At 50.3% G+C, this 115,343-nt stretch carries 96 protein-coding genes and 1 pseudogene (1 of these 97 running past the window's edge); 61 read left to right on the top strand and 36 right to left on the bottom strand.

The features are described from left to right. The first annotated feature begins 103 nt into the window (after positions 1-103). From ACO0LD_RS14525 to ACO0LD_RS14505, 5 genes are all read left to right on the top strand, one after another. Positions 104-301 carry a hypothetical protein gene (locus ACO0LD_RS14525; protein ID WP_423007957.1) on the top strand — a complete coding sequence of 66 codons (198 nt, stop codon included), beginning with the start codon at positions 104-106 and terminating at the stop codon, positions 299-301. Positions 302-422: 121 nt separating this feature from the next. Next, positions 423-848 carry a hypothetical protein gene (locus ACO0LD_RS14520; protein WP_423007972.1) on the top strand — a complete coding sequence of 142 codons (426 nt, stop codon included), beginning with the start codon at positions 423-425 and terminating at the stop codon, positions 846-848. Further along, positions 740-1,027, top strand: coding sequence for a tyrosine-type recombinase/integrase (locus tag ACO0LD_RS14515; protein WP_423007955.1), 288 nt, complete (start codon positions 740-742; stop codon positions 1,025-1,027). Before ACO0LD_RS14520 ends, ACO0LD_RS14515 begins: the two co-directional genes overlap by 109 nt. Before the next feature lie 299 nt (positions 1,028-1,326). Beyond that, on the top strand, positions 1,327-2,679 hold the full coding sequence (locus ACO0LD_RS14510) for an alpha/beta fold hydrolase (RefSeq protein ID WP_423007953.1): 1,353 nt from the start codon (positions 1,327-1,329) through the stop codon (positions 2,677-2,679). 22 nt (positions 2,680-2,701) lie between these two features. After that, entirely contained in the window at positions 2,702-8,152 is a 5,451-nt protein-coding gene (locus ACO0LD_RS14505) for a CHAT domain-containing protein (protein ID WP_423007951.1), read from the top strand. Positions 8,153-9,133: 981 nt separating this feature from the next. Here ACO0LD_RS14505 and ACO0LD_RS14500 read toward each other — a convergent pair. From ACO0LD_RS14500 to ACO0LD_RS14470, 7 genes and pseudogenes are all read right to left on the bottom strand, one after another. Beyond that, complete coding sequence (locus tag ACO0LD_RS14500; RefSeq protein WP_423007949.1) at positions 9,134-9,430, bottom strand: Txe/YoeB family addiction module toxin; 297 nt, start codon at positions 9,428-9,430, stop codon at positions 9,134-9,136. Beyond that, positions 9,393-9,680, bottom strand: a complete 288-nt coding sequence (locus ACO0LD_RS14495; RefSeq protein ID WP_423007947.1) for a type II toxin-antitoxin system Phd/YefM family antitoxin — start codon at positions 9,678-9,680, stop codon at positions 9,393-9,395. Before ACO0LD_RS14495 ends, ACO0LD_RS14500 begins: the two co-directional genes overlap by 38 nt. A 552-nt stretch (positions 9,681-10,232) precedes the next feature. Next, a complete protein-coding gene (locus ACO0LD_RS14490; protein WP_423007945.1) occupies positions 10,233-10,763 on the bottom strand; it encodes a hypothetical protein in 531 nt (176 codons plus the stop codon). Between the two features lie 70 nt (positions 10,764-10,833). Further along, on the bottom strand, positions 10,834-11,082 hold the full coding sequence (locus ACO0LD_RS14485; RefSeq protein ID WP_423007944.1) for a DUF4214 domain-containing protein: 249 nt from the start codon (positions 11,080-11,082) through the stop codon (positions 10,834-10,836). A gap of 611 nt (positions 11,083-11,693) precedes the next feature. Next, complete coding sequence (locus tag ACO0LD_RS14480; protein WP_423007942.1) at positions 11,694-13,049, bottom strand: TniQ family protein; 1,356 nt, start codon at positions 13,047-13,049, stop codon at positions 11,694-11,696. Between the two features lie 99 nt (positions 13,050-13,148). Next, positions 13,149-14,270, bottom strand: a pseudogene (locus ACO0LD_RS14475) (YifB family Mg chelatase-like AAA ATPase); the annotation flags it as partial. Between the two features lie 23 nt (positions 14,271-14,293). Next, entirely contained in the window at positions 14,294-14,536 is a 243-nt protein-coding gene (locus ACO0LD_RS14470) for an accessory factor UbiK family protein (protein WP_423007940.1), read from the bottom strand. 424 nt (positions 14,537-14,960) lie between these two features. Between ACO0LD_RS14470 and ACO0LD_RS14465 the strand changes: the two genes are divergently transcribed. The 3 genes from ACO0LD_RS14465 to ACO0LD_RS14455 are packed head-to-tail and all read left to right on the top strand — an operon-like array spanning position 14,961 to position 17,692. Continuing rightward, positions 14,961-15,719, top strand: coding sequence for a TorF family putative porin (locus ACO0LD_RS14465; RefSeq protein WP_423007938.1), 759 nt, complete (start codon positions 14,961-14,963; stop codon positions 15,717-15,719). A gap of 15 nt (positions 15,720-15,734) precedes the next feature. Further along, the gene (locus tag ACO0LD_RS14460; RefSeq protein WP_110254759.1) at positions 15,735-16,073 is read left to right on the top strand and encodes a P-II family nitrogen regulator; all 339 of its coding nucleotides are present in this window, start codon (positions 15,735-15,737) and stop codon (positions 16,071-16,073) included. A 20-nt stretch (positions 16,074-16,093) separates the two neighbouring features. Beyond that, on the top strand, positions 16,094-17,692 hold the full coding sequence (locus ACO0LD_RS14455) for an ammonium transporter (protein WP_423007936.1): 1,599 nt from the start codon (positions 16,094-16,096) through the stop codon (positions 17,690-17,692). Positions 17,693-17,954: 262 nt separating this feature from the next. On the opposite strand, the gene ACO0LD_RS14450 is transcribed toward ACO0LD_RS14455, so the two are convergent. The 3 genes from ACO0LD_RS14450 to ACO0LD_RS14440 form a co-directional block, all read right to left on the bottom strand. Further along, positions 17,955-19,232: a tetratricopeptide repeat protein gene (locus ACO0LD_RS14450; RefSeq protein WP_423007934.1), complete on the bottom strand. Its 1,278-nt coding sequence runs from the start codon at positions 19,230-19,232 to the stop codon at positions 17,955-17,957. Between the two features lie 220 nt (positions 19,233-19,452). Then, the gene (locus ACO0LD_RS14445) at positions 19,453-20,097 is read right to left on the bottom strand and encodes a hypothetical protein (RefSeq protein ID WP_423007932.1); all 645 of its coding nucleotides are present in this window, start codon (positions 20,095-20,097) and stop codon (positions 19,453-19,455) included. A gap of 93 nt (positions 20,098-20,190) precedes the next feature. Then, a complete protein-coding gene (locus ACO0LD_RS14440) occupies positions 20,191-20,490 on the bottom strand; it encodes a DUF2288 domain-containing protein (RefSeq protein WP_423007930.1) in 300 nt (99 codons plus the stop codon). 197 nt (positions 20,491-20,687) lie between these two features. On the opposite strand from ACO0LD_RS14440, the gene ACO0LD_RS14435 reads away from it, so the two are divergent. Further along, entirely contained in the window at positions 20,688-22,646 is a 1,959-nt protein-coding gene (locus ACO0LD_RS14435) for a bifunctional diguanylate cyclase/phosphodiesterase (protein WP_423007928.1), read from the top strand. Between the two features lie 292 nt (positions 22,647-22,938). On the opposite strand, the gene ACO0LD_RS14430 is transcribed toward ACO0LD_RS14435, so the two are convergent. Beyond that, entirely contained in the window at positions 22,939-23,640 is a 702-nt protein-coding gene (locus ACO0LD_RS14430; RefSeq protein WP_423007926.1) for a transglutaminase-like cysteine peptidase, read from the bottom strand. 138 nt (positions 23,641-23,778) lie between these two features. Between ACO0LD_RS14430 and ltaE the strand changes: the two genes are divergently transcribed. After that, entirely contained in the window at positions 23,779-24,810 is a 1,032-nt protein-coding gene (gene ltaE / locus ACO0LD_RS14425) for a low-specificity L-threonine aldolase (protein ID WP_423007924.1), read from the top strand. A gap of 51 nt (positions 24,811-24,861) precedes the next feature. Here the strand turns inward: ltaE and ACO0LD_RS14420 are convergent, their stop codons facing one another. From ACO0LD_RS14420 to ACO0LD_RS14410, 3 genes are all read right to left on the bottom strand, one after another. Further along, a complete protein-coding gene (locus tag ACO0LD_RS14420) occupies positions 24,862-25,908 on the bottom strand; it encodes a hypothetical protein (RefSeq protein ID WP_423007922.1) in 1,047 nt (348 codons plus the stop codon). A 67-nt stretch (positions 25,909-25,975) separates the two neighbouring features. Continuing rightward, positions 25,976-26,272, bottom strand: a complete 297-nt coding sequence (locus tag ACO0LD_RS14415; RefSeq protein ID WP_423007920.1) for a hypothetical protein — start codon at positions 26,270-26,272, stop codon at positions 25,976-25,978. A 44-nt stretch (positions 26,273-26,316) separates the two neighbouring features. Next, the gene (locus ACO0LD_RS14410) at positions 26,317-26,850 is read right to left on the bottom strand and encodes a hypothetical protein (RefSeq protein WP_423007919.1); all 534 of its coding nucleotides are present in this window, start codon (positions 26,848-26,850) and stop codon (positions 26,317-26,319) included. 199 nt (positions 26,851-27,049) lie between these two features. Here ACO0LD_RS14410 and ACO0LD_RS14405 point away from each other — a divergent pair, with 199 nt between their 5' ends. After that, entirely contained in the window at positions 27,050-28,564 is a 1,515-nt protein-coding gene (locus tag ACO0LD_RS14405) for a sigma-54-dependent transcriptional regulator (protein WP_423007917.1), read from the top strand. Between the two features lie 26 nt (positions 28,565-28,590). Here the strand turns inward: ACO0LD_RS14405 and ACO0LD_RS14400 are convergent, their stop codons facing one another. From ACO0LD_RS14400 to ettA, 5 genes are all read right to left on the bottom strand, one after another. Continuing rightward, complete coding sequence (locus ACO0LD_RS14400) at positions 28,591-29,097, bottom strand: hypothetical protein (RefSeq protein WP_423007915.1); 507 nt, start codon at positions 29,095-29,097, stop codon at positions 28,591-28,593. A gap of 90 nt (positions 29,098-29,187) precedes the next feature. Continuing rightward, positions 29,188-31,386, bottom strand: a complete 2,199-nt coding sequence (locus ACO0LD_RS14395; protein ID WP_423007913.1) for a protein kinase domain-containing protein — start codon at positions 31,384-31,386, stop codon at positions 29,188-29,190. Positions 31,387-31,633: 247 nt separating this feature from the next. Then, positions 31,634-32,230: an IMPACT family protein gene (locus ACO0LD_RS14390; RefSeq protein ID WP_423007911.1), complete on the bottom strand. Its 597-nt coding sequence runs from the start codon at positions 32,228-32,230 to the stop codon at positions 31,634-31,636. Between the two features lie 148 nt (positions 32,231-32,378). After that, on the bottom strand, positions 32,379-32,792 hold the full coding sequence (locus ACO0LD_RS14385; RefSeq protein WP_423007909.1) for a flagellar basal body-associated FliL family protein: 414 nt from the start codon (positions 32,790-32,792) through the stop codon (positions 32,379-32,381). A gap of 215 nt (positions 32,793-33,007) precedes the next feature. Continuing rightward, positions 33,008-34,675 (bottom strand): energy-dependent translational throttle protein EttA, encoded by a 1,668-nt coding sequence (ettA, locus tag ACO0LD_RS14380; protein WP_423007907.1) that lies wholly within the window; start codon positions 34,673-34,675, stop codon positions 33,008-33,010. Between the two features lie 184 nt (positions 34,676-34,859). Here ettA and ACO0LD_RS14375 point away from each other — a divergent pair, with 184 nt between their 5' ends. The 8 genes from ACO0LD_RS14375 (at position 34,860) to ACO0LD_RS14340 (ending at position 43,606) form a co-directional block, all read left to right on the top strand. After that, positions 34,860-35,474 carry an OmpW/AlkL family protein gene (locus tag ACO0LD_RS14375; protein WP_423007905.1) on the top strand — a complete coding sequence of 205 codons (615 nt, stop codon included), beginning with the start codon at positions 34,860-34,862 and terminating at the stop codon, positions 35,472-35,474. Positions 35,475-35,736: 262 nt separating this feature from the next. Continuing rightward, a complete protein-coding gene (locus ACO0LD_RS14370) occupies positions 35,737-36,984 on the top strand; it encodes an efflux RND transporter periplasmic adaptor subunit (protein ID WP_423007903.1) in 1,248 nt (415 codons plus the stop codon). A gap of 37 nt (positions 36,985-37,021) precedes the next feature. Continuing rightward, positions 37,022-37,684 carry an ABC transporter ATP-binding protein gene (locus ACO0LD_RS14365; RefSeq protein ID WP_423007901.1) on the top strand — a complete coding sequence of 221 codons (663 nt, stop codon included), beginning with the start codon at positions 37,022-37,024 and terminating at the stop codon, positions 37,682-37,684. 9 nt (positions 37,685-37,693) lie between these two features. Beyond that, the gene (locus tag ACO0LD_RS14360) at positions 37,694-38,929 is read left to right on the top strand and encodes an ABC transporter permease (protein ID WP_423007899.1); all 1,236 of its coding nucleotides are present in this window, start codon (positions 37,694-37,696) and stop codon (positions 38,927-38,929) included. Next, positions 38,929-40,131 carry an ABC transporter permease gene (locus tag ACO0LD_RS14355; protein WP_423007897.1) on the top strand — a complete coding sequence of 401 codons (1,203 nt, stop codon included), beginning with the start codon at positions 38,929-38,931 and terminating at the stop codon, positions 40,129-40,131. Before ACO0LD_RS14360 ends, ACO0LD_RS14355 begins: the two co-directional genes overlap by 1 nt. A gap of 107 nt (positions 40,132-40,238) precedes the next feature. Beyond that, entirely contained in the window at positions 40,239-41,648 is a 1,410-nt protein-coding gene (locus tag ACO0LD_RS14350) for a sigma-54-dependent transcriptional regulator (RefSeq protein WP_423007895.1), read from the top strand. Continuing rightward, the gene (locus tag ACO0LD_RS14345) at positions 41,645-43,003 is read left to right on the top strand and encodes a sensor histidine kinase (protein WP_423007893.1); all 1,359 of its coding nucleotides are present in this window, start codon (positions 41,645-41,647) and stop codon (positions 43,001-43,003) included. Before ACO0LD_RS14350 ends, ACO0LD_RS14345 begins: the two co-directional genes overlap by 4 nt. A 93-nt stretch (positions 43,004-43,096) precedes the next feature. Further along, on the top strand, positions 43,097-43,606 hold the full coding sequence (locus ACO0LD_RS14340; protein ID WP_423007891.1) for a DUF1993 domain-containing protein: 510 nt from the start codon (positions 43,097-43,099) through the stop codon (positions 43,604-43,606). Positions 43,607-43,755: 149 nt separating this feature from the next. Here the strand turns inward: ACO0LD_RS14340 and ACO0LD_RS14335 are convergent, their stop codons facing one another. Genes ACO0LD_RS14335 through ACO0LD_RS14325 form a run of 3 tightly spaced genes read right to left on the bottom strand, consistent with a single transcriptional unit; the run spans position 43,756 to position 47,631 of the window. Further along, a complete protein-coding gene (locus ACO0LD_RS14335; protein WP_423007889.1) occupies positions 43,756-45,483 on the bottom strand; it encodes an MFS transporter in 1,728 nt (575 codons plus the stop codon). Between the two features lie 7 nt (positions 45,484-45,490). Continuing rightward, positions 45,491-46,582: a M24 family metallopeptidase gene (locus ACO0LD_RS14330; protein ID WP_423007887.1), complete on the bottom strand. Its 1,092-nt coding sequence runs from the start codon at positions 46,580-46,582 to the stop codon at positions 45,491-45,493. Continuing rightward, the gene (locus ACO0LD_RS14325; protein ID WP_423007885.1) at positions 46,579-47,631 is read right to left on the bottom strand and encodes a proline racemase family protein; all 1,053 of its coding nucleotides are present in this window, start codon (positions 47,629-47,631) and stop codon (positions 46,579-46,581) included. The genes ACO0LD_RS14330 and ACO0LD_RS14325 overlap by 4 nt, the downstream gene beginning before the upstream one ends. Positions 47,632-48,125: 494 nt before the next feature. Between ACO0LD_RS14325 and ACO0LD_RS14320 the strand changes: the two genes are divergently transcribed. Beyond that, positions 48,126-50,942 carry a TonB-dependent receptor gene (locus ACO0LD_RS14320; RefSeq protein WP_423007883.1) on the top strand — a complete coding sequence of 939 codons (2,817 nt, stop codon included), beginning with the start codon at positions 48,126-48,128 and terminating at the stop codon, positions 50,940-50,942. Positions 50,943-50,996: 54 nt separating this feature from the next. Here the strand turns inward: ACO0LD_RS14320 and ACO0LD_RS14315 are convergent, their stop codons facing one another. Continuing rightward, positions 50,997-51,503 (bottom strand): helix-turn-helix domain-containing protein, encoded by a 507-nt coding sequence (locus ACO0LD_RS14315; RefSeq protein WP_423007881.1) that lies wholly within the window; start codon positions 51,501-51,503, stop codon positions 50,997-50,999. Positions 51,504-51,958: 455 nt separating this feature from the next. Between ACO0LD_RS14315 and tagH the strand changes: the two genes are divergently transcribed. The 4 genes from tagH (at position 51,959) to ACO0LD_RS14295 (ending at position 56,408) form a co-directional block, all read left to right on the top strand. Next, positions 51,959-53,275: a type VI secretion system-associated FHA domain protein TagH gene (gene tagH / locus ACO0LD_RS14310; RefSeq protein WP_423007879.1), complete on the top strand. Its 1,317-nt coding sequence runs from the start codon at positions 51,959-51,961 to the stop codon at positions 53,273-53,275. A gap of 33 nt (positions 53,276-53,308) precedes the next feature. After that, positions 53,309-54,073, top strand: a complete 765-nt coding sequence (locus tag ACO0LD_RS14305) for a PP2C family protein-serine/threonine phosphatase (protein WP_423007877.1) — start codon at positions 53,309-53,311, stop codon at positions 54,071-54,073. Between the two features lie 79 nt (positions 54,074-54,152). After that, a complete protein-coding gene (locus tag ACO0LD_RS14300) occupies positions 54,153-55,880 on the top strand; it encodes a serine/threonine protein kinase (protein WP_423007875.1) in 1,728 nt (575 codons plus the stop codon). A 12-nt stretch (positions 55,881-55,892) separates the two neighbouring features. After that, entirely contained in the window at positions 55,893-56,408 is a 516-nt protein-coding gene (locus tag ACO0LD_RS14295) for a TssQ family T6SS-associated lipoprotein (protein ID WP_423007873.1), read from the top strand. 72 nt (positions 56,409-56,480) lie between these two features. Here ACO0LD_RS14295 and ACO0LD_RS14290 read toward each other — a convergent pair whose 3' ends face one another. Both ACO0LD_RS14290 and ACO0LD_RS14285 read right to left on the bottom strand, forming a co-directional pair. Then, positions 56,481-57,692, bottom strand: coding sequence for a M24 family metallopeptidase (locus ACO0LD_RS14290; protein WP_423007871.1), 1,212 nt, complete (start codon positions 57,690-57,692; stop codon positions 56,481-56,483). A 611-nt stretch (positions 57,693-58,303) separates the two neighbouring features. Beyond that, entirely contained in the window at positions 58,304-61,075 is a 2,772-nt protein-coding gene (locus tag ACO0LD_RS14285) for a TonB-dependent receptor plug domain-containing protein (RefSeq protein WP_423007869.1), read from the bottom strand. Here ACO0LD_RS14285 and ACO0LD_RS14280 point away from each other — a divergent pair. Both ACO0LD_RS14280 and ACO0LD_RS14275 read left to right on the top strand, forming a co-directional pair. Then, positions 61,053-61,409 carry a hypothetical protein gene (locus tag ACO0LD_RS14280; protein ID WP_423007867.1) on the top strand — a complete coding sequence of 119 codons (357 nt, stop codon included), beginning with the start codon at positions 61,053-61,055 and terminating at the stop codon, positions 61,407-61,409. The genes ACO0LD_RS14285 and ACO0LD_RS14280 overlap by 23 nt on opposite strands. A gap of 94 nt (positions 61,410-61,503) precedes the next feature. Next, positions 61,504-62,418: a collagenase gene (locus tag ACO0LD_RS14275; RefSeq protein ID WP_423007865.1), complete on the top strand. Its 915-nt coding sequence runs from the start codon at positions 61,504-61,506 to the stop codon at positions 62,416-62,418. Positions 62,419-62,475: 57 nt separating this feature from the next. Here the strand turns inward: ACO0LD_RS14275 and ACO0LD_RS14270 are convergent, their stop codons facing one another. The 6 genes from ACO0LD_RS14270 to ACO0LD_RS14245 all read right to left on the bottom strand — a co-directional run bounded on the left by ACO0LD_RS14270 (position 62,476) and on the right by ACO0LD_RS14245 (position 67,280). Then, complete coding sequence (locus ACO0LD_RS14270; RefSeq protein WP_423007863.1) at positions 62,476-63,135, bottom strand: methylamine utilization protein; 660 nt, start codon at positions 63,133-63,135, stop codon at positions 62,476-62,478. Positions 63,136-63,160: 25 nt separating this feature from the next. Then, complete coding sequence (locus tag ACO0LD_RS14265) at positions 63,161-63,601, bottom strand: group I truncated hemoglobin (protein ID WP_423007861.1); 441 nt, start codon at positions 63,599-63,601, stop codon at positions 63,161-63,163. A 44-nt stretch (positions 63,602-63,645) separates the two neighbouring features. Then, entirely contained in the window at positions 63,646-64,470 is an 825-nt protein-coding gene (locus tag ACO0LD_RS14260) for a DUF3034 family protein (protein WP_423007970.1), read from the bottom strand. Between the two features lie 193 nt (positions 64,471-64,663). Then, positions 64,664-65,119: a group I truncated hemoglobin gene (locus ACO0LD_RS14255; protein WP_423007859.1), complete on the bottom strand. Its 456-nt coding sequence runs from the start codon at positions 65,117-65,119 to the stop codon at positions 64,664-64,666. Between the two features lie 10 nt (positions 65,120-65,129). Continuing rightward, positions 65,130-66,035 (bottom strand): DUF3034 family protein, encoded by a 906-nt coding sequence (locus tag ACO0LD_RS14250; protein ID WP_423007857.1) that lies wholly within the window; start codon positions 66,033-66,035, stop codon positions 65,130-65,132. 93 nt (positions 66,036-66,128) lie between these two features. Beyond that, entirely contained in the window at positions 66,129-67,280 is a 1,152-nt protein-coding gene (locus ACO0LD_RS14245) for a tetratricopeptide repeat protein (RefSeq protein WP_423007855.1), read from the bottom strand. 348 nt (positions 67,281-67,628) lie between these two features. On the opposite strand from ACO0LD_RS14245, the gene ACO0LD_RS14240 reads away from it, so the two are divergent. Further along, positions 67,629-69,341, top strand: a complete 1,713-nt coding sequence (locus tag ACO0LD_RS14240) for a diguanylate cyclase domain-containing protein (RefSeq protein ID WP_423007853.1) — start codon at positions 67,629-67,631, stop codon at positions 69,339-69,341. Here ACO0LD_RS14240 and ACO0LD_RS14235 read toward each other — a convergent pair. Next, positions 69,338-71,755 (bottom strand): EAL domain-containing protein, encoded by a 2,418-nt coding sequence (locus ACO0LD_RS14235; RefSeq protein WP_423007851.1) that lies wholly within the window; start codon positions 71,753-71,755, stop codon positions 69,338-69,340. The two genes, ACO0LD_RS14240 and ACO0LD_RS14235, sit on opposite strands and share 4 nt — an antisense overlap. Before the next feature lie 71 nt (positions 71,756-71,826). Further along, complete coding sequence (locus tag ACO0LD_RS14230) at positions 71,827-72,456, bottom strand: methylamine utilization protein (RefSeq protein WP_423007849.1); 630 nt, start codon at positions 72,454-72,456, stop codon at positions 71,827-71,829. A gap of 308 nt (positions 72,457-72,764) precedes the next feature. Between ACO0LD_RS14230 and ACO0LD_RS14225 the strand changes: the two genes are divergently transcribed. Beyond that, positions 72,765-73,814 carry a GGDEF domain-containing protein gene (locus tag ACO0LD_RS14225; RefSeq protein ID WP_423007847.1) on the top strand — a complete coding sequence of 350 codons (1,050 nt, stop codon included), beginning with the start codon at positions 72,765-72,767 and terminating at the stop codon, positions 73,812-73,814. Between the two features lie 67 nt (positions 73,815-73,881). Here ACO0LD_RS14225 and yedA read toward each other — a convergent pair whose 3' ends face one another. Further along, on the bottom strand, positions 73,882-74,796 hold the full coding sequence (gene yedA / locus ACO0LD_RS14220) for a drug/metabolite exporter YedA (protein ID WP_423007845.1): 915 nt from the start codon (positions 74,794-74,796) through the stop codon (positions 73,882-73,884). A gap of 98 nt (positions 74,797-74,894) precedes the next feature. Between yedA and ACO0LD_RS14215 the strand changes: the two genes are divergently transcribed. The 5 genes from ACO0LD_RS14215 to ACO0LD_RS14195 all read left to right on the top strand — a co-directional run bounded on the left by ACO0LD_RS14215 (position 74,895) and on the right by ACO0LD_RS14195 (position 79,381). Further along, positions 74,895-75,341, top strand: a complete 447-nt coding sequence (locus ACO0LD_RS14215; RefSeq protein WP_423007843.1) for an Lrp/AsnC family transcriptional regulator — start codon at positions 74,895-74,897, stop codon at positions 75,339-75,341. 4 nt (positions 75,342-75,345) lie between these two features. Beyond that, a complete protein-coding gene (locus ACO0LD_RS14210) occupies positions 75,346-76,284 on the top strand; it encodes a LysR substrate-binding domain-containing protein (RefSeq protein WP_423007841.1) in 939 nt (312 codons plus the stop codon). Next, positions 76,251-77,366 carry a sensor histidine kinase gene (locus tag ACO0LD_RS14205; RefSeq protein WP_423007839.1) on the top strand — a complete coding sequence of 372 codons (1,116 nt, stop codon included), beginning with the start codon at positions 76,251-76,253 and terminating at the stop codon, positions 77,364-77,366. The genes ACO0LD_RS14210 and ACO0LD_RS14205 overlap by 34 nt, the downstream gene beginning before the upstream one ends. Beyond that, the gene (locus ACO0LD_RS14200) at positions 77,363-78,058 is read left to right on the top strand and encodes a LytR/AlgR family response regulator transcription factor (RefSeq protein WP_423007837.1); all 696 of its coding nucleotides are present in this window, start codon (positions 77,363-77,365) and stop codon (positions 78,056-78,058) included. The genes ACO0LD_RS14205 and ACO0LD_RS14200 overlap by 4 nt, the downstream gene beginning before the upstream one ends. A gap of 126 nt (positions 78,059-78,184) precedes the next feature. Further along, positions 78,185-79,381 (top strand): acyltransferase family protein, encoded by a 1,197-nt coding sequence (locus ACO0LD_RS14195; protein ID WP_423007835.1) that lies wholly within the window; start codon positions 78,185-78,187, stop codon positions 79,379-79,381. Here the strand turns inward: ACO0LD_RS14195 and ACO0LD_RS14190 are convergent. Beyond that, positions 79,351-79,833, bottom strand: coding sequence for a DUF1348 family protein (locus ACO0LD_RS14190; protein ID WP_423007833.1), 483 nt, complete (start codon positions 79,831-79,833; stop codon positions 79,351-79,353). The genes ACO0LD_RS14195 and ACO0LD_RS14190 overlap by 31 nt on opposite strands. A gap of 131 nt (positions 79,834-79,964) precedes the next feature. On the opposite strand from ACO0LD_RS14190, the gene ACO0LD_RS14185 reads away from it, so the two are divergent. From ACO0LD_RS14185 to ACO0LD_RS14050, 28 genes are all read left to right on the top strand, one after another. Next, complete coding sequence (locus ACO0LD_RS14185) at positions 79,965-80,864, top strand: LysR substrate-binding domain-containing protein (RefSeq protein ID WP_423007831.1); 900 nt, start codon at positions 79,965-79,967, stop codon at positions 80,862-80,864. 267 nt (positions 80,865-81,131) lie between these two features. Then, positions 81,132-82,373, top strand: coding sequence for an ABC transporter substrate-binding protein (locus ACO0LD_RS14180; protein WP_423007829.1), 1,242 nt, complete (start codon positions 81,132-81,134; stop codon positions 82,371-82,373). Positions 82,374-82,488: 115 nt separating this feature from the next. Then, a complete protein-coding gene (locus ACO0LD_RS14175; protein WP_423007968.1) occupies positions 82,489-83,313 on the top strand; it encodes a carbohydrate ABC transporter permease in 825 nt (274 codons plus the stop codon). Continuing rightward, positions 83,310-84,179: a carbohydrate ABC transporter permease gene (locus ACO0LD_RS14170; RefSeq protein ID WP_423007827.1), complete on the top strand. Its 870-nt coding sequence runs from the start codon at positions 83,310-83,312 to the stop codon at positions 84,177-84,179. Before ACO0LD_RS14175 ends, ACO0LD_RS14170 begins: the two co-directional genes overlap by 4 nt. A gap of 24 nt (positions 84,180-84,203) precedes the next feature. Further along, positions 84,204-85,265: an ABC transporter ATP-binding protein gene (locus tag ACO0LD_RS14165; RefSeq protein ID WP_423007825.1), complete on the top strand. Its 1,062-nt coding sequence runs from the start codon at positions 84,204-84,206 to the stop codon at positions 85,263-85,265. 76 nt (positions 85,266-85,341) lie between these two features. Next, positions 85,342-86,370 (top strand): LacI family DNA-binding transcriptional regulator, encoded by a 1,029-nt coding sequence (locus tag ACO0LD_RS14160; protein ID WP_423007966.1) that lies wholly within the window; start codon positions 85,342-85,344, stop codon positions 86,368-86,370. 595 nt (positions 86,371-86,965) lie between these two features. Continuing rightward, a complete protein-coding gene (locus tag ACO0LD_RS14155; RefSeq protein ID WP_423007823.1) occupies positions 86,966-88,390 on the top strand; it encodes a GH1 family beta-glucosidase in 1,425 nt (474 codons plus the stop codon). 303 nt (positions 88,391-88,693) lie between these two features. Further along, on the top strand, positions 88,694-91,393 hold the full coding sequence (locus ACO0LD_RS14150; protein WP_423007821.1) for a TonB-dependent receptor: 2,700 nt from the start codon (positions 88,694-88,696) through the stop codon (positions 91,391-91,393). Between the two features lie 65 nt (positions 91,394-91,458). Beyond that, positions 91,459-92,289, top strand: coding sequence for a glycoside hydrolase family 16 protein (locus ACO0LD_RS14145; RefSeq protein WP_423007819.1), 831 nt, complete (start codon positions 91,459-91,461; stop codon positions 92,287-92,289). Between the two features lie 112 nt (positions 92,290-92,401). Continuing rightward, positions 92,402-94,990: a glycoside hydrolase family 3 N-terminal domain-containing protein gene (locus ACO0LD_RS14140; protein WP_423007817.1), complete on the top strand. Its 2,589-nt coding sequence runs from the start codon at positions 92,402-92,404 to the stop codon at positions 94,988-94,990. Beyond that, a complete protein-coding gene (locus ACO0LD_RS14135; protein WP_423007815.1) occupies positions 94,987-95,988 on the top strand; it encodes a glucokinase in 1,002 nt (333 codons plus the stop codon). The genes ACO0LD_RS14140 and ACO0LD_RS14135 overlap by 4 nt, the downstream gene beginning before the upstream one ends. Positions 95,989-96,005: 17 nt before the next feature. Further along, entirely contained in the window at positions 96,006-97,298 is a 1,293-nt protein-coding gene (locus ACO0LD_RS14130; protein ID WP_423007813.1) for a sugar MFS transporter, read from the top strand. 81 nt (positions 97,299-97,379) lie between these two features. Continuing rightward, entirely contained in the window at positions 97,380-97,841 is a 462-nt protein-coding gene (locus tag ACO0LD_RS14125; RefSeq protein WP_423007811.1) for a hypothetical protein, read from the top strand. Positions 97,842-98,249: 408 nt separating this feature from the next. Beyond that, entirely contained in the window at positions 98,250-101,867 is a 3,618-nt protein-coding gene (locus tag ACO0LD_RS14120; protein ID WP_423007809.1) for an indolepyruvate ferredoxin oxidoreductase family protein, read from the top strand. 86 nt (positions 101,868-101,953) lie between these two features. After that, on the top strand, positions 101,954-102,376 hold the full coding sequence (locus ACO0LD_RS14115; protein WP_423007807.1) for a hypothetical protein: 423 nt from the start codon (positions 101,954-101,956) through the stop codon (positions 102,374-102,376). A 222-nt stretch (positions 102,377-102,598) separates the two neighbouring features. Beyond that, positions 102,599-105,877 (top strand): fused isobutyryl-CoA mutase/GTPase IcmF, encoded by a 3,279-nt coding sequence (gene icmF / locus ACO0LD_RS14110; protein ID WP_423007805.1) that lies wholly within the window; start codon positions 102,599-102,601, stop codon positions 105,875-105,877. Positions 105,878-106,204: 327 nt separating this feature from the next. After that, positions 106,205-106,444, top strand: coding sequence for a hypothetical protein (locus ACO0LD_RS14105; protein WP_423007803.1), 240 nt, complete (start codon positions 106,205-106,207; stop codon positions 106,442-106,444). A gap of 55 nt (positions 106,445-106,499) precedes the next feature. Continuing rightward, positions 106,500-106,994 carry a nuclear transport factor 2 family protein gene (locus tag ACO0LD_RS14100; RefSeq protein WP_423007801.1) on the top strand — a complete coding sequence of 165 codons (495 nt, stop codon included), beginning with the start codon at positions 106,500-106,502 and terminating at the stop codon, positions 106,992-106,994. A 15-nt stretch (positions 106,995-107,009) separates the two neighbouring features. Beyond that, entirely contained in the window at positions 107,010-107,306 is a 297-nt protein-coding gene (locus ACO0LD_RS14095) for a cupin domain-containing protein (RefSeq protein WP_423007799.1), read from the top strand. A gap of 84 nt (positions 107,307-107,390) precedes the next feature. Further along, complete coding sequence (locus ACO0LD_RS14090) at positions 107,391-107,864, top strand: VOC family protein (RefSeq protein ID WP_423007797.1); 474 nt, start codon at positions 107,391-107,393, stop codon at positions 107,862-107,864. Positions 107,865-108,019: 155 nt separating this feature from the next. Then, complete coding sequence (locus ACO0LD_RS14085; protein WP_423007795.1) at positions 108,020-108,457, top strand: hypothetical protein; 438 nt, start codon at positions 108,020-108,022, stop codon at positions 108,455-108,457. Positions 108,458-108,647: 190 nt separating this feature from the next. After that, complete coding sequence (locus ACO0LD_RS14080) at positions 108,648-109,148, top strand: DinB family protein (protein WP_423007793.1); 501 nt, start codon at positions 108,648-108,650, stop codon at positions 109,146-109,148. Continuing rightward, positions 109,145-109,576 carry a GNAT family N-acetyltransferase gene (locus ACO0LD_RS14075; protein ID WP_423007791.1) on the top strand — a complete coding sequence of 144 codons (432 nt, stop codon included), beginning with the start codon at positions 109,145-109,147 and terminating at the stop codon, positions 109,574-109,576. Before ACO0LD_RS14080 ends, ACO0LD_RS14075 begins: the two co-directional genes overlap by 4 nt. Positions 109,577-109,654: 78 nt before the next feature. Next, positions 109,655-111,235, top strand: coding sequence for a hypothetical protein (locus tag ACO0LD_RS14070; protein ID WP_423007789.1), 1,581 nt, complete (start codon positions 109,655-109,657; stop codon positions 111,233-111,235). Positions 111,236-111,355: 120 nt separating this feature from the next. Further along, positions 111,356-113,407 carry a PAS-domain containing protein gene (locus ACO0LD_RS14065; protein ID WP_423007787.1) on the top strand — a complete coding sequence of 684 codons (2,052 nt, stop codon included), beginning with the start codon at positions 111,356-111,358 and terminating at the stop codon, positions 113,405-113,407. A 74-nt stretch (positions 113,408-113,481) separates the two neighbouring features. Continuing rightward, positions 113,482-113,823, top strand: a complete 342-nt coding sequence (locus ACO0LD_RS14060) for a zinc ribbon domain-containing protein YjdM (protein WP_423007785.1) — start codon at positions 113,482-113,484, stop codon at positions 113,821-113,823. A 13-nt stretch (positions 113,824-113,836) separates the two neighbouring features. Further along, the gene (locus ACO0LD_RS14055) at positions 113,837-114,475 is read left to right on the top strand and encodes an SGNH/GDSL hydrolase family protein (protein WP_423007783.1); all 639 of its coding nucleotides are present in this window, start codon (positions 113,837-113,839) and stop codon (positions 114,473-114,475) included. A gap of 4 nt (positions 114,476-114,479) precedes the next feature. Next, entirely contained in the window at positions 114,480-114,911 is a 432-nt protein-coding gene (locus ACO0LD_RS14050) for a nuclear transport factor 2 family protein (protein WP_423007781.1), read from the top strand. A gap of 58 nt (positions 114,912-114,969) precedes the next feature. Here the strand turns inward: ACO0LD_RS14050 and ACO0LD_RS14045 are convergent, their stop codons facing one another. Further along, positions 114,970-115,343, bottom strand: the final stretch of a protein-coding gene (locus ACO0LD_RS14045; RefSeq protein WP_423007779.1) for a M64 family metallopeptidase. 1,549 nt of this gene lie beyond the right edge of the window; the window shows 374 of its 1,923 coding nt (coding positions 1,550-1,923); the start codon falls outside the window, past its right edge; the stop codon is at positions 114,970-114,972.

Here is a 115,343-nt window from a genome sequence, read left to right as displayed (position 1 = left end):
TCCCCGTTCCCACTCGAGTTGCATTGAAGTAAATCAATAGGCATTCATTGACCTGAAATAAAAAATAATCTTGATACAAGAAACTATTCACAAAGGAAAACACATGAAACGACTTTTAATACTGGTGTTGGTTGCAACCTCACTTTGTTTTAGCCAGGTCTTTGCCAAAGGACCAAGTTACGGTGGTGGCAAGCACACCGCGAGTCATGGTGGCAAATACACAGGTGGAAAAGGATCATCCCATAAGGGCGGAGCCTACAAAAATACTAAAACTGATAATAAATACGGAACGCATAAGTAAATTGCTGAATAGTGTCTATCTGGATAAAGAAGAAAATCGCCCACTGAAACTTAAGTCCGATGAGTTTTTGATTAGAATTTTTAAGTGAGTAGAATGCCGCTCATTTTTTTCAAGAGACATTATGAAAATAAGGTTCAAAGATAAAAATTTTCTCTTATCAAAAATATCCATTTCTTTAATGACATTCTACCTTTGCGGGTGTGCCGCCACATCTGAGTACAAGGTTTCACTTCCGTCAATGGATGATTTTTCGTCGCAAGAAGTGGCATTCAATATTGGTGGCGACAGATTAGCAATTGAAAAGAAAATCCAGTCATTTTTCGCTCAGCGAACGCAGCCAACAATTGTTTATCAAAGTAAATCGAAATCATACATACTCACCGGGTATTTTGGTTCAAACGGCCTTCACACTGAAAGCTGGTGCCGGTGCTTCGGGGCATGTTTAAGGAATCTGGAGTTGCAGATTATGATGAATATTCCGCGCACTCGCTGCAGCGAGGATTCACAGCTTGGGCATCAGACAACGGTTGGGATCTTAGAACACTAGTGAAGTATGTTGGATGGAAAAATGTACAAACCGCTATGCGGTATGTTGATGCCAAGGATCAGCACAAGAGCGAATTGAGGCAAGTTCTAACCGGGCGCCATATAGGGAGACCATTGGAATTGGAGGCAGCTTACAAGTCCATATTGTTGATCGCATTTTCTTATGGTGAATCTCGGTAATTGACGCTCTGAAAGAAGTGATAAAAAAGATAGAAAAATAATAATAAAATTATTGAGAATAACAACGCGATACTGTACCCTTGGTTCAAGCTCTTCATGGTAATAGAACGCATTATGTAGCTTGGGAATAGCCGTGTTTCCAAAGGCGAAGTTATCCAAACGCTTGCTCTTTAGCGCGATGTGTTGATTGCGCCAGGTATCGAGCCAAACTCCAATCTACCGTGTGATTAAAAGGCAAGTTGCAACTGATCTGATTAAGCCAATAGGCATTTCCTTGAACTATATAACGGGAGTCAATTATGCGGCATCTTTTGCTCAAGTTGGTCATAACACTCATCTTCGCATGTGCACTTTCTTCCTGCGGAAAGAAAGAAGTTCCCGTTGCTAATATTGAGCTTGATATACCTGCCCTGCAGACGCCAGAGCGCGTCACAGTTGTGTTTGTGCATGGCGTGCTTGGAAACGCAACGTTGTCCTGGCAAGCAGCTTCGTCGCCTACGTGGCCTCAGATGTTAGCTTCCGATGCCCGGCTTAGTAAAGCTGCGCACGTCATAAGCCTGGCTTACCTGAGCGACCCATTGGGAAGTGCCAGTAACATTCACGAGTTAGCAACGAATCTCGGTACACGCCTGCATGACCGTGTGTTCCCAGGAGCTTCTAAGGTTGTGTTTATAGCGCACAGTATGGGAGGGATCATTGCGCGGCACATGTTGTTGCAAATGTCGCGGGATTGGCCTGAAGACTATGCCAAAGTACGCGGGATATTTTTCCTCGCTACGCCGAGTGGTGGGTCAGATGCCGCAAAGCTTGCCAGTTGGATGAGCTCCAATCCCCAATTTAATGACATGTCCCCCATCCAGTTCAACACCTTTCTGCAAAGCGAGGAAGACAGTTGGGCAACTCTGTTGCGTAAGCGACTAGAAAGCGCTCCATTTCCCAAAGCATACTGCGCATACGAGACGCTTCCGCTTGGCCCTATCACTGTCGTTCCTCGAAACAAAGCATTAATAGGTTGTGACGAGACTGCGAATCCATTTACCCGTGACCATGTCAGCCTGGTGAAGCCCCAGAATAACCAAGATGAAGTCTACGAATACGTTATGGCACGCCTTCTTCGACTGAGCAGCGACGACGCGGCCCCTCTGCGGGTGGAAGCTTCGCTCGAAGATAGCCTCGGCAGACCGGTCAACCCTGACGACAGCCTAGCCTCGGGGGAGTACTACGCCATTCGACTAGCCGCATCAAGGCCAGTCTGGTTTTATGTATTCAACGAAGATGGCCGAATGAAAGTTGAACGTTACTTCCCATCAACCGAAGGAGGTAATCAAACCAGCCCGCAAATCAAATTGAGAATCCCTCAGGACCCCGACCATTCATTCAGGCTTGATGAGCAGACTGGACTAGAACGGCTTACCATCCTTGCTTCCCCAATTGCCAGAACCGACCTGATGGCGTTTCATGACGAAGTAAAAAGCGCTAGCCAACGTGCAATAAAAAACTGGGCGAGTGTGCGTGGCGCCGTTATCGTAAAAGATGAGAAGTTTCAGAGAGAAATAAAATCCCAGAAACTCGATATTACTACTCGTCCTGGGGAAAAACTGGAGCAATTGGTTTTTCGTCATGTTGCGGCAAAGTCTAAAGCGGCCGAATAGGCATGCCACGATGTGCCGACTGATGAACAGTATGCTTCACCCTCATCTTTGTTCTCTCATTGGAGTGATTTGGTTGCTGGCATTTTGCGCGAATCCCGCAGCTGCCGCTGTGTCCGATGCAAAGGCAATTTCCGATGTAGAACAATGTAGAGTAGATGCCGGTTTCGGTACTGACGGTCGCCTTCTGAACGACCCGACACCGACTTCGGTCGAGGTCTGCAATCGCGCGTTCAATAGCCATCCGGAAGACAGCAATGTTGCAGCGTACTTGGGGCGCGCTTTATATCGTAATGACCTCGAAGCGGCAAGTTTTAGTTTTATCAAGCGTTCAGCAAATGCTGGTAATCGCATCGGCCAGTTTCTGCTTGGCGTCGCATATCAATACGGCTACGGAGTCCAGGACGATTTGGGTGAAGCAATCGATGCCTATCGCATTGCTGCGCTGGCAGAACATGCCGATGCGCAGATGAATCTGGTCTGGATTCTCTTTGACAGGCGCCGGGAAAAACTCGATATATCAGAAGCTGTTCCCTGGCTGACGAAGGCAGTCGGGCAAGGTCATTGCGAGGCCCTCAATTTTCAGGGCTGGATGATCTCTCACGGAATTGGGCAACTGCGGAACGCCGCCCTCGCGACGCAGTATTATCTGAGAGCCGCGGAATGTGGATCCCGATTGGGTGCATTCAATGCTGCATTACACTTGCTGGAGACGGATAGTCCCCGCGGGGTGTCTTTGCTACGGCAGGCGGCCGAAGCTGGCTTAACCAATGCAAAATCGCTACTGGGTGAAGTCTTCATGCGCGGTCGAATTGTTCCGCGTGATGACGTTGAGGCTGCGAGATGGCTCCAGGCAGCCATCAACGACAGGGATGACCGAGCTGTGCGTATTCTCGCCGAGATGATCTCCCTTGGGCGTGCGGAAAATCTGCCAGCATATGAGATAAAACGCATTGCAGTGTGGGCTCGGGAAAAGCAGGAGTCTCGCATTGACGAGCAGCTCGACGACAAACAACCGTGGCCGATAGTTTGGAAGCCAGGAGTTGAATTGCCTGCATGGAAACTGGCGGAACGTTATATAGTTAGGACGTCCAGCTCTAAACTACGTTTTGTGGAAAACGTGAGTGCAGCGTGGAAAATGCACAATCTACTGGAAGAAATTGGACCGGCAGCGGCTAAGGAAATATTGGCGGACTCTTTGGCCTCCACCCAGCCTACGGCTGTCCAGCGCGGCGGCAACCATTTCGCTCGTTATTCGTCGTTGGTTCCAAAGGCATTGGTGCCACCGATTGCCAAACTTCCGAACAAAGCGATTGTTCGCGAAACTATTCTGGAAGAGAAAGTCATTACGGCGCAGGAGTTTCGAAAGCAATGGAAATCTGAAATATGCGATAAAATGACCGTGTTCGACAAACTATTCTACACCACAGATGACGTGATTCATGCTGTTCTGCCGTTGCTGCTTAGTTCCAGATATGAACCTTGTATCGTATCGACCTTGAGGCTGATAGGCGCTCGTTTTCAATATCCTGACAAAGGTCTGAGCACCTACGTGGTTCAGCAGCTGTCATCAAAAAATGATGGAATACGAAGCTATGCTGTAGATGCTGCTTCGGCCATTGGATTGAGGTTGACCAGCGATCAAATAACTGCACTTCTCCATGATTCGTCCCAAAAAGTCAAAATCAGGGTACTTGAAAAAATACCCAATATTGCCGCACTCGTTCCACCTGCGTTGCTTGCGGCGCTGATTAACGATTCCGACGAGCAAATTTGCAATGAGGCCATGGTGATCGCCCGAAACGCCGATTCCCCGGAAGTAAGAAATGCGCTTTTTTTGAACCTGAAACAGCCAAAGTTGGCGAATAGCGCAGGTGAAACGCTGGCTGTCTTCGATACGCTTAGCATACCGCCAACCACCTTTAAGGGCTTACTTGATCGGAGGGTAGCCGGTAAGCCGGATATTGTAGCGGAGAAGATACTGGAGGCCGCGGATCCGATCAAGTTGATCGACGAGCTACGAAGTGGTCTACATTCGCCAACGTCCGGGGTTAGGCTTGCGACACTACACTTTGCGGCAGAACTCGAAGCTTTTGATCTGCGTAGCGAGTTAGAAGCTATTCTTACAAGCGATTCAGATGTCGAGGTACGGGCCAAGGCAGCAAATATTCTCGGGAATTTTGCTTCGCGCGAATCATTGCGGGCTCTGGAGGATGGATTGAAGGATAGTTCACCTTCTGTGCGATTGCACTCACTCACTGCGCTTAGGATGGATCGGGGACATGCGTATAAAGGCGCGCTCACATTGCGAAATGATCCTGACCAAGCGATCCAAACTGAGGTGGCGAAGTACCTCGATGTATCAAATAACCGGGGCAGTGTCCATCCATCGCATGACATTAACACCATTGGCGCACCGGAAACTACGGGATTAGAGCAGAAAATTGCAGCTCAAAAATCGCAACAGTCGTTTCTCTCAGCGCTCAGCGTCACCGACAAGTTCGAACACCTTTGCGGAGCGGGCGCACGAAAAAAAGGTTTTCCTCAAACTGTTGCTGAAGCCGATACCTTAATTGGCATGGCCAGTGATATCCGGATTCATATGCAGACACGGGAGAAAATTGCCGTTTGCCTCACCTCATATTATGCAAGCAGTGTATCTGTAGAAAGCCTGCCCTGGTTGGTCCAGATTGCAAACGATCCGGTTTCCAGTGAATTTTTGAGGTTTGCGGCTGTTGATACGCTGCTGAAGCATGACACAAAAGAGGCAGCCGAGCTGTTGATGCAAGTCTGGTTTGAAGGTTTTATATTGGCAAAAACTTGTGCCACTTGGCTCGGCGAGACCAAGATGGATAAATTCGCGCCGCCTATTGTTTACCGAGTCTTGCGGCCGTACTTGCAACACACCGATCCGATAATAAAAGTGTATTCCAGTGGATGTCTACCGAGTGTGCCGCGGAGGAACGTGGCGCGAATTTTGCAGCAGTTTGCCGAGGATGCTAATGCCTCGATTCGAGCGGCAGCGCTTGAACTCGTCGCCAGCTCTGATGAATCTAGTATAGCGGCGAGCATGCAGATGCTTCGGAAAGCCTTGCGAGAGAATGAATCTGTTAATTTGAGATCGGCGCTGTGGTCGACGGGTACTACTGCCGCAATTCAAGATGCACGGCGCTATAACGGTCCGCTGACGTGGCCCACAATTAATTTCTGGAGCGAAGCGATTAGCCAAGATCCCGTTGCGTTGTCGTTGCAGCAGTTGTTACACGCCATTCCCCGATCGAACGGTAATCATGATTCTGTTGCCAAGGCGGCAGTGCAAATGTCCGAACGGCTGCCCGACGCGCAACTGAACGACGCGCTTATTGCGCGAATCGCTCCGGTGCTGACACAAGCGTTTGTAGAGATGGATTTCGATGAGCCGCACACTTTTTCACCGCTGGTGTTGCGCGCCTTCTGCGAAGGAGACAATTTGCGCACGTGGCGTCACCATTTCTATTACAACAAAATATTCGATGATGCAATCAAGGTTCTTTCCACCCAGCATACCTCGTTAAATTCTGCCGCACTGGAATGCTTGGCAAGGTTACGCACTCGGGTGATAGCGGTTCCTGCAGACCTTGCCGCAGCGATGGTTAAGCTTTTCATGAACGGGGGCCAGCTGCAACAGGCTGCAGCGCTGATCGCAAGAGTCAATAACTCTGTTCAGTATCGTGGGCAGCTGGAGAAATCGCGTTGGTTGTTGGCCCAATCTGAGGTTCTGGTACGTCAAGGCGAATATGCGAAATCCTTGGAGAAGGTCGATGAAATAGATGAAACGCTGCGCCATGTCGGTGGTTTTAAGACACTGATCCGCGCGCGCGCATCCCTGATCCGAGGATGGGCACTGCTCAAAAGTGGTCATACGGATGCGCGATTTGAGCTTGCCTCTGCGATGCGCGGTGACTGGAACACGAACATTTTGGCCACTAGCCTCGCTCTCCCACTCGGTATTTTTGAGCCGATGGCGGCCGCACGTGACGCCGTCGACTACTTCAACCTGCATGCCAACAGCAGCAGCGAACTGCGTTCGGCGGCGTCCATTTTACTGACGCAACTAATTGACGACGGGCTGGAAAATGGTCGGGTCGAACAGGCGCTAGTTGACGCCGATCAACTGGCGAGTCTGCAAAATACGGAGGATCCGGGTCTTGCTACGTCATCGATGTTTGGCAATGACAGGGATCTGATGCTGAGACACATGGGGCAGTTGGAGGGGCGGATCCGCAGGCTCGCTTCCCGCAAAGACGCCGGACGCAATGTTAACAGTTACGACAAGGAGTTTGTACTGGCGAAGCAGGACTTGAAATCTTGGCAATCGTTGATGCTAGCCCGCTATCCAATGATGGTCGCACTGTTGCGTCCTGTTGCGCTCGATATCCAGAAATTGAAGCATTCGTTGGGGAAGGACAGGGTACTGATCCAATATCTAGTTTTGCCTCGACGTACGATTGCACTGGTGGTCAGCAATGAATCTATCTCGATAGTTCCGATCGGCATTGATGCCATGAAGCTCAAGAACTTGGTGGCATCGGTGCGTGATATGCTGGGCGAAGATCTCCGGGCAGAGGTAGTGGCTGAGCCTAATCGCGGAGCAAAAATTGTGGATTCTGGTCGCCCAAAAAATATTTCGAATGCCTTGACAACCCTCTCGCAAGTACTTGTCGATCCAATTGGAAAAATTGCTGGTAGCAAAAAGGAATGGGTGATCGTGCCGCACGGTGTGCTCCACAGCTTGCCATTCTCAGCTTTGTCGTTTGGGCGCGAACCCGTGCTGACAAAACACACTATCAGTGTCATAGGGCGAGCCGGGCAACTCGAATTCGGCGAAGGCACGGAAGAGATCAAGAAGCCAGGAAGTAGCATCAAGGTCATAGCGTTGGGTAACCCGACTATGCCGAATGCCCAATGGGCCCCGCTAGCTGGCGCTGAACTGGAAATCAAGAGCATAGCTAATATTTTGGGGAACGAAAATTCCGAGATATTCTTGGGCCCGAAGGCGCGGAAAGACGTCTTGCTCAATAGGCCGCTCGGAAATTCTATCCTTCACTTTGCGGTGCATGGACAAGCAATGCGCGGTATTGAATCTAGACTTCTTTTGGCTGATGGTTTCTTAACGGCAAAAGATGCTTGGTTGCTCCCCCTAAATGAGACACCGCTGGTTGTTTTGTCTGCATGTGAAACTGGGCTTGGTGATGTTCTGTTGGGAAACGAAATACTAAGCCTGGCGAATGCCTTCATGTTTGCTGGTGCCCGCTACGTGGTAGCGAGTCTTTGGCGGATACCGGACGCAGAAACGCGGGCGTTTATGGCCATGTTTTATACGCGATTGCGTTCTGGGGAGTTACCCAAGGTTGCGCTTGCCAACACTCAGCGCGCGGCAATGGCAAGGGGTGACAGCCCGGCTACTTGGGCTGCGTTTGTTATTTATGGACCGTAAAAAATGCTGGTTCGTGTGGCGACTGGCCCAAACACCGATAGAACAAGCCAAAGCCCCAAGTACGCTGATTGTGCGTCAGGCATATCGACCAGTCTGCTATTTGGTAGTTTTTCTCTAAGTCTGTCGTAATCACAGAACTTTGCCGAATTAAGATCATAACTTCCCACTAAACGACTTCGGGAGACGTTGAAAACTCTCGTAAGCTGAATCAATGTCATCAGCGACAGTTCCCATCAAGTGTTGTATTTGCCCGATTTTATCAAGCACGTCCTGGGAATGCTCACGCAGATGCGTCAGACCTTGGTCAACCACGGAGACTGTGGCCAGATCGTCGCCCTGCTTTCTTTCCAACGCCACAACCTGGGCTTCTGTGAGTATCTGACCTGTTCCGCGATATAGCGCTCGAGCGCAGCCAGGCGCCTCCTGAATGACTCCAGATCACATCGACCAAACGCTGGAAGGGGAACAAAGATGCCACGCTTCCGTAGTTCATTAGATACACTACCTGACCAAAGACAGACTGTTCTACGGAAGAGGCAGCGACCGCTGATTCTGCCCCTTCATCGACACGATTGCGGAGATTCTGAACGTCCTTGTTCTACGAGTAGAGCGAGTCGTCGCTGCACGGTGCGCCGTGGCATTTTGTTCTTAATAGCTTGCTGAAAACTCCATTACGCGCCAAATAAATGGCGCGATATTAGCGAAAGTTTCAGTCGACACAAAGTTACCAAGTTTATCTGTGCGAAGCATAAACTTGGTAAAATTGGTTAAACTCTCTATAAATCGACCAATCGAAGAATCATTCCGTGCCTCGATAACGATAACGACTGAAACAGCATTGAATGATTTTTGGGGCCAGCCAGTTGAATTACGTGATTTGGCAAACGCGCACTCCAGCACTCTAGGAGATTAGCGACTTGGATCAGAGCTGCAGGAAGCTGCTTAAGAGATGAGGGCGCCCCGTAGTGACCAGTTTGTCTATTAGTAATGGTATCGACAAGCAACTATAAATATGCCGTTGTCTTCAGGAAGGTAAACAAGTCGATGCACTCGATCTATTCTTCGAGACCAATAGCCTGTTAAGTCTTGACTCAGAGCTTCTGGCTTGCCTGTGCCAGTGAAGGGATTACGTAGGCATTCTTCAATGAGGTTGTTTATTTCATTAAGAATTTTAGGATTTTCTTTTTGCCAGTAAAGATAGTCTTCCCAGGCATTGTCAGTCCATCCAACTGCGATGGACTTAGCTAATTTCTTGTTTTCTGCTTTCTTGTTTTTCATTGCGTATCAGCTCCCGATTCTGGGCCTTACCTGCTTTAAGCTGTGCAATGGATTCCATTAAACGGCTGGCATTTTTCGCAGAACGGAAGAGATACGATGTCTCTTCCATGCTATTAAAATCTGCCAGCGACAACATCACTACGTGTTCCCCGTTTACACGGGTAATAACCGTTGGAGCGTGGTCTTTGCAAACATCATCCATCACCGTCTTTAAGCCAGCTCGCGCCTCACTAAAAGTTAGTATGTTCATAATATATCTACCGCTTATAATGGCTAAAAAGCCGTGTGAATTTAGTCACGAAATGGGTTCATTGAAAAGCAACTGTATGTCTGATCAATTCCCAAAAATAATTGTACAGCATCTTGTACAAATTGTCTAATGCGTAGGCGGTGAAAAAATAGAGAGGCAATTGCTCTTGGGCCTGATGATCCTTTTGCGCTTTGAGGCAGGGAGCCCAACAATAGAGATTTTTTTGTGCATGATTGCTGGCAAACTGTCGCAGTGTAGATCCGAATTTGCATTTACTAAGGTATTTGCAACGTAAATAGAACGGATGTACAATATCCTTATTGTTAGGCCTCCTGCAATTCGCGCATTTGTTGAGGACATGACCGATAAGTGGTCTTCAAGCAGTTGGGCAGGCAGAGTAATCGGTAACTCTGATCAGTGGGGCAACGGTAACAGCGTTGGTGCTCTGAACCAACCCTTTAAGTGGGGAAAGCTAAAGAGAGGCATCGGACACCTTGGGCCTAACAGATTTTTATTCAAAACGGCTGCTAGCAATAGCAGCCGTTTTTCTATTTAAAGCAATGTTCCAATTTTTGTTCCTCTAGCATTATTATTCGGAATTGCCGTGACAATTGAATAAAATGTGTTGCCAACACCATCTTTGCGCTCCTCGACAACGACAGTACCAGCAGAACTTTTAAAAACAGTAGCTTTGTCTGTAGACGTCGCTAGATTGCCTTCATAGTAAATTTCCGCACCAGGCTCTAATATCTTGAAAAGAAAGTCTGCTATCGCGTCAGTGGCCAGTGTCGGAGTATTGAACTTGTTGTGAAAGAAATTTCTTGCTTCCCAAATGTGAGCTAAACCATATCCTTTTTGTGGTCCAACATGCTCTCCATACCGCAAACGCAAGGGGCCAGCTGGAAAAGTTTTCTGAGCGGTAATTATCTCAGGAAATTGTCCCCAGTCTAACGTATTAGTCCTTGGATTAATTATTTCAGATTTTGGGGAAATTTTGGGGGCATACAGTGGATTACCAGCAACCTGAATAACTTCTTTTCTTTTTTTTCTTTTTACAATTTTGGGGCTACTATCTTCTGCCATACGGTTTTCCAAGTTAATCGAGATAGCTAACCACACTACTATTTTCACTACCCTATGGATATTTTAACCTTTAAATGCTACATCTAATTAATATTCTAAATACACGAGATGGCACACCAATGTTGTATCGCTCGGATTCGTCCCATACATAGCTTTGCATTCGGCAGGCCCATGAACTTACCACCACTCTTTGAATGGTCGAACCCTTGTACATGGCATGGATCCAATAACCTAGTCCAGTTGCATCTGGTGTTCTGTTGAACGCCGCTTGGTATAGGCGATAAACTTTGCCTGCATTGCTTTCCAGACCGAATACCACTGACACATCAGAGAACTTTAGGCGCCGGAGATTGGTAGCAAGTACCGAGGCGCCGATGCTATCTGCGACTTCAGAATGCTGATTGCGTCGGACAGTGTTGTGGAAGATGCCTAGCCTTGTCTTCGATAGGGAGGATCATTGTTTTCCACAGAATTAGCAAAGCGAGTTCGTGAAGAAAATGCCACATCAATCTCGAAAAAACACGCGGAAATACCTATTTCGGAGTACGGCGATGACTGCATTACAATCTTGAGATGCCGATAATCAGCTACATCTAGATTGGTAAGGTGGTACTTACCTACCTTACCCGACACCCCCCATCGGTTTAATTGGGGTTTGAAAGGCTAATATGATATCAAAACAGTATTTGAACTACTTGGCTTGGTTACACAACCAACCACTTTGGAATCAGAGTTACAACAATTTTGTTAGTCAAGCTCTCGAAAATCCAGTTATTAAGACTGCAATAAATAAGTCAGATCGCCCATCTTAATACGAAAAATGCTACATATCTGTCGCATGAGTATTTACCAGCAAGTTTGAGCTACAGCCCAATCTTGCTTTATTTTAGCTAAGTACGAAATAGCGTAAATTAAAGCGACTCCAGACATTCATATTATTTTCTTTCGCTTCCTTTCCATTTCTCTTTCTAAGGCATCTTGATGTTGATACCTCGCTCTGGCTTCAAGCAGGTATTGTTTTTTTTCTTTGTCATTAAGAAGAGGAAATTTACCTGTATGGTGGAAGTTGTTTATATGGTACTGAGTCGGATTTGAGTATCCTTTTGAAATAAGATATTTTTTGATCATATCCCGTTCTTTGAAAGGCAGCAGTTTGGTAAGTTGGATGCTCGGAACTAAGGCCTCATATATCCAATGCGGTGTATTTGAATTGAGTAAACCAGCCCAATATCTTTGAGATTTGGTGCTCTTTCGTAGTGCTTTTTGGATTGAATGGGGCCAATTGTCTAAGATGATACTAAGTACTGCCAAAGTCAAAGCTCTTCCACGAACAGTTTTATGTTCGAAATTCATTCCTACCGTAATAATTTTGTCTGTGGGATCTGATTTGGGAACTTTGAAATCCGAGTTAAGAATGACTTTATATTGTGCGTATTTAAACGGCAAATTCTTTCCGTCTATGATTTCTTGGATTACTTCTGAAGGCGTTGCTGAAGATGAAAGAAAGCGGAACAACAATTTAATGCCAGCAAACCAGGGAATTGCATGATAGGAGGTTTCAAAATTATCAAAATCAACGCTCCATCTCTTAAAGGCGGTTCCAATCAACTTTCTTTGTATTTCAGAAATATATGGAACGATCTTGTCATACGAAGATCTCGTTAAGGTGTTTCTAATGTCAAAACCGCAGTGCTGACATATCGTAATAGCATCTCTCTCATATCTGTTCTCAACCTGTCCTAGTGAACGAAAGTAAATGAAGGCATACCCACAGTTTTCACATTCGTCCAATAAAAGGCGATCGTGCTTATTGCATGACACTGCAAAGGTATATCGCCACGACTTTCTGAAATATGGCTCCTGATCTTCACGAAGACAATCAGGGCAAAATGCAGATCCTCTAATCGCTCCAGTTTTGACACTTTTATAACCGAGGCTGACTACATGGGGTATGTTGCCATGTTTCTCGAAACGCAAATTGATATTGTCTTCATATTTTGAGAATGCCATTTTCAGCACTTCATCTTCGGTTGCACCTGTATGCGCGACCACAGAATTTAAAAAGTTTTGTGGTGGAATTCGGTCAACTTCTATGCCAACCAAGGAACGGTCGCCAATAAGATGATAGGAAAGTTGGATTGGCGTCAGTCCATTGTGAAAGCCAATGCGTATCAGCCAGGACGACAATATTTCGTCTTCGAGAGGCCGGGGGCGAATAGGAAGAAGTGGCGTAGTCGTAGGGAACGTCATTTTCTCTGAAAAATCAAAAGACAGTTGTCTCGACATTTATTTATTAAAATCAAAGAGTTAAGATAAAAATCATTTTTTTTCTTCTGTAATTTTATACTTTACTTCTATCTTTTATACTTTTCTTGTATCTTTTCATAAGATGTCTGGCGTGCAGCGGCACTTGCCATTACTGTGGCCAAAGTAGCCACAAGGACATGGATTCATGGCTGCAATTAATTGAAAGCGTGCCGGGAAGTCAGCCTGTCTTGCCGCACGAGAAATGGTGATGTGACCAGATTCCAGCGGTTCACGTAAAACTTCCAGCACTTTTCTATCGAACTCGGGTAATTCATCGAGAAAAAGGACGCCACGATGTGCGAGCGAAATTTCACCCGGTCTTGGTGTACCTCCACCCCCAACTAATGCTACCGCAGACGCCGTATGATGAGGCGATCGGTAAGGGCGTGCCTTCCATTTCTCTATGGAAAAGCCTGAAGTCAGGGATTGTACTGCTGCTGATTCCAGTGCCTCCTGATCTGTCATGGTAGGCAAAATGCCTGGGAAGCGGGCGGCCAGCATTGATTTTCCGGTGCCAGGCGGCCCCATCAACAAGACTGAATGCGATCCTGCTGCGGCCACTTCCAGAGCCCGTTTGGCTTGTAACTGGCCTTTGACTTCGGCAAAGTCGGCATATTTGGGGCGGCTGGGTTTGGAACTGGGTCTGTGACGCACCAGTCTTTGTTCGCCATCTACACCAGCAAAGTGAGCGCATACCTGTAGCAGTGAATCTGCAGGATAAATAGCAGCATCGCTGACTAGCGCGGCTTCATCTGCGTTCGCGCGCGGCAAGATGAAGGCGGGTTCCTGTTCAGTATGTTGCAGGCTTTTGCAAATCGCAAATGTCATGGCCAGCGCGCCACGTATCGGCCGCAGTTCGCCCGACAGCGAGAGTTCACCAGCAAATTCATATTGTTCCAGCGCGTCTCCGGGGATTTGCCCGGATGCAGCCAAAATACCAAGGGCAATTGGCAAATCAAAGCGGCCAGATTCCTTGGGCAAATCAGCGGGTGCCAGGTTTACCGTGATGCGCTTGTTGGGAAATTCAAAGCGTGCGTTCTGCAAGGCGGCCCTGACCCTGTCCTTGGATTCCTTGACTTCGGTTTCTGGCAAGCCGACGATGGTGAAGGCAGGGAGGCCATTCGCCAGATGCACTTCCACAGTCACCTGTGGCGCATCCATACCATTCAGGGCGCGGCTTTTGAGGACGGCTAGTGACATGCGGTCTGAGGCGTGTATGAGGTTTATTGGTCTTTTGGTGGCGTTTCCAGTGCAGCCACTCGGGCTTCCAGGGCTTCGAGCTTGGCGCGGGTCTTGGCCAGGACTTGTGCCTGGATATCAAACTCTTCACGCGTGACCAGGTCCAGCTTGGAAAAACCCTGGCTCATCATGGCTTTGACATTTTTTTCTATGTCCTTGGCAGGTGAGTTTTCCAGTGCCTGGCTGATCTTGGCCTGCATGTCATTAAAGAAATTTTGCTTATCCATTTTAATCCTCTATCTTGTAACTGCACACTTATGGTGCAAATCATGCTTTGCCACTTTTTTGTGCGAAATTGCTCTTGCCCAAAATTGGTGCGCAATATGGCTTTTTCGCTTGCAATTTTACCTACGAAGCAATGATAGCGCATCTTGCCCGAACCACGACTGGTATTGCAGCGCAATATAAAAAACAGACGGGACGCAGAGTTTATCTGGCTGTATGCATATTAATACACTCTGGCTGCCGTGCTGCGTATTCACTTTATTGATGAGATAGCCATGGTTGGCACGACTCCTGCTAACAGGTAAGGGAAATAAGAATTTAAGAGTCTGGCCATGCAAGTAGTAATGAGTGTTGTCATTCAGTGCTGAAAACAGATTCTGTCCAGGGTTCAATCAAATCAAATCTTAATCATTAGGGGGAAGCGCAATGAAAAAATTAGTAATCGCCGCTGCTGTAGCCACAACATTCTTTGGTGGTTTTGCCCAAGCAGAAGATGCCAAGCCAGAAGCCAAGCCAGATAATGAAGTCAGCTTCAACATTGGTGTTGTCAGCGAATACCGCTACCGCGCGATTGCCCAATCACGTCTTGACCCGGCTTTGCAAGGTGGCGCTGATTATGTGAATAACCCTAGCGGCTTTTATGCTGGTACATGGTTGTCCACGATCAAATGGACCAAGGATGCGGGTGGCGGTGGCGATCTTGAATGGGATTTGTATGCCGGTAAAAAAGGCGAGATCACCAAAGATGTTTCTTATGACGTCGGCGTCCTGACTTATGTATACCCATCCAATGGGCTGAACAAGGTTGCTGGTTTTGCTGATGCCAACACGACAGAAATTTACGGCCAGTTAGGCATGGGGCCTGCATATATCAAGTATTCACATTCGGTCACCAACCTGTTCGGCTTTATCGATAGCAAGAACAGTGGTTATCTGGATATTGGCGCAAACATTGAGTTGCCTGAAGGTTATACGCTGGCTTTGCACGCTGGCCATCAAACCATCAAGAACAATGGTGCGTACTCTTATTCCGATTGGAAAATCGGTGTGAATAAAGAGTTTTTTGGTGTGAATTTTGGTATCGCAGCGTTGGGCACGAATGCAGAGAAGAAACTGTATGTCACGCCAGCGGGCAAGTTCACCGGCAAAACTACTTTGGTATTGTCTGCAGTTAAAACATTTTAAAAATTCGAGGCGAGCATGAAACTGATTACTGCAATTATCAAGCCTTTTAAGCTGGATGAAGTCCGCGAGGCCTTATCCACCATAGGCGTACAAGGGATCACCGTGACCGAAGTGAAGGGCTTTGGTCGTCAAAAAGGTCATACTGAACTGTACCGTGGTGCAGAGTATGTGGTTGACTTCCTGCCAAAGACAAAAATTGAAGCTGCCGTGGATGATGCGATTGTTGATCGCGCTATCGAAGCGATAGAAACTGCAGCCCGCACCGGCAAGATTGGTGACGGCAAGATTTTTGTCTATGACTTGCAACAAGTTGTGCGCATTCGTACCGGTGAAACCGGCAACGACGCACTCTGATAGCCTACCAGGGAGTTCACATGAAAAAACTGTTGAAGAACATACTGGCAGGGACCGCGTTGCTGGTCACCGTCGGTTTTACATCTGTAGCATCAGCGCAAGATGCATCGGCTAAAGCTGAACCAGCGGCAGCTTCTGCAGCCGCTGCGACTGCGTCGGCCAGTGCATCAGCACCCGCAGTTGCCCCGGCTTCTGCCTCGGCAACTGCAGTAGTTACACCAGCCTCTGCCCCAGCGGCAGCGGCTGATCCCGCAGCTGCCAGTGCCGCAGCACCTGCAGCACCGGCACCAACTCCAAATAAAGGCGACACTGCCTGGATGATGGTTGCCACCTTATTGGTTATCCTGATGACCATCCCTGGCCTGGCCCTGTTTTACGGTGGTCTGGTTCGCTCCAAAAATATGCTGTCTATCCTGATGCAGGTCTTCATGATCTTCGCGGTGATTATTGTTCTCTGGTGCATCTATGGCTATTCACTGGCATTCACCGAAGGCGGCAAAGTTATCGGTTCGTTTGACCGACTGTTCCTGAAAGGTATCTGGGATCCTGCCAAGGCGACCTTTGGTACTGCAGCGACATTCAGCAAAGGCGTAGTGATACCTGAATTTGCCTATGTAGCCTTCCAGGCGACATTTGCAGCCATCACTTGCGGCCTGATCATCGGTGCTTTTGCAGAACGTGCAAAATTCACTGCTGTCCTGTTGTTCGTGGTCTTGTGGTTCACCTTCAGTTACCTGCCTATCGCTCACATGGTCTGGTTCTGGACAGGTCCTGATGCGATCAAGGATGCAGCAACCCTGGCAACTGAAACTGCCAAAGCTGGTTTCCTGTTCCAAAAAGGCGCGCTGGACTTCGCTGGTGGTACCGTCGTGCATATCAATGCCGCAGTCGCTGGTCTGGTGGGTGCTTACCTGATAGGTAAACGTGTGGGCTACGGTAAAGAATCCATGGCACCTCACTCCCTGACGATGACGATGATAGGTGCGTCCCTGTTGTGGGTGGGCTGGTTTGGTTTCAATGCTGGTTCCGCTCTGGAAGCAGGCGATGTCGCAGCACTGGCATTCATCAATACTTTGCTGGCAACAGCTGCAGCAACTGTGTCATGGGTATTTGGTGAGTGGATGTCCAAAGGCAAGCCTTCCATGCTGGGTGGCGCATCCGGTGCGGTAGCTGGTCTGGTAGCGATTACGCCAGCCTGCGGTTTCGTCGGTCCTATGGGTGCGCTGATCATCGGTCTGCTGGCAGGTATTATCTGTCTGTGGGGTGTAAATGGTCTGAAACGCCTGCTGGGTGCAGATGATTCCCTCGACGTATTCGGCGTGCATGGTGTGGGCGGTATCCTGGGTGCCTTGTTGACAGGTGTGTTTGCTGCACCATCTCTCGGCGGCCAAGGTATATTTGACTATGTCACCAACAAAATGTCGGCTGATCCATACGACATCTTCAGTCAGGTCCTGGTACAAGGCACAGCGGTAATCACGACCATCGTATGGTCAGGCGTCGTGTCCTTCGTGGCTTACAAACTGGTTGATCTGGTTGTTGGTCTGCGTGTACCGGAAGATGAAGAACGTGAAGGTCTGGACATCACCAGTCATGGTGAGTCTGCATACCACTCTTGATTCGGTTCTTGATCTGATCGAAAAGTTTTTGCCCGGCTTGTATCTGCTTCATCGATAAAGCCGGGCAGTGAAGAAGTATCCAAAGGTGTACCGTCAGTACCGTAATCAGAGCTTGCGGTCCTGAATTTGACAGGCTGTTTTGCATTGCGCAAAACAGCCTTTTTTTATCTGCCTGCCTTTGATTGCATCATCAAAGGCGGGGCAAAAAAATACGCCACCCGAAGGTGGCGTAGATATTTAAACTGGGAAGATATCTGCCAGTTTATTTTGCCACAGGTGCAAATTTATCTGCAGGTACCAGCAACCACAAACGCGCCAGATCACCAGAGCCATCGCGGCCCTGGATAGGCTTCAGGGTTTCAACTGCCTTGTCGCGCTTGCCTGCTTTCAGGTAAGCCACACCCAGATGCAGTTTGGCTTCATCAGGAGATTTCAAGCCACCTTTCGCGATACCTTGCTCCATCAACGCCAGGCCTTTGTCGAATTGGCCGTTGATCACATAGTTGTAGCCAATGTTGACCATACCAATACCGGTCTTGGCATTTTTGGCCGCTGCTTCACCTGCATCCAGGCTCTTGACGTCGTCAGCAGCCTGCTTGTTGACGCGATCGCGCAATTGCTTGTGTTTGGTAGCTTCTTTGCCTGTGCCCAGCAAGTTTGCGGCATAGCCAGCATCAATCGCGGTTTTGGCTTCAACCGGCAAGCCTGCCAACAGAGCCAGTTCTGCCATGTCGACAAATTGCGCGCCATCTTCAAATTTGTCGTTGAGGATCAACAGGCGATAGTAGTCCAGCAGCAAGCGGTCAGAAAAGCCAGGTTTCTTGGTGACGCGATACAACAGGTCAGCCCAGAATTCTGGTTTTGGATACAGTGCGACCATGCGTTCCAGCGCAACTGTATAGCCATCCCAGTCCTTGAGTTGCTGATAGCTGCTGGTCAGCAGGCGCAGATTTTCTTCTGTTGTTTTGCGCTGCGCCTTGTCGTCTTCTGCCAATTGCACATTCAATACCTTGATCGTATTGGCGTAGTCATTTTCCAGATAATAGGAACGGGCGATCAGGTTGCTCATGCTTGCGTTGCCAGGATCTTTCGCCAACATGCGATTTGCCCAAACGCGGGATTCTGCGTATTTCTTTTCATTGAACAAAGTACCGGCAACGGCTTCAGTGAAATGCTTCTTTTCTGATTCTTTCAAGAACTCAGTGGCGATCATGGCATCCATCGCTTTTGCCATCATGGCAGAGTCATTGGTGCTGGAACCGATGACGGCACGTACGCGATTCAGTGCAAAATTTTCAAAAGGAGTTTTTTTCTCCATTGCTTCCAGCACAGCCAATTTTTCCTGTGCCTGTGGGAATTGCTTTGCGGCTACCAGCTCCATGATCTCATTGAGTGGCTTGCCCATTTCTGCACGTACGGATTGCTGCTTGGCAGGATCAGCCGCTTCTTGTGCCTGAACGGTATTCACAGTCACGGGAGAGAAGCCAGATCCAAGTGCTGCCAGCATCATGGCGGCGAACAGGTAAGAAGTTTTTTTCATGAATGATCCAGATAAAAAATGAAAATTGCCGTGTTGGCATTAAGCATGCAACAAACGACAACAAGTCAACAATAAATCAACGACACAAATGACCAGCATAATTAATGGCAAGGGCAGTATTTTATCTCTTGCCCTTGCCTGAGCAAGATAGTCCTGGTCTTTCCGTGCCAGCCTTGTTCACATTGCGCAATCCGGCATTATAGCCGAGCTGGCAACAGCATTACCATTTGCATCCAGTATCCACAACGGAGCTGACCGCCAGCGGGATGACAGCCAATAAGCCCAGACCTGAATATGCTTTCAGGCATTCTTTCTTTTCGGCACGTTTAGTGCCTTCGCCGAGACGCTTTTCAAGGCTGTCACCACGTCTGTGGCTGGCCTGCATTTGTTCTATTTCTGAGGGTTTGCGCTGGCGTTCCAGTGCCAATGCAGAACTGCGCAAAGCGTCCAGATCCAGCCCCGGGCTGGGCTGGCTATCCGGGCTGATGGCAAGTGGCGCAGGCTGGCTGATGGTGTCGGGTACTAATTCTACTGGCTGTTTGCCGGGCCGGAGAGATGGTTTGGCGGCTTTACTGGTGCTGCTTTCTTTGTGTATTTCTCTTTTATCAGTCTTTTCAGCTTTGCTTGCGGCTTCTACAGGCTGACTGATTTCAGGGGCAACAGGCTTGGGGACTATCGTCAACACTTGCAGATAGTGCACCAGAGGATTGATGTCGCCATGGCGTACAAATACGTTTTGATGGCGCAATAATTGCCAAAAAAGCATATGGGCGATGATCACCAGCAAGATCGCCAAAGCCGGATACCCCGGTTTGCTCATACCCGGATTTGCCGGATTGTCCACTTGTGCCAGCGAAAATTGCATCACGCCCTTCCAGAACTATGCTGATATTTAGTTTATCAGACTGTTTCAGCTTGCTAAAAGTTCATGTCACCCCGCAACTCAGCTGTCAGAACTTCATTTTTGGCGTTCCTGCACCAGTATCCAGGGCTTGACGACAACCGTCCAGTGCTGGGCATCTTGCTCCAGCCATGCCTGGGCCTGTTCATCGCTGACTTTGCCCAGTTGTTCATGTTCGAGCAGGGCCGTAATGACATCGGCATGGTCCTCGGCCATGTGCATGGCAACTTCAACCAGGTCAAGCCCAGGCTGGACCGCCAGTACAGTACCACTGGCAAAATGACGCAATAACTCACTCCAGGGGTAAGCTGCAGTTTCGAGATTGATCTTGGTACGCAAAATATCAGTATTGGACATATGAAATTTAATTAAAATATATTGATGAACGCTGGGTAAAAACTAGCCCACATCCACAATTTTATGCAAATACTGAAATAAAGCGGAAGAAATAAGTGGAAACGGCTATTTTCTTGTTAAAGTCGCCATAGGCAGAAAACATTGAAAATCGCAGACAGAAATGAGTTCCAGGGAATGAAAACACTCAAAGAGACCTTATGACGCTGAGACGCCAACTCCTTCTTGCTATATCCATCATATTTTTTGCTGTGTTTCTTGGCTTGCAAATCTTGTCGGCACTGACGATGCGGGATTATTTGCAACAGCAACTCGCCTCGCATGCACAAGATGCCGCTACGGCCTTGTCGCGGCCTTTGGAAGAAGCCCTGGTCAAGAATGACCAGACTCTGGCAAATATCCAGATTTCCACCCTGTTCGACCGTGGTTATTATAAAAAAATAGCCGTGCTTGATCCCGCTGGCAAAGTGATACTCAACAAGGAGCTTGGTGCTAACAAAGATAATGTGCCAGGCTGGATACCTGCCCTGTTCGATTTACAGACACCACCGGGAGAGGCTTTTATTTCTTCTGGCTGGCGTCAACTGGGCAAGGTTATTGTCGTCAGTCATCCGGCTTATGCCTACGAGTACCTGTGGCGCTCGATGAGGGAAATGGCTTTATGGGTGTTTGCCATGTACCTTGTGGTCTGGGGGCTGACGGTGGTATTGCTCAGAATTATCCTGGGCCCGCTGGAAAAAATAGAAGAAGTCGCGATCGCCATACAGGGTAAAAATTTCCGCCGTATCGAAGTCGTACCAAAAACACGTGAGCTGCAACGTGTGGTCATTGCCATGAACCACATGACAGAACGTATCTCCAGCCTGATTGATGAAGAAGTCGCCAAGGCAGAAAACTTCAGGCGCGAAGCCTTTATCGACAAAGTCAGTGGCCTTGAAAATCGCCATGGCTTTGACCTGCGCTTTAATCATTTATTGTCAGAAGAAGGGCGCTTTGAAACTGCCGTCATCTTTGTCCTGGAATTTGATGGGCTGAAAGAATACAACCATCAGCATGGCTATCAACAAGGTGATATCTTGCTGGCGGATGTGGCGACGGTGGTCACCGAAGTCTTTAGCAAGTACTCAAATATCCTTGGCCGCATAGGCGGTGCATCTATCGCGGCAGTCTGTATTGATGTTGACCAAAAGGCCATGAAACTGTTGGTTGATGCCTTGCAATACCGCTTGAACCAGGTATTGCTACGCGCTTCGCGTCAGGTTACTCTGGCTGCGGGTGCCCTGGTATTTGGTCCGGCACAGACACGTGGTGATATTTTTTCACGCGCTGATCTGGCCATAGAAACCATGCGTCAGTCTGGCAATGGACAAATCAGCCTGACCCATATGGAAGACAGCGAAGCCATGATTGCCGGTTCACATGGCTGGCGCACCCTGATCCACAATGCGTTGGCAGAAAATCGCTGGGTCTTGTTTGCCCAACCTGTCATGCGTTTGCAATTGCGTCAGCTTGTTCACCATGAAGTGTTTTCCCGCTTGCTTGATACCCAGGGTAATCTGGTTCCGGCCAATCAGTTTTTGCCCATGGCCTTGCGTCATCAACTCATGCCTGAGATTGATCAGGCGGTGATTACCCTCGTCATGGACATGCTGCAAAAAAATCGCGGCACGTATAAAAATATCGCCATCAATGTGTCACTGCAATCCATGGAGAGCAAGGAATTTTGCGACTGGCTGCAAGCACGTCTGAAATATTCACCAGAGCTGGCAGCCTGCCTGTCAGTAGAGATCAGTGAATTCGCCTGTACCAAAGACCATGCCGTGACCAGGAAATTTGTCAGTGCCTTGCGTGAAGCACGCGTGCGCTTTGGTGTCGATCATTTTGGCCTGGACCCGCATGCACTGAATTTTATCCGCGAAGTACCGCCAGACTATATCAAGCTAGATGGCGGTCTGGTGCAGGAAGTAGCAGCGAATGAAAGCAGTCATGCCCACTTGCGCGCCATCGTCAAATTTGCGCAATCCCTGGGTATTTCCCTGATTGCTCAAAATGTGGAAAGCGAAGCGTCGTTGCAATTATTGATTGCTGATCAGGTAGAGTGTGGTCAGGGGTTTTATTTTGGCGCACCGGAAAAGATAGTCGTGGTGGAGGCAGGATAAGCGAAGAGTTTCATTAGGGCTTACGAAAAGCTGTTCCAGCAAGGCTATCGCTTTTAGGAAACATCCCTTGCAAGGGATGTTCGTTACGTTGGCAGGCAACATGTTGCCTGAAACCCCAACTATACCTATCGCTTTCGGAAACCACCCTTGCAAGGGTGGCTCGTTTCATCGGCGAACAGCATGCTGTTCGAAACCCCGATTACACCGTAGCGACGAAGACAGTACTTTTAATACCGAATCTTGCTAAATACAGGAGCTGCAACGCAGCTGGAATGGCTTTTCGTAAGCCCGCTCACATGCGTTTTTCTTTTTCCATCTTTTCTATCAAATCTTTCCAGAGGCGCACTGTCGATGCGCCACCCTTGCGGGTAGTGCCGCTGGCCAGCCACAAGTCTTCATCATTGAAGCTATATACCGGCACAAGGTCATTGCGTGCTGAACCGGGCTGTATTTCTTCCACCAGGTTATCCAGTATCCATGGGTCTGCTGCCGGAGTCGGGTAGTAGGCCAGCACCATGTGGGTCTCGCCTATGCGTGTCGCCCGGACATAGGTGATACGCAAACGCTCGGCGGGTATGCCAAGGTCTTTCAGTGTCATGTATTTTGCCACTGCATAATCTTCGCAATCACCACCCCATGAGGCAATGAATTCCACTGGAGTTGCCCAATAGTCATTGACGCCCCAATGCTCCTGGTCTGTCAGGTAAGGGACACGATTATAAAAGTCATTCACCTGCCGTAAAACCGGCATTTCATATAGCCCATTGGTGGAGCGCGCTGCATTTTTGGCAAAGTCCTTGCCTGCGACTGTCCTGATCTTGTTGACGGCAATTTGCATTTGCGTCAGGCGACGTGGCCCCTCAACGCCAAAGCGCTTATTCACATGCTCGATCAGGCCATGCGAAAAATCCACCAAACCGGATACCACAACCGGGCTGATGAGGCCTAGCAGCAAAAACAGGCTGGCAGCAATTTTCGCATCCTTACTGCGCATGGGTGATTGGTCTGGTAAACATGGACAAGAGCAACAGTGTAGCTGTTTCTGCTGCAGCAATAGTCGCATTTGTGGTTTAAAAAATTGTTAGATGAAAATTGTTAAAATAGATGCATCTTTCGCCCTCAAGGAAAAACCATGTCAGAAAACCAGCAAAGCTGGATAGATTTACGCAGTGACACCGTCACCCGTCCTACCCCTGCCATGCGTGAACTCATGCACACTGCCGAACTGGGGGATGATGTCTATGGTGATGACCCCACCGTCAATCGCCTGCAGGCTTATGCAGCCGAGCTATTTGGCTATGAAGCAGCCCTGTTTGCGCCATCCGGCACACAAAGTAATTTGCTGGCCTTGCTTGCCCATTGCGCCCGTGGTGATGAATATATCGTCGGTCAAGAAGCGCATACTTATAAATATGAAGGCGGTGGTGCTGCCGTACTGGGCAGCATACAACCGCAGCCTTTGACTAACCAGGCAGACGGCAGCATTGCCCTGGACGACATTGCCAATACCATCAAGCCTGACGATTTTCACTTTGCCCGCAGCCGTTTATTGGCGCTGGAAAATACTATCGGCGGCAAAGTGCTGGCACCTGAATACATGCAGGCCGCAACCAGCCTGGCACATCAGCGTGGCCTGGCCACCCATCTTGACGGCGCACGTATTTGCAATGCCATCGTCAAACTCGGCATCAGCCCCAGGCAGGCGGCGCAGGGTTTTGATAGTGTTTCGGTCTGTTTGTCCAAAGGTCTGGGTGCGCCGATCGGTTCGGTACTCTGTGGCAGCCATGATTTGATCAATCAGGCCAAGCGCTGGCGCAAGATGCTGGGAGGCGGCATGCGTCAGGCTGGCATGTTGGCTGCTGCTGGTTTGTATGCGCTGGAACATCATATCCCGCGGCTGGCAGATGACCATGCCAACGCAGAACGCCTGGCAAATGGTTTGCGCCAGATCAGTGTCCTGCAGGTACAGGCTCCACAGACCAATATCGTCTACGCCGACCTGCCTGCCGCAGCTTGTGCGGGGCTGGCAAAACTGTTGCAAGAGCAAGGCATCATGGCCAGGGTGACACCGCATATGCGCATGGTCACCCATCTGGATGTATCTGCTGCTGATATCGATAAAGTGGTTGCGGTATTCCAGACTTACTTTAGCAACTGGAAATAGTATCTCTACGCATAAGGCGACTCTATTCAAGAATCGCCTTGTTGTTTATGGTTATCTGACATCCAGCATGGGGCTATACAAGATAATGCGGGCGATGTGCAAGCTGGTCTGGTCATCGCTCAGGCTCGCATGATCTACATGAGGCAAATTATTCAGGCCATGCCCCAGATTGTTTTGCGGGTATCTGGCTTTGGCAATGACGTTGAACAGGCTCAGGCATTGGTATAAGTGACTGTGCTCTGCCTGCCCATGATATGCCTGGGTCAGTTTTTCCAGACAAAAGCTGACCGTATTTTTTTCATGTGTCTGCCCATGCTTGTGTTTTACCGACACCGGGAAAGAGACGCTATTTTTGTTCATGGTATTCGTGATGGTTTGTAACCAGCTACGGGTGGCGACGTCATACACAATGCGGCAACTCAGGATATCACCGGGGCTGACTGGCATGCTGGGGCCGCCAAAGCAGGCTTGTGCAGGTTTTTGCCTGCCACCTGCATGCACATATTGGCCGCATACCCACCAGCCTCCATGTGCATTAAGTTTGTCAACGGCATTGATACCGGTGTTTTGTACAGGGCTGTAGCTAAGCACTGCCTGCAAGCCGCCATCCATCCATTCAGCGCTATTGTCCTGGCCTGGGCGCAGACAGGGCCACAGATAGGCATGCGCTTTGTCACTGTTCAAGAATGGCACCTGCACTTGTGCCTGTATCGAAATCCAGTTATTTCCTGGTGCGGCGGTAATACTCAGCTTGCTATCCGGTGCTGCTGGTTTTTCAAAGCAGTCTGCACCAGGTTCGGCATGCAATGCAGGTGCACCAGAAAAGAAGATCACATCGCCCGCATGCAAGACGTGATGGTGGTACATGATGGCGTAATGTTTGACGTAAAAGAAAAAAGTGATGCGGTCATCAGTTGCAGCAAATGCCTTGGCTTCTGCCAGCGTCATGCATTGCATGCGGCAAACTTCCAGACTTAAGCTGGCTTCATCCAGCACGGCCATGCCGCTGATTTTTTGCCATTGCAGTCCAGGTTCTTCTGGCGCAAAAATGACCAGGGGATCAAGTTCAGATGAGACGAGCTTTTTTTCTGTAATCATGTTTTGTCCTGATTTTGTCAGACGCCAGCATTAGTTCATTCGGGTTTGATACAGACAGGCACGGTCATCAACCCGTACTGTCATCACTTTTCCGGCGGTGATAAGCCGTTTTCATACTCGTTATGGCGGGCAGCTGTTTGTTGTCCACCCTGCGTCTGTCAAACCCTGCCTTTGCACCAGAAAACAGGCTGCGAAAACTCTCTATCGCTGCCGCCTCTTCAGCCTCGCTTGGTATGTGTTCACCAAACAGATTGGCTTGCAGTCTCAGCATGGGCGGCAAACAATCCTGGAAAAGCGCAAAGTCACCGACAGGATCAAGTTTCAATAACATTTCTGCATTCGCGAATTGCTGTGCGGGCTTCATACATGACTCCTGGATTAGTGTTGGCATGTTTTATTGCTCCCGGATTATTTGCAAAACATGGCATGCTGCATCATTCCCAGATCCAGCATGTCTTGTGCAGTCTTGCCGGGTTTTACAGCAACTTTGCGCAGTGGGGTTTGCGGTACAGCTTCAGGTGTCGCTTCGGTTTTTTTCTCTTGCTTCAGACTCAAAGTGGTGGACCATGGTGTATCTTTTGATGCCCAGGTAGTGGCCCACAAGGCATACGGCACTTCCAGTACCGACGGTGCCGGTTCTGGCAAGGGGCGCAGGCGCAAATGGGTAGAAGTGTGGACAGCCGCAGACCAGGCGGCCTGCGGGTCTTGTGGGCGGGTGACAGGTATCTGGGCGATGGTACTGATCCTGACGCGGCCCCAGTTGAGTTTGGCGTGCTCTACATTTTTTTGTATCAGTACACTGCGGGTTTCATTGTAGTAAACGTCGTCGGTCAGCAAACGCATGGCGATATTGCGGGCCAGCCTGGCTTTCAGCGCCATTTTGCTGAGCAACATGAATAACAGCAGATTGATTGCAATAAGCAAAATTTCAGTGGTGGGCATCGTTCTCTCCTTCAGGTGGCAAGCATGTTCACTTGCGCTATGCATGCCTGTTTGCAAACGCCGTGCCAGCAACGTTTCCCTAGGGAGAAGGCTATTTTTTATGCCCAATTGACATGTAAAGCATACAAATTTACATTGGCGCTTTACACTGTCGCTTTACATCTGCGACACCTGCGCCCAAGATTTGCAGCAAACAAAAATGACCGATACCGATTACACCCTGACCTCCCCCCTGGCCAAGCTGGCTGACAATGCGTCTGCCCTGCTGGGGCTGACCATCATCTGGCATCCAGACAGCCAGCGCATAGGTGAACAGTTCATGGCCAGCAATCCTGACGGCCTGGTTGACATCAATCGCTTCCTGCCGCTATTCCGCCATCCCGCCAAAGAGGGGTTGCCGCTGGGCTATGGCGGTATCTCGCGTGACCCGGTGCGCATCAGCCGCGATGCCACTGACGGCATCCTCATCACACCGCCAGCCAGCCGCATGGTGGTGGAGGTCAATGGCATAGAGCTAAGCTCGCCAGTGGCGCTCAGCCGTGAGCAGATAGAAGCAGGCGCTATCCTCGGCCTGGGCCGCGCCATCGTCATCTGCCTGCACTGGATGCGCTGCCTGCCCAAACACAATCCTGCACTTGGCTTCATAGGCGTAGGCAGCGCCGCCATCGTCGCCCGTGACCAGATACGCCAGGTCGCAGGGACTGAGTTACCCGTCTTGTTGCTGGGTGAAACCGGCACCGGCAAAGAAATTGCCGCCCGCGCCATCCACGCCTATAGCAAGCGCGCCAATGCAGAGCTGGTCAGTGTCAACATGGCAGCCCTGAATGAAGCACTGGCTGCGGCTGACTTGTTTGGCGCCGTCAAAGGCGCCTACACAGGCGCGCAAAACGCCCGCAAAGGCCTGTTTGCCGAGGCAGAAGGGGCAACACTCTTTCTCGATGAGATAGGCAATACACCGGCCAGCATACAACCCATGCTCTTGCGCGTGCTTGAAAGCGGCGACTACCGCCCGCTGGGTGCCCAGCAAGACCAAAAGTCCAGCGCCCGCCTGATCGCCGCGACCGACCAGGACTTATATAGCGAAGGCTTCAACCAGGCCCTGCTACGCCGCCTTGAAAGCTTCATCATCCATCTGCCACCCCTGCGTGCCCGCCGTGAAGATATAGGCGTCCTGCTGCTACACCTGCTCAGCAACAGCAAACTGCCCAACGATATAGGCACCAGCCTGCCGGTAGCATTGGTCAGTGAGTTTGCCAATTACGACTGGCCAGGCAATATCCGCCAGTTGTCGCACGTACTGCGCCGCACTCTGCTGGCATTGCAACTCGGTGAAGTGCCACAACTCGCCAGCCTGGTAAAAACCACTCACCATGCCCCATCCAGCGTGGCACAGGCCAGCATAATCACAGGCAGCAAAATCCCGCAGCCAGCCACGCCACGCAAAAAACTGGCCGAACTCAGTGACGATGACGTCCTGCGCGCCATGGAAAACAACGACTGGTATATACAGGGGGCTGCGCAAGAACTCGGTGTCTCGCGCCCATCCATGTACAAGCTGCTCGACAACCACAGCCAGATACGCCGCGCCGAACAGATACCCACAGAAGAAATTCGCCAGTCACTGGAAACCAGTGCTGGCGATGTAGAGGCTTGTGCTGCTTTATTGAAAACGCCTAGTGAGGCTTTGAGGCGGTATTTGAAGGTGGTCCGATAGTTTGTTAATAAAATTCCCTTGGCGATTTATCCGCCTGATTGCACATCTACTTCGGGGTCTGGTAAATAGAAAAATTCTGAACTCGTCACTTTGCCAGAAGGGTCTGTAAAATCGGCTGTAAATGAAATAGTAAACCCCCAAAAGCCAAGACTGTCTTCATTCATCGTCATTGTTACACCGTCAACTGGGCATGCAGTTTTTGCAGTTCCGATGGCAGCTTTTTCATTGCCTAATTCGCCCTTGCAAATTGCGATGAATGCACTTGCAGTTACTATTACGGTATTGGCGGGATCGGTAGCAGTGCCTTTGAAGTTAAAGGTCACGGTATCACCAACATTAAGGACACGCTTGCCGTTGCCTTGACTCCTTGGTGGCTCTGGAGTGAATTTGCCTGTTGCAGAAACAGTAGCCCGACTTTGTGGATCGCCTTGGTTAAAAAACGTTGTGAAGGTGTAGCTGACTGGGTCACTCATATTCAAGTCCTTAATATTGGTTGAACTATACAAATAAGCATGCGCACTGATGATATTCATGCTTGCCGCTTCAATAATCTGACGTTTCAGATTATTGAAATCTTTATTTCAACGGGTAAGCAGCAAAAACTGTTCCAGATCGTTGATTGACTATTTGTTTTTGACGTAACGAGGGTCACGTCTTAAACTGATAAGGTCTGGTTCAGATTCTATTGATTTAATTGAATAGCCATATTCAATTGCTTTAGATATTTCAGTAAGCGCTTCATCTCTTTGATTAAGAAGCTCATATGCTAGCCCAGCACGAAAGTGAGCATTGGCGTTTTTAGGCTCTAATGATAGTGAGCGTGTCAAGTATTCTTCAGCCTGTACTTTGTCACCAACACGTGCTGAGTACAGTCCATATCTAGAGATCAGAGTGACATCTTTTGGAGAAATTTTAATAATTGGGAATAGCAGGTCGCGCGCTTTTTCGTATGCCTTTTTCGCATCATCCGAGCGTCCAGGAATCCAAAGTAAACTATCTCCAAGGTTGGCCCAACCTAAATAATATGCTGGGTTTCCTTTGTTTGGAGTGACTGCAAGCTCAAAAGCATCTGCTGCACCAATATAATCACTTTTTTTGAACAGAGCATTACCTAAACTTGAATATAGCAGCGCGCTTGGCCTAACCAACAATCCTTGCTGCAATACTTGCAAGCCTTCGGCATCTCGATTTTGCTTAACTAATGCATTATTGAGATTTGCGTAGGAAAATACTGAATCTGGTTGAATTTTTATGCTGAGACGGAAGAATTTTTCAGCTTCACTATATCGATTTTGTTCAAAGTAAACTATTCCAAGTTCTTCCGCGAACATACGTTCTTGCGGAAATCTTTCAAGACCGTTTGTAGCGAGTTTAATTGCTTCGTCATAGCGTTTTAATCTTCGTAAAACCATGACGCTACCATACAGACCAAATACATTATCGGGGTCAAGGTTCAAAGCTTTTTCGTATGCACGTAACGCCTCTTCATTTTGTCCGGTATGCATTTTTACACGAGCAAGTGCAATGTGGCTAAGGGCTAGCTTGTCATTTAATTTTAGTGCTTGCTGAGCACTTGCGTCTGCTTTTTGAAGCAAAACTTCATCTTGTTTATCACTATTGTAGCGGAAGGTGTAAATAATCGACATGGCCGCAACGGCCCCTGCTTGCTCAGGATTGTGCTTCAAAACTTTTTGGAAATTCGCCTCTGCAATATCCAAGCTTCCTGGACGATCAAATTGACTTAATGCCTCCAGTCCCTGTTTCATAGCTAATGACTCTGAAAACGGCTTCAACGACATTTTATCTATTTCAAGGTAGGGCGCAGCCTGCCAAGCAATATATCCCAGCACGATAATGACGGCACTGACTATAGCAAGTCGTGTCGGTGTACTCAGCGCCTTCCAGCCTTTGCCTAAATTGTCGTCTGCGTTCCCAGCACCAGCGCCTGCCACAAGCACAGGCACGCTTACTAGCCCACGCAATTGCTCAACCACCTGTTGCATGCCGCTCAAGCGTTTCTCAGTCTGCCGCGCCGTCATTGCCAGCACCAGCTTGATCAGTTCTGGCTTGCAGCCCACCGGGAATTCCCAGGTGTCGGAATTCGATTGCATCAGGGCGGCGGCCAGGGCCAGGCCGCTGGCGTTGGCGAAGGGGCGTTGGCCTGTCAGGGTTTCGTAGAGGATGACGCCTAGGGCGTAGATGTCGCTTTGGGCGTTGGCCGGGTTGCCCATCATGCGTTCCGGGGCCATGTAGGCTATCGTGCCTTGCGGGTCCAACTGGCTCATGGACGTGGTGGCCTGGGCATCTGTTTGTGAAGCGAGGCCAAAGTCGAGTATGCGCACTTTGCCGCCGGGTTCCACCATCAGGTTCGATGGCTTCAGGTCGCCATGGATGAGGCCGCTGGCGTGGGCTTCCTGCATGGCTTCGGCGACCTGGCTGATGATGTTGATGGCTTGTTGTTCTGGCAGCGGCTGTTGCGGGTGTTGCTGCAGTAATTGCTTGAGAGTCAGGCCGGGCACCAGTTCCATGACGATGGACTGGCTATTGTCTTCATCTTCGATGGCAAAAATCTTGACGAATGCAGGGTGTTTCAGTGATGCGGCCAGGCGGGCTTCTTTGAGCAGGCTGGTGCCGGGTACTGCGTTTTCGACTGCCTTGAGCTGTTTGATGGCGACAGGGCGGCAGAGTTTGCTGTCCCAGGCTTCATGGACTTGCCCAAAGCCGCCTTCGCCCAGACGCTTTTTGAACTCGTAATGTCTGAGGCTGACGCTTTCTTCTTCTGTTTCTGTATTATCTTTGCTAGCCAGATTGGTATTTTGCATTGGTTTCTTGCATGGTTATTATTTTTTATGCCGCATTGGGTCACATGCAGCTATCTGCCCACGCAAGATAGTTGCTATTCGTAACGAGATGTAACGGCAATAATATAGCGAACTTTATTACAAAACTGTGTACTCACAGTGACAAGCCAATCTATTTTATATGTAAATGACATGTGAATTCACAGTAATTTACATGTAAAAATTCTGCTTGCCCAGTCTGTACGGGGCGGGCGAGATGAGGTGGAAGCTAAATAGTTATCTCAGGCTTGACGATGCTGACTTGTCCTTTGAGCATCTCTATCAATTCAGTCTCAAAGCTGAGGGCGAGTTTTTGCTTGATGCTGATACTGATGGTGGCGGATTCGGTATAGGCAAGCCCGGTAACGCTGGCGGCGAATTTGTCGCAGAGGCGGCGCACATGGGATTCATCTGCATAGGCGCAAACGATGTCCCATTCAAACATGTATTCGACTTCTGTCAGTTCGGCGACCTTGAAGGCATCAGAAATGGCTTGTCCATAGGCGCGCGTCAGGCCACCTGCGCCCAGCTTGGTACCACCCCAGTAGCGCACGACTACGGCTAGCACATTGGTCACATCCTTGTGCACCAGCACGTTGTACATGGGTTTGGCGGCAGTGCCCGATGGCTCACCATCATCGTCCAGGCCAGAATCGCCAGTGCAGATCAGTGCCCAGCAGACATGCACGGCATCCGGGTGCTGGGCGCGTATGCTGGCCAGTTGCTGGCGTGCTTCTGCGCGGCTATTGAGTGGGTAGAGCTGGCCCAGGAATCGGCTTTTCTTGATTTCTATTTCAGCAAAAGCAGGGGCAGCGAGTTGGTACATTGGGGGTGGCGGGGCAAAGCCGCTATTTTGGCGATTTATTGCAACCAGGTATACATAATTTGCGCCTTGCCTGGTACAGCTTGTATCGCGGGCTTATACCATAAACCCGGTTTCTGGCCTGCCACAACAGGGCAGTTACGCCTGAGTTTTACTGGATGACGAAGTTTTCAAAAAACACATCGGTCACACCGTCGTGTTCTTTCAAATCCAGCGTCTTGTTGACGCCTTCCTTGATTTCTTCCATTAACTTATGCTTGCCGTCCAGGCTTTGCAATTGTTCGCCCTCTTTGCTGCTGAGTAGCAGGATCAGGGTGTGCCTGACCTTGGGCATGAACATCTTGATCTTGTCGCTGACTTCAGCGCTGGCTATTTGCAGCGCCATGCTGAGTTGCAAATAGCGTTCAGTGCTGGCCAAATTGACGGTGAAAGCTTCCAGTTTTGCAGTAGAGGCAGCACCTGCTGCGCCAGCGTCCTTGCCACCAGAATTGGCCAGTACGACGCCAGATTGCAGACTCAGGGCGAGACAAAGCAGGAAAGGGAATAAGTGTTTTTTCAGTTTCATGTTTATCTTTTGCTAATGTTTGCTCAAGAAAAATCTATATTTTTCAGAAGCTTACCGCATTGCAGCAAAACATACTGTTAAACAACTTAAAGAAGCTGGGCAATGCAGGGATGTTTGATGCGATAAGCCTGCTTGATATGAAACTAAAGTTTCTTATCAAGCAGGCTTATGCAAATTACATACCCGGCGCAGACCTTCTCAGGTCTGCCTCAGACTTACACTGTCAAAGGCTTGTAACGGATGCGTTTTGGTTTGGCACCTTCTTCACCCAGACGTTTTTTCTTGTCGGCTTCATATTCCTGGTAGTTACCGTCAAAGAAGCTGACTTGTGAGTTGCCTTCAAATGCCAGGATGTGGGTGGCGATACGATCGAGGAACCAGCGGTCATGGGAAATGACCATGACGCTGCCGGCAAATTCCAGCAAGGCATCTTCCAGCGCACGCAGGGTTTCCACGTCCAGATCATTCGACGGTTCATCCAGCAGCAAGACATTGCCACCTTGCAGCAGGGTTTTGGCCAGATGCAAACGACCACGTTCACCGCCAGAAAGGTTGCCAACGATTTTTTGCTGGTCACCACCCTTGAAGTTAAAGCGACCAAGGTAAGCGCGTGAAGGCATTTCAAAACGGCCTACTGTCAAAATGTCAGCACCATTGGCCACGTCTTCAAACACGGTCTTGGTATTGCCCAGGTCTTCACGTGACTGGTCCACCAGCGAGATTTTGGCAGTCTGACCCAGCACGACTTCACCGCTGTCTGGTGTCTCCATACCTTTGATCATCTTGAACAAGGTTGATTTACCGGCACCGTTAGGGCCGATGATGCCGACGATGGCACCAGGTGGAATCTTGAAGCTCAGGTTGTCGATCAGCAGACGGTCACCAAAGGCTTTGCTGACGTTCTTGAATTCGATGACTTCATTGCCCAGACGCTCTGCCACAGGGATGAAAATCTCCTGGGTTTCATTACGCTTCTGGTATTCATGTTCGCTCATTTCATTGAAGCGTGCCAGACGCGCCTTGCTCTTGGCCTGACGCGCTTTCGGGTTCTGGCGTGACCATTCCAGTTCTTTTTGCAGCGCTTTCTGGCGCGCAGATTCGGTCGCTTCTTCCTGCTTCAAACGGGCTTGCTTTTGATCCAGCCAGGAAGAGTAATTGCCTTTCCATGGGATGCCATGGCCACGATCCAGCTCCAAAATCCATTCAGCCGCATTGTCAAGGAAGTAGCGATCATGGGTAATCGCCACCACGGTGCCAGGGAAGCGCAACAGGAATTGTTCCAGCCAGTCGACAGATTCAGCATCCAGATGGTTGGTAGGTTCATCAAGCAAGAGCATGTCTGGTTTGGACAGCAACAATTTGCACAGGGCGACACGGCGTTTCTCACCGCCGGACAAGACGGCTATTTTGGCATCCCATGGTGGCAGGCGCAGTGCATCGGCGGCCATTTCCAGTTGCAGTTCTACATTGTCGCCTGAGGATGTGGAGATAATCGCTTCCAGACGTGCCTGCTCATTGGCCAGCGCATCAAAGTCAGCATCTTCTTCGGCATAGGCGGCATACACTTCTTCGAGCTTGGCCTTGGCTTCAAACACCTCGCCCAGCGCAGATTCAACGGCCTGGCGCACGGTTTGTTCCGGGTCGAGCTGCGGTTCTTGTGGCAGGTAACCGATGTTCAGGTTAGGCATGGGCACGGCTTCGCCCTGTATGTCCTTGTCTAAACCTGCCATGATTTTCAGCAGGGAAGACTTGCCTGAACCGTTCACACCCAGCACGCCTATCTTGGCGCCAGGGAAGAAGGACAGGGAAATATCTTTCAGGATTTGACGCTTCGGCGGAACGATTTTGCCGACGCGATTCATGGTGTAGACGTAATTGGCCATTTTTCTTGATTTTTCATAGGGAATAAGAATGCTTGCAAGGATACCTCAAGCAAGCGCTGGACGGAATATTTCACTAATAAAAGACGCGTATGCTGCTCCGCACCAAAGTTGATGTAACTCAAGTCCCTGCAAGCAGTGTGGATTTACACTTTATTCATCACTGTTGATAAAAGAGGAAATGAAAATGAAAAAGCTTGTAATCGCACTCTCCCTGGCAGCTATCGGTTTCACGGCAAGTCAGGCAATGGCTCAAGAACAGAGCCCATGGCAAGTGCGTGCCCGTGTCGTCAATATCAGCCCTGCAAATAGTTCTGACCCTGTGGGCGGCGTTGGTGCTGCCGATCGTATAACGGTTACCAGTAAAGAAATCCCTGAAGTCGATATCACTTATTTTTTTACGCCAAACTGGTCGGCTGAACTGATACTGACTTACCCGCAAAAACATGATGTCATGCTCGATGGTGCCATCATCGGTAGCTTCAAGCACCTGCCCCCTACTCTGACAGCGCAATACCACTTTGCACCTGGCGCGCAAGTCAGTCCTTATGTCGGCGCTGGTGTCAATTACACCCGTATTTCTGATGTGAACTTGCTCAAAGGCGCAGGCGGTTTGGAAAACAGTAGTTTCGGCCTGGCGGTACAGGCTGGTGTGGATTTCAAACTCGACAAAAACTGGTCACTGAATCTGGATATCAAAAAAGTACAGATACGCAGTGATGTGACTATCAGTGGCGCCAAAGTCAGCGCGGTCAAGATTGATCCTTGGCTGGTAGGTGTAGGCGTAGGCTATCGCTTCTAAACTTTATTCAAGGCTGTATTCATATGATCCCCCTTCTATTCAGAAAGGGGATTTTTATTTGGGCGACGGTTTTCCAGTCCGCCATCACCGTGCTAATTCGCACACCAGCGTTCGTTGACGAACGGATTTTCCTCCATCTGGCTAACATTTTCCTTGGTATTTTTATTTTAAGTAATTGATTTTAAATGACTTAATTTGAATTGACTTGGCAGGCACGTTGCTTGCAAACCTGATCTGATAATTACTTACATCAGGTTTCAGCATGGATCAGGCTCTCAGCCAGGACACACTCAAAAAGCGCAGGCGCAAGACTATCTTGCTGCTTGCCGCCGCCGCCATTTCTGTCACGGGTGCGGCGTGGGCTGTGAACCGGCTTATCAGCCCCGGCGTCAGCCTGGGTGAGATACGCGTGGGGCAGGTGCGTGTGGGGGCCATTGACAATACCATCAATGCAGCAGGTGTCGTCATCCCTGTTCATGAAGAGCAATTGTCCAGCCCCAACCAGTCGCGCATCAGCAAAGTCATTGCCAAGGCGGGCCAGACCGTGCACACAGGTGAATTGCTGATGGTGCTGGATGACCACACCATACGTCTGGCAATCGATAATTTGCGCGAGCAGATTTCCCAGCAAGACGTCAAGGGACAATTGCTGGCAATGGAGATGGAATCCAATCTCAAAAAAATTGCCAGTGAAATTGAATTGCTGGAACTGGATTTGCAAAGTAATAAAGTCAAGCTGGCACGCTACCAAAAACTGGGGCCGATAGGCATTACTTCAGCAGTTGATTTGCAAGCAGCAGAGCTGGCAGTCAAACGCAATGAAGTGCAACTGCGCCAGCACAAAGAAACCCTGACAGATACCCGCCGCACTACGCAAAGCAATATCGAGGCTGCACGCCTGCAAAAATCCATCTTTCAGAAACAGATGGAATTGCAGCAAAGATTGCTGGAACAAACCCAGGTCAAAGCTCCCTTTGATGGCTTGCTTACCTGGATGCTGGCCGATGAAGGTGCCAGCCTGAATACCGGGCAACTGATTGCCAAGGTATCTGAATTAAATAATTTCAAGGTAGAAGCCACCGTCTCTGACTTTTATGCGCGTTACCTCAGTCCCGGTCAAAAAGTACGCGTCGAATATAGCGGGCAAATCATGCCTGGCGAAGTACAAACCATTTTGCCCGAGATACAAAACGGCACGGTGAAACTCATCGTCGTTCTGGATAGGGCGAATCACCCCTCGCTCCGGCACAAACTCAGGGTAGAAGTGAATATCATCACAGAACAAAAAGCACGTAGCCTTATTGTCGAAAACGGGCCAGCCATCAGTGGCAAAGGCAGGCAGGATGTGTACGTGCTGGAAGATGGCAAGGCAGTAAAACGTAGCGTGGAGATAGGCCTGGGTGACAGCAAGATGGTAGAAGTCTTGCAGGGCGCAAAAGAAGGAGACAGGCTGGTGATTTCAGATATAAGCAGCCTCAAGCATTTAAGCAGTTTCAGGGTGTCGCAGTAAACCTTGAAGACAAAAATTGAATAAAAAGGAAACGATCATGATCAAGCTGGAAAACGTCAGCAAAACTTATCAGACCGATAAAGTCGAAACCCTGGCTTTGCGCGACATTAACCTGCATGTCAAAAAGGGAGAATTTGTTTCCATCATGGGTCCTAGTGGCTGCGGAAAAAGCACGCTGCTGAATTTGATCGGCCTGCTTGACAGACCGGGCAAGGGCAAGATTGCGGTCGATGGTGCTGAGATGAAATCCTGGCGTGACAAGGAACTTGCCAGCATGCGCAACCGTACTTTTGGTTTTATTTTCCAGAGCTTCCACCTGATCAATGATCTGCGTGTCATTGATAATGTAGAGCTACCATTGCTGTATCGCTCCTGTAGTGCCAAGGAACGCCGCCGACTGGCAGAAGAAGCGCTGGCCAGAGTGGGCCTCTCTGCACGCATGGATCACTATCCAAATCAGTTGTCTGGCGGGCAGCAACAAAGGGTGGCCATCGCCCGTGCCATGGTCGGTCGCCCCAGTGTCTTGCTGGCCGATGAACCGACCGGTAATCTGGATAGCCAGATGGGGGCAGAGGTCATGGATATCCTGCTCAAACTCAGCCATGAGGGCACGACTGTCGTGATGGTCACCCATGATGAACGCCAGGCCAAACAGGGTGGCCGCATAGTCCGGGTGTTTGACGGCCAACTGGTCGCTTAGGGGGATGCCATGTTAAAGAATTATTTCCAGATTGCCTGCAAGGTATACATGCGGCGCAAATTGTTCACGGCCATCAACCTGCTGTGCATCGTGCTGACCATGGTGGTATTGCTGACAGTAACGGCGATCTTGCAAACTACTTTTTATCCCACAGGTGTTGAGGGCAAGAGTGAACGTTTTTTGCAAATTACTACTATCACACAGGCCAGTAATAACAACACGAGCAGAAGTCCATTAGGCTATAAGACGATTGACCAATATCTGCGCAAAATGAAGACCGTGGAAAAGGTCGCTGCAGTGACTGGCCCGGAGTCTGTTTCTGTCTATCAAAAAGACAGTGTTAATGAAATCATGATGCGTCGCGCTGATGCAGAGTATTGGCAGATACTGGATTTCAAGCTCTTGTCCGGGCGCGTGCCCACTGAGGATGACGTCAAGCAAGGTCGTTTTGTCGCCGTTGTCAATGAAAGCACAGCGAAAAAATTATTTGGAAGCGAAGCAGCCGTAGGTAAAAAAATCAACACTGGTGGGCAACAGTTTGAAATCATTGGCGTGGTCGAAGACGTTATCCATCTCAATGCTTTTGCTGATATGTGGGTACCTGTGACAACTTTGCCTTCTTCACAATACCGTGAACAATATACAGGGGACTTTACAGCCATGTTAATGGGTAAGAGCGCAGCAGACTTGCCCCTGATCAAAGATGAACTCCTCCAGGTCGTCAAACAAATAAATGCCGATGAACCCAACCATTGGGACCATACCTATATGTGGGCAGACAGCAAACTGGATTTCTTTGCAAGAGGCATACTGAATAACAACGAAGTTGCTGGTTCAGGTGCTGCCCAACTGCTGGCGGGAGTCGTTTTTGCCATGTTGCTCTTTATGTTGTTACCTGCCCTGAATCTGATCAATCTGAATTCTGGCCGCATCATGGAAAGAGCAGCCGAGATCGGTGTACGCAAAGCCTTTGGCGCCAGCAATAGTGAACTGGTCAAGCAATTCGTCATGGAAAATATCTTGCTCTGCCTGTTTGGTGGTGTACTGGGATTGATATTCACCAAGTTGACACTGATCTGGCTCAGCAATGCAAATCTGGTGCCGTACATGAAAGTGGATTTGAGCTTCGCCGTGTTTGTCTACAGCTTTGTGATTGCCATCGTGTTTGGTGTTTTGTCTGGCGTCATCCCTGCATGGAAAATGTCACGCCTTGACCCCGTGCTTGCCCTGAAAGGAGCTGCATAATGTTTTTCCATATACTCAAACCTATCTGGAAGCGCAAGTTCAAGAATTTGCTGTTGAGCCTGGAAATTCTTTTGGCATTTTGTGTCGTCTTCGGGCTGGCACTGATGAGTGCACGTTATTTTCAGTTGTACCACTTACCCACGGGATTTGAATATCAGGATGTGTGGTCAGTCAGGATGATGGGTACAGGTTCGTTAGATGCAAAAAACGATTCCACTGTGACAGAAAATTTCCAGCGCAGCCTTGCAGCTTTGCCTGAGGTGGAACAAGTTGGTTTTATCAATTATTCTCCTTATAGCAATGCTACGTGGCGCTCCGATTTGTATTTGCCTGACAGTCAATTCAGATATCCCGTCAACGTGTCGGAAATGGCAGACGAAACCCTTGCTCTCCTGAAAATGAAGTTGCTGGATGGGCGCTGGTTCTCAGCTGAAGATGAGGGTAGGCCAGAAAGAGCCATCATGATTAATAAAAAACTGGCAGACAGCATGTTTCCTGGCAAGAGTGCAGTCGGGCAATTGGTCACTGATACCGCGCCAGATTCGAAAAATGTCAAATTGTTGCGCATCACAGGGGTTGTTGAGGATTTCCGTAACAAAGGTGAATTCATGGCGCCGACAAATTTTTCCATCATGCGTTTTTCCAGGGTAACTGGGGCAAAACGCATGGAGGTTGTCCTGGTCAAAGTCAAGCCAGGTACATCACGCGCCTTTGAAGAAAAACTGAATCAGCAATTGAAGCTCATACGCAGTGACTGGGGTTACAGAATTTCACCTCTGGTCGACATGCGCAAATCCAAGATGACGGAAGACACCATACCCTTGATGATGCTGGCCGTCATTGCTGTCTTCTTGCTTGTAATGGTGGGTTTTGGTCTGTTTGGCGTGCTTTGGCAAAATACCACGCAACGTATTCCCGAGATAGGTTTGCGCCGTGCCGTTGGTGCCAGTAGCGGGCATATCTATCAGCAAATCGTCAGCGAGCAATTATTGCTGAGTTCCATTGCCATGCTGGCAGGGATGGTATTCCTGATACAACTGCCACTGACCGGGGTTTTGGGGGATGCCATTAACTGGACGGTCTTCATTACCGCTACCGTGATCTCCATGGCGGTGATATATGCTATCTCTACGCTTTGCTCGCTTTACCCGGCCTGGCGTGCCAGTCGCCTTAGTCCGACAGAAGCCTTGCACTACGAATAAAATTATTCTTGATCACAGACCAAAACGTTTAAGATAGCTGGCAGGCTTCACTCTCAGGAGTGTGAAGCCTGCATTTCTGTCTTCACCCATATGCAATAGATAAGGCCATGCCAGTAGCATTAACAAACCAACGTATCCTGATCATAGATGACGACAGCTCGGTGCTGGTGTCGCTGGCTTTGCTGTTGAAGCAAGCCGGTTATGCCAGCGTCAGTTGCGATGACCCGCAGCAGGCCATGCAGATACTGGCAACGCAGGAAATACACCTGGTTTTACAGGACATGAATTTCTCTTTGCAAACCACTGGCGAAGAGGGTTTGGCTTTATTGGCCGACATCAAACGCCTCTATCCAGCACTGCCTGTTTTACTGATGACGGCCTGGGGTTCAATTGCCCTGGCTGTGCGTGGTGTGAAACTGGGAGCAGCAGATTTTTTTACCAAACCCTGGAATAACACACCTTTGCAGGAATTGATACGCGCTACCCTGGATATGGCGCAAGTTGCCACGCCTGGAAATGCAAGCCGTCAGGCACTGGACCAGCAGTTCAATTTCAGCGACATCATTGGTGAACATCCTGAATTATTGAGAGTATTGGCAACCATAGGCCGGGTCGCAAGAACCAATGCCTCGGTCCTGATATTGGGTGAGAGTGGCACCGGCAAGGAATTGATTGCCGACGCGATTCACCGCAACAGCCCGCGCGCCACTAAGCCTGTAGTCAAGGTGAACATGGGCGCAGTGACAACGAGCTTGTTTGAAAGCGAAATGTTTGGTCATGTCAGAGGCGCTTTCACGGATGCCAAGAGTGACCGCAAGGGGCATTTTGCCATGGCCAGCCAGGGCAGTTTATTCCTGGATGAAATCGGTGAACTGAACCGCAATGACCAGGTGAAATTACTGCGGGTATTGCAAAACCAAAACTATCAGGCGGTGGGAGCCAGCAAGACAGAACAGGCTGATGTGCGCATCATCTCGGCCACCAACCGCGAGCTGGCAGAGTTGGTCGCCAGCAATGAATTCCGTGAAGACCTGTATTACCGCTTGAACCTGATCACCATACGTCTTCCCCCTTTGCGTGAACGCCGTAGTGATATTCCCTTACTGGCAAACCGGCTGATGACAGCTCTCGTAAATAGCTATGGCATGGAACCAGTCAGTCTGGCACCATCTGCATTGCAGTGGCTGGGCAGCAGGACCTGGCCGGGTAATATACGCCAGCTCAAGCAATGTCTGGAGCGCACTTTGCTCCTGGTGGGCAAGCCTGTTCTTGAACAGCATGATTTCCTGTTTGCCGAGCAGCATGAAGAAACGCAGGGGCAGGACGTGAGTATGAGCATGGCGGGCATGACGCTCGATCAGGTAGAAAAACTGATGATAGAAAAAGCCATGGAACAGCATCAGGGCAATATCACACGCGTGGCCAAGGCTTTGGGTCTGAGCAGATTCTCCCTGTATCGCAGACTGGAAAAACATCAGATCAGTATCAGTGAAATCGATGATGAGGGGCAGCAATGAGCCTGAAGCGGCGCTTGCTGGCTTATCTCTTCCTTATCCATGGCATTTTCCTGGTGTTGGCTTTCAGCTTTTATCTTAGTCAGCCTTTGCTCATCGTCTGTCTTGAACTGGGTCTGGCTTGCAGCCTTGCTCTGGGTATTTATCTGGTCAATAAAGTCTTGCAACCCCTGGATTTTGCCCAGCAATTTCATGACCTCTTGCAAGATGAAAATTATGCCAGCCGCATCAAACCGGACAGCAACAAGGAAATCAATGAACTGGTGGTCTTGTTCAACCGCATGCTGGAAGCCTTGTATAAAGAAAGGCTGGAGCTTGGCGAACAGCGCGGCTTTCTTGACCGCTTGCTGGAAGCGACACCGACAGCAGTCATCGTCTTTGATTTCGATGACAAGATCAGCTTGATGAATGCCAGTGCCCAGCATTTGTTGGACGTAAGGGAAAACGCAGGCTTGAGCTTGCAGCAATTGATCCAGAAAAATGAAACCACCAGCAGTGCTGAATTACTGCAGCAACTGCAACAGTTATTGCCTGGTGAGAGTGCAGTATATGGCGACACCGAAGGCAGGCGTTACCGTTGCCAGAGAAATCAATTCACTGACCGCGGCTTTAAACGCGATTTCGTATTGATTGACGAGATCACAGCAGAACTTGCCAGTTCAGAAAAAGCTACCTATGAAAAACTTATACGGGTACTCGCGCATGAAGTGAATAATACCGTCGCCGCCACAGGTTCAGTGCTCGAATCATTGCTGTTTTATAGTGGACAATTACAGGCAGAAGACAGTCATGATTTTGTCACCGCCATCGCTGCTGTCAGGAAGCGCAATGGCAATCTGGGTGAATTCATAGAAAGATTCACCCGCGTCGTCAAAATGCCAGAACCTGAATTGAAAGCACATGACCTGGCAGGCATGCTGGATGGCATCATTTATTTGTATCGCCAGCAATGCAATGAGCTTGGCATCCGCTTCAACTGGGTAGTGCGTGAAGATATACCATTGCAAATGCTGGATGCACATTTGATGGAGCAAGCATTATTGAATATCGTCAAGAATGCCATTGAAGCTGTAGATACGTCCATCAAACTTGGCTTGCAAGAGACTGGCTATGTCAGGCTCGAACTCCGGCGGGATGCAGACACGCAGGCCATACTTTTGTCGATACGGGATTCTGCCAATCTCTTGTCAGATGTGCCGCATGGGCAATTGTTCACGCCTTTCTTCACGACCAAGAAGGGTGGCCAGGGCATAGGCCTGATGTTTGTGCGCGAAGTCCTGAACCGGCATGGCTATAGCCATAAACTCATGACGAATGGCCAGGGTGAGACCAGTTTTGATATCCTTATCGACGGCTAATTCAGAAAACTTCCAGCCTCATACGCAAATCTTCTATACGTCCTATAATGCAGCTCCATTCGGCTCATTCTGCCAATTATTTAGGAGATTTCCATGTCTATTTCCATGTACGCTGCCTCTGTTCCCGTGTTTAACCAGATGCTTGATAGCCTCAGCGATGTCCTGAAAAAAGCTGAAGCGCATGCGACAGCCAAGAATATCCCGGCAGAAAATTTCTTGCAGGCACGTTTGTTCCCTGACATGCTGGCGCTGACACGTCAGGTACAGATCGCCGCCGACTTCGCCAAGGGTGTAGCAGGCCGTCTGGCACAAGCTGAATTGCCAGCCTACGAAGACAATGAACAGACTTTTGCAGAGCTGCAAGAACGCATCGCCAAAACCAAGGCTTTCATTGCAACACTGGATGAATCCAAATTTGAAGGCAGCGAAACCCGCAACATCGTCTTGCGCCCAGGTACACCAAAAGAACAGACTTTCACTGGTCAGGCTTATTTGCTGAACTACGGCTTGCCGCAATTCTTTTTCCATGTGACGACTGCGTATGCATTGTTCCGTCATAACGGTGTGGAAATTGGTAAAAAAGATTTTATGGGTTTGCGTTAATTTAGTTTCGTAGGTTGAGTTTACGTCGTAGGTTGGGCTACGGTTTACCAGCCCAACACTCAGCGTTTAAATAACGTATACTTTTGTTGAGGCACAGTGTTGGGCTGATACCCCGTAGCCCAACCTACGACCTTAAATTCGCATGCCGTTTAGACAGCCACAGCAAAACCCTGCACAGCCTTCTTCAGCCGCAAATTAAACACCAGCAGCGCAATCGAAGTGGCAACACCAATCCCCCCAAACAAACTCCACATCAGCATGGGCTGATGCATCTGCCGCGCCAGCACGGTATACGACCAGCCAGATAAAAGCCCGGCAAACAGATTGCCCAGTGCCATGGAAACAAAGTAATAACCCATGAACATCGCGGTTTTTCTTTTCGGTGCAATCGCTGCCACATATTCCTGACTTTTGGGTGAGGCGATCATTTCCCCCAGAGCAAAAACAAAGACAGCCATGCACACGCTCACGCCGCCAAATAGCAAGGCATTAGATAGTCCCACCATCCACAGACTGAGACTTAGCACCAGTGTACCCATGACCAGCACCGGCAAGGCTTTCCAGCGTTGTACATAGGTGCTGATGGCAATTTGCAATAACACGACAGCACCAAAATCCAGATTGACGATGTATTCAGGATTGACCTGGCGGTAAGCCCGGCTCCAGTCCGCCGCCAGTTGCGCGGCACTGATCTTGCCTGCGTGCAGCGCCTGCAAGCCAGACTGTAATTGTTCCAGAGGTGGCATGACTTTGTAGTTCACCAGTTCCAGGCGTAATTGTTCCAGCATCTGGGTATCGCTGTAAGCGCCAATTTTTGCGGCAAGGCCTGGCAAAACCGTCGTCAATTGTTCTATATTCACTGCAGCCAAAAAATTCAGGGCAGAGGGACTGAATTTACCTATCAGCAGAACCAGGTCGGTGGTGTCGACAAAGTCACGTATATACAAGGGGAGGGTGATAAAGAGCTGGTTATAGATAGTCCAGAAACCTGTCATGATGAGCAGGTAAATGACGAATTGCGCATTCCCTATGCGTATGCCTTGCTGGTACCAGTGTTGCTGGCGGCCAGATTTATTCAGCGCACTCCAGACCAGGTTGATGCCCAGCCAACCCGCTATCGCCATGAAATATTGTGCATAAGTGATGCCGCCCTTGGCCGCGATCATGATGCCTATGATGGCTGGCACCACCATCAAAGCCAGCCTGCCATTGCCCAATACTTCCTGGGTTTCCAGCAAGACCTGGCGCAAGCCGCGCTGGTCGGTGCCCGCTTCGTGATGGTCACCATCCTTGTACAAGAAAATCGCTGGTATGAAATTCAGCAAGATCCAGAACGAGGACATGAGAAACACCATGTCCCAACTGATTGCGCGTACATAGCCAGCCACCAGTGGCCCCAGGAAACCGCCAACATTCACCATGGTATAAAACACGCCAAATCCCAGACCGCGGTTGCTGTCGTCGGTAGTACGGCCTATGGTGCCGACTACTACTGGTTTGAAACAAGCAGCGCCGACAGCGACCGCCAGGAAGACGGCGCAGAAACTCCAGAAACCATGAACCTGCCCTAACAGGAAATAAGCCGGACACATGATGCAAAACGCAATCAGGAACATGCGCCGGTAGCCATAGCGGTCCGCCAGCGCGCCGGTAATCACAGGCAGCAGATACAGCAGGAAGGGGATCATGCCTTGCAAGAAACCGCGCTCCTGGTCATTCAAACCCAGGCCACCTTGCGATACCGGGCTGGTCATGTATAAAGAAGACAGCGTGAAAAAACCATACCAGGCCAGGCGTTCAAAAATTTCCATGCTGTTCGCGACATAGAAATTTTTATGGAAAGGACTGCGGCCCGAAGAAATTGGGATAGTGGACATAAGTAATTTAGATTTCCAGCTCAAAGATCTTGGGCGCATGGCTAATGAAGCTATAACCATCAGCGAGTATGACTACATCATCTTCTATGCGTACACCACCATAGCCGGGGATATAGATGCCTGGTTCTATGGTGACGACGTAGTTGGCTTGAAAGATGTCCTGGCAGACCGGACTGATGAAAGGCTGTTCATGCAGCTGTATGCCTACGCCATGGCCCAGGCCAGTGCTGGTATGGGCGGAAAATTCAGATGCCTGTAAAACATTGCTGGCTGCAGAACTGGTGACGGTGGCTAGCTGACCGGCATGCAGGCTTTCCAGCGCAGCCTGTTGTGCACGCTGCACGGTGTCATATATATTTCTTTGTTGAGAATTTGCCTTGCCAGCGATAAAGCTGCGCGTCATGTCCGAGCGATAGCCATTCACGACTGCACCAAAATCAATGACTATCAGATCGCCCTCACTCAAGGTTTTGGCAGACGGTATGCAATGTGGTAAGGCTGAACGTGGGCCAAAACCGACTATGCTGGGGAAAGACAAACCTGCAGAGCCCAGTTTTTGCATGCGGTATTCAAGCTCAAGTGCAAAGTCACGTTCGCTGACGCCTATGCAGAGCAGGGGCATGCAGTCATGCAAGGCCTGGTCTGCAATCGCCGCTGCCTTGCGGATTTGCACTATCTCCCATGCATCCTTGATTTTGCGCAATTCCTCTACTGCACCAGCACTGGGCGTACATGCAATACCTGTCAAGTCTTGCGCCATGCCTGACCATGTCTGCAGAGTTATATGTCCTGCTTCAAACAGCAGGCTGATAATATGTTTTTCATCCAGCACCTGGCGTATCGCCTGCCCAAGGCTTTGCTGATCGCGGTTGCGACATATGATGTGGCAATCAAAACATTCTTCTTCTGCCTGTTCGATAAAACGATAGTCGGTAATCAAAAAGACCTGATCCATCGTGACTATGCCATACGCCGCTTCACCAGAATAATTAGCGAGATAGCGCAGATTATCGAGCGAGAAAACCAGCAAGGCTTGCTTCTCTTCAGCGCTCATACGCTGGCGTAGCTTGCTCAACCTTTGTGCAAATTCAGCTTTCATCGGAATATGAATCCTTGTATCAGTGGATCTTGCGGGTCCAGATAAAAAGTGCTGCGCCCTGTCACATGGGCGCTGCCCTCCACACGGGGGATGATGGCGCTATGAAAGCCATAGCTTTGCGGCTGATAGGCTGCTACCTTGAACTGGCTGCCGAGTATGCTTTCTATGATGATGTTCTCCCCCACCCGCAACGCGCCACGTGCATGCAGAATGGCGGCCTGGCCGGACACGCCGCTGCCAGTCGGGCTGCGATCCAGTTCGCCATCGGCAAAGATGCAGACATTGCGGCTATGCACGCCGGGTGTGGTGGATGGCGCAGAAAAGATGCAGCCATAGAGGAAGCTGAGCTCATCATCAAAGGGGTGATGTATCGGTATTTGCGCCTGTACTGCAGCCTTGATGCTGCGTCCCATGGCGATGATTTGCCGGTGATTATCAGCGGCCAGTGAGAGGCCCAGGCTGGGTGCATCCACGTAGGCATAATAAGCGCCACCATAAGCCAGGGTGACATTCACCTTGCCCATTTCAGGCACATCAATTGCTACATCCAGGGCGACGACAAAGGAAGGTACATTGTCAAAATAGGTGCGGGTGACTTTGCCATTGCTCATCTCGGCATAAGCAGTGATCTGTCCGGCTGGCACATCTATTTTGATGGTAGTCATGGGCCCGGTGCTGGCAACCACACCGGCTTCCAGTGCCACGCGGGTGAGGGCAATGATGGCATGGCCACACATGGTGCTATAGCCTTCATTGTGCAAGAACAGCGCACCGAAATCACTGTCCGCTCGTTCTGCCGCGACGATGAGGCAGCCATACATATCTGCATGACCGCGCGGCTCAAACATCAATGCTGTACGCAAATGATCGTAATGTGTCTGGCAATATTCACGCTTGTCGAGTATGCGCTTGCCCGGCAGAACCGGAAAACCAGCCGTGATGATGCGCAAGGGCTCGCCGCCGGTGTGGCAATCCAGACTGCTGATCTGCAAGATATCAGACGATGGTCGCCAGCTGGAAAAAGCCCTGGCTTGGTTTGCACTCGGCATGGTCATGTTCCTGCTTAAAATTCTGCTTTAAAAGTTTTGCTTCAGACGCGTCAGCTTAGAGTGCGTGAGCATGCCTGTCTTGACGTTTTGCCTGTGCTCTTGCATGGAAATTGGCACAACAAAAAACTATTTTTATCTGCTTAAAATTTCCGCAAATGTTTGTGTATATTTAAAATATATTTATGATATATTAAAAAGTGACATGGGTGATTCATAGGAAAGTAATGAGGAAATGTCAGTGGGTTTTGGCAGGCAGCAACGCTGGCCTCGTCAGCAAGCAGGAAAGGATGTCATCTCTGAATATGCGCACGGTTTGTAATCCAGACAGTTCTTGCTTTGCCCCAGCTAATCCACAAAATGGATTAGGAAAAAGCAAAGCAGACTTTGTGGACAGTGCGCAGGAACAAGCCACGGGCAAGCTTCATATTCCAGGAAATACCTAAATCAGCAAGCAAGAAAATCAAGAAATATTATCCAGATCCGGAGCAGACAAAATGAAAGAAAAAGTATTATCCCATTCGCTGAGACTGATGTTCGCCAGCGGACTAGGCCTGAGCCTGACTATCGTGGCAGGCGCTAGCCAGGCGCAAGACACGACTGCACCGATGCAGCGTGTGGAAGTGACAGGCTCATCCATCAGGCGCATTAATCAGGAAACTGCCTTGCCTGTGCAGACCCTGTCACGCGCTGATATAGAAAAAAGCGGTGCAACCAATGTAGAAAGCCTCATCGCCGCTTTGCCCAGTATGCAGGGTTTCGCCACGGCCAATCAAACCATCAATGGCGGCGGTGGTGGTTTGCAGACTGCCTCCATCCATAATATTGGCGCTGCCTATACCCTGGTCTTGTTGAATGGTCACAGGCTGGCTTCATATGGTGCTGGCAGTACTGTTAACCTGGCCAGCATTCCCTTGTCTGCGGTTGAACGGGTAGAGATTTTGACGGATGGTGCCTCGACACTGTATGGTTCTGACGCGATTGCCGGTGTCGTCAACTTTATCTTGCGCAAAAATCAGACTGATGCAGCTGTTGACTTCAGTTATACCCAGCCGCAAGAATCGGGCGGCAAGTCGTATCGCCTTGGTATTTCCAAAGGTTTTGGCGATCTGGATAAAGATGGCTATAACGTTTTGCTGTCGTACAGCCATGACGAGCAAAGCATGCTCAACGCGAATCAGCGTTCATTTGCAGACACGGGAGTCAGAAGATTTTCTGCCAATGGGAAAAATTATGCGACCTGGTTTTTGTCAGACAATTCCAGCCCATCGATAGCGCAGTTGAATTTCAAGAACGGTGCTGACCCCATCCTGTTTTCACCCAGTTACCTGAAAGATAAAACCTGTGGACCAAATACCTTCCAGGTAGAGAACCGCTGCCGCTTTGACTATGCGTCAACCGTGCAATTGATCCCGGAATCAAAACGTGACAGCCTGTTTTCATCATTGAATTACAAGCTCAATAGCGACACCACCCTATTTGCTGAAGCAGTCGTTTCCAACTTCAAGCAAACCGGCCGTTATGCGCCAGCAGCGCAACCCTTGAGTCTGGGATTGGACAGCCCGCTGTTCGCCAAATATGTCACGCCTTACCTGGCTGGTCTGGGTGTTAATCCTGCTGATCTTGATTCCGCCAGAATGCGCCTGCGTATCTCTGATGCCGGTGGTCGCAATACTGCTTACACAACCGAGGCACAACATCTGGTGCTGGGTGCAGAAGGCAATGCCTTTGGTTTTGATTACAATCTGTCTTACACACATTCCATCTCCAAACGCATCCGCGATTTCGCTGGTGGCTTTTTGAGCAAGGACAAGTTCTACGCGATAGTCGACAGCGGCAAATACGATCCTTTTGCACCTGCTGGTTCTTCTGCTGCAATTCTGTCACCGGCAGTCTTGCACGAAAACTGGTCAAGCTCCAAGAGCACACTGGATGTATTAAGCCTGCGTGGTTCACGTGAATTGTTTGCTATCGGCAGTGGTAAATCGCAACTGGGTCTTGGTGTGGATTTCAGTAAGCAGCGTTACGATTACTTTGCTACGCCTATAGGCATGGGTACCAATGCGCTGCAACCAAATTATACCGATGCACCTTTGGGTGATTCACCCGGCGACTTGCCGATTGCTGCAAGCCGTAAAAACTGGGGTAGCTTTGCTGAGCTCTTGCTGCCCATCAGCAAGCAATTTGATGTGACAGCTGCACTGCGTTACGATGATTACAGTGCCGTCACCAACACTGCCAATTTTGATGAACAGGGCAAGCCCATCGCATCTGCCACGCAGGGTAACAAGGCTGACAAACTGACTTATAAACTGTCTGCTGCTTACCGCGCATTTGATAATCTCTTGTTGCGTGCTTCGTATGGCACGGGTTTCAAGATGGCCAGCATGAGCGATATCACTTCCCCGCTGACACATAGCGGCAATACCGGCGGTACTTATCCTTGCCCGGTGAAGTCACCTGATCCACGTGCTGTGAATTGCATGGGCTCTACCCAGTATGATGTGCTGACCGGTGGTAATCGCCTGACGGGTGAAAACGGTCTGAAGCCGGAAGAATCCAAACAAGCCAGCATGGGCATACGCATAGAACCAACATCCAGTCTGTCTCTGGGTCTGGATCTGTGGGATGTGAAGATGGCAAACCAGATAGCGCAATTGCCTGAAGCAATCGTCTTTGGTCATCCTGAGCGTTATCAAAACCTGTTCTCAACTTTCTATGAACCAGGTCAGGGTGGCAATATTCTGGTCGGCACCCTGCCTTCCTACAATATTGCGAATGCCCATTATCGCGGCATAGATTGGGACCACAGCTTCAAGACCTCTACACCTGTGGGCAAGCTGGCTTTGAACTGGACCGGTACTTATATGCTGATGTCTGACTTTGATATTCCAGGGAGCCCGACGGTGCACAGTGTTGGTCGCTATGATGAAAATAACGCGGTAGCTTTCCGTGTCATCAGCAAACTGGTGGCGACGCTGAAAACCTCGGACATTTTCACCCATGCACTGACGATGAATTATCGCTCCGGCTATCACGATGCCTCAGCTTCTGTGCGTGAAGTGAATGCCAATGGCAGCTTTGGTGATTTTGCCACGGTCAAGCGCGATGTGTCGTCTTACACCACCTTTGATTGGCAGACACGCGCGCAATTGCGCAAAAACCTGGCTTTCACCGTGGGTGTGCGCAATCTGTTCAACGTCAACCCGCCTTTGTCACTGAAAGAAGGCAATGGTGACCAGGTTGGTTACGATGGCCGTTACACCGATGCGCTGGGCAGGACTTTCTACATGACCGGTTCGTATAACTTCTGATCTGACTTAACTAATCCGTACCCTGAAGATAGTTTGAAGATAAGCAGGGTACGCTTAGTGCTGTAAATTGAAATAGGCGTAAGCCAGGGCTGCCGCAATAAACAGGCAGATATAAATACCCAATGCAGAACCCTGATTTTGCGCGGGGTTGCCTGGGCGGCGTGGTTTATCGGATTTGCTTGCCGCTAGTCGTTTTTTATCCGTATCGATGGCCATCAAGGCCAGGATGGGTCCAGGATCAAGTTTGACCAGCTTCGCATATGCGCGTGTGAAGCCTTTGACTATCGCCGCCTCAGGCAGGGCGGGATAGTCGTCTTTTTCCAGCGCGATGATTTGCCGTGGTGCCATTTTTAAGTGCGCAGCAACTTGCTCAACTGACCAGCCCAGTGCAGTGCGTCCAGCCGCCAGTTTGGCGCCGGGTGAGGCAGCCAGCCTTTGTGCTTCGGCTTCAATCAAATCTGCGGCAATGGGTTGACCCAGACGGGATTCGATCAATTCCTGATAATGAAACGTACCAGTGACTTCTGACAGGACAGGCTGACTATGTTCAGAATCTTTCATTACCCTGACCTCATATATATAACAATCTTCTTCCAAAACAATTACGCAAAATGCATGCCATTGCATAAATGGCAGCAAACTATGGCAGTGAACTGAGCAGATCATGCTCAAGCTCATACCGGTGGTGCTTTACTTATAGGACTTATTTGCAAAGCTGAAAATCGATATTTAATTGATATCAAGTGTCGCACTTTGTCGCAATGTGTACCGCAAACAGCAAAACTTGGCCTCGCTGAGTCGCCGATTTCATGATAATCGGGTAAGCTGCGAGTTCATGTTGACATGGCAAGATATTAACTTGGTGGCAGCCGCAGCAAATAATCATCAATTTGCGCAGTTGATACCATAATTGTTGCCTGGTTCAGCATAAAAAGCACTGTCGTAAGATTATCTCAAACTGCCTGTTCAGGATACTTATTTTATAGGCGATACAAAATGGTTTTGGAGTGCCACTAATGATTAAAATTGCCGTTGTTTCTTACAATAACGAAGCACCAGCCGATCCGGTTTCTGCGGTATTCGGCCCGGAACCAGCTACGATAGGACGAAATGTAGAGAATTTCCTTGCCCTGCCCGATCCAAAACACTTTGTTTCGCGTACCCAGGCCAATATCTGGAGTACCGGCACCCAGCACTTTATTACTAACCTCAGCCTGGCCAACCCTGTCTCTATTAACGGCAAGGAAATAGTGGCTGAGACTGTCGTTGAATTTCATGCCGGCGATCAAATACAGGTTGGCTTGTACGTATTACGTGCCGAAGCTGCTGAAACAGTTGAAACAGCTGAATCTGTTGAATCTGCTGGCAATTCTATTGTTACTGAAGCTACAGTGCAGGCAGAAGCCGTACCTGAGGTAAAGATAGATGAAGTAAAAAGTGATGAAGTAAAAAGCAACGAAATAAAAGCAGATATCCCGGCAGAAGTGCCGCCTGCAACTCAGCCAGCAGTACGCCTGCAAGCAGGAAAAGATAGCCTGCCAGTACAACCGCCGCAATTCTTGTTGCGTCCTGAAGTGCTTTTTGCGCAGGCAAATATTGTCGCTGACACCGACACCAAGCCAGTTGCCCAGACTGAAGTAGCGGTCACGGATGCACAGTCACCATCATCATCCCATGCAAGTGCAGCCAAGCCTGAAGCTGCCAAGGCAGCCACCGCAGCCACTCATACAGCAGCTAACGCCAATGAACTCATGCAAGCCTTTTTGCAGGGAGCAGGTCTGCAGCAATTGAATCTGTCGTCCGGCCTGACGGTGGAGTTGATGGAAACCCTGGGCAAGTTCATGGCAACTTCGGTTCAAGGGGCGATGGAAGAGCTTTCGCAGCGTGCCTTATTGAAGCGTGAAGTGAAAGCAGAAGTAACCATGGTTGTCTTAAGGGAAAACAATCCTTTAAAATTTTTCCCTGATAGTAAAACTGTGCTGACCCAGATGCTGCGTAAAAAGATGCCAGGCTTTATGGCACCGGCTGAGGCGATGGAAGATGCTTTTTTTGACATACGTGCCCATCAAATGGGAGTGGCCGCAGGTACCCGTGCTATTACGGACGCCATCCTGAAGACCTTGCAGCCCAGCCATGTGGAAGCGCAATTGGGTACGCCTGGCCTGATGGACCAGATCAACCCGGCACGTCGCAAGGCGGCCATGTGGGATCAGTTTAATGCCTTGTATGACGGTATTTCGTCAGGCAAGAAAGATGAATTTCAGGCAATGTTTGGCAAGGAATTTTTGCTTGCCTATGAAAAAGAAGTAGAAAAAGCAGAGTCAAGCCGCTAGTTTTCTGTGCATAAACCTAACCTTAGCCTAGCCATGCATCTGGACACTGCGCAATTTACCGCCATTGGTACCCGCAAAACCAATGAAGATGCATTGGCCTGGGCAAACGAGGATGAACTTGCCTGTTTTGTGCTGGCTGACGGTACTGGGGGACATTCCGGTGGTGAAATCGCGGCCAGGCTGGCGATTGATGCTGTCATAGAGAAATTTGTACAGGAAGCCTCTTTCAGTGCCAGGGCTTTGCGCTCTTATCTGGATTGGGCCATCCTTAAAGTGGCAGAAAGCAAGCGCGATAATCTGAGTCATCGGGAAATGAGCACCACCATTGCCGCGATACTGATAGATCAGAGCAATCGCTGTGCTCTATGGGCGCACATGGGGGATACCAGGATCTACCAGTTTCGTCAGGGCAGGATCAAGGCAGTGTCAAAAGACCACAGCCAGGCCCAGCGTCTGGTGGATGCCGGTATGGCCGACCAATCACGAATACGCCAGCATCCCCATCGCAACAGGCTGTTTGCTGCGATAGGCGCAGAAGGTGACAATGCCCCCGAAGTGACGGCAGATGCCCTAGAATTACATAGCGGCGATGCCTTTCTCATGTGTACCGATGGTTTTTGGGAATGGGTACTTGAGCATGAAATGGAATTTTGCCTGGCAACGACCAACAGTAGTGAGGCTTGGTTAAGTAAAATGAATGCCATTGCAGAAAAAAATATTAGTACGTCAAAGGCAATTAACAGGGATAATTTCTCGGCTTTTGCAATTTGTTTGTGTGACGAACAAGTAAAACGCTGAATTAACGCGAACTGGAAGCCGGGAATGTAAATAACACGCCGCTTCTGCTTCTATAAAGAAACTAAGATCCGAGTCAGCCTTGAACACAGAAAAAGTACTCGCCACTGCAGCACCAACTGCATTTCATGCAGGTACCGAGAATTGTCTCGCTGTCGGCACGCGGCTAAATGACTTTGAAATCACTGGTGTTTTGGGTGAGGGTGGCTTTGGTATTGTGTATCTGGCATTTGACCATTCCCTGCAACGTACGGTTGCCATCAAGGAATACATGCCAGGTGCGCTGGCCGGTCGCTCCGCCGACACCAGCGTCACCGTCCGGTCAGAACGGCATAAAGCCACCTTTGAAGCTGGTTTGAAGAGTTTTATCAATGAAGCGCGCCTGCTGGCGCAATTTGATCATCCTTCGCTGGTCAAGGTGTACCGCTTCTGGGAAGAAAACAAGACGGCCTACATGGTCATGCGGCATTACGACGGCCATACCCTCAAGCAAATCGTCAATAAACGTCCCAAGCTGGTGACTGAGGCCTGGTTGAGGTTTATCTTCAAACAGATACTTGAAGCGCTCGATACCTTGTATCGATCAAAGATTTTGCACAGGGATATTTCACCTGACAATATCATCGTACAAAAGAATGGCGTGGCAGTCTTGCTGGACTTTGGCTCAGCCCGCCAGATCATTGGTGACATGACGCAAGGCATGACGGTCATCCTCAAGCCTGGTTATGCACCTATTGAGCAATATGCCGATGATGTGGAAATGCCGCAAGGTTCATGGACGGATATCTATGCCCTGGCAGCCGTCATGTATTTTGCCATCATGAAATCGCCACCACCGATATCGGTAGGCCGGGTCGTGAAAGACACCATGATGCCTTTGCAGGACGGTGAGCATGCAGGCTTCAGCTCCAAGTTCCTGAAAGGCATAGACCTGGCACTGGCGATACAGCCGGGGGACCGGCCGCAAAGCATGGAAGAATTCCGCCAGCTATTGGGTATCAGTTCCTTTGCTTCAGTGCGCAAATCCCGCAAGGGCAGGGAAGAGCATACGGCAGGGATACAGGCAGAGGGTCTGGATCAAATCCATGCCCTGCCAGTCAAAGATCATAGTGCAGTAAAAACCCACAGGCCGGAAACCAGAACTGTAGAAGCTGGGGCAAGCGTGCAAGCCAAGTCTGGCAAGCTTTTGCTCCCTCTGCTGGCGGTAGCCGCAGTACTGGTACTGGTGATAGCCTATTTGGCCAGTCGCCAGGGGGCGAACAAACCTGGACAAACACTGCTTGCTGCCCCGGCTTCTACTGTTGCATCTGCGCCGCAGTCAGTGCCCACTCCTGCATCTGCTGCCGTGCTTGCCCCAGTTGAAAAACCTGCAGTGGCTGCTGCCAGCAATGCCGCACCTGCCAGCGTTGCAGCTGCGGCAGTAGTGGCAGATAAGCCTGATCCAGAAAAACTGGCATGGGATAAGCTCAAGGACGATAATACTGTTACGCTGGAAGCGTTGAACGCATTTTTGCAGCAATATCCTCAGGGTAAATTTACCGATGTTGCGCAAGCGCGTCTGAAGGAAGTGAAGGCAGCAAAGGCTTTGGCAGCCAGTAAACTTAACCTCAAACTGGCAATCAAGCCTTGGGGCACGGTTTTTGTTGATGGCGTACAGCAAGGGGCAAGCCCACCTCTCAAGCATTTAAGTCTGGCTGCAGGCAAGCATAAAATCAGGGTAACCAACCCTGGTTTCCCTGATTTCATTACTGAAATCGAAACAGGGAAAAGTAATACTGCAACCATCGAACATGAGTTCACGAATAAGTAAAGTGCAATAAAAATGAATAAATTAGCCCAAATGCTGTATGCGACGGGCCTGGTGGTGGCGTGTACTATCTTGCAGGGCTGCGAAACGCCGCCCAAACAGGCACCTGCTCCCAAGCCTGTGGTGAAGCCAAAAGAACTTCCACCACCGCCACCTCCGCCACCAGCAGAGCCCGCAGTCCCCTTGCTGAGTTCGGATGTGCAGGCGCTGAAAGATGGTACTGCCCTGTATGATGGTGGTGACTACAATGGTGCCATCAAAAAACTGAGTGGCAATGAAATCTGGAATGGGCATAACAAGGACGTGCAACTGAGCGCCCTGAAGCTCATGGCCTTCAGTTATTGCGTCACTTCCCGCACGCAGTTATGTCGTCAGCAATTTGACAAAGCCTTGAAGCTGGATCCAGCTTTCAATTTGTCTGCAGCTGAAATTGGTCACCCAGTCTGGGGACCGGTATTTTTGAAATCAAAAAATGCGGTCAAGGCACCAGTGCCTGTCAAGAAAAAGGAAAGCACGGCGGTAAGCAAGTAAGCAAAAAATAAGCAGTAAGTGAGCCGGTAGGTGAGTAACTGCTACCGGCATCTGGTATGACGGTATCAGACATCAATCGCGTCCAAATGGCGCATCGACTGCATGGCTTTGGCCTGTGAACCAGCGTGGTCCCTGTTCGGTCATATAAAAATGATCTTCCAGTCGTATGCCGAATTCACCTTCTATACAGATCATGGGTTCATTGCTGAAGCACATGCCAGCTGCCAGCGGCTGCTGATTACCTTTGACCAGATAAGTCCACTCATGAATGTCCAGGCCTATGCCATGGCCGGTACGGTGCGGCAGGCCGGGTAGCTGATAGTCAGGGCCAAAACCGGCTGCCGCCAATACCTTTCTTGCTGCTGCATCGACTTCTTCACAAGACACGCCTATCTGTGCCGCATCAAAAGCTGCTGCCTGGGCGGCTTTCTCCAGTTCCCAGATATCGCGCTGACGCTGGCTGGGTTTGCCAAACACATAGCTACGTGTGATGTCCGAGTTATAGCCATGCAGCTTGCAACCGGTGTCGATGAGTACCATGTCACCTTCACGCAAGAATTGTTCACCATCCGGGCCGTGCGGCATGGCCGTGGCAGCACCAAAACTCACTATACAAAATGTCGACGCGCTGCCGCCATAGGCGCGGTGTGCCTGGTCGATAAATCGGGCAACTTCAAAAGAAGAAATTCCTTCATGCAGAATTTTTGCCGCCTTCTTTTGCACTTCCAGCGTCAGGTTCTTGACCTTTTGCATGATGGCCAGCTCGGCTGCTGATTTATGCATGCGGCATTCAGCCGTGATGCTGGCGGCATTGATTATTTGTGCCAGCGGCAAGGCACGGCGCAAGCCATCGAAGATAAAGAAGGGCGCGTTTTCATCAAGGGCGATGGTTGCGGCTTTGTAGTCTGCGTCTTGCAGATAGGCTTTGATCAGCAGGCATGGGTCATCTTCTTCTTGCCACAGGCGGATGTCTGCATTTGCGCCTAAGGTTTCGCGCAGTTTGGAATCTTCAAAGGCCGGGCAGAGATAAGTCAGCCTGGCGTCTGGTGTGATGATGACTGCCGTCAGGCGTTCACTGGGATACCAGCGCAGGCCGGTGAAATAATACAGGCTGCTACCAGCGGGCAGGACCATGGCATCTACGCCATTTTGCTGCATCAGTCTGGCAGCTTTTTCTACCCTGGCCTGGCGCTCTACCGCGCTGATGGGGCTGACATCGCTCAAGTCTGCCTGGATGCCGGCTAATTCTATGGCTGCTGTGGAACCGCCTATGCCTGATGTCATGCTGGAACTCCTGATGGGGTTTTTATGGATGCGGGGGAGGATAGTATAAGGCGGGGGTTTGGGTCTTGATGATTTGTGTTTGTGGTTTTGACGAAATCGGCATAGTGATTGAATTTGCTAATTGCTCTTCGCAATAATCAGCCGTGCCCATATTTACGTCATTCCAGCGCGGGGTTAGCTGGAATCCAGCGGCGTTCGTGGCATACTGTAACGTAAATTAATTTCAGATCCACTGTAATTGCGTGTTTACTTTCTTGATGCCCTCGTGCGTAACTTAAGATTGCAGGTCGGGGGTAGCCCGACAGCTACTCACTTTTCTTGTCTCGCCAAGAAAAGTAAGCCAAAGAAGGCGACCCAGGCGTAGCCGCCCCTGCGGGGTTCCCGTTTGTGCAGTACAAAAAATGGGAAGGCCCGAAACTCGCCTGCGGCTCAAACAGCGGTCCTTCTTCTTCCATTTTCTGTACAGCACAAACGGCGTCGACACATGGGAACTGCGGAAGGTCAAAATCAACCGCAACGTCAAAGACAACCGCAACGTCAAAACCAGTTGATTTGCCGGCCTTGACCTTAATGCGATTGCCTTTGTTTTGATACTTCGTTAAACCCTGCTCTTAAAACTTATGCTCCAACGACAATTTCAACACACGACCACGCAAAGGCAATGGGCTGCCCGGGCGCATTTGCATGACGGTGTCGCGGTTGAAAGCGTTGAACAGGTTCATGGTCAGCAGGGTGTTTTTCCAGCCTTTGTAATTGAGCGAGAAATCAACCGTGGTGTCAGCAGCGACCTTGCACTGATCGACGGCGACGCCACGGTCCAGGCAGCCTTGTTCAGTATTGGCGCTGTCAAGGTCGCCCCAGCTTAATGTGGTGCCGCTGGTGTAGTAGATGCGGGTGCCTGCATTCCAGTCGCCGTTGGCCCAGCCCAGTTTGGCAATGGCGCGGATTTTTGGAACACCACGGCGGCCTACATAGTTTTCGCTATAGTCATTGGTGAAGGAACTCCAGCTACGGTAATCAGTCTGGTAATTCATTTCAAGGCCGGCATTGAGCTTGCCTGCGCTGCCCAGACTCCATTTGCTGTTGACATCGACATCGACACCGGCGACCTTGGTTTTGGTCAGGTTGGCATATTGCGCACCGATGGTGGCGATAGGGCCTATGGTGAAGCCCAGGGGTTTGCCAGCCAACTCGGATGCGCGTTGGGCCAGGTCTATGTCCTGGGTTGTCATCACGCCACGTTCAACCAGACCGGCTTTTTTGTCTTCATTGGCCAGAGTCTCATCCACACCGAGTACAGAGATTTCATCACGGCGTTTGATGTTGTAATAGTCGATAGTGATGCTGGTGTCTTTGCTGGCTTGCAAAACCAGGCCCAGGGTAAAGCTGTTGGATTTTTCTGGTTTCAAATCCTTGTTGGGCAAGACGCGCGCCGGGAAACTGACTGAGCAACCAAGGTTGTAGGCAGTGCTGGCATTGGCCTGATCGATGGAATTACCTTTTTTCAGAGCATCTGACATTTGTGTCGCCATGGCACAGCGTTTTGGATCGAGGTAGCCATTGTTGAACCAGGATGCACCACCATTACCTGTCTCTGGCAAGCTGGGGGCGCGGAAACCTTCGGCTGCGGTACCGCGTATCATCAGGAAATCGGTCGCTTTGTACGACAGGCCAAGTTTTGGCACCACGGCTGCTTCAGTGGTGCCGGATTTATCGGCGCGCAGGGCAAAACTACCTTCCAGCTGTTTAGTAAAAGGTGCGCTCAATTCGGCAAATGCAGCACCGACATTGCGTGAACCTTGTATGGAGACACCGCTGAATTGCACGATTTGCGCATTCAATACATTGTCGCTGCTGGCCTGTTCAAAAGTTTCATGACGCAGATCAAAGCCGGTTGCCAGTTGCAAGGGGCCACCACCCAGTGCCATCAATTCGCGTGAAGCCTTGAAGTCCAAAAAGGTTTGGGTAGAGGTGCCATGTGAACCCATTTCCGGGAACATCTTGTCGAGCACGGATTGTGGATTGACTGCGCCAAATTTATATTCACCCTTGACGATGGCGTCGTAGTAGCCATAGCGGTCACGGTACAGATGCTGCTTCTGGGTTGCGGTGGAACTCATGCGACCTATCGCGCCATCCCATTCCCAGCCCAGGTGCGTGCCTTCCAGACCAACCAGAACACGGTATTGCTTTGCTTCACCCACGTTCTTGAACATCTCTGGATTATCGGCAAAACGATAATTCAAGCCTACCGGGAAAGAATAAGGATTGAAGGCATGACCGACCGGTAATTGCGGGTCAGTGAAATACTGCATCTGACCCTTGATGGAGTCATACCAGGTCAGCGGTACGCCTGTGATATTCGAGCGTGGTACGGAGGTGTAATAGGTGCTCTTGGTATTCGAGAAATTGACTTCGGCAAAACCAGTCAGGTTATCTGCCAGTTTTTTCCTGCCCATACTGAAGAAGGCGATGCGGTCAGCCGCAGGGTTGGCGTCACTGTCTTTCCAGTAGTCATAACGGCACAGTCCACCTATCAGCAGAGATGGTGCGCAACCGGGTGCGGCAGTGGTGAAAGATTTGCCAGCCAGACTTGCGTCTGCATAATTGGCTGGATAGCGTCCGGTATAGTTGCCGGGGTAAGAACCGGTGGACAGCGCTGCACGGTCCGGGTTCATTTTCAGATACCAGTCTGGCAGCATGGGGAAGATATCGCGGTCTTTGTAAGCGCCGCGGTGATAGGCTTCCAGGTGACCAAAGACATTGTAGCCATCTTTCTCCATGTCGCCAGCACCGATCGTGATGGAAGCAGTCTGTGATTTATTCAGCATGCTGTTGCGCAGCGATTGCTGGGCGTTGGCATTCAGGGTTACGCCCTTGAAGTCTTTGCGGGTAATGATATTAATGACACCAGCAACAGCGTCAGAACCATAAATCGCCGAGGCGCCATCTTTGAGGATTTCTATGCGTTCAATCGCATTCGCCGGAATCGCATCGATATTGACGAAGGTCGCTTGCAAGCCGTCAGCGAAACCATAGCTGGGCAGGCGGCGGCCATTCAGCAAAGTCAGCGTCGCTGACAAGCCGAGATTGCGCAGTGATACACCAGAAGCACCACTGGCCCAGGAATTGGCACCACCCAGATCGCTAATCGCGCTGCGGTCATTGTTGCTGAGATTGTCGAGGATGTCCTTGACGGTATTGGCACCGCTGTCCATGATTTCCTGGCGGCTCAGGATTTGTACTGGCGAGGCAGTTTCACTGTCCAGGCGTTTGATATTTGAACCGGTCACGACCACTTTTTGTACTGGCGCAGCATCTTGTGCATAGCTGCTTTGTAGTCCCATCAGCGCCAGGGAAATGGCCAATGCGGATTTTTTCATATTGGGTAAAGTTTTCAAAGTATGCTCCATAGTTTTGAGGTTGCCCTCTGTCTCACCATTCAATCCCTCAAATGAACAGCCACCTCCATTTCACTTTGCGTCAGCATGTGTGTATGGATATTTTCCGGGTCTGGCTCTTGATTTTTCTGTTACCAGGCAAGGCCAGCCTTCTCTTTATGTAGTGCAAATCCATGCTCAGCTTTTCACTCTGCTTCTGACTGCAGCAATGGTTTTCGCCGCCAGCATGTCATTGCTGATTGCCGCCAAAATCGGAATGAAAAATAAAAATCCAGATTCTGGCGGGACTCAAATGTACCAATATAAATATATTTAAGGTATATTAATAAAATATTTGAGACATATTTACAACGAACTGATATCAAGATATAAATCTTGTTTGCAGCAGAGAAATGAAAAAGGAGACGGAGTTGAAAATCAGAAATAGTGGAGTGCTGGTCTTGCCTTTGCTGGCCTTGGGACTGGCTGCCTGTAGTACAAATCCGCAGCAAATACTTGGTCAGCGTGACCTGGAGCGCGATCAGCAAATACAAAAAGTGCTGACGCATGTACATCAATGCAGCCCGACCCTGAGCCTGCGCTCACAGGCACTGACGCCGGATGATGAAAGCAAGTCTTGCCAGATGCTGGGGGCGCTGGAGCAGCAGTTTCATGGCATCTTTGGCACAGCAGGCAAACCGGTAAAGGATGACCACAATGGCAGTCTGCGAGCCAACATCTATCAGTCCAAAGAAGACTTCATCAAATATGCGAGTCAGCACTTTGATATGCCCACCAATAATGGCGGCATGTATCTGGAGGGCTATCCAGAACGTCCAGGCAACCAGGCCGAGTTTGTAGCGAACCAGAAAAAAGATGGCAGCATCCTCAATCTGGGTCACGAGTACGTACATTATCTCGATGGCCGTTTCAATTTGTATGGCGACTTTTGCGCCAACCTGCATGACTCGCATGCGCCGCCAGAAAACTGCGCCAAGCCTGCACCACTGACACCTTACCTGGTGTGGTGGACCGAAGGCATCGCGGAATATGTATCGAAGGGCAAGGATAATCCGCCAGCCATCAAGGTTGCTGCTGAAAAGAAGTATGTACTGAGCCAGTTATTCGATACCGGCTATGAAAATAATAATGGCACCGAGAGGATATACAGCTGGGGTTATCTGGCTGTGCGTTTCATGATGGAAAAACACCGGCCAGAGATAGAGCAGATGCTGGTATTCACACGCAGTGGTGATTACCCGCGTTATCAATCCCTGGTCCGCTCCTGGGGTAGCAGTATGGATAAAGAGTTTGCAGCATGGCTCGACAATCTGAGCAAAGTGTAGTTGTAAAAAAAATGAAGCCGGGCACTCGCGCCCGGCTTCATTTTTACCAACTGAAATTTAGTAACCAGCAGATTTTGATTTTCTTGGCACAGGCACAAAATCAAATTGCCACTTGATCGGGGCTGACTGATCATTGACTTTGACAGACTGGCTCAGTGCCGGTTTGATGCTGCCCAGATTTGGGTGCCAGGCTTTGATTTCGTAATTGCCATCTGGCAGTTTATCCAGCATGGCGGCACCGCTCTGGTCGGTCTTGACGAAGTAAGGCGTGTCCAGCACCAGTACATAGGCACGCATCCAGTTATGCAAGAGGCAGTAGACGATGACGATGCCGGGTTTGTCGAAGATCACTGGCGGCGGGACTACGCCGCGTTCATAAGTCTTGATCTCAAATTCCTTGACTGCCGAAAAGGACTTCACATGATGTTCCATCTTGTCATAGTTGGGAAACTTGACTTGTGAACCCGTGCGTATCGCCGTCACATAAGGAGAAAACTGCATATCGTTTTGCGATATGGTGGCGTCTATTTTTTCCGATGCCGGCAAGGGCATGCCTACTGGCGTCGCATACACCACCACGTCAGCCATGGGGCTGCCATTTTTATCGACAGCCTGGAAATTCAGTTTGGCTGCATGGGCCAGCATGGGCGAGCTTGCGGCCAAGGCCATCGCCAGGGTGAGTAACATGCGATATTTTTGCAAAAATAATAGCTTCATCTTGTTTCCAGTCTGTTTTTTGTGCTTACTTGGTGACGATAGGTCGCTGCATAGGTGCCAGCTTGGCGATCAGCTTGTTTTGCACTGATGGTGGTACTTCATGTTTTTCCATGGCGATTTGCAAGTCTTCTGCCAGTGCATTGAAATGGGCATTGGTGACTTGCATATCCTTGTGTACGTCCTCCATACTGCGACCGCTGTATTTGCAAGGGCCACCACTGAGTTCACAGAATTGTTCTGTCAGCAGGCTGGCCAGTCTTTCAGTATCTGTCTCTTTGAAAGCCTTGTTGATGCGTGCATCTTCCAGCACGATGGCGACGAAAGAATTAACGAAAGTGCTGATACCAGTTTTACCGCCCAGGCTTTGATACAAAGTGTCATTGCCGCTTTGCGCGTGGGCAGACAAGCTGCTGAGCAAGAAGAGGCTGATGGCGATTTTGCTGATACGGGAGAGAATTGCATTCATGATGTGATCTTTCTGCTTTCTAATATGACGCTGTCAGTGGGTACTCAAAATCCGGTTTGCAGGGACAAGTACCAGCCTCGCTGATTTTTAGGATTGAAGATGGTGATGTCACCCAGCGTTGCATAGGCGGCTGTGACAGACACATTCTTGGTCGGGAACCAGGCCACGAAGACATCGTAATAATCTTTTTCATTATCCACGCCCAGATTGCGCGGCTTCATACGATATTCAGCACCCAATGCCAGTTTGCGGTTGATCAGGTAAGCGACTGAGGTTTCCAGCATGGGTTTATAACTGTCTTTCTTGTCGCCGCCAAATCCCAGTATGCCCATCTGGTTAGCCTTGGTCATGCGCAAGGTGCCGTTCAGCAGCAGGCTTTGCTCCAGCAAGATTTTGGTGGCTGAGACATAGTAGTCGACACCACTATCATCCTTGGCACCCAGTTGTTTGACATTCGTTACGCCCAGTGCACCCAGGCCGCCTATGCCCTTATTGCGTTTGTACATGGCACCGACGGCAATTTGTGGCAGCCAGCTGTCTTGTTCATATACCGCGTCGCCGACGACTTTGACTTTGACGCCAAAAATATCCTGTTTGATATTCAGGGAATTCAGGGGGGGCAGTGAGCCGGTAAATTCCTGGCTGGCGAGCGAAAGCTCTACCCGGTCGGCGATGCCGACAGCGACGCCATAGGTTTTCAGGCTGTAATCCTGGGTGTTGACCTGGGTGTAGTGGGCATTGGCGCCATAACTGTCACGGGTGCCGTAACCAGTGATCAAAGCCCATGGAGTGAGGCCGCCGCCACCGGCACCCTCGAGCTGGCTGACGCCGCCAGTGGCGGTCAATTTGCCCATATCTGGTTTCAGCATATCCTGAGCCTGGCTGCTTTGCACGTAACCAGCGCTGCAAGCCAATAGTGTCAGGGTGACGAGTTTTTTATTCATTTGCATCATATCTCCTCTTGATCAAGCGGCAATCTCGCACGAAAAACCGTGCATCTGCTATTTATACGAAGGCTACTGAAAATCAGATTCAGAATTAATGCAAAAAAGGGAGAAGGTATTACTGTTTTGGTTTGGGAAAAACGATATCGCGTTTCATCGGTGCCAGCAAGGCCATCAGGCGGTTTTGTGTGGCAGAAGGAATGGCCAGTTTATCCATGGCGATTTGCACATCTTCTGCCAGAGCATAAAATTGCGCGGCATTGATGCCCAGTCCCTGATGCACGGTTTTCATGTCATCGCCTGTGTATTTGCACGGCCCTGCGCTGATGACGCAAAATTGCTCTTTGAGTAATTGTGCTAACCGGGGAATATTGGTTTCCTTGAACGAGGCCTTGATACGCTCATCCTGCAGGATGATGGTCACGGCTTCATCCACGATCTGGCTGATACCACTTTCACTTCCCAGGGCTTGATACAGAGTTTGCGGTGCCGATTGGGCATAGACAGAAGACGCAGTTGTCACCACAGTAAATAGCAAAGATGCCAGGATAATGCCAGGTTGAATGATCTTCATGCGCATTTCCTCAATTGCCGATTTGCAGTGACAAATACCAGCCGCGCTGGTTTTTGGGATTGAAGACGGTGATGTCACCCAGATGTGCATAAGCCAGTGTCAGGGATACTGCCTTGCTGGGGAACCAGGCCAGAAAGGCATCGTAATAGGCTTTTTCATTATCAACTGCCAGATTCTGTGGCTTGCTGCGGTATTCGAGACCTGCCACCAGCTTGCGGTTGATCAGATAGCCGACCGAGACTTCGGGCAACAACTGGTAGTGGTTACGCTTGTCGCCGCCAAAACCCAGCAAGCCCATCTGGTTGGCTTTACTCAGACGTAAGGTGCCATTGATGAGCAGACTTTGATCCAGTATCAGCTTGGTGGCAGACAGATAGTAATCCACGCCACTGTCGCCCACGGCACCGAGTTGTTTGACACTGGTGATACCCAATGCCTCCAGGCCCTTGACCGCATGATTGCGCTTATACATGGCACCGATGGCAACTTGAGGTTGCCAGTTGTCCTGATCGGTGACCAGATCACCGGCGACTTTGAGTTTAATGCCGACGATGTCCTGTTGTAATTCCAGTTTGTCCAGAGGAGCCAGGCTGCCAGTGAATTTTTGGCTGGACAAAGACATTTCCAGTTTGTCCGCGATACCCACGGCGACGCCTGCGGTTTGCAAGCGGTAGTCCTGGGTGCTGACCTGGGTGATGTGCGCATTTACACCATAACTGTCTTCACTGCCATAACCGGTAATGGTCGCCCAGGGTGTCAGGCCACCACCGCCTGCACCTTCCAGTTGTATGACACCCCCGGTCGCCAGTAACCTGCCTTTGTCGGGCAGGGGCAGGCTTTGTGCAGTTGCTGCACTGGCGTATGCCATGCAGCTTACTTGCAGACCAGCGATAAGGTAGGGTTTCAGGTACGGCATGAATGCAATTCTTGGCGGCTTGTCCCGGTAATCCAGCTTGCGGCTGGGGCTGGGTTTCTTTATACAAGTTAGTCAGATGTTGCACAAGACCAATTAACGCTTTGCCACAAGTGTGTCAGGTTTGTGAACTGCAGTTTCCCGGATGGCAGGCTTGAGTCTGGCTTGTGCCTTTGCCTGGCCAAGCCTGGCAGCTTCTTGCAAATCGGCCTGCTCTTGCGCACCTTGCAGCATAGCCAGTTGGGAGAAAAGATTCAATGCCAGATGGTAGTCATGCCTGTCGAGGGCGACATCAGCAAGAACGCTGATGGTCAATGCATAATTGCGCGAGCCGGTTAACCTGGATAACTGTTCCAGCGCTTCATGCAATATTTGATCAGCCGCATCGAGTGAGCCCATTTTGCGCAAAGTGTCGCCTATTTGCATCAGGCAATTTCCTATGCTCGGTGCCCAGCCCGTAGGTTTGGCCAGTTTCAGTGCTTTTTGCAACCATTCCAGTGCGGTTTCAAAATCATTTGCCTTGCTGTAGCTGTAACCTATATTCGCTGCCGTCAGGATGGCGCGGCGTATCTGGCCAGAATCCAGGCAGGCTTGATATGCCTTGCTTAAATGTGCCACCGAATCATCCAGTTGGCCATTCAAGCCTGCATGCAAACCGAGAAAATCATCCATCAAGGCCGCCAGGCCGGGATGGATTTCCTTAGGGGGATTTCGGGAGCCGAAATGGCGGTCAAAGTAAGACTTGGCTAATTTGTCATCGCGCAAGACTGCGACCCTGGCCAGGGCGGCAGCCGTACATTGCTTGCGCAAGATATCATCCCCCTTGCTGGCTTCATCGATGGAAATGGCCATCTCTATGTCGCATTCCACATGCTTGCCCTGATCCGAGAAGATGAAGCCCAGGATGCGGTGGGCATCGCTGAGAGCAGATGGGTCCAGATGTACATCGGGATGGCGGAGTATCGCGTGGATGATGGCTGCTGCACTATCAAGATCGGCATGCAGCCATTTTTCTTCAGCCCTGATCAATTGCAGACGCAGGTAGACCAGTGCCTTGTCAGTGTCTGTCCTGGCCGAGGTATTCAGTAATTTGCTGACTTGCTCGCACAAATTCAAAGCGCGACTACTATCGCGCTGACGCAGGTGCCAGGCCAGTGTGAGCAACTCGTCAAGTTGTTCTTGCACCACCGTTCCGGTCAAGCGCTGCTCCAACCGCGTAACTTCACTATCGGTGGCGTATAAGTCCATAGTATATTGGTTGCTCAAAAGAAATTTTTCATGAGAGTAACCGATTCAATTAATTAAAAAAATGGATGAAATTTAAGCTGGCATTAATATTTAAGCTGGTCAGACCAGTTCATTTACCACAATACGCAAGATTTAATCTCTGTGTTGCCACATAAGATGGTTTTAACAATTTTTAACGGTATATACTAAAGCCCCCTGATTTTTCTTCATTGAATAATTAATTGGTATTTCGGCTACAGGCTGGATAGCTTGAAGTGCCTGCGGATACAAGGCAATGCAGGGCAATGCAGGACAGAACACCGAACAGAAATTTCCGATAGCCTTTTTTGAGCCCAATTGAGCCCAAGTATGAGTCGTTCTTCTTTGCGTCGAGAACTGGTGATACCCATCATTGTCCTGGTGATAGGGGTGTCTGCCGCTATAGGCTGGGTCTCCATGAAGGCCGGGACAGATGCCGTCTATACGCTGACGCAGCGCATACTTGGCGACATGGTCAACCGCATCAACCTGGCGACTGAAAAACACCTGGATGGTGCCTTGATTGCGCTGGAGTCAGTAGCGCCCAGCCCTGTCAATTTACCCAAAGAGCAGAATTTTTCTGCTGACATGAAATCCCTGGAAGAGAAATTCTGGGCTGCCAGCGGCTTGTTCATGGACGTCAACAACTATGTCTACTTTGGTGGCAGTGACGGGCGTTTTGTCGGTGTCTATAGAATTTCCAAGGAAATGGTCCAATTGTTCTGGCGTGAGCCGGATGGCGACAAGCGCACGGTCTTTCGCGTCAGCCATGTCGGTGACCGTTCGAATGTCTTGCGCAGCGATGATTTTGACCCGCGTTTACGTCCCTGGTACAAGACTGCACAAACTTCGGAAAGACCGGTCTGGTCAAAAATCTATAATAATTTTTCTTTCCATTATCCGACCATCACACTGGCGAAAGCCGTTTATCACAAGAACCATGAATTTGCTGGTGTCATGGCAACTGACCTGACGCTCAAGGAGTTATCCAATTTCTTGCGCAAGCTGGAAATCAGCAAGAACAGCGTCGCCTACATCGTCGATGCGGATGGCTATATCGTTGCCACGTCTGGACAGGAACTGCCAGAGCGCACTGTGAACGGCACGCCAGAACGCATGCGTGCCATCGACATGAAAACGCCGCTGATCAGTGAGACCTTTCAGCGTGTGGGCAGCATGAAACTGCAGTCCACCCAGACCCATTCCATGGAGCTCAGCAATGGCACCATCGATGTGGCAATCTCCCCACTGGGCAACAAGCAGGGTTTGAACTGGCTGACTGTGGTAGCGGTGCCGCGTGCCGATTTCATGAGCAGTATTAACCAGGGTTTCATGCAAAGCATGGTGATCGCGCTGGCATGTATCATCTTTGCGTTGACCATAGGCCTGACTATCGTCGAGCGTGTGATACGCGATATCCGCAAGCTGACTTCTGCAGCTGAAAAATTTGGTAATGGCGAACCCATGCCCAGCCTGCAAATCCGCCGCACTGATGAGATAGGCACTCTCGCCCAGACTTTTATCGAGATGGAAAACAAGCTGCGCTATGACAAGCTGACGCAGGTGGCAAATCGTGAATCGCTGTTCACCCAGATTAATTATTTGCAAAAACAGGCACTGGAAAATCCGGGAGCCAGCGAAGGTTTCACCTTATTGTTCATCGACCTGGACCGCTTCAAATACATCAATGACAATCATGGTCATGATGCCGGTGACAAGGCCCTGGTCGTCATTGCTGCCCGCTTGCGCTCAGCCATACGTGAAACCGATGAAGTAGCACGCTATGGCGGTGATGAATTTGTGTTGCTGTTGAAAGACACCAAGAATTCCATCGACATTAATAATACCGTTGAGAAAATCTGCAATATTGTCGAGCAGCCGATTGCGCTGGAAGACGTGGTCGTGAGTGTTGGCGTATCGGTAGGCTGGGCCAGCTTCCCTGAGGATGGCAGTGACTATGTGCGGCTCATCAAAATCGCCGACAGCCGCATGTACAATCGCAAGCGTGACCGCAAATCAGGCCAGTTCGTGCATCTGGCTTAAGTTGAGCTTAGTTGATTCTGTTCATCTTGCTGGTGTTGTTCCTGCCATTTGCTCAGCCAGGCGGGCATATCTGCTGAAGGCATGGGTTTGCTGATGTAATAACCCTGGGCCTGATCGCAACCCAGCTCTTTCAGCAAGTTCATGACTTCTATGTTTTCCACACCTTCGGCAACTACGCGCAAGCCCATATTGTGACCAAGATCAATGGTGGATTTGACGATCTTGGTGTCATCAATATCTTTTTCCATCTTGAGTACGAAAGACTTGTCTATCTTCAATTCATGTACAGGCAGGCGTTTCAGGTAGGCCAGCGAAGAATAGCCAGTACCAAAATCATCAATCGATAACTCAAAGCCCATGGCGTGCAACTTGTCCAGGGTCTGGAAAGCCCTGACCGGATCATCCATGATGGCGCTCTCAGTGATTTCCAGGCAAAACGAAGCCGCTTTCACTTCATGATTTTGCAGTATCTGGGCAAATTTGCCGGGCAGGTCCTGGTCCAGCAAGTCACGGGTAGAGATATTCACCGAGATTTTCAGATGTATGCTTTGCTGGTTCCATGCATGGCAGACCCGCGCTGCCTCATTCATGACCCAGTGGGTTAACTGGCGTATGAAGCCGGTTTGTTCTGCAAAGGGAATGAATTGATCGGGGAAAATAAAGCCACGTTCGGGATGTATCCAGCGCACCAGTGCCTCGACGGCGATCACCTGGTCATGATCAAGACCAACCTTGGGTTGTACATATAAACGGAAGGCCTGTTGTTCCAGCGCAGCCCGCAATTCACTGAGCAGTGACAGGCTTTGCTGGCTGGATTTATCGATGTCGGGTGAATAGATGACAGCACCGCTGTTGCCCTGTTTTGCGGCATACATGGCGACTTCGACACGGCTCAGCAAACTCTGGGCATCGCCCGCATGTTCAGGGAAGCCAGCGATGCCAATGCCTGCTCCCAGATCGACAGTCTGGTCTTCTATGGATATCGGTTTTTCCAAAGAGCGCAAGATGCGGTTGGCCAGATCCAGTGCATTTTCTTTTGAGCTAGCCGGTAACAATATGGCAAATTCATCACCACCGAGGCGGGCTGGTTTGGTACCGCCAGCGCCAAGTTCTGCCGACAGGCGTATCGCAACCTGGTTCAGCAGGATATCGCCAAAGCGATGACCCATGACGTCATTCACATGTTTGAAACGATCCAGGTCCATCATCAGCACATAACAAGACTTTTCATGGGAACGTGCGCTGGCGATGGCTTCTTCCAGCATGTCGGTGAACAGGGCACGGTTTGGCAAATTGGTCAGGGTATCCCAGTAAGCCAGGCGGCTGATTTCTTTTTCACGCTGGGCAATACCATCGCGCATGGTCATGAAGGTGCGCGCCAGATCGCCAATTTCGTCCTTTTGTTTGACATTGATGGTGGCCGTGTAATCACCAGCACCCAGGCTGCGTGCAGTTTCTGCCAGTTGTCGTACCGGCCCGGTAATCCGGCGTGCCGTGATGGCACTGATGATGCTGGCGACCAGGGCACCAAGAACCGTCAGGATCAGGATATTGCGCTGCAATTCTTTGTAAGGGGCGACTGCCTGGCTGATAGACAATTGCAGCACGGCGATGGTGTTGAACTGTTCATTCTGAGCCAGTTTGAGTATGCGTGCACTATACTGGTCATCATCAATTTGCAAGGCTGGCAGGTAGTTGACCTGCTTATCAGCGCTGGGTAATTGCTGCGCCAGTTTGCTGGCATTTTCATCACTGAGGCTGGAAACATTGGTTAGCCAGCCGCCCTGTTTTTCCGAGGTCAGCAAACTGATTTGCATGCGTGACAATTCATGCATATCAGTAACCAGAGCCTTGCCTATGGGGATGGCCATGACCACCCAGCTGATGGTGACTGGGGCTTCAATAGGCACGACTACCATTTGGTAAGGCTTGCCATCGACAATTGCCGTACTGGCAGCGCTGCCGGTTTTTTCTGCTGTTTGTATCAGTGTTGCAACTGATTGTTGCAGGCTACTGCTCAATTCATTAGTCGCGCCGTTGCTGCGGTTGGTTTTGCTGGTATTCGAATACGCCGTGATTTTTCTGTCCAGACCAACCAGCATGGTCAGGTCTGAACCTATGCGATTGCCGTGATTGGACAGGGTAGAGACGATGGTCTCGGTATCATGCGTACCTATGGCTTCGCGAAAGGCATATTCCTTGGCCAGGACGATGGCACCCTGTATGAGTTTTTGTGCATTTTGATCCAGCAGGCGCAGCAGGAATTTTTCATTGATTTTCAAATTCTCTTCAACGGCATTGCGCGCATTTCTGTCTATGGCATTGCCGATGGCAAAATAGGCTGCCAGTTGTACGGTCAACAGCAAGCCTATAAAAAGAGTGACAACCCGGCTTTCCAAACTATGCAAACGCATGAACTTTCCTCTTGGTGCGCATGGAAAAGTATTTCCTGCTTATCCAGCTTTGTAACTAATCAGTTTTGTAATTAGCCAGCCTTGTAATTTAATTTTACAGTCAGGTTGGGGCCATTGCTGTCGATTTGTATATTTTGCTCCTGTACCGGAGCCGAAGCAGGCTGCTTTGGGTGCCAGGTTTTCAAAACATATTTCCCGGCAGGAATGGCCGGCAGCCGGGCAGCACCACTCGCATCAGTCTTGGCAAAATACGGGGTATCTACAATATGTATGTAGGCGACCATCTGATCGTGGATATTGCAACCGACGATGACGGTACCTGATTTATCAAATATGACGGGTGCCGCAGGTTTGCCAGAGTACAGCTTCAATTCAAAGGGTTTGGCTGGCGAAAACGAATAAGCGTGATGCCTGACAGTGTCATTGTTGGGAAAGGAAATCGAGGTTCCGGTTTGCACCACCGTCACAAAAGGCATGAATTTTTTGTCTTTTTGCTGGATTTCAGCAGTGGCTGATTTGGCAATTTGTGGACTACCGGCAAGTTCTGCATAGACAACGGCATCCTGAACCGGTTGGCCGCTGCTATCCGTGACCTGGATTACCGAATTGGCATGTGCTGCACCAGCCACGAGCTGGCTGGCTGCTATACAGACCAGGCTGACCAGAGTGGAAATGCAGGAATTGATTCGTAGACGATTCATGGCTACACTCCGGCAGAAATGTGATTGAAATGGGTTTTGCTTATATTACTTTAGTTCGGTATCTCTATGAATCCCACACCTGATTGAAAATGAGTTTCAACTGATAATAAGTGCAATTTTGTAAAAATATGTCTCTGTATGAATTGTTTGCAGAATATCAGGTAAAGCCAGCCCTGACTTGTTATACTATTGTATAAGGGCAATTTGCGCACGGCGGTCACGTCTGTCGAATTGCTGCTGGCGAGTTTGTACTGGTAATTTATGCAATGGTCGGCTGGAATCGGCAGGAAGATGCAGGAATACAGGGCATGGAATCAATCATTAAACACCTGGTAGAAATTACCGGGCATCGCGATCATGACTTACTGAATATTTCAGTAATTACTGCGCTGCGTCAATTGACCAACGCGGAATCGGCGCGGGTATTGGATGTGGTTTCTGTTGGTCAGCAAGTCTTTATCAAACCGCATATCAGCATAGAAGACGACACAGTCGCTATTGCTGACGAAACCCAGACATCCCCTGGATCCCATGATTCAATAGAACTCTATCCTCAGTTGAAAGAGGGCATTGCACTCAAGCAGCAAGTCATAGAGCAATCCATAGAAGGTGGCAAAATCATTTGGCTGCCTATCTGGATTAATGACAAACTGCATACTTGCCTGGAAATCTATAAACCTGCCAATTACACGACGACCGCCATGGAAGTCGTCAATGGCATGCTGATTGTCTATCGCAACTTCCAGAACCTGCTTGATTATAGTGAGCGCGACTCACTGACAGGTTTGCTTAACCGCAAGACTTTTGATGACAATTTTTCCAAGGTATTGCGCAGCAGCGCCTTGCAACAGCGTGCCAGCACCGAAGCTGAGCGGGCCGAAGAAGAGCGCCGTAGCCATGAACCAGAGCGCCAGCACTGGTTGGCCGTGCTGGATATAGACCACTTCAAACGTGTGAATGACCAGTTTGGACATTTATATGGCGACGAAGTCCTGATCCTGATCGCCAACCTCTTGCGCAGTTCTTTCCGTCCTTCAGACAGGTTGTTCCGCTTTGGTGGCGAAGAGTTCGTCATTTTGCTACGCTCTACTTCGCAAGAAGATGCCAATACCATATTCGAGCGTTTCCGGCAGAATGTGGAACAGCACCACTTCCCTCAAGTTGGTACGGTGACCATCAGCATAGGCTATGCCCGTATAGACCCGTTTGAACCCGCCGTCGCCATCGTTGGGCGGGCTGACCAGGCCCTGTATTTCGCTAAAACCAATGGCCGTAACCGAACGTGTTTTTATGATGAGCTGGTATCCAGTGGTGACCTGAAGATAGAAGTGTCCAACGATACTGCCGAATTCTTTTAAGCTTGTTGCAACCGTTTTAGTACCGCCATATTGCAGCACCATTTCACTCTCAACTTTAGCTTCAGCATCAGGTGCTAGCCTGTTCCTTATTCTTCTTATGCGCATTCGTCATCATGATGACGCTGCCAAGAATGATGCTCATCGCCAGCATCTCGCGCATGGACAAATGCTCACCACCAAACACTACACCCAGGGCAACCGCAATAACGGGATTGACATAGGCATAACTGGCAGCCAGGCCAGCCGGTACTTTGGACAGAAGATACATATAGGCAGTAAATGCCAGTAGTGAACCAGCCACCACCAGATAAGCCCAGGCTGCCACCGCATTAATAGTGACTTCACCTGTCAGTTGCTCACCCTTGAACAGGCTGATGATGAACAGGAACAGTCCACCCACCAGCATTTCACTGGCAAAGCCCATGCCGCCGGCTGCCATCTTGAGTTTCTTTTGCGACAAAATCGAACCCACGTCCCAGCACAATATTGCCCCCAGCAAAAACAGTATGCCCAAAGGCTGGGCTGAGAATTGCCCGTCAGATGCCAGCAGCATGGCGCCGACAAATCCGCAGAGTATGCCCGTCCATTCACGACGCTTGGGCCAGTCACCAAACAGTCCGGACAAGCCAGACAAGATCATGGGTGAGCAGGCAATGAAGACCGCAGTCAGGCCGGAAGAAACATATTGCTGGGCCACCGCCGTCAAACCAGTGCCGCCACCCAGCATCAATATGCCGACAATGCCACCATCACGCCATTCACGCAAAGTCGGGGTGGCTGCGCCGCGCCATTTTTGCCAGGCATACAAGATCGCCCCCGCTACCAGAAAGCGCGTACCTATCATCATGAAAGGCGGGAAAGCCTTCAAGGCCACTTGTATGGCAAAGTAAGTGGAGCCCCAGACTAAATAGACTGTAAGCAGGGCGAATAATACTTTACGTGGCAGATGGCGCATGGCAGAGAAGGCATAGATTAAATTCAAGTAACGAGTGTATGTCAGTGAGATTGAATTTTGAATGGATAATCAAAGGTAAATCGGGTACATTCCTTTTAATATCACCGAAAAAATAGGCTTTTCCCATGAAGATAGAATTAGACATGATGGATGGAAAAATCCTGGAGATTTTGCAAGCCGACGCCAGGGTCACCCTGGCCGAGATAGGGCGGCGCATCCATCTCAGCCAGCCCGCCGTGACCGAAAGGGTCAAGCGCATGGAAGCGGCCAACGTCATCACTGGCTATCATGCCAGGGTCAATCCTGAGGCACTGGGCTATGGCATCACTGCTTTTGTCCGCATCGCCAGTCGTGGAACGGATACGCCAGTCTTGAAGATTGCCGAACAAGTACCAGAAGTAGTTGAATGCCATGCCATAACAGGCGAAGATTGCGTGATTGTCAAAGTTGTTGCGCCATCGGTGCGCGAGCTGGAAAGGGTGATCACCAGCCTTGCGCGTTGCGGCGTCACTTCGACTTCCCTGATCCTGTCTTCATCGATAGAAAGACGGGCCATCAAGCCTGTGGAATAAAAAAATGGAATTGCGCCAGCTACGTTATTTTGTCGCCATCGTCGATCACGGTTCGCTGTCGCGCGCCGCCCGTGTGCTGCATATCGTGCAACCGGCATTGACCCAGCAATTGCAGCAACTCGAAGAGGAACTCGGTGCTACTTTATTGCATCGTTCTGCACAAGGCATGCAAGCTACCGACGCTGGCAAGATATTCTATGAACATGCGCTGGCGATTTTGAAGCAAGTCAGCGATGCCAAATCGGCTGTTGCACAATCGACAGACAAACCCAGCGGCACGGTGGCACTCGGTATACCGCAAAGTGCCTCTGGGGCGCTGGCCTTCCCCTTATTGAAAGCCGTGCGTACCGCCTACCCTGATATCGTGTTTCAATTGACCGAAGAATTGACCGGCAACCTGACCGAACAGTTACGCTCAGGCCGTTTGAACCTGGCGATACTGTTTGATGATGGCCAACTGGGCGGCTTCGCCACTAAGCCGCTAGTCGAAGAAGAAATGATGTATATCACGCGCATGGATTCGCAGTTTGCCTGCAAGCGTAAATCGATCACGCTGGCCCAGGCCTTGCAGGCTACCTTGATTTTACCCAGCATACAACACGGTGTGCGGCCACGCATAGAGCAGGTGGTCAGGGAGCAGGGCAAGCACATAGAGAATGTCATCGACATTACCTCGATAGCGATTTTAAAATCTGCGTTAATGGCTGATATGGGGGCGACCATCTTGCCCGTATCACCCATGCTGGCAGAAATCGAACGTGGCGAAATGCGCGCCTGCCCTATCAGTGATGTACAGTTATCGCGCACCGTGACCCTGTGCGCTTCCAAGAATATCCCTTTGACGAATGCAGCCATGGCAGTCGAAAAACTGGTGCTGGAACTGACCCGCGATTTAAGCACGAGTGGTAAATGGCTGGGTACCAGCAACCTGGTGGCGCAATGATGGACGGACTGGCGTATTGGGACAAGATCAAAAAACCAGTCTTCGTGGGCTGGTTCTTGTTCTGGCTATTGATGGTGGCGGTAGCCGTGCAAGATCATCTGAAAGGCGGCGGCAAACATATCTGGGAACCGATATTCTGGGAAAGCTCTTCTGCTCTTGTCGGCACACTCCTGCTCTTGCTGCAAAGGCGCAAGCTGACCGACAGGCATTTATTGCAGACACCAGCCAAATGGTTCTGGCAACAAATCAAGCCGCTGCCTTTGTTCAGTACTATATTTGTCGTGTTGGTGTACAGCCTGCGTCATTCAGTCTATGCCCTGCTGGGATTGAGCTATCATCACGACGGCTGGGTAACAGTTTATATCTACGAGTGCAGCAAGATATTCATGTTCTTTGGCATGTTCTATGTCGTGATCTTCGGCTTGCAAGCCTACGCTTCTTTGCTCGAAGAAAAAGAAAACGCAGAAAAATCCCAGACGCTGTTACGCGACGCACAATTGCACAGACTGACGCAGCAAATGCAGCCGCACTTTTTGTTCAATGTACTCAACACCATTTCATCGCTAATGTATAGCGATGTCAAACTGGCTGACACTGCCCTGAGCCAGATCGCTGCGCTCTTGCGCGCCAGCATGGATCTGGGGCAGCATAGCGAAACCACTCTGGCAGATGAATTGAAGCTGCTGCGAGCCTATGCCAAACTCATGAGTCTGCGCTTTGTCGACCGGGTAGAAATAAACTGGGATATCGCCGATGATGTGCTGGACAATAAAGTGCCGGTCATGAGCCTGCAAACCATACTGGAAAACAGCTTTAAGCATACGGTGGAAAAACGCAGCCAGCTTACCCACATACAAATCAGCGCGTATAGCGAAGCAGGACAGGTGGTCGTACGTATACAGGATGACGCTGGGCATTTACACGAGGGGCAACAGGGTTCGGGTGTAGGTATCAGCAATTTGCAGCAGCGTCTGCAAGTCCTGTATCAGGACAAAGCCAGTCTGCAGTTAAGCGAACTGGCACCTTCCGGTGTCATGACCGAGCTTCGCTTGCCAATTGATATCAAGGTCGCAGCGTCATGAAAATCCTCATCGTCGATGATGAAGCCTATTCCAGGGACAAACTCAGACGCCTGGTGGCCGAGCATGTGGCCGATGCCGTCGTATCAGAAGCCAGGGATGGCAAGGATGCGCTGGAGTGTATACAGAAACAGCAGCCTGATCTGGTTTTCCTCGATATACAAATGCCGGAGATGGATGGTATTACCGTCGCCAGTCAATTAGCCGCACCTGTACCGCTGATCGTTTTTGTCACGGCGTATGACCAGTTTGCCCTGCAGGCATTTGATGCGAATGCGATAGATTATCTACTCAAGCCTTATGATGAAGCGAGGTTCTTGCGCGCCCTGCAAAGAGTGAGCGAACGGCGGGCAAGTGTAAAAAAAGTCCAGACAGAACAACATTTACTCTTGAATGAAAAAGGTCGCGTCGTCGTCATCAAACTCGCCGATATCATCCGGCTGGAAGCAGCAGACAATTATGTGATGGTGCATACCGCCCAACAACATATGATGCGGCAAACCTTGTCGGGTTTGCAGGAAAAACTGGGCGAGGGATTTGTGCGTTGCCACCGCAGCCATATCGTCAGGCTGGATCAGATTGCCCAGGTCTTGGCAGCGCAAAAGGGTGATGCAGAACTGGTGCTGCTGAATGGCTTGCACCTGCCCTGTAGTCGCCAGTACCGTGATGATGTCATGGCGGGACTGAATCGCTAAGTTGACTCGCTAGAAAACTGAGAGTATCCATTTCACCCCTGCTCAAGTCCAATCTGCCACATTTATCTGGCAGCATTGTGAGCTAACTTTTAGTCTATCAACTGTGTTCATTAACAGAGCAGAGCCATGACTAATTCCGCTAGTGCTTCAGGTTTGCCACCCCAGCGTTTATATTTTCTCGACTGGGTAAGGATCATCGCCTTCTTCTTGCTGATCCTGTATCACGTAGGCATGTACTATGTGGAGTGGGGCTGGCATGTCAAAAGTCCACATGCCAATAGCGCGATACAGCCGCTGATGATGCTGACCAGCCCCTGGCGTCTGAGCCTGCTGTTTTTCATTTCCGGCGTGGCATCTGCCTTCATGCTGGAAAAAATCGCCACTGGTAAATTCCTGCGCAGCCGCAGTCTGCGTCTTTTGCTGCCACTGATCTTTGGCATGTTCGTCGTGGTGCCGCCACAGGCTTATCTGGAAGTGGTGGAGAAACTGGCCTATGCCGGCAGCTATAGCGAATTCATGCAGCTCTATGTGCATCACTATCGCGGTTTCAAGATAGGGGGAGGTGTACTGGATCTGCCCACCTGGAATCACCTGTGGTTTGTTGCCTACCTATGGGTATATAGTGTGCTGCTGTGGTTCTGGCTGGCTTTCAAGCCTGCGTGGTTCCAGGCTGCCTGCAACTGGCTGCAAAAGCAGATGAAGGGTTGGCGCATCCTGGTTTTGCCTGTTGCTTACCTGGCGCTGGTACGTATGGGTTTGTTCAGTTCTTACCCGCCGAATAATGGCCTGGTGGCTGACTGGTATAACCATGCCTGCTATTTGTTTATCTTTACATTCGGTGCCCTGATCGCCAATTCCCAGGCATTCTGGCAAGAGCTTGCCAGCATGCGCTGGCTGGCCCTCAGAATAGCTGCATGTGGCTGGTTGTTTTTGATTATCTATTTCAGCTTCGAATATGATGCAACACCACAGTGGTTCATCATGCTCCAGCGCGGCGTATGGGTTTGCATGGCTTGGTCAGCGATTATTGCAGCCTGTGGCTATGCGAAGCAGTATCTGAACTTTGACAGCCCGGCAAGGCGCTATCTGACGCAGGCAGTGTTTCCTGTGTATATCCTGCATCAGACTTACATCGTCATTATGGCGCACAGCATGAAGCCGCTGGCCTTGCCTGCCCTGCCAGAAGGCATCTTGCTGGTGGCGCTGACAGCAGCGACTTGCTTCCTCAGTTACGAGATCATACGCCGGGTGTTTTTCCTGCGGCCCCTGTTCGGGCTGGATCTCGGTTTGACTTATAAACCAAGAGCACTCAGTCCAGGATGATCATCCGGCCTCCTGCCCTGGGGCCAGTGGAATAAGCGCTGATCTGCGCTGATGCGCAGATCATTGATGCTGGCAAGGCGTCTGTGCATGAGGCCGTTGTCAGCAAATTCCCAGTTCTCATTGCCGTAAGAACGTGTCCAGTTATCCTCATGATCGCAACTCTCATAGGCAAAACGCACGGCAATGCGGTTTTCGCTAAATGCCCAGATTTCCTTGATGAGGCGGTATTCACGTTCAGCCGCCCACTTGCGCTGTAAAAATTCTCTTACCTGTTCACGTCCCTGTGGGAATTCATGGCGGTTGCGCCAGACTGTATCCACCGTATAGGCCAGCACCACCTTGTCAGGGTCGCGGGTATTCCAGCCATCTTCTGCCATACGTACTTTTTGTATTGCCGTCTCCAGTGTGAAGGGTGGCAAGGGTGGGCGTGCAATTTCCAATGACTTATCCATTTTCATTCGTCCTTAAGTAAATATCGTGAGCTGAGTTATCGATGCTCAAATTTACGCAATATCGTTTGTCTGAAGAATAGCCATGATTTACAATTAATTATTGTAAATAACGGAATAATCGCCGGAGTGCCATGGATAAACTGCATCTGATGACTGTATTTGTGGCAGTTGCCGAAGAAGAAGGCTTTGCCGCCGCCGCTCGTCGTCTGGCCATGTCGCCACCGGCAGTGACACGCGCGATTGCAGCGCTGGAAGCACGGCTTAGCGTCAAGCTGCTCAATCGCAGTACCCGCTTTGTCAGGGTCACAGAAGCAGGCCAGCGTTATCTTGAGGATGCCCGCCGCATCATCGCCGATGTCGAGGCTGCCGATGAAGCCACGGCTGGCATCAATGCCGAACCGCGTGGTCATCTGGCAGTCACTGCTCCCGTCATGTTTGGCAAAATGTTTGTCATGCCCGGCATCGTCGAATATTTGCAGCGCTATCCGGCGATGGATGTGTCTGCGCTTTTCCTTGACCGTGTCGTGAATCTGCTGGAAGAAGGCATAGATGTAGGTGTGCGTATAGGCGAGTTGCCAGACTCCAGCATGAAGGCAATACGGGTAGGTCAGATACGTCGCATATTGTGTGCCTCACCCGCTTATCTGCAAGCGCATGGCACGCCAGCCAGTCCAGATGAATTAGGCAGGCATAGCATCATTGCCGCCACGGGTGTCACACCCATGGTCGAATGGCGTTTTACCCATGCAGGACAGAATATGGCAGTCAAGGTCAAGCCACGTCTCACAGTCAGCAGCAATGATGCCGCCATAGAAGCCAGCCTGGCAGGCCTGGGCATCAGCCGCTTGCTGTCTTACCAGGTGGGCGGATATTTTGATGACGGACAATTATGCCGCATCATGCAGGCATACGAGACTGCTTCCCTGCCTGTGCATGTGCTGCACAGGGAAGGCCGCTATGCGAATGCCAAGGTGAGGAGTTTTGTCGATCTCATCGTCGCGCAATTGCGTGCAGCCATGGTGCCGCACTGAATCTTGGGGAGAGATGCGATGAAAGGCAGTAAGGATGATCACCCTGTTGTTTTTCATATTGACAATATGTTGACACTGGAAAACCCAGGGTGTTATATTTTGCCTGGATTTATGGGAACGTTTCCAATTCTATTCAGTCGATGTGACTGGATATGAGGAGAGGCGATAGTTTCCATGGATGCAGTAACAGGTGTTGCTACAAGAAAGCAGAAAAAATGCAGACCACGAGCTGCTATCTGCACCCGTGGAAACGTAGGCGGAGACAAAATGTATAAAACGAATAAATCAGTGCGTGCCCTGCTGCTGGGCAGCCTGGTAGCAGCCTGTATGTCTGCGCATGCTGCAGGGCCAAAGGCCGAAGTCTTGCATTGGTGGACATCTGGTGGTGAATCCGCTGCCGTCGCCAAGTTTGCCGACGCCTATCGCGCAGCTGGTGGTATCTGGACAGACACTGCCATCGCCGGTGGTGACCAGGCGCGTTCCGTCGCGATCAACCGCATGGTAGGTGGTAACCCAGCTACCGCAGCGCAATTCAATATTTCCAGACAATTCCAGGACGTCGTCGAGCAAGACATGCTCAACAATGTCGACGATATCGCAGCCAAAGAGAACTGGGACAAGACCCTGCCAGAACCCATACGCAATGTTCTCAAGATCAAGGGACATTACTATGCCGTGCCTGTGAATATCCACATGCCGACCTGGATATGGTATTCCAAAGCCGCTTTCAAAAAAGCCGGCATAGACAAGGAACCTGCCACGCCTGATGAGATGTTTGCTGCTCTCGACAAACTCAAGGCAGCAGGCCTGATACCGCTGGCACATGGTGGCCAGGCCTGGCAAGAGACCATTGTCTTCCTGGCCATGCTGGCAAATGTGGGCGGCAAGGACCTCTACCTGAGCGTCATACGTGACCGTAATGTCGCAGCCATGAATTCAGAAGCCTTTCGAAAAGTCTTGCTGAGTTTTAAACGCCTGCGTTCCTATGTTGATACCGCATCACCAGGCCGCAACTGGAATGACACTACCGCCTTGCTCATCAAAGGTACGGCAGGCATGCAAATCATGGGGGACTGGGCCTTGGGTGAATTCGTCGCCGCCAAACAAGTTGCTGGCCGTGAATATGGCTGCATGCCTGGGCTGGGACCAAAAGCCCCTTACCTGATACAGGGCGATGCTTTTGTTTTTCCAAAAACTGCAAATCCAGAAGCCGTCAAGGCGCAAAAACTGCTGGCCAGCATTGTGGTGGCACCTGGCCCTCAACTGGAATTCAATAAGCTCAAGGGTTCCATTCCGGTACGTAATGATCTCGATGTGACACAATTGAATCTGTGTGCGCAGATGGGTCTGGAAATCATGAAAGACAAAAGTCGTCATGCAGGCATAGGCGAAATCTACCTGACGCCAGATCAGAACGGTGCTTTGACCGATGTGCTGACGGCATATTGGAATACCAATATGGCGGTAGAAAAAGCACAAAAGAATATCATCGCAGCATTGAAGAACTAAGTGCCAAACTAATACTCTACCAAGCGCCATCTTGCTCATGCAAACCACTCAGCCCAGCGCCAGATTCAAAGGCAAGCTGCATACCAAACTCATCCCTCATGCAGCCCTGTTGCCCATGAGCCTGACGGTGGTATTTGGCTATCTGGCGACGCTGTTGTGGACATTGAAAATTTCACTGAGCAGTTCACGTACCCTACCCGTCAATAATTTTGTCGGCCTCAGCCAATATGAGCGTCTTTTTGACAATGAGCGCTGGTTGTTATCGCTGAATAATCTCGCGATCTATGGCGTGCTGTTTATCCTGGCCTGCGTCATCATTGGTTTTTTGCTTGCTGTATTCATCGACCAGAATGTAACGGGTGAAGGCGTCTTGCGCACCATCTTCCTGTATCCCTATGCCATGTCATTCGTCGCAACTGGGCTGGTGTGGCAGTGGATGCTGACGCCGGGTGTGGGGATACAAGAAGGCATACGCCAACTGGGTTTCAAGGATTTTCAGTTTGACTGGATAGTCGATCAGGACATGGTCATCTATACTGTCGTCATTGCCACAGTCTGGCAGGCATCCGGCCTGGTCATGGCAATGCTGCTGGCAGGTTTGCGTGGCATCGATGAGGATATCTGGAAAGCCGCGCGCATGGATGGCATACCTGCCTGGCGGGTTTATCTGTCCATCATCATTCCCATGCTTGCGCCCAATTTCGCGACTGTGTTCCTGTTGCTGGCAACAGCAGTAGTAAAACTGTTTGATGCCGTCGAAGCGATGACGCAGGGCGGCCCGGGCACTGCCAGTGAAGTACCGGCAAAATTCATCATGGACCACCTGTTTGGTCGCGCCAACCTGGCACTGGCATCTGCCGGTGCTGTCATGATGTTACTGCCCGTGCTGGCCTTGTTGATACCCTATGCGTATGCAAGAGCGCGCAAGGGAAAAATATGAGGGCAAACATAAAGCGCACATGGACGCCGGCACGCATAGGCATCTATGCCTTCCTGCTGACTGCTGCAGCATTCTTCTTGCTGCCGCTGTATATCATGCTGGTGACTTCTTTCAAGTCCATGGAAGAAATCCGTCTGGGTAATATTTTTTCCCTGCCCATGCACATGACGATAGAACCATGGCGGCAAGCCTGGAGCACGGCTTGCACAGGCGTGGCCTGTGAAGGTATCAGTAGCGGTTTCTGGAACTCTGTAGCGATCACATTGCCTAGCACCGTGCTGGCGATTTTTCTGGGTGCCCTGAATGGTTATGCATTGTCATTCTGGCGACCACGTGGCTCACAACTCTTGTTTGGTATCTTGCTGGCTGGTGCTTTCATTCCCGTGCAAGTCATGATGTTTCCGCTGGTGCGGGTGCTGGCGGCATTGAATATGTTCAGTACCTTGCCTGGCATTGTCATGGTGCATGTGATTTTCAGCATGCCCATCATGACCTTGCTATTCCGCAATTATTATCTCGGTATACCGCAAGAATTGTTTCATGCGGCACGCATAGACGGCGGTGGATTTTTCCGTATCTTTGTGCAACTGATGTTGCCCATGTCCCTGCCCATGATAGTCGTGGCCGCCATCATGCAGGTGACCGGGGTATGGAATGATTACATCCTCGGTCTGGTATTTGCCGGGCGTGAACATTTACCCATGACAGCGCAACTGAATAACGTCATTAACACCACCACCGGTACCAGGATGTACAACGTCAATATGGCAGCAACCATATTGACGGCTCTGCTGCCGCTGGCTATCTATTTCATCTCAGGCCGCTGGTTTGTACGTGGCATTGCCGCCGGTGCGGTCAAGGGTTAAGAATTAAAAGCTAAGGGCGAGTGCATGGCATATGTAAGTCTCAAGAATCTGGGTATACAGCTTGGCGAGCAAAAGATCATAGATCAACTGGATCTGGATGTGGAAGAGGGCGAATTCCTGGTCTTGCTGGGTCCATCCGGCTGTGGCAAATCGACCCTGTTGCATAGCATAGCCGGGCTGATTGATATTGCCGCAGGTAGCATAGAAATCGCAGGCAAGGATGTCAGTCATGCCGAACCCAGTGACAGGCAGATAGGCATGGTGTTTCAATCCTATGCGCTTTATCCGACCATGACGGTGGAAAAGAATATGTCTTTTGGCCTGCGCATCAATGGCCTGCCAAAAGTGGAGATACAAAAGCGTATAGCGCGAGTAGCTGAGATGCTGCAATTACAAAGCTTGTTGCAACGCAAGCCTGCACAACTATCCGGTGGACAAAGGCAGAGAGTGGCGATAGGCCGTGCCCTGGTCAGGGAAGCCAGGGTATTCCTGTTCGATGAGCCACTCTCCAATCTGGACGCAAAATTGCGCACAGAATTGCGCCGTGAACTCAAGCTCCTGCATCAGAGCCTGGGTTCCACCATGCTGTATGTGACGCACGACCAGGTGGAAGCGATGACGCTGGCTAGTCGCATCGTCGTCATGCGGGCTGGCAAGATACAGCAACTGGGGACACCGTCAGAAGTATATGAGCGCCCGGAAAATTTGTTTGTTGCCGGGTTTTTAGGTGCTCCAGCCATGAACTTTATTGCTGGCAAGCTGGATGGAGGCACGCAGTTTAGTAATGAAGTGATGAGCCTGGATTTGTCGGCTTATGTCTTTCAGACAGAAAAGCTTGAACAAGAAGTTATTGTGGGTATCAGGCCTGAACATATGCACTTGCAGGTGGATGGCGCTTACAGTGGCAAGCTCAGCCTGGTTGAGCCCATGGGTAATCACCAACTGCTATGGTTGAACATGGGTAGCCTGCAATTGTGCCTGCTGGACCATGAGAACCGACAGTTTAAGCTGGAAGACAAGGTGCGTTTTGATATCAACACGGATAAAGTATCCCTGTTTGATGCCAGATCAGAGTCACGTTTGTGATTGAAGAATATTATTCGCGGTAGTCGAGACGAATTTTTTATATACTGGCCGGATGATAAACATGGAAAAGAATCAAGTGGCGACCATCAAGGATGTAGCCCGCCTCGCGGGTGTGGGATTGGGCACGGCTTCACGCGTTGTCAGCGGCAAAGGGTCGGTGTCTTTAAAGACGCAGGAGCGCGTGCGCAAAGCGATTGCTGAACTGGATTTCCGTCCCTCTCATGCAGCGCGCAGCTTGTTGTCTGGCAATTCGCAGATGATAGGTGTGTATATCCCTGTGCTCAAGGGTACTTTCTACATGCCCATCCTGCAGTCCATCGACACCGAATTGCGTCTGGCCGGTTTGCATATGGTGGTTGCGTTTGGCGTAGGCATAGGTGATGAACGGCGGCAGGGTGTAGAAGGCATAGAGTTTTTGATGGAACGCGGTTGTGATGGCCTCATTGTCATGAGCAATGTGCTGACGGATGAAGACTTCTCTATCCTGGGGCAAAAGCGTGACCGCTTGGTTGTCTTGAACCATGATTCAAAAACCATCGCTGGCCAGTGTTTTACTGCTGATCATGTGCATGGCGGCGTCATGGCTGCACGCGCCTTGCTTGAATACAAGCACAAACATATCGCCGTCATCGCAGGTCCATCGACCGCGCCGGATAATGTGGAACGGATTAACGGTTTCCTTGGAGAGCTCAGCCATGCAGGAATTGACACAGGCAAGATGTGGATAGCCGAGAGCGATTTTTCACCTGAAGGTGGCTGGAATTGCGCCAAAGAATTATTGGAGTCAGGCCGTCCCTTCACCGCCCTGTTTTGTGCGAATGATGAAATGGCCTTGGGAGCCTTGTCTTACTTCCAGCAAGCTGGTATTTCCGTGCCACACGATGTTTCCGTCATCGGTTACGATGACACCATGAGTGCAGCCTATGCTGCGCCGCCACTGACTTCCGTGCATATTCCATGGCGTGATGTCACGCTCAGTGCATTGAATGAATTATTGAACCGTTGCTATGGGTTAAGAAGGCCTGTCACACGTGATTATCCGATCAAGGTGACTATGCGCGCATCCCTGGCAAAACCTGCGCAGCAGCGAAACAAGGCTGGCTAATGATCGCGATGATTATTTTATTTTAGAATTCAGACAAAGTAGCATAAGAATTTGTTGGGTCTGCTTGAGTCTGCTTGAATTTGTGGTGTGAAAGTCTGTTGTAGAAATAGCGCAAATAAGTTTAAAAAGAATGAATGGTTTTCTTGACTATTCATTTTTTTTATGAAATTATGGAAACCTTTCCATGAAATTGAAAGCTGAATGTTATTCCACCTGTATCTGAATAGTCGTATCAAATATTTGTGAATGGTGAATGCTGAAAATCAAGTGGTCTGCAGTCTGTAAGGCCGGGGAATAGCGATACCTCAGTGATTTAAGACTGAGGCTGGTGCAAAGTGCGCGCGGATTTTGCAGCTAATGGATGTCGTAGATGTCCTGGCTACTATCTGCAAATAGCCCTGTCATGCGGGGGAGTAGTCAGCTCATCCACCTTGATCTCTGGAGTGGATAGTGGCTGGGTGGGGACACAGGAAAGAGTTTGCAATAAGTGCGTATAAAAATTCTGAGTAGCAAATACTCAAAATTTTTTAACTGCAATTGGAAACCTTTCCATATAATTTTAATTTGAATCAACTTTAGATTGAACAAGCAAAATATGAGCAAAAATCTTCTTCATGCAGTTCCGTCACTAGCTACGCAGTTACAGCGCACAGATTTCAACAGCGACTTCTTATGGGGCACGGCAACCTCTGCCTATCAGATAGAAGGAGCAGCAGCGATAGATGGTCGCGTTCCATCCATCTGGGATAGTTTTTGTGAACAGCCTGGAACCATACGTGATGGCAGCAGTGGAGCGGTAGCCTCTGACCATTATCATCACTGGCCTGAAGATCTGGATATTGCACAAAGCCTGGGTAGCAATGCCTACCGATTTTCTATCTCCTGGCCACGCATATTTTCCGGGCCGGACAGCAAACCAAATCCTGAGGGGCTGGCATTCTATTCACGTCTGGTCGATGGCATGCTGGAGCGCGGCTTGCAACCCTGGGCTACTTTGTATCACTGGGATTTGCCACAATACCTGCAAGACCAGGGTGGCTGGCTGTCGCGCGATACCGTGCACGCCTTTGTTGAATTTGCCGATGTCATCACAGAACACCTTGGTGACAGAGTCAAGCACTGGATTACGCATAATGAACCATGGTGTACTGCCATGCTGGGCCATGCTGACGGCATCCATGCGCCTGGCATCAAGGACTTCAAGACAGCAATCCAGGTTTGCCACCACGTCTTGCTGTCACACGGTCTGGCAACGCCAGTGATACGTGCCAATGTCGCAGATGCCAGGATAGGCCTGGCGCTGAATCTCCATCCCATCTCCGCAGCCAGCGACAAACCCGAAGACTTCGCTGCCGCTCGCTTGCATGATGGCTTGCGTAATCGCTGGTATCTCGATCCCCTGTATGGCCGCGGCTATCCCAAGGATGTCTGGCAGGCGCTGGGGGATTATGCCCCTGCGGTACACGAGGGGGATATGCAGGCAATGGCAGTTTCCACTGATTTTCTGGGTGTGAATTTCTATTTCCCTGAAATCATAGAATACGCACCCGGCGCTTCGCCACTGAATACCCGCCTGGTAGATGCGATAGATGTTGAGCGTACTGCCTTTGGCTGGGAAATCGCCCCGGAAGGCATGACCAGTTTGCTTAAACGCATACAGGATGATTATCAGCCGCATGCCATGTATATCACTGAGAATGGCGCGACCTATGATGACTACCTCGACGACGATGGTCAGGTCAGGGATGAATTACGAAGGGATTACCTGATACGCCACTTGCTGGCTGTCAAGGAAGCGATACGCCTGGGCTGTCAGGTCAAGGGCTATTTTCTCTGGAGTTTGCTGGATAACTTTGAATGGGCTGAAGGTTGCTCGCGTAGGTTTGGCATTGTGTATGTCGACTTCGTCACGCAAAAACGTACACCAAAGCTGAGCGCGCATTGGTACCGCAACTTCTTGTTACAGACTGAAGAAGAAAATTCCAGCGATACCCTAAAGCAGCAAGCTTCAGCTGCGTAAGCATGGCAATACATCCATTGCGTCTGACGCAGTGCGGAATAAATTCCTGATACACGCAGATACTTTTTCATTGACAAACAGAAACGGGGGTAGCACTATGCTTTTTCGATAAAATTGGAAACCTTCCCATTATGGATAATTTATTATGGGTAATGCAGGACAGCGTTTTCAGCAGCACATGTGCATGGCGCAAGAAGATGCCAGCCAAAACAAAAAATACCAGTAAGACGCACATGCAAGGCCATGTGTGGACCACGGCGACCGCTAGCACGCGCCGATAACTGAAAAAATATGGGAGACATGATGTTTCATCAAATAACCAAGCGTACCCTGATAAGCCTGGCCGTAGCCAGTGCCTGCGCACAGTTGACAGCTTATACATGGGCACAAGATCAAGAAAGCAGCAAAGTTGCAGAAGTAGACAGTAAATCCAAAGCAAAAAAATCAGACGCAGATAAAAACGAAGTACAAGAAATTACCGTTACCGCCACCCGCCGCGCCACTTCTCTATTAAAAACACCGTTGGCAGTAACTGCCTTCAGCCAGGAAAAACTGACCAAGCAAGGTATTACCAATCTGGCTGGCATATCCGGTGAACTGCCGAATGTGCAGATGGATGGACAAGCCAATGACTCGGCAGTCAAGATCACCATACGCGGTATTACTGCCACCAACTTTACCGAGATCGGCGATCCATCTGCCGGTTTGCACGTAGATGGTTTATATTCGCCGCGCCCACAAGGTGCGCAAGCCCTGATGTTTGATCTGGACCAGGTCGAAGTCTTGCGCGGCCCCCAAGGTACGCTGTTTGGCCGCAATTCAACCGCAGGCAGTATCAATATCATACCGGCCAAGCCAGAATTTGGCTCTACTTATGGCAGTGCCTCATTTGAAACCGGCAGCCTGAATCTGCGCAATCTCAATGTCATACAGAATATCGCAGTCAGTGATAACCTGGCCCTGCGTGCCACCTTGATGAAAGTCACCAGGGACAGCCCGTTCAACCAGATGCAGGATTTCTCGGAAGCGAATATCCCGGCACTGGGCTGGAAGCCTGACGGCATACCTGATGTCACCCAGCGTTTCAACAGCAAGGTATCCAAGGCAGATGGCTACAACAACCAGAACCAGTGGGCAGGACGCCTGGCAGCCAGGCTGAAGGTCAACAGTGATCTGGAATGGCAACTCGCTTATGAGCACTTCCAGGATTCTGGTGCTGGCTACATAGGCATGCGTGATTGTGACCAGTCTGCTGGCACGCGCTGGGCTTGTGTGCGTGGTCAGTACGATGTGCTGATCAACGTGCCGGGCAAGGTCGATATGACTATCGATACCGTGCGTTCCAAGGCCATCTGGAACATGAATAAAAACACCACGCTGGAATATGGTTTTGTGTATGCGAACCAGCAACGCAGCCAGGTGCATGATGATGATGGTGGCGTCTCACCTTACGCATTTGAAGTCACAGGCAGGAATCCTGTGGACGGCAACTGGTCAGTCTGGCCTATCTCGGATAACCTGACGCGTACCCTGGATTCAAAATATCTGTCTACCGTGCATGAGCTGCAATTAAAGCAGACTTTTGATAACTGGCAGTATGTGGCTGGCGCATTCTGGATGCATGAAAAGAATGCCATCAACTTTGGCCAGGAACAAATGCACTATGGCCCTAACAATATTCCCATCAGCCAGTTTTACGCACAGCCTGACCGTCAGATAGATTCCAAGGCTTTGTTCGCACAAGCTGACTGGAAATTTACCCCGGTCTTGACAGCTACAGTGGGTGCACGCTACACACGTGATACCAAGACCGACGTAGGCGGCATGAACTACGGCGGCAATAGCTGGGGTGGCCAAAGCTATGGCTATTACAATGGCCTGTTTGATTATGGCACACCGGGTACTGACAGTTACCGTACACCGAATGGTAACCAGATCACGCCGCAAATGGGGTCCCTGGGTGGTGCAGCAGCCTATGCAGGTTATGGCCCCGGTACCAATAATGATCATAGCGACAGCTGGAGCAAAGGCACCTACCGCCTGGGTCTGCAAGCACAGTTGACACCAAGCGACATGGTGTATGCGGCTTTGGCTACCGGCTATAAATCTGGCGGCTTTGGTGACCGTACCAATAAATGTGGCCAGACTACCTGCGTGTATGGTGACAATAAAAAAGAGCAGATCACCTATCTGACTTATAAACCAGAAACCGTCACCAATTTTGAATTGGGATACAAAGGCAAGTTGCTGGACAATCGCCTGGCTCTGTCGGTAGTCTTGTTCGCCATGCAGTATAAAGACATGCAGCAAACCGGTAGCAACTTCCTGGCCAAGGTCACGACGCCAGACAATTTGCCTTGCCCATCATGGGCACCGACTTGCGATGTGGCGACAGCCTGGCAAACCGTCAACGTTGCCAAAGTCAATTTGTCAGGCATAGAAACCGAGTGGGATTATCGCCCAAGGCCGGGTGCCAAGCTGGGTGGCTTCTTCAGTTATCTGAAAAGTGTGATTCATGATTATGATTCCTATGATGATGGCTATGCCTGTGACCAGCGTGCAGAATTTGGTGCAGTTCCTTGCCCTGCCATGTACCTGGGTAATGACGACAGATTGCGTGGTCGCCGTGCTTATAACCTGGAAGGCAACCAAATGCCGAATGCGCCTAAATTTACTTTTGGGATGAACTTCTCGCAAGAGTTTGCATTCGACAATGGTTATACTCTGACACCGTGGATAGGCATGCGTTGGCAAGACAAGGTGTATTTCGACTTGCGCAATTTTGACAATGCCCATATCGGCCTGACGCAGAAAGCCTATGCCAAGGGCGATGTGTCGCTGAAGCTGGTGGCGCCGAATGACAAATGGTTTGCTGAAGCTTATGTACGCAATTTCACCGACGCTAAAGCCAAGACCAATGGCTGGAATGCCGGCGGTGGGAAAATGGGTGCCAGCTATATAGACCAGCGTTCTTTTGGTGTACGTGTAGGTGTAAGTTATTGATGTAAAGCTTGACAGCCTGGACTACATTTGTGGCCCAGGCTGCCTTCGAACCAGATCAGTTTCATATGAAAAAATACCTTACCTTTACCTGTCTGTTTTTTTTGTGCGCCTGTGGTGGTAGCGCTACCTCAGTTGTTGCGACCGTGCTCGAACCCAGCGTTACCACGCAAGTCAGCAACCCGGTCTGGGAGCTAGTCTGGCAAGATGAGTTTGATGGCAGCACGCTTGATCACAGCAAATGGCAAGAAGAAACCGGTGGTGATGGCTGGGGCAATCATGAATTGCAGTTCTATACCAGTCGCACAGAGAACCTGCGTCTCGCCGATGGCAAACTGATTATCGAAGCACGCAAAGAAAATTATTCAGGCCGCGAATATACCTCGGCCCGTATCAAGACTGCGGGCTTGCAGGAAATAGTTTATGGCCGCTTTGAAGCACGCATAAAAATCCCGGCAGGCCAAGGCACCTGGCCTGCCTTCTGGATGCTGGGTAATAACATCAGTACTGCAGGTTGGCCCAATTGCGGCGAGATAGACATCATGGAAAACATAGGCAAAGAGCCTGCGACCATACATGGCACTGTGCATGGCCCCGGCTATTCAGGCGCGCAAGGTAATGGCAAGCCATACAGCCTGGCCAGTGGCAAGTTTGCTGATGACTATCACATCTACGCCATTGAATGGGAAGCCGCAGAAATACGCTGGTATGTAGACGGCATTCAGTATCACTCAGTCCGCCCTGATCAACTGGCGGGCAAGTGGGTGTTTGATCATCCGCATTTTCTTATTCTGAACCTGGCAACTGGTGGTGACTGGCCAGGTGCACCCGATGTCAGCACAGTATTCCCGCAACAGATGCTGGTGGATTATGTGCGTGTATTCAAGCGTAAATCCTAAGTGCAAAATAAGCGAAAAATTTAATATGTAGTCATGCAGTAAAAGCAGGCAGTATCCGTTTATCCAGAGACAAAGCGAGTCAGGTGATTCGCTAACGACAAAGAGTAAAAATATGAAATTAAAGACAGGCGTTCTTGGACTAGGCTCCGCCCTGATGCTGGCTTACAGCGCGGGAAATATCAGCTTGGCTGCGACTGGCAGTTCGCAGCAATTCGGGCCGGGCAATATGCCTGCCAATAATCTCGCAGCCTGGCCGCAGGTTCAGAGTGTGATCAGCAAGGACCCGGCCATCGAAGCCAAGGTCGCTGCCATCGTCGCAGGCATGACGCTGGAACAAAAAATAGGCCAGATGACACAACCCGAAATCAAGTCAATTACACCGGATGATGTACGGCGTTATTACCTGGGTTCAGTATTGAATGGCGGTGGCAGTTGGCCAGACCGCAATAACAAACGTGGCACGGCGGCCGACTGGGTGGCCCTGGCGGACAAATATTATGAAGCCTCAATGGCGACCGACATGGCTGTCAAAGTGCCTGTAGTCTGGGGCATAGATGCCATACATGGCAATAGCAATGTATATGGCGCAACCCTGTTCCCGCACAATATCGGCCTGGGTGCCGCCCACAACCCGCAACTGGCGGCACAGATAGGCCGCTCCATGGGCAAGTCTGTGCGGGCTACTGGCATAGCCTGGGTGTTTGGTCCTACGCTGGCCGTGGTGCGTGATGACAGATGGGGGCGCACTTATGAAAGTTTTTCTGAAGACGGCGCAGTGGTACGCCAGTATGCCGGTGAATATGTAAAAGGCCTGCAAGGTTCTTTCATGGATGATGGCAATGTGATTGCCACTGCCAAGCATTTCATGGGCGATGGCGGCACTGATCAGGGCAAGGATAGAGGCGTGAACCTGTCCACCAATGCGCAGATGCTCAATGTGCATGCGCAAGGCTATATGACAGCTTTGGCAGCAGGCGCGCAGACCGTGATGGCATCCTACAATAGCTGGAACGATAAAGCCTCAGACGCAAACTACGGCAAGATGCATGGCAGCAAGGCATTGTTGACGGACGTACTCAAAACAAAAATGGGCTTTGATGGTTTTATCGTCACTGACTGGGATGGTATAGCTGAAGTACCTGGCTGCCGCAATGACAGCTGCCCGCGAGCGATCAATGCTGGCATAGATATGGTCATGGTGCCGGATGCCTGGAAGGCTTTTATCAGTAATACCATCGCGCAGGTCAAGTCTGGCGAGATCCCTGTGAGCAGGATAGATGATGCAGTGACGCGCATTATCCGCGTCAAATTGCGGGCAGGTCTTTTCGGTAAAAAACCTTCTGAAAATAGCTATGCAGGCAAGCAGGATGCCTTGCAAGACCGCGAACTGGCCAGGCAGGCCGTGCATGAATCACTGGTCTTGTTGAAAAACGATGGCGCGGCGCTGCCACTGGCACGCAACAAGAAAATCCTGGTAGTCGGCAAGACTGCGGATGATATCTCCAACCAGACCGGTGGCTGGTCGCTGACCTGGCAAGGCACTGATAATAAGAATGCTGATTTCCCGAATGCCGATTCCATACTGACAGGTATTAAAGCAGCAGTGGGCAATGCCAATGTTGAATTCAGTGTTGATGCCAAGGGCATTGATGTCAGTCGTTTTGATGCCGTGATTGCCGTCATCGGTGAAACACCGTATGCAGAAATGTATGGTGACATAGGCCCTTCTGGTAACTTGCGTCATAGCAGCCGCTATCCGGAAGACCTGGCGGTTTTACAGGCAGTGGCAGGCAAGGGCAAGCCGGTAGTGACGCTGTTTGTTTCTGGCCGCCCATTGTATGCAAATGACCTGTTGAATCTGTCTGACAGTTTTGTCGCAGCCTGGTTGCCGGGTTCAGAAGGCAAGGGCGTGGCCGATGTCTTGTTCCGTACAACAGACGGCAAAGTGGCGCATGACTTCAAGGGCACGCTGTCGTTTTCATGGCCAAAATCTGTCTGCCAGACCAGCCTGAATTTTGATGAGACTAACTATTCACCTTTGTTTAAACTCGGTTATGGCCTCAATTATTCCAGCAAGACAAAAGTTGGAAAGCTCGATAGCAAATATCCATCGGGTGGTTGCGGTGTGACGAATGCTTATCCGGTATTCAATCAGGCTGACCGCGCGACTTATCCCCTATATGTTGTCAGCGGTAATGAGCAGCAGGCAGTAGGTGCAGACTTGAACCGGGTATTGAATATGCCCGGCATCAGCGTCCAGACTGCACAGGTCAACAGCCAGCAAGATGCCAAGCTGGTGAGCTGGAGTGGTGCCGCGCGCATGGAAGCCCGTGCAGCGCAAGGCAAAGCCATACCTGCCTTTGCCAGCAAGGACGGTGCATTGAGCTTCGATACCATCGTAGCCACTGCGCCTGCGGGCACGGTCAGCCTGTCCATGCATTGTGGTGGCAACAGCCGCAATCATTGCAGTGCCAGTGTGGATGTGACCGAAGCCTTCAAACGCCTGGCTGGCAAGAAAGAAAAACAGAGCATCAAAATCCCCTTGTCCTGTTTCACTGCCAAAGGTGTCAAGCTTGATAGTGTGGATGTTCCATTCAGCGTCAGCAGCACAGCCGCTTTCAGTGCAGCCTTTACGAACATACAAATTGTCGGCGGTGCAGCAAAAGACCCGGACGCCTTGAATTGCGCAGAGTTGAAATGATGCTCAGTCAGAAGACCAACCAGACTTACCCGCGACTGCTGGCGGATATAGGCGGCACCAATGCCCGCTTTGCGCTGGAAACCGCAGAGCGTCAGTTTGAGGCTGTCAGCGTGCTGGCCTGCATTGATTATCCCAGTCTGCCGGATGCGATTAAAAGTTATCTCGCCAGCACCGCAGTCAGGCAGGTGCAGATCAGGCATGATGCGCGCATAGCGCACGCTGCCATCGCGATCGCCAATCCCATCGATGGTGACAGCGTGCGCATGACTAACCATCACTGGAGTTTTTCCATCTCTGCCGTGCGCGAGCAACTCGACTTCAGCAGCCTGCTGGTCATCAATGACTTCACTGCGCTGGCCATGGCCTTGCCCTATCTCGATGCCAGCCAGTTGCAGAAAATTGGTGGCGGCATTGAGGTGCCGGGTTCGGCAATCGGCTTGATAGGTGCTGGTACAGGGCTGGGTGTGTCCGGCATTATCCCTGCAGGCAGTTCCTGGGCAGCCTTGTCCAGTGAAGGTGGGCATGCCAGCTTTGCACCAGTCAACCGCGAAGAAATGCGCATACTGGAAACTCTCTGGCAGCAATATGAACATGTCTCGGCAGAACGCCTGTTGTCAGGCAGGGGGCTGGAATTGATCTGTGCTGCTATCTCCGGCAAGATTCTGGATGCAGCAGACATCACGCGCCGTGCACTGGATGGCAGTTGCCAGGATTGCCTGCGTACGGTAGAGCATTTCTGCGCCATCCTCGGCAGCATGGCCGGTAATGTGGCGTTGACTCTTGGAGCAACGGGCGGCATGTATATAGGTGGCGGCATCGTCCCCAGGTTGGGGTCTTTGTTTGCGGCATCTGCATTCCGTCAGCGCTTTGAAGCCAAGGGGCGGCTCAGCAGTTTTCTGGCGCAGATACCGACTTACCTGATCACTGAAGAATACCCAGCCTTCCTGGGGGTATCTGCCATGCTGGCTGATCATCTCAGCAAGCAAGAAAAAAATTAAATATAAGGAGCTACATCTTGGACACTTCACTACCCACAACCGCTGCCGTCACATCTGACGGCAATGCCAGAAGCCAGACCAGTTCTCTCGTCATTGTGACGATCTTGTTTTTCATGTGGGGTTTTCTGACTTCACTCAATGATGTGCTGATTCCGCATTTGAAATCCATTTATACGCTCAGCTATGTGCAGGCAACGTTGGTGCAGTTTTGTTTTTTTGGTGCTTACTTTATTGTTTCAATACCAGCTGGCATGCTGATCAAAAAAATTGGTTATCAACATGGTGCAGTGACTGGCCTGGTGATTGCTGCCATTGGTTGTGCCATGTTTTATCCTGCTTCCATGGGCAGCTATGCACTGTTCCTGCTGGCGTTTTTTGTGCTGGCTTCCGGTATCACGATTTTGCAGGTCGCTGCCAACCCTTATGTCACCGTACTGGGTGAGGCAAAGACTGCATCTAGCCGCCTGACCTTGACGCAAGCCTTCAATTCCCTCGGCACTACAGTAGCTCCTGTGCTTGGTGGTATATTGATTTTGTCTGGCGCTGCATTGACCGCAGTAGAGATCAATCAATTGCCAGCGGCAGAACAAGTCACTTATCGTGCCAGCGCCGGTGCTGCAGTGCAAATGCCCTACCTGATGCTGGCGGGGGCTTTGCTCTTGCTGGCAGTCTTGTTTGCTTTTGCCCGGCTGCCAAAAATTACTCATGCAGAAGACAGCGATACGACAGTCAGCAGCGCAAAAACATCGGTGCTGTCACACGGCCATCTGCTCATGGGGGCGATTGGTATATTTTTGTATGTCGGTGGTGAGGTCAGCATAGGCAGCTTCCTCATCAATTTCCTCGGTGAGGCAGATGTCGGTGGCTTGCCACCAGCAGTCGCAGCGCACTATGTCAGTTTTTACTGGGGTGGTGCCATGGTAGGCCGCTTCATTGGTTTTGCCGTCATGCGCAAGGTCAGCCCGGGCAAGACCCTGGCATTTAATTCTGCTGCCGCCATCATTCTGATACTCACTGCCATCTATAGCCATGGCTCGCTGGCGATGTGGGCGATACTGGCAGTGGGACTGTGCAATTCCATCATGTTCCCGACCATCTTCAGCATGGCCCTGAACAAGCTTGGGCCTTTGACGGGGCAGGGCTCCGGCATTTTGTGCATGGCCATCGTCGGCGGTGCTCTCGTGCCTTTCCTGCAAGGCTATCTGGCTGACAGCATAGGCTTGCATGTGTCTTTCTATGTGCCTGCAGCCTGCTACACCTTTATCCTGTATTTCGGCATACGTTATGCAGGGATGTACTCGACCAAATAAGTTGTATTGGTTTTTTCTTCGTTACAGGAGATTGCGGGAGCTATATGCTCCCGTTTTTTTGCCTGTGCTAAGCTGATCCGTATGAAAAAAATCAACAACCCCTATTTGTTCTGGTCAGGCATAGTCCTGGTGCTGGGTGCATTGCTCCATCTTGCCGCCATAGTTGGTGGCCCGGACTGGTATGCCTATATTGGTGCGCCGGATGCCATCGTAGCAATGGCAAGGGCGGGCAAGCGATACCCAATCGTGGTCTGCATCATCATTGCCAGCTTTCTGTTTGTGTGTGCTGCCTTTGTTTTTTCTGGTGCAGGATTGATCCGGCGTTTGCCATTCACGCGCACAGTGCTGGCCCTGATGGCTTGCGGCTTCATAGTCAGGGGCGTGAGCTTTGTTCCCCTCGTCATCTGGATGCCAGAAGTACTGGCCTCGGTTACCAGCATCCATAGCGTGAATGCCTTGTTGCTGATCACCTCGGCAATTTGCCTGGCGACAGGTTTGGGCATTGCCCTTGGTCTCAGGAAATTGCTGAAGTCGTCATCTTGAAAGTATGCGGTAGAGGGGGTATCATTTTTCATGATACCTCTATTTTAATTCCATATTTTCCACAAACGCATATTCCACCTACACTGTGAACACAGCAGATTTCAAAGGAAGTCGAAGAAGCGCTGCAGCGAAATTTCGAAAGCTTCTTTTGATGTCTCTTTGATCCGGATAAAAGGAAATACAGACGCTGTCAGCCGTATTTGATGTAGTTTTGACGTAGTCAAATGCGACAGACGTAATGTCTTGACATCGAATTTTGTCCAGGATTCGAATAAAATGGTAGTTATCACTACCAACGCAACGAGAGCCTATCTCTGATACCTCGCTATAGGCTACGAGCAAAATTGTGTCTTACCGGATACAACGCATGCTCTTTGCGATCTAAATCACAAATTTTGGAGCCACCTTATGTCATCCGACACCACCATGGAGTCTGCTGGACTCTCGTCCCTTGCCAGAACAGGCAATAGCAATCAAGAAGCATCCAGCGATGCACTCGAAGCCAGCCAGATCACCAGCCCCCCGCAATTGAATGATGTGCAACTCGACGATAAATATACGTCGAACAGCGGTACGATCTTCCTATCCGGCATACAAGCCCTGGTAAGGCTGCCCATGATGCAGCGCCAGCGCGACCAGGCTGCGGGGTTGAATACGGCGGGATTTATTTCCGGTTATCGTGGCTCCCCGCTGGGTGGCCTGGATGAAACATTGTGGAAAACCAAAAAACTGCTCGAACAAAACCATGTGCAATTCGTGCCCGGCGTCAATGAAGACCTGGCCGCAACTGCGGTCTGGGGCTCGCAAACGGTAGACCTGATAGGTCCGGCCAAATACGATGGTGTATTTGGCATGTGGTATGGCAAAGGCCCGGGCGTGGACCGTAGTGCTGACGTATTCAAGCACATGAACCATGCGGGCACATCCAAACACGGTGGTGTCCTGCTGGTGGCCGGTGATGACCACGGCGCGTATTCATCAACACTGCCGCATCAGTCTGACCATATATTCTCTGCATGCATGATCCCCATGCTGTATCCCAGCAATGTGCAGGAATACCTGGACCTGGGCCTGCATGCCTGGGCCATGTCGCGTTTCTCAGGCTGCGCAGTTGGCTTCAAGGCGCTGGCGGATACAGTGGAATCCACCTCGTCGGTCGATGCCGACCCTTTCCGCCTGCAAATCAAGATCCCACAAGACTTTGTCATGCCAGAAGGCGGCCTGAACACGCGTTTGTCACTGGATACCCTCGGCATACAGGCGCGCAAGCAAGAAGCCTTGATGCAGGATTACAAAATCTATGCAGCCCTGGCCTATGCCCGCATCAACAAACTCAATCATGTCACCATTGACAGCCCGACTGCGCGTCTGGGCATCGTCGCCTCCGGCAAGTCTTACCTCGATGTGCTGGAAGCGCTGGAAGAACTGGGCATCGATGAGAAATTTGCTGCAGAGATAGGCATACGCCTGTTCAAAGTGTCCATGCCCTGGCCGCTGGAGCCCGATGGCGTGCGTGAATTTGCCCAGGGGCTCGATGAAATCCTGGTGGTTGAAGAGAAACGCCAGATGGTCGAGTACCAGCTCAAGGAACAACTGTATAACTGGCGCGACGATGTACGCCCGCGCGTCATCGGCAAGTTCGATGAAAAAGGCGAATGGGTACATCCACGTGGTGAATGGCTGCTGACCTCGAAGGCCGATTTCTCAGTGGCACAGATTGCCCGCGTGATTTCTTCCCGTATCGCCCGCTTTCATACCAGCGACCTGATCAAGGCACGCCTGGCATTTCTGGAGGCCAAGGATGTCGTGCTCAGCAAGCAAGTCAATACACCGGCGCGCCCAGCTTACTATTGCTCTGGCTGCCCGCACAATACTTCGACCAAGGTGCCGGAAGGCAGCCTGGCACTGGCAGGCATAGGTTGCCACGTCATGGCGACGGCGATTTACCCCGAATTCAATAAACTGACTACCCACATGGGTGGTGAAGGTGCGCCGTGGATAGGCCAGGCAGCATTCTCGACTTTGCCGCATGTGTTCCAGAATCTCGGTGATGGTACTTATTTCCATTCTGGTTATCTGGCAATACGCGCAGCTGTCGCTGCCAAGGTCAATATTACCTACAAGATTTTGTATAACGATGCGGTGGCCATGACGGGCGGACAACCCGTCGATGGCATCATCAGCGTACCGATGATGGCGCAACAAATGGCGGCAGAAGGTGTCAAGCGCATCGCCCTGGTGACTGAGGATTTGTCACGTTACACAGACCGTTCCAACCTGCCCAGCTTTTTGACCCTGCATGATCGCAAGGACATGGATGCGGTGCAGCGTGAATTGCGCGACATCCCCGGCGCGAACGTACTCATCTACGACCAGACCTGTGCCGCCGAGAAACGCCGTCGCCGCAAAAAAGGCGAATTCCCTGACCCTGATCAGCGCATGTTCATCAATGAAGCAGTCTGCGAAGGCTGTGGCGACTGTGGCGTGCAATCCAACTGTACTTCCATCATGCCGGTGGAAACAGAATTTGGCCGCAAGCGCAGCATAGATCAGTCGTCCTGCAACAAGGACTATTCCTGCGTCAAGGGCTTTTGCCCGAGCTTTGTCACGGTAGAAGGTGGCAAACTGGTCAAATCCAAAACCGGTACGGCAAAGACAGATGATTTCGGCGCACTGCCAGAGCCGCAATTGCCTGCCTGTGAAAGCTCTTACAATATCCTGCTGAACGGCATAGGCGGCACCGGTGTGATCACGGTCGGCGCATTGCTCGGCATGGCAGCACATCTGGAAGGCAAGGGCGCTTCTGTACTCGACATGACAGGCATGTCGCAAAAAAATGGCTCGGTGACTTCGCACATACGCATCGTCAACCAGGCTGGCAAATTGCGCGCACAGCGTATTGCGACCGGCGAAGCTGACTTGATTTTGGGCTGCGATATTTTGACTGCTGGCGCACATGACGCGATTTCCAAAATGCGCGCAGGCCGTACCCGCGCTGTTATCAATACCCATGAACAACCGACAGGCCCGTTCGCCAGGAACCCTGACTGGCAATTCCCGCTGGAGTCAGTTGAACATCTGATTTCTGAATCAGTCGGTGGCAATGTTGATTTCATCAATGCGACCAAGCTGGCAACCGCATTGATGGGCGACTCCATCGCCACCAATTTGTTCATGCTCGGTTTTGCTTATCAGAAAGGTGCAATACCGGTATCTGAAACAGCCTTGCTGCGCGCGATTGAACTCAATGGCGTGGCGATCGAGGCCAACAAGAAAGCCTTCCTCTGGGGCCGCCGTGCTGCGGTGGATTTTGCCCGCGTAGAAAAAATCGCCATCCCCGGCCAGCCTGTCGTCATCCAGATGCCGCAAAGCCTGGATGCCCTCATCAAACGCCGTATTGCGGTATTGACGGATTACCAGAATGCCGCCTATGCACAGCAATATGCTGATCTCGTCGATAAAGTACGCAAGGCTGAATCGGCATTGAATGCCGGTAACAAGTTCAGTATGGCCGTCGCCAAATCTGCGTTCAAACTCATGGCCTACAAGGATGAGTATGAAGTCGCACGCCTGTACACCAATGGCGATTTCACTGCAAAACTGAAGCAACAGTTTGAAGGCGACTTCAGCCTGAAATTCAATCTGGCTCCTCCTATCTTTTCGAAAAAAGATGGGCAGGGTCATCTGGTCAAAGCGCAATATGGTTCCTGGGTCTGGCAGGCATTCAAGCTGCTGTCCAAACTCAAGGGCTTGCGTGGTACGGCACTGGATATCTTTGGCAAGACCGAAGAACGCAAGGCCGAACGTGCTCTCATCGCTGAGTACACAACCCTGATGGAAAAGCTGGCTGCTGGTTTGAATGCAGATAATCTGGAACAGGCCATTGCTCTCGCAAGCCTGCCTGAAAAGATACGCGGTTACGGCCATGTCAAAGAAAAGGCCATGCAGGCGTATCATGCAGAGAAAGCAGTTTTGCTGAACCCGCAAATACCTGTGGTGATCAAGGAAGTGTCACGCGTAGCGTGAACGTGATCAGGCCAGGCTCACTTTGACAAAAGTGAGCCTGGCTGAATGTTGCTGAACAAGCTGACCAAAACTTTATCCTGTTCCGTATGTTCAAAAAAATCTTGTTGATATCAATAGCCGCATCTGGCCTGTGCATGGCAACTGCCGATGCTGCACCAGCCTCAATTTTGCGCCTCTACTTACCCCGGCTGGCGCTGGCGAGGGAAGATGGCGAACGGCTTACTGAATTCAAACTGACGCAAGCCTGCGGAGAATTCTGGGGCCTGACAGGCATCCCTAAAGACTGGAGTGTGGAAATTATCAGCCCCAGTTCTGGCACTGCGGTCTTGCATGCCAGCGCAGGTCATGGTGCTTCCAGTCTGTTTGATGTGCGCACATGGAATGGGGTAGTACACATAGCGGGTGCTCATGCTAGCTGCAAGGACTTGAGTGTGGTGCTTGTCACCGAAACAGGTGACAGACGCAAGGAATACCAATTGTCAGGGCGTGAATTGCAATTGCACAAGTAAACGATGCAATTAAGCAGAATATTCAAGCGGGGTACTTAATGCAAAAATTGCCAATAAACTAATATGAATGAATACATGCAATCTATGAATTGCATGAAAAACATGATTTCAATTTTTAATTGACGTTTACGTTAACGTCATATAACTTAGCCTAACCCAAACACAGTAATTATTACCAAAAAGCAATAATCACTGTGATAAAACAAGACCGATGAGGAAGACATGACTGACCTGTCCGTTGCCCAGAACCTGACTGAATACAAACCTGCCAACAAAGTGCGCTTTGTTACCGCCGCTTCCCTGTTCGATGGCCATGATGCCTCGATCAATATCATGCGCCGCATTTTGATGGCGAATGGTGCAGAGGTGATCCATCTGGGCCATAACCGTTCGGTAGAAGAAATCGTGACTGCGGCCTTGCAAGAAGATGCACAGGGCATTGCTATTTCCAGTTACCAGGGTGGCCATGTTGAATACTTCAAATACATGATAGACCTGCTCAAGCAACGCGGCGGTGCGCATATCAAGGTATTTGGCGGTGGCGGCGGTGTCATCGTGCCGGAAGAAATCGCCGACCTGCATGCCTATGGCGTAACGCGTATTTTCAGCCCTGAAGATGGCCAGCGCATGGGCCTGGTGGGCATGATCTTGTCGATGATACAGGCTTGTGACAGTGACCTGTCCGGCTATGCGCCGACGTCGCTGGCAGTATTGCAGCAAGGCGATATCGCCGACAAACACCGCCCGCTGGCGCAATTGATTACCGCGCTGGAAAACGACAAGGTCGCGCCGGAATTGCGCACGCAATTGATGGATGCAGCAAAAGCCAGCAAGACACCTACGCTGGGTATTACGGGTACTGGTGGTGCCGGTAAATCTTCGCTGACAGATGAATTGATACGCCGCATACGCCTGGACCAGGATGACCACCTGAACATCGCCCTGATTTCCATCGACCCATCGCGCCGCAAATCTGGCGGTGCCTTGCTGGGTGACCGCATACGCATGAATGCGATTAATCCGTGGAAGGGCAAGCTCAAGGTTTTCATGCGCTCGCTGGCAACCCGTGAAGCAGGCTCAGAAATTTCACAAGCCTTGCCAGATGTGATTGCAGCCTGCAAGGTCGCTGGCTTCGATCTGGTCATCGTAGAGACTTCAGGCATAGGCCAGGGTGATGCTGCTATCGTGCCGCATGTTGATGTCTCCATGTATGTGATGACGCCAGAATTTGGAGCGGCGTCACAACTGGAAAAAATCGACATGCTCGATTTTGCTGATTTTGTCGCCATCAATAAATTCGACCGCAAAGGTGCGCAGGATGCCCTGCGTGATGTCGCCAAACAATACCAGCGCAACCGCGAATTATGGACACAGAAGCCAGATGAAATGCCAGTCTATGGCACGCAGGCTTCACGCTTCAATGATGATGGTGTGACTGCGCTTTATCAAGGCATCTTGCCGGCACTGGTGCAACGCGGTTTGCTGGCCAAGCCCAGCAAACTGGCTGCGATCAGCGTCAAATATTCCAGCGCCAAGAACGTGATTGTGCCACCAGCACGCAGTCGCTACCTGGCTGAGATTGCTGATACGGTACGCGCCTATCACAAGAATACCGGCAAGCAGGTCTTGATCGCCCGTGAACGCCAGCAACTGCAAGAGACCAAGCGCATGCTGTCAGTCGCAGGCAAGTCTGCTGATTTTGATGACCTCATCACCGAACGTGAAAACCGCCTCGATGGTGAATCCAAAAAACTCATCAGCATGTGGCCAGACATGCAGGCTGCCTATGCGGGTGATGAATATGTCGTCAAGATTCGCGACAAGGAGATACGCACCCGTCTGGTACAGCAATCCCTGTCTGGCACCAAGATACGCAAGGTGGCTTTGCCACGCTTTGTCGATCATGGCGAAATCCTGCGCTGGCTGTTGCTAGAAAATGTACCTGGCTCTTTCCCCTTCACCGCCGGTGTGTTCGCCTTCAAACGTGAAGGCGAAGACCCTACCCGCATGTTTGCAGGTGAGGGTGACCCTTTCCGTACCAACCGTCGTTTCAAGCTGGTGTCGCAAGGCATGGATGCCAAGCGCCTGTCTACTGCTTTTGACTCGGTGACACTGTACGGTGCAGACCCGGCCATCCGTCCTGATATCTACGGCAAGGTCGGCAATTCCGGCGTGTCAGTCGCGACACTGGAAGACATGAAGGTCTTGTATGATGGCTTTGATTTGTGCGATCCGGCCACATCGGTATCCATGACCATCAATGGTCCGGCACCGACTATCCTGGCTTTCTTCATGAACACCGCCATCGACCAGCAGATGGAAAAATTCTGCGTCGATAACAAGCGCGAACCGACTGCCGATGAATCTGCCAAGATACGCGCCTGGGTATTGCAGAACGTGCGCGGCACCGTGCAGGCAGATATCCTCAAGGAAGACCAGGGTCAGAACACATGCATCTTTTCGACAGAATTCTCGCTGAAGGTCATGGGCGATATCCAGGAATATTTCGTCCATCACCAGGTGCGCAATTTCTATTCTGTCTCAATCTCTGGTTACCATATCGCCGAAGCAGGTGCGAACCCGATTTCTCAGCTGGCGTTCACGCTGTCGAATGGCTTCACCTTTGTCGAAGCTTATCTGGCACGTGGCATGCACATTGATGATTTTGCGGCCAACCTGTCCTTCTTCTTCAGCAACGGCATGGACCCTGAATACACGGTGCTGGGCCGCGTGGCCCGCCGTATCTGGGCAGTCGCCATGCGTGACAAATATGGTGCGAATGACCGCAGCCAGAAACTGAAATACCATATCCAGACCAGTGGCCGTTCCCTGCATGCGCAAGAGATAGACTTCAACGATATCCGCACCACGCTGCAAGCCCTGATTGCGATCTACGATAATTGCAACAGCCTGCACACCAATGCCTATGATGAGGCCATCACTACGCCTACTGATGAATCAGTGCGCCGCGCTTTGGCGATCCAGCTCATCATCAATCGTGAATGGGGCCTGGCGAAAAATGAAAATCCTATCCAGGGCAGTTTCATCATCGAAGAACTGACTGACATGGTAGAAGAAGCCGTCATGCAAGAGTTTGAACGCATCGCTGAACGTGGTGGTGTACTGGGTGCCATGGAAACCGGCTATCAGCGCGGCAAGATACAGGAAGAATCCATGCATTATGAACACCTGAAGCATGACGGCACTCTGCCTATCATCGGTGTGAATACCTTCCGCAATCCTAAAGCCAATGACACGCCGCAAAAGATAGAACTGGCGCGTTCTACTGAAGAAGAAAAGCAATCGCAATTGCAACGCCTGGCGGATTTCCATGGCCGTCATGCGGATGTGGCGCCGAAGGCATTGGCGGCCTTGCAGCAGGCGGCGATCAATAATGAGAACGTGTTTGCCAGGTTGATGGATGCGGCACGGGTTTGTTCGTTGGGGCAGATTACGACTGCGCTCTTCGAAGTTGGAGGACAATACCGACGCAACATGTAGTTGTGTCACGCTGATAAATCCAATTAGCGGGCGCATAGCTGCGTTGCAAATGCTCGCAATACCGACGTATTGCTGTGCTTTGCGCCTTGCTCTGCATCCCGCAAATTGAATTTCTCAGCGTGCCACGGATGCGGTTTGCTGGCGGCGCTGCGCGCGCCGCTGTAAAGCGCTAAAGAAGCTGAATGGCTCTGAGTTTTAAATTTTCAAGTACAAAAGCCCGGAATTTTCCGGGCTTTTTTGTTTTTTGTTAAGCGCTATTTATTGCTAGAATACCTATCTACATTTAATCTGGTCATGGCTGCGGTCTGCGGCTTTCAGGAGTATTTCATGCGTACCATTCTCGTTTTAGCTTGCATCTCTATTCTTGCTGCCTGTAACAAACCTCCAGAACCCAAGGTGGAGCCTAGTGCTTCGGCTAATTTTCTTTCCGAGCAGAAAGCGCAACTGGACAAGGCTAAAGAGGCGGCGCAGTTGATGCAGCAGAAGTCGGATGAACAAAGGGCGATTGTTGAGGTCCAAACGGGTGGGGCTGCTGCAAAACCTGGCAAGAGTGATGCTGGTAAGTAGTGCTTGCCTCGGTAAAAGTTAGACTAGCAGGATACTTTTTCAAAAGGAGCCATTCATGTTGATATCTTTTCGTCGTCTAGCTTTAGTTTCCTGTCTTAGCCTGCCTTTACTTGCCCATGCGCAATTGCCTGTACAGGCCAATCCTGATCATGAGGCCATGCTGGCCAGTGCGGATGCGCTGCTGGCTGCGAATAAGCGGCTGGTGTATGACTTTTGGCGTGAAGTGTTTGAAGGTGGGCATATGGAACTGGCCGATAAATATCTGGCTGTTTCCTATATTCAGCACAACCCCAATGTAGCGACCGGGCGGGCGGCTTTTGTGGAAGTCTTCAGCAAATTCGTCAAACCCAAGGACATACAGGCCAGGGTCAAGGCACCCTTGGTGGCGATTACTGCCGAGGGCGATAAAGTGATATTGAGCTTTGTCAGTACTGTGCCAGATCCCAAAGATGTCAGCAAGAAATACACGACAACCTGGTTTGACATGTTCCGCATAGAAAACGGCAAGATTGCAGAGCACTGGGACCCGGCTTTGAAAGAAAGTAATTGAGAGGAACAGATACCGATGTTGCATAAGAATTTGATTTCAGAGGCGGCATCTTTGCCAGTCGCCTGGCGGTCTGCCATCCTGGGCAAGGCAGGCGGTGCGCAAGTCAAGGTCTTGCGCATGGATGAAAGTGATTATCCAGATGAAACCCATGACTTTACTGAGGCCTTGCTGGTGCTGGATGGGCAAATGAATCTGGATATCCACGGTGAGATTGTGGCGGTCAAAGCGGGTGAGCTGTATCTAGTGCCTGCGCATACGCCGCACGCGGTTGCGGCGGGTAGCAGGGGTACCCTGGTTATTATTGATCAATAATGCAGCATTGCAGCGATGCAGAATTGAGTTTTGGCTGTAGCTTGTAAATCCTCTTGAATCTATATTTAAAATGGAGACGGCATCATGCAAAAAATCACCCCTACCCTCTGGTTTGATCATCAGGCTGAAGAAGCAGTACATTTTTACCTCGACATCTTCAAGGATGCAAAAATCCTGGATGTAGTCCGCTATGGCGAAGGTGCCCCTCTGCCCAAGGGCACGGTGTTGACGATCAAGTTCAGCATGGCAGGGCAAGAATTCGTCGCCCTGAATGGTGGGCCTGTGTATAGTTTTACTCCTGCCATTTCCTTCGTCATCGATTGTGAAACGCAGGAAGAGGTGGATTATTACTGGGACAAATTGTTGGCGGGCGGTGGTCAGGAAAGCCAGTGTGCCTGGCTCACTGACAAATATGGCCTGTCCTGGCAAGTTGTACCCCAAGCATTGATCCGTTATCTCAGTGATGCCGACCAGGAAAAGTCGCAAAGAGTCATGATGGCCATGTTCCAGATGAAGAAAATTATCATTGCTGATCTGGACAAAGCCTACGCCGGATGAGTTTGTAAAAAATGTAAATTTTGTAAATGTTTCTGCCTATATCCAAGTTTTGATTTTATTTATGTAAGATTGCCAGACCCAAAATTCAGCGTATGAATTGCTATGAATCGCTGATTGCCAGTCTATAAGTCACTTACATCCAAAGGTAAATAAAATTGAAACTACCAAAGTCATTGATTGCTGCGTTTTTCCTGTTTGCCATAGCGGGGTTTGCCATGGCTGAGACCGTCGTCGTGAATCCTTACGGTAAGTATCTCGAAGGTGAAGATGTGGAAGTGGAGATGGCGCAATTTGCGGGCAGAAATGCAGATGGTTTGTATGATATCTTGCTGAAGATGAAGGGTGCTGCGGCGTTTAATGCAGGTATCGATGGCAAGACGATCAAATACCGCGCAGTACATGGCGGTTCTGGCGTGGATTACCAACTCAATGGCAAGACACGTATGTCGCTAAGGCAAAATTCAGGTGGCTCGGCTTCGTCCTATCAAGTGTTTTTGGATGGCAGGACAATCTCCATCAACGAGGTAAAGTCAAAATCTCAAGAGGTGCGGCCTCTGCATTTGTTGACTGCCTCGACAGAGGCCACAAAATAAGTTGTCTGAGCCATGATACAAATGCCTGTCCTGATGACAGGCATTTTTTTTGCCTGCTCACTATCGATTCCAGTATCCCGGCGCGTAAGTGCATTAATCGCTAAAATATGTGTGAAAATGCAATTTCCTGCAGACTACTTTGCAGGCCATTGCTGATGCAGGAATTTATTGTGTGTTTTAGCGGAATCGTATGCATACCAGAAAACTTTTATTGACTTTGTTTGAATACAAAGCCTGGGCCAATGCTGACTTGTATCAGCTAGCAGCCAGTGTCGCGCCAGACCAGCATGCGCGTGAGTTGCATGATGCAATACGCATCCTCAATCATATCTATGTTGTTGACCAGATTTTCATTGCCAACCTGCAGAGTAAGCAACATGGCTTTACTGCGCTGAACACCAAAGAAACGCCCACACTGGCTGATTTGCAGCGAGGCGTGCAAGAAGTGGATCAGTGGTACATGGACTATGTCGCCGCACAGCAAGAAACCAGGTTTGCAGATGATATACGCTTTACTTTTGTGGATGGCACGCCTGGCTGCATGTCACGCGGCGAGATGTTGTTACATGTCGCCACGCACGGAAATTATCACCGGGGTGCGGTTGGCCGTATCTTGTTCCAGATAGGCAAGCAGCTGCCGAAAGATACTTTGACGGTGTTTCTGAGCCGGCAAGCGGCCGCCCAGTCTTGACTACCATACGCAGAGCCAGTGATTCTGATGCCAATACCCTGCAGACAATCTACCAGAAATGCCTGGTCGAAGCTACATGGCAGCAGCGCGCTGCAGAAGCCATTTCCAGTTTTGCTGATGTTACGCATGGCGAAACAGTGTGGGTTGCAGTGGATGTACGGGATCATGTACTGGCTGTTCTGGCAGTGCAGGAAGGCGATGCCTATATCCATCACTTGTATGTAGATCCTCAAGCGCAAGCGCAGGGACTAGGCAGGGCTCTTTTGCAGCATCTGCAAACTTATTTAGCTTTCCCGTGGCGATTGAAATGTGTGGCACAGAATCATGCAGCCCTGAAATTTTATCGGCATCTGGGATGGCATGAGAGTGAGCAAGGGCATGGTGAGGATGGGGTTTATTACTTGCTTGAGCATACCGGACCGCTTTGATTCCCTCAATTTATTGATTAGACAATTTCTATGAGACCTGGAAAATTACTTGCGGCCTGCTTTTTAGCAGCGTCAGGCTTGGCTAATGCAGATGTTGATGTCAATATCAAATACCTGCATCCGCAAGCGCTGGAAGTGAGTTATCAATTACCTCCTGCATGTCCAGGCCTGGCTTTCAAAAAACAGGGTAGTGATGCAGTAAAAATACGCAGTACGTGGCTGTCTCTTGATGCCTGTGGCAAGGCTGATGGTCAGCATTTGAGTAGTCAACAGGACGCATGCACGCATTTACGTTTTCAAGTGCCTGCCAGCGCAGATAAGGTGCGTGGTTACCCAGCTGCCTTCCCCGTGGGTGATGCGATCTATGCACATACCAGCAATTTTGCCGTGGATGCCAGTTGCGGCAAAGTGAACTACAGTTTTAGTGCTCCTGGCATTGCCATGAATGCTCAAGTGTTTGCAGATAATGCGAGGGCCGCTGATGGAAAAGGTGGTGACATGGCTGCCTTATTATTGCCAAAGCAATTAAAGGTGGAAGGTAATTTTATTGGCTATTTTGATGCCGCGATGGGCGAGACCAATATCAGCAACATACGCAAGATAAGCGATGAAAGCATCGCATTTTTGCGCCAGGAATTGCCAAAAGCAAAATTTGAAATGCCCATAGTCGCAGTCTCCAGGGTGGCGGGCCCTGGTCGCGCCAGACCAGATGGCGATGCAGCTGACGTCATGCGTCTTGGTTTTGTCAATTGGCCTTTACAGCCGGATGCGGAGACGGGGCGCATGATGACATTGTTTGTGTCCCATGAATTTAGTCATCGCTTTCAAATGCGCGATGCGACAGATGCCTATGCCGATGCACGCCTGATCCATGAAGGTGGTGGCGAATTCTTGCGCTGGTTGATGGCAGTGCACAAAGGATGGCTGACCCATGAGCAGGCAGCAGATGATTTGAATATGGCTCTTGGTGAGTGTTTGCTGCATGTACGTCAGTCCAGTTGGGGGAGTTTGACAGCAAATCAGATACGTGGCGGGCTGCTGGATTATCGTTGTGGGCTGGCAGTCTATGTATATGGATTGGCAGCCAGGCAGGGTAAGGCCGGGCCATTCGAGCGTTTTGATGGGTTTTATGAGCAGCTCAGGCTGGCACAGGGTGCAAAGCCAGACTTTGCCCATGCTCTCGAATGTGGTGACGAACCTGCATGCAAGAGTAAATGGCTACCACGTCTGCTTGGCAAGCAAGAAAGCATGCTCGCCGTCTGGGGGGATTTTTTCAGGAAAACAGGCTTAGCCCATCCAGCAGTCGCCAACCAGCAACAAAAGAATGCCATGATCAATCAAGCCATGCAGGAATTGATGAGAGGGGATTGCGGCAGTGCCAGCATGTTTCCGCAAGCGGACAAAATCAGCGTGGATGAAGTCAAGGGCTGCAAAATACTGCGCGGTGGCATGAATATCATCAAGTCAGAAAATTTGCCTTTATTTGATCATCCTGACACCCTGGCTGCTACTGTAGAAGCTTGCAAGCAGCGCTCTCAAGTCAGCTTGACCATGGAGTCTGGCCAGCAACTGGATATGCCTTGCAAGACGGTATATCAACCCGTTGAGCAATTTTATGTGGTTGACATGAAGAAACTATTAGCTAGCCTGGACCGCTGATTGTATAAATTTGTACCTCCCCGGAATTGCCGCTTGTAGTCTCAGCGGGTTTGAGGAATACTGAAAATGTAAGCTGTTATTTACTTTCGACACTATCCCGTAGCTCAATCAGGAAAGCCCATGCCAGGCAAAGTTGAAGTATCCAGAGTTGCCCTATACCGCGCCATGGTAGAGCAGGCTCTGGATGCCTTGCTGGTATTGGAAGGCGGCATTTTCATTGATTGCAATCCCAGTGCCGAGAAAATGTTTGGCTTGTCAAGAGAGCAATTACTTGCCAGCGCACCAGTACATTTATCTGCTGCCAGTCAATTTGACGGACGGGATTCCCTGACTGCCGCTAACAGTTATATAGAGCTGACCAAAGCTGGTCAGCCCCAGCGCTTTGAATGGGCTTCCCGCCGGGCAGATGGCAGCCTGTTCACTTCTGAAGTAGCCCTGAATCTTCTGGAAGACAATGGCCGTCTATGCATAGTTGCCGTTGTACGTGATATTTCCGAGCGCAAGCAGGCAGAGCTGAGCACGCGCAAGAAAAATGAAAAACTCCGCGTTTTATTGGAAAATTTTCCTGGTGGCGTTTCACTGATCGATGAAAATCTCAGGGTCGTCGCCTGGAATGGCGAGCTCTTGCGTATGCTGGATTTGCCACCAGCCCTGTTTCAGGGGCAGCAGCCCTTGGCGCGTGAAGTGTTTGAAGCGAATATCAAGCGCGGTGAATATGGCGAGTTCAGCAGCGCCAGTGATGAAGAAAAACTGGCCAAGCTCATGGCCATCATACAAAGTGACATCCCCTATTCTTACGAGCGTTTGCGTTCTGATGGCAGCATCATAGAAGTGCGTGGCGTACCGGTAGAAGGCGGTGGTTTTGTTACTACCTGTATGGATGTGACAGCCAAACGCCGTATAGAAATCGAATTCCGCAAACAATCCCTGTTTTTGAAAGCCGTGCTGGCACATATGCCCCAGGGTCTGAGTGTGTTCGATGATCAATTGAAGCTGTATTTGTGGAATCAGGGTTTTCTTGATGTGCTTGACTATCACGCTGATGCTATTTATCAAGGCGTGCCGTTTGAAGATTTACTGCGCATCATGGCCGAGCGCGGTGAGTATGGCGAAGGTGATATTGAAGAACTCATCAGCACCCGCCTGACTTTGGCCAGGCAATTTCAGGCACATCAGTTTGAACGTACCCGCCCCAATGCCCATACCCATCTGGTGCAGGGCAAGCCCATCCATGAAAATGGCAAGCTGCAAGGTTTTGTCACCACCTATACCGATATCACTGAACTTAAAAAAGTACAGACAGCCTTGTCGAAAGCCAATGCCTTGCTGGAACAGAATATCGCCGAGCGAACCACAGAGCTGCGCCATACCCAGGATGATTTGATGCGCAGTGAAAAACTGGCAGCCCTGGGTTCACTGGTGGCCGGTGTAGCGCATGAACTCAATACCCCCATCGGCAACAGTTTGCTGACTGCCAGCACCCTGCAAGCCAAGACCCAGGAGTTTGCCCAGAAGATTAGCGAGGGCAATATCCGTCGCTCGGACCTGACAGCCTATCTGCAGGCAGCACAACACGCCAGCGAGTTGATAGAACATGGTTTGAACAATGCTGCTGATCTGGTTGCCAGCTTCAAGCAAGTGGCTGTCGACCAAGCCAGTTCCAAGCGCCGCCGCTTCCAGCTCAGCAAGGTTTGCCATGATGTGATCGCCACCATGATGGCCAAGATACGCCAGGCAGGTCTGCGTATCAACATGGATATACCAGAGCATATAGAACTGGACAGTTTTCCAGGGCCGCTGGATCAGGTGATTTGTAATTTGGTCGACAATGCCATCCTGCATGCCTTTGAAGGTAAGCCTGACGGACAAATCTGGATCAGCGCCACCATGCTGGGGCAAGACAGGGTAGAGCTGCGTTTCGACGACAATGGCGTGGGCATACCCACAGAAAATCTGGGTCGGGTATTTGATCCCTTCTTCACCACCAAACTTGGCCAGGGTGGCACAGGGCTGGGCATGAATATCGTCTATAACATTGTCACCAGTTTGCTGGGTGGTGATATCCGCATAGAAAGCGAAGAGGGTGACGGTACCAGCTTCATCATGCAAATTCCTCTGGTCGCGACTGTCAATGATACTGACTCCCCTGATCCCGCTGGTCTGGCTGACTAATGCGCTCGGGTATTGCCGGTTTGAGTAGAGTGGTCGGCTATACTGTCTTTCTTTTTGCATCAAGAAAGTCTTTCATGTCTCAATTCCCTGCCTGCCCGGTCTGCTCCATGGAAAATACTTATCCAGATGGCGACAATTACATTTGCGCCGATTGCGCACATGAATGGCCGATGCAGGCTACTTCGGCAGCGGATGATAGTGATGAGCGCATCGTCAAGGATTCAAATGGCAATGTGCTGGCCGACGGCGATGCCGTTGTCCTCATCAAGGATCTGAAAGTCAAGGGCTCGTCTACTACTTTGAAAATGGGTAGCAAGGTAAAAAGCATACGCCTGGTCAGCGGCGACCACGAAGTCGATTGTAAAATGGACGCAGGCAATTTCATGTTAAAAGCCTGTTATCTGAAAAAAGTCTAATCTGGAGTAATACATGCGGCACATACTGGTCTACGGTGATTCTTTGTCCTGGGGCTTGATCCCGACGACACGCAAACGTCTGAACTTTGAAGAGCGCTGGCCAGGTGTACTGGAAATCGGCCTCAATAGCGCCGACCAGCATGTGCGCGTAGTGGAAGATTGCCTGAATGGCCGCCGCACTGTGTGGGAAGATCCCTTCAAGCCAGGGCGCAATGGTTCGCAGGGTCTGGCGCAACGCGTAGAAACCCTGACACCGTTGTCACTGGTGATCGTCATGCTGGGCATTAATGATTTCCAGTCCATGCATCAAAATGATGCCTGGTTATCCTCACAAGGATTGGCTGTGATTATCAATACCATACGCCAGGCACCGATAGAGCCGGGTATGCAGGTCCCGCCCATACTCATCGTGGTACCACCACCGCCACGCATACCCAAGGGCGCGATTGCGCCCAAGTTTATTGGCTGTGAAGAAAAATGTACTGGTCTGGCCGATGCCTATAAAGAAGTTGCCGCTGCTGCAGGCTGCCACTTCTTTGATGCTGGCAGCGTCGTCACTTCCAGTGAATATGATGGCGTGCATCTGGACGCCGACCAGCATTTGATACTGGGATGGGAGCTGGTCGGTGTGGTTTCTTCCATCTTGAAATAAGTTTATGAGCGCTGACTTGCATGCCATTCAAAACCTGCTGGCCAGGTTCGCCAATAGCTTTGACCTGAAAGACTGGGACGCCTTAAGCGCCTGCCTCGCCAGTTCCATCCATACTGATTACTCAGACTTGCGCGGCACGCCGCCTGAGCAAATGAGTAATCAGCATTATGCAGAATTACGCCGCATTGCCTTGCAAGACTTGCAGACCCATCATCTGAGTGGTAATACTGAAATTGAATTATCAGGTGATGCGGCCAAGGCAAAAGTCTCGACGGTTATTTTTCGCAAGAATGCAGAAGGCCAGACCCTGCATACGCATTGCCTGTATCAATTTGGCGTGAGCAAATCCAGTGGGCAATGGCTCATCAATTCCATCGTCCAGAAGGTATTCTGGAGTGATGGCCAGACTGCGATACATGCAGGTATCGTCAAGTAATAAAGCCCCCTGGGGTGGCTTTATTACTACTTTATCAGGCAAAACATCAAGCCAGACATCAGGCAAATTGTATTTGCCCATCGTAAATACCTACCAGTGCAATCGCTACCGAAGTATCAGTGGCCGTGACTGCAGAGGCAATCGCGATGCCATTCGTGATGGATGCCTCAGGCGTCAGGAAATTCAAGCCCCATTCAACAGCAAACTGGTTGGCAACCTTGATTTTATTATCGAGTAAATTGACGACCCAACCCCAGGTTGCGTCGCCTGTGAAAGCACGTGCGCCTGCCAGTACGGCACTGACCATGGAGCCACGGCTTTGTATACCGGTATCCAGTTCATTGAGCCAGTATTTGAGACCCGCAGCGTCAGCACCACCTGACCTGCCCATGGCATTTTTATAAATGATATTGATGAAATCAGTATTGCTGA

Source organism: Undibacterium sp. Ji83W (assembly GCF_049340385.1).
Lineage (GTDB): Bacteria > Pseudomonadota > Gammaproteobacteria > Burkholderiales > Burkholderiaceae_D > Undibacterium.
The sequence above is the reverse complement of the archived record's forward strand: the minus strand, read 5'-3'. Positions and strand labels throughout refer to the sequence as shown.

What these genes read in the sequence shown, in the direction of transcription:
- ACO0LD_RS14230 (WP_423007849.1), bottom strand. Translation starts at nt 72,456, where the DNA reads ATGAATCGTCTACGAATCAATTCCTGCATTTCCACTCTGGTCAGCCTG.
- ACO0LD_RS14265 (WP_423007861.1), bottom strand. Translation starts at nt 63,601, where the DNA reads ATGAATGCAATTCTCTCCCGTATCAGCAAAATCGCCATCAGCCTCTTC.
- ACO0LD_RS14505 (WP_423007951.1), top strand. Translation starts at nt 2,702, where the DNA reads ATGAACAGTATGCTTCACCCTCATCTTTGTTCTCTCATTGGAGTGATT.
- ACO0LD_RS14330 (WP_423007887.1), bottom strand. Translation starts at nt 46,582, where the DNA reads ATGAAAGCTGAATTTGCACAAAGGTTGAGCAAGCTACGCCAGCGTATG.
- ACO0LD_RS14120 (WP_423007809.1), top strand. Translation starts at nt 98,250, where the DNA reads ATGTCATCCGACACCACCATGGAGTCTGCTGGACTCTCGTCCCTTGCC.
- ACO0LD_RS14155 (WP_423007823.1), top strand. Translation starts at nt 86,966, where the DNA reads ATGAGCAAAAATCTTCTTCATGCAGTTCCGTCACTAGCTACGCAGTTA.
- ACO0LD_RS14355 (WP_423007897.1), top strand. Translation starts at nt 38,929, where the DNA reads ATGTTTTTCCATATACTCAAACCTATCTGGAAGCGCAAGTTCAAGAAT.
- ACO0LD_RS14180 (WP_423007829.1), top strand. Translation starts at nt 81,132, where the DNA reads ATGTATAAAACGAATAAATCAGTGCGTGCCCTGCTGCTGGGCAGCCTG.
- ACO0LD_RS14430 (WP_423007926.1), bottom strand. Translation starts at nt 23,640, where the DNA reads ATGCGCAGTAAGGATGCGAAAATTGCTGCCAGCCTGTTTTTGCTGCTA.
- ACO0LD_RS14400 (WP_423007915.1), bottom strand. Translation starts at nt 29,097, where the DNA reads ATGAATATCATCAGTGCGCATGCTTATTTGTATAGTTCAACCAATATT.
- ACO0LD_RS14055 (WP_423007783.1), top strand. Translation starts at nt 113,837, where the DNA reads ATGCGGCACATACTGGTCTACGGTGATTCTTTGTCCTGGGGCTTGATC.
- ACO0LD_RS14340 (WP_423007891.1), top strand. Translation starts at nt 43,097, where the DNA reads ATGTCTATTTCCATGTACGCTGCCTCTGTTCCCGTGTTTAACCAGATG.
- ACO0LD_RS14105 (WP_423007803.1), top strand. Translation starts at nt 106,205, where the DNA reads ATGCGTACCATTCTCGTTTTAGCTTGCATCTCTATTCTTGCTGCCTGT.
- ACO0LD_RS14365 (WP_423007901.1), top strand. Translation starts at nt 37,022, where the DNA reads ATGATCAAGCTGGAAAACGTCAGCAAAACTTATCAGACCGATAAAGTC.
- ACO0LD_RS14415 (WP_423007920.1), bottom strand. Translation starts at nt 26,272, where the DNA reads ATGAAGCCCGCACAGCAATTCGCGAATGCAGAAATGTTATTGAAACTT.
- ACO0LD_RS14175 (WP_423007968.1), top strand. Translation starts at nt 82,489, where the DNA reads ATGAGCCTGACGGTGGTATTTGGCTATCTGGCGACGCTGTTGTGGACA.
- ACO0LD_RS14410 (WP_423007919.1), bottom strand. Translation starts at nt 26,850, where the DNA reads ATGCCCACCACTGAAATTTTGCTTATTGCAATCAATCTGCTGTTATTC.
- ACO0LD_RS14090 (WP_423007797.1), top strand. Translation starts at nt 107,391, where the DNA reads ATGCAAAAAATCACCCCTACCCTCTGGTTTGATCATCAGGCTGAAGAA.
- ACO0LD_RS14395 (WP_423007913.1), bottom strand. Translation starts at nt 31,386, where the DNA reads ATGCAAAATACCAATCTGGCTAGCAAAGATAATACAGAAACAGAAGAA.
- ACO0LD_RS14305 (WP_423007877.1), top strand. Translation starts at nt 53,309, where the DNA reads ATGCATCTGGACACTGCGCAATTTACCGCCATTGGTACCCGCAAAACC.
- ACO0LD_RS14115 (WP_423007807.1), top strand. Translation starts at nt 101,954, where the DNA reads ATGTTCAAAAAAATCTTGTTGATATCAATAGCCGCATCTGGCCTGTGC.
- ACO0LD_RS14095 (WP_423007799.1), top strand. Translation starts at nt 107,010, where the DNA reads ATGTTGCATAAGAATTTGATTTCAGAGGCGGCATCTTTGCCAGTCGCC.
- ACO0LD_RS14260 (WP_423007970.1), bottom strand. Translation starts at nt 64,470, where the DNA reads ATGCTGAAACCAGATATGGGCAAATTGACCGCCACTGGCGGCGTCAGC.
- ACO0LD_RS14125 (WP_423007811.1), top strand. Translation starts at nt 97,380, where the DNA reads ATGAAAAAAATCAACAACCCCTATTTGTTCTGGTCAGGCATAGTCCTG.
- ACO0LD_RS14490 (WP_423007945.1), bottom strand. Translation starts at nt 10,763, where the DNA reads ATGGCAGAAGATAGTAGCCCCAAAATTGTAAAAAGAAAAAAAAGAAAA.
- ACO0LD_RS14235 (WP_423007851.1), bottom strand. Translation starts at nt 71,755, where the DNA reads ATGCGTTTGCATAGTTTGGAAAGCCGGGTTGTCACTCTTTTTATAGGC.
- ACO0LD_RS14345 (WP_423007893.1), top strand. Translation starts at nt 41,645, where the DNA reads ATGAGCCTGAAGCGGCGCTTGCTGGCTTATCTCTTCCTTATCCATGGC.
- ACO0LD_RS14495 (WP_423007947.1), bottom strand. Translation starts at nt 9,680, where the DNA reads ATGAACATACTAACTTTTAGTGAGGCGCGAGCTGGCTTAAAGACGGTG.
- ACO0LD_RS14150 (WP_423007821.1), top strand. Translation starts at nt 88,694, where the DNA reads ATGTTTCATCAAATAACCAAGCGTACCCTGATAAGCCTGGCCGTAGCC.
- ACO0LD_RS14525 (WP_423007957.1), top strand. Translation starts at nt 104, where the DNA reads ATGAAACGACTTTTAATACTGGTGTTGGTTGCAACCTCACTTTGTTTT.
- ACO0LD_RS14500 (WP_423007949.1), bottom strand. Translation starts at nt 9,430, where the DNA reads ATGAAAAACAAGAAAGCAGAAAACAAGAAATTAGCTAAGTCCATCGCA.
- ACO0LD_RS14420 (WP_423007922.1), bottom strand. Translation starts at nt 25,908, where the DNA reads ATGATTACAGAAAAAAAGCTCGTCTCATCTGAACTTGATCCCCTGGTC.
- ACO0LD_RS14290 (WP_423007871.1), bottom strand. Translation starts at nt 57,692, where the DNA reads ATGACATCAGGCATAGGCGGTTCCACAGCAGCCATAGAATTAGCCGGC.
- ACO0LD_RS14370 (WP_423007903.1), top strand. Translation starts at nt 35,737, where the DNA reads ATGGATCAGGCTCTCAGCCAGGACACACTCAAAAAGCGCAGGCGCAAG.
- ACO0LD_RS14320 (WP_423007883.1), top strand. Translation starts at nt 48,126, where the DNA reads ATGAAAGAAAAAGTATTATCCCATTCGCTGAGACTGATGTTCGCCAGC.
- ACO0LD_RS14280 (WP_423007867.1), top strand. Translation starts at nt 61,053, where the DNA reads ATGGCCAATGCGGATTTTTTCATATTGGGTAAAGTTTTCAAAGTATGC.
- ACO0LD_RS14405 (WP_423007917.1), top strand. Translation starts at nt 27,050, where the DNA reads ATGACCGATACCGATTACACCCTGACCTCCCCCCTGGCCAAGCTGGCT.
- ACO0LD_RS14225 (WP_423007847.1), top strand. Translation starts at nt 72,765, where the DNA reads ATGGAATCAATCATTAAACACCTGGTAGAAATTACCGGGCATCGCGAT.
- ACO0LD_RS14510 (WP_423007953.1), top strand. Translation starts at nt 1,327, where the DNA reads ATGCGGCATCTTTTGCTCAAGTTGGTCATAACACTCATCTTCGCATGT.
- ACO0LD_RS14325 (WP_423007885.1), bottom strand. Translation starts at nt 47,631, where the DNA reads ATGCCGAGTGCAAACCAAGCCAGGGCTTTTTCCAGCTGGCGACCATCG.
- ACO0LD_RS14360 (WP_423007899.1), top strand. Translation starts at nt 37,694, where the DNA reads ATGTTAAAGAATTATTTCCAGATTGCCTGCAAGGTATACATGCGGCGC.
- ACO0LD_RS14190 (WP_423007833.1), bottom strand. Translation starts at nt 79,833, where the DNA reads ATGGATAAGTCATTGGAAATTGCACGCCCACCCTTGCCACCCTTCACA.
- ACO0LD_RS14165 (WP_423007825.1), top strand. Translation starts at nt 84,204, where the DNA reads ATGGCATATGTAAGTCTCAAGAATCTGGGTATACAGCTTGGCGAGCAA.
- ACO0LD_RS14215 (WP_423007843.1), top strand. Translation starts at nt 74,895, where the DNA reads ATGAAGATAGAATTAGACATGATGGATGGAAAAATCCTGGAGATTTTG.
- ACO0LD_RS14060 (WP_423007785.1), top strand. Translation starts at nt 113,482, where the DNA reads ATGTCTCAATTCCCTGCCTGCCCGGTCTGCTCCATGGAAAATACTTAT.
- ACO0LD_RS14295 (WP_423007873.1), top strand. Translation starts at nt 55,893, where the DNA reads ATGAATAAATTAGCCCAAATGCTGTATGCGACGGGCCTGGTGGTGGCG.
- ACO0LD_RS14440 (WP_423007930.1), bottom strand. Translation starts at nt 20,490, where the DNA reads ATGTCCAATACTGATATTTTGCGTACCAAGATCAATCTCGAAACTGCA.
- ACO0LD_RS14285 (WP_423007869.1), bottom strand. Translation starts at nt 61,075, where the DNA reads ATGAAAAAATCCGCATTGGCCATTTCCCTGGCGCTGATGGGACTACAA.
- ACO0LD_RS14080 (WP_423007793.1), top strand. Translation starts at nt 108,648, where the DNA reads ATGCATACCAGAAAACTTTTATTGACTTTGTTTGAATACAAAGCCTGG.
- ACO0LD_RS14210 (WP_423007841.1), top strand. Translation starts at nt 75,346, where the DNA reads ATGGAATTGCGCCAGCTACGTTATTTTGTCGCCATCGTCGATCACGGT.
- ACO0LD_RS14455 (WP_423007936.1), top strand. Translation starts at nt 16,094, where the DNA reads ATGAAAAAACTGTTGAAGAACATACTGGCAGGGACCGCGTTGCTGGTC.
- ACO0LD_RS14450 (WP_423007934.1), bottom strand. Translation starts at nt 19,232, where the DNA reads ATGAAAAAAACTTCTTACCTGTTCGCCGCCATGATGCTGGCAGCACTT.
- ACO0LD_RS14245 (WP_423007855.1), bottom strand. Translation starts at nt 67,280, where the DNA reads ATGGACTTATACGCCACCGATAGTGAAGTTACGCGGTTGGAGCAGCGC.
- ACO0LD_RS14350 (WP_423007895.1), top strand. Translation starts at nt 40,239, where the DNA reads ATGCCAGTAGCATTAACAAACCAACGTATCCTGATCATAGATGACGAC.
- ACO0LD_RS14170 (WP_423007827.1), top strand. Translation starts at nt 83,310, where the DNA reads ATGAGGGCAAACATAAAGCGCACATGGACGCCGGCACGCATAGGCATC.
- ACO0LD_RS14385 (WP_423007909.1), bottom strand. Translation starts at nt 32,792, where the DNA reads ATGAAACTGAAAAAACACTTATTCCCTTTCCTGCTTTGTCTCGCCCTG.
- icmF (WP_423007805.1), top strand. Translation starts at nt 102,599, where the DNA reads ATGACTGACCTGTCCGTTGCCCAGAACCTGACTGAATACAAACCTGCC.
- ACO0LD_RS14270 (WP_423007863.1), bottom strand. Translation starts at nt 63,135, where the DNA reads ATGAAGCTATTATTTTTGCAAAAATATCGCATGTTACTCACCCTGGCG.
- ACO0LD_RS14195 (WP_423007835.1), top strand. Translation starts at nt 78,185, where the DNA reads ATGACTAATTCCGCTAGTGCTTCAGGTTTGCCACCCCAGCGTTTATAT.
- ACO0LD_RS14065 (WP_423007787.1), top strand. Translation starts at nt 111,356, where the DNA reads ATGCCAGGCAAAGTTGAAGTATCCAGAGTTGCCCTATACCGCGCCATG.
- tagH (WP_423007879.1), top strand. Translation starts at nt 51,959, where the DNA reads ATGATTAAAATTGCCGTTGTTTCTTACAATAACGAAGCACCAGCCGAT.
- ACO0LD_RS14145 (WP_423007819.1), top strand. Translation starts at nt 91,459, where the DNA reads ATGAAAAAATACCTTACCTTTACCTGTCTGTTTTTTTTGTGCGCCTGT.
- ltaE (WP_423007924.1), top strand. Translation starts at nt 23,779, where the DNA reads ATGTCAGAAAACCAGCAAAGCTGGATAGATTTACGCAGTGACACCGTC.
- ACO0LD_RS14520 (WP_423007972.1), top strand. Translation starts at nt 423, where the DNA reads ATGAAAATAAGGTTCAAAGATAAAAATTTTCTCTTATCAAAAATATCC.
- ACO0LD_RS14480 (WP_423007942.1), bottom strand. Translation starts at nt 13,049, where the DNA reads ATGTCGAGACAACTGTCTTTTGATTTTTCAGAGAAAATGACGTTCCCT.
- ACO0LD_RS14470 (WP_423007940.1), bottom strand. Translation starts at nt 14,536, where the DNA reads ATGGATAAGCAAAATTTCTTTAATGACATGCAGGCCAAGATCAGCCAG.
- ACO0LD_RS14315 (WP_423007881.1), bottom strand. Translation starts at nt 51,503, where the DNA reads ATGAAAGATTCTGAACATAGTCAGCCTGTCCTGTCAGAAGTCACTGGT.
- ACO0LD_RS14135 (WP_423007815.1), top strand. Translation starts at nt 94,987, where the DNA reads ATGATGCTCAGTCAGAAGACCAACCAGACTTACCCGCGACTGCTGGCG.
- ACO0LD_RS14240 (WP_423007853.1), top strand. Translation starts at nt 67,629, where the DNA reads ATGAGTCGTTCTTCTTTGCGTCGAGAACTGGTGATACCCATCATTGTC.
- ACO0LD_RS14460 (WP_110254759.1), top strand. Translation starts at nt 15,735, where the DNA reads ATGAAACTGATTACTGCAATTATCAAGCCTTTTAAGCTGGATGAAGTC.
- ACO0LD_RS14205 (WP_423007839.1), top strand. Translation starts at nt 76,251, where the DNA reads ATGGCTGGGTACCAGCAACCTGGTGGCGCAATGATGGACGGACTGGCG.
- ACO0LD_RS14465 (WP_423007938.1), top strand. Translation starts at nt 14,961, where the DNA reads ATGAAAAAATTAGTAATCGCCGCTGCTGTAGCCACAACATTCTTTGGT.
- ACO0LD_RS14200 (WP_423007837.1), top strand. Translation starts at nt 77,363, where the DNA reads ATGAAAATCCTCATCGTCGATGATGAAGCCTATTCCAGGGACAAACTC.
- ACO0LD_RS14515 (WP_423007955.1), top strand. Translation starts at nt 740, where the DNA reads ATGTTTAAGGAATCTGGAGTTGCAGATTATGATGAATATTCCGCGCAC.
- ACO0LD_RS14140 (WP_423007817.1), top strand. Translation starts at nt 92,402, where the DNA reads ATGAAATTAAAGACAGGCGTTCTTGGACTAGGCTCCGCCCTGATGCTG.
- ACO0LD_RS14250 (WP_423007857.1), bottom strand. Translation starts at nt 66,035, where the DNA reads ATGCCGTACCTGAAACCCTACCTTATCGCTGGTCTGCAAGTAAGCTGC.
- ACO0LD_RS14100 (WP_423007801.1), top strand. Translation starts at nt 106,500, where the DNA reads ATGTTGATATCTTTTCGTCGTCTAGCTTTAGTTTCCTGTCTTAGCCTG.
- ACO0LD_RS14050 (WP_423007781.1), top strand. Translation starts at nt 114,480, where the DNA reads ATGAGCGCTGACTTGCATGCCATTCAAAACCTGCTGGCCAGGTTCGCC.
- ACO0LD_RS14375 (WP_423007905.1), top strand. Translation starts at nt 34,860, where the DNA reads ATGAAAAAGCTTGTAATCGCACTCTCCCTGGCAGCTATCGGTTTCACG.
- ACO0LD_RS14445 (WP_423007932.1), bottom strand. Translation starts at nt 20,097, where the DNA reads ATGCAATTTTCGCTGGCACAAGTGGACAATCCGGCAAATCCGGGTATG.
- ACO0LD_RS14390 (WP_423007911.1), bottom strand. Translation starts at nt 32,230, where the DNA reads ATGTACCAACTCGCTGCCCCTGCTTTTGCTGAAATAGAAATCAAGAAA.
- ACO0LD_RS14335 (WP_423007889.1), bottom strand. Translation starts at nt 45,483, where the DNA reads ATGTCCACTATCCCAATTTCTTCGGGCCGCAGTCCTTTCCATAAAAAT.
- ACO0LD_RS14185 (WP_423007831.1), top strand. Translation starts at nt 79,965, where the DNA reads ATGGATAAACTGCATCTGATGACTGTATTTGTGGCAGTTGCCGAAGAA.
- ACO0LD_RS14255 (WP_423007859.1), bottom strand. Translation starts at nt 65,119, where the DNA reads ATGAAGATCATTCAACCTGGCATTATCCTGGCATCTTTGCTATTTACT.
- ettA (WP_423007907.1), bottom strand. Translation starts at nt 34,675, where the DNA reads ATGGCCAATTACGTCTACACCATGAATCGCGTCGGCAAAATCGTTCCG.
- ACO0LD_RS14435 (WP_423007928.1), top strand. Translation starts at nt 20,688, where the DNA reads ATGACGCTGAGACGCCAACTCCTTCTTGCTATATCCATCATATTTTTT.